Annotated in this window: 119 protein-coding genes and 1 pseudogene (1 of these 120 running past the window's edge); 15 read left to right on the plus strand and 105 right to left on the minus strand. The window is 43.1% G+C overall.

What is annotated here, in order from left to right; all coding sequences use genetic code 11:
* From ACHZES_RS11150 to ACHZES_RS11255, 22 genes are all read right to left on the minus strand, one after another.
* On the minus strand, positions 1-844 hold the 5' portion of the coding sequence (locus tag ACHZES_RS11150; protein ID WP_395548915.1) for an ABC transporter ATP-binding protein. It extends 227 nt beyond the left edge of the window; only the first 844 of its 1,071 coding nucleotides appear in the window; the start codon lies at positions 842-844; its stop codon lies off the left edge, out of view.
* A gap of 182 nt (positions 845-1,026) precedes the next feature.
* On the minus strand, positions 1,027-1,908 hold the full coding sequence (locus tag ACHZES_RS11155) for a DNA glycosylase (RefSeq protein ID WP_395548916.1): 882 nt from the start codon (positions 1,906-1,908) through the stop codon (positions 1,027-1,029).
* 34 nt (positions 1,909-1,942) lie between these two features.
* Positions 1,943-2,557, minus strand: coding sequence for an HAD family phosphatase (locus tag ACHZES_RS11160; RefSeq protein WP_038281290.1), 615 nt, complete (start codon positions 2,555-2,557; stop codon positions 1,943-1,945).
* On the minus strand, positions 2,550-3,899 hold the full coding sequence (locus ACHZES_RS11165; RefSeq protein WP_395548917.1) for an MATE family efflux transporter: 1,350 nt from the start codon (positions 3,897-3,899) through the stop codon (positions 2,550-2,552). Before ACHZES_RS11165 ends, ACHZES_RS11160 begins: the two co-directional genes overlap by 8 nt.
* A 21-nt stretch (positions 3,900-3,920) precedes the next feature.
* Positions 3,921-4,424, minus strand: a complete 504-nt coding sequence (gene greA, locus ACHZES_RS11170; protein WP_038281294.1) for a transcription elongation factor GreA — start codon at positions 4,422-4,424, stop codon at positions 3,921-3,923.
* Between the two features lie 40 nt (positions 4,425-4,464).
* Positions 4,465-5,448, minus strand: a complete 984-nt coding sequence (locus tag ACHZES_RS11175) for a hypothetical protein (RefSeq protein WP_038281296.1) — start codon at positions 5,446-5,448, stop codon at positions 4,465-4,467.
* A gap of 182 nt (positions 5,449-5,630) precedes the next feature.
* Positions 5,631-6,875 (minus strand): [Fe-Fe] hydrogenase large subunit C-terminal domain-containing protein, encoded by a 1,245-nt coding sequence (locus tag ACHZES_RS11180; RefSeq protein WP_395548918.1) that lies wholly within the window; start codon positions 6,873-6,875, stop codon positions 5,631-5,633.
* Between the two features lie 192 nt (positions 6,876-7,067).
* Complete coding sequence (locus ACHZES_RS11185; protein WP_395548919.1) at positions 7,068-7,640, minus strand: histidine phosphatase family protein; 573 nt, start codon at positions 7,638-7,640, stop codon at positions 7,068-7,070.
* 74 nt (positions 7,641-7,714) lie between these two features.
* Entirely contained in the window at positions 7,715-9,040 is a 1,326-nt protein-coding gene (aspS, locus tag ACHZES_RS11190; protein WP_395548920.1) for an aspartate--tRNA(Asn) ligase, read from the minus strand.
* A gap of 335 nt (positions 9,041-9,375) precedes the next feature.
* Positions 9,376-9,996, minus strand: a complete 621-nt coding sequence (locus ACHZES_RS11195; protein WP_038281303.1) for a peptidase C39 — start codon at positions 9,994-9,996, stop codon at positions 9,376-9,378.
* 425 nt (positions 9,997-10,421) lie between these two features.
* Complete coding sequence (locus ACHZES_RS11200; RefSeq protein ID WP_404820368.1) at positions 10,422-10,853, minus strand: HIT family protein; 432 nt, start codon at positions 10,851-10,853, stop codon at positions 10,422-10,424.
* Between the two features lie 41 nt (positions 10,854-10,894).
* Positions 10,895-12,010 (minus strand): helix-turn-helix domain-containing protein, encoded by a 1,116-nt coding sequence (locus ACHZES_RS11205; protein ID WP_395548923.1) that lies wholly within the window; start codon positions 12,008-12,010, stop codon positions 10,895-10,897.
* An 84-nt stretch (positions 12,011-12,094) separates the two neighbouring features.
* Complete coding sequence (locus ACHZES_RS11210) at positions 12,095-12,673, minus strand: cyclase family protein (protein ID WP_395548924.1); 579 nt, start codon at positions 12,671-12,673, stop codon at positions 12,095-12,097.
* The gene (locus tag ACHZES_RS11215; RefSeq protein WP_395548925.1) at positions 12,670-13,122 is read right to left on the minus strand and encodes a MarR family transcriptional regulator; all 453 of its coding nucleotides are present in this window, start codon (positions 13,120-13,122) and stop codon (positions 12,670-12,672) included. Before ACHZES_RS11215 ends, ACHZES_RS11210 begins: the two co-directional genes overlap by 4 nt.
* 189 nt (positions 13,123-13,311) lie before the next feature.
* Complete coding sequence (locus ACHZES_RS11220; protein WP_089995491.1) at positions 13,312-14,493, minus strand: glycine C-acetyltransferase; 1,182 nt, start codon at positions 14,491-14,493, stop codon at positions 13,312-13,314.
* 81 nt (positions 14,494-14,574) lie between these two features.
* A complete protein-coding gene (gene tdh / locus ACHZES_RS11225) occupies positions 14,575-15,606 on the minus strand; it encodes an L-threonine 3-dehydrogenase (protein ID WP_154524933.1) in 1,032 nt (343 codons plus the stop codon).
* An 899-nt stretch (positions 15,607-16,505) separates the two neighbouring features.
* Positions 16,506-16,898 (minus strand): 30S ribosomal protein S9, encoded by a 393-nt coding sequence (gene rpsI / locus ACHZES_RS11230; protein WP_038281310.1) that lies wholly within the window; start codon positions 16,896-16,898, stop codon positions 16,506-16,508.
* Between the two features lie 28 nt (positions 16,899-16,926).
* Positions 16,927-17,361, minus strand: a complete 435-nt coding sequence (rplM, locus tag ACHZES_RS11235) for a 50S ribosomal protein L13 (RefSeq protein ID WP_038281312.1) — start codon at positions 17,359-17,361, stop codon at positions 16,927-16,929.
* Positions 17,362-17,526: 165 nt separating this feature from the next.
* A complete protein-coding gene (truA, locus tag ACHZES_RS11240) occupies positions 17,527-18,552 on the minus strand; it encodes a tRNA pseudouridine(38-40) synthase TruA (RefSeq protein ID WP_395548926.1) in 1,026 nt (341 codons plus the stop codon).
* A 24-nt stretch (positions 18,553-18,576) separates the two neighbouring features.
* Complete coding sequence (locus ACHZES_RS11245) at positions 18,577-19,377, minus strand: energy-coupling factor transporter transmembrane protein EcfT (protein WP_038281439.1); 801 nt, start codon at positions 19,375-19,377, stop codon at positions 18,577-18,579.
* 13 nt (positions 19,378-19,390) lie between these two features.
* Positions 19,391-20,239, minus strand: a complete 849-nt coding sequence (locus ACHZES_RS11250; RefSeq protein WP_395548927.1) for an energy-coupling factor transporter ATPase — start codon at positions 20,237-20,239, stop codon at positions 19,391-19,393.
* Positions 20,229-21,134, minus strand: coding sequence for an energy-coupling factor transporter ATPase (locus ACHZES_RS11255; protein ID WP_038281441.1), 906 nt, complete (start codon positions 21,132-21,134; stop codon positions 20,229-20,231). Before ACHZES_RS11255 ends, ACHZES_RS11250 begins: the two co-directional genes overlap by 11 nt.
* A gap of 293 nt (positions 21,135-21,427) precedes the next feature.
* Between ACHZES_RS11255 and ACHZES_RS11260 the strand changes: the two genes are divergently transcribed.
* Together ACHZES_RS11260 and ACHZES_RS11265 are read left to right on the plus strand one after the other, a co-directional pair.
* Positions 21,428-21,670, plus strand: a complete 243-nt coding sequence (locus ACHZES_RS11260) for a helix-turn-helix domain-containing protein (RefSeq protein WP_395548928.1) — start codon at positions 21,428-21,430, stop codon at positions 21,668-21,670.
* Entirely contained in the window at positions 21,559-21,978 is a 420-nt protein-coding gene (locus ACHZES_RS11265; RefSeq protein WP_395549001.1) for a transposase, read from the plus strand. Before ACHZES_RS11260 ends, ACHZES_RS11265 begins: the two co-directional genes overlap by 112 nt.
* A 105-nt stretch (positions 21,979-22,083) precedes the next feature.
* On the opposite strand, the gene ACHZES_RS11270 is transcribed toward ACHZES_RS11265, so the two are convergent.
* The 35 genes from ACHZES_RS11270 to ACHZES_RS11440 all read right to left on the minus strand — a co-directional run bounded on the left by ACHZES_RS11270 (position 22,084) and on the right by ACHZES_RS11440 (position 43,032).
* The gene (locus ACHZES_RS11270; protein WP_038281318.1) at positions 22,084-23,106 is read right to left on the minus strand and encodes an N-acetylmuramoyl-L-alanine amidase family protein; all 1,023 of its coding nucleotides are present in this window, start codon (positions 23,104-23,106) and stop codon (positions 22,084-22,086) included.
* 23 nt (positions 23,107-23,129) lie between these two features.
* Entirely contained in the window at positions 23,130-24,356 is a 1,227-nt protein-coding gene (locus ACHZES_RS11275) for an N-acetylmuramoyl-L-alanine amidase family protein (RefSeq protein ID WP_154524685.1), read from the minus strand.
* A 366-nt stretch (positions 24,357-24,722) separates the two neighbouring features.
* Positions 24,723-25,259, minus strand: a complete 537-nt coding sequence (locus ACHZES_RS11280) for a bL17 family ribosomal protein (RefSeq protein WP_038281323.1) — start codon at positions 25,257-25,259, stop codon at positions 24,723-24,725.
* A 97-nt stretch (positions 25,260-25,356) separates the two neighbouring features.
* Positions 25,357-26,325, minus strand: coding sequence for a DNA-directed RNA polymerase subunit alpha (locus ACHZES_RS11285; protein WP_038281325.1), 969 nt, complete (start codon positions 26,323-26,325; stop codon positions 25,357-25,359).
* A 105-nt stretch (positions 26,326-26,430) separates the two neighbouring features.
* Entirely contained in the window at positions 26,431-27,024 is a 594-nt protein-coding gene (gene rpsD / locus ACHZES_RS11290; protein WP_038281327.1) for a 30S ribosomal protein S4, read from the minus strand.
* A 16-nt stretch (positions 27,025-27,040) separates the two neighbouring features.
* Positions 27,041-27,442 carry a 30S ribosomal protein S11 gene (rpsK, locus tag ACHZES_RS11295; RefSeq protein WP_024834894.1) on the minus strand — a complete coding sequence of 134 codons (402 nt, stop codon included), beginning with the start codon at positions 27,440-27,442 and terminating at the stop codon, positions 27,041-27,043.
* Between the two features lie 108 nt (positions 27,443-27,550).
* Positions 27,551-27,919: a 30S ribosomal protein S13 gene (gene rpsM, locus ACHZES_RS11300; RefSeq protein WP_038281331.1), complete on the minus strand. Its 369-nt coding sequence runs from the start codon at positions 27,917-27,919 to the stop codon at positions 27,551-27,553.
* 26 nt (positions 27,920-27,945) lie between these two features.
* A complete protein-coding gene (gene rpmJ, locus ACHZES_RS11305) occupies positions 27,946-28,059 on the minus strand; it encodes a 50S ribosomal protein L36 (RefSeq protein WP_003497809.1) in 114 nt (37 codons plus the stop codon).
* 345 nt (positions 28,060-28,404) lie between these two features.
* Complete coding sequence (infA, locus tag ACHZES_RS11310; protein ID WP_013274317.1) at positions 28,405-28,623, minus strand: translation initiation factor IF-1; 219 nt, start codon at positions 28,621-28,623, stop codon at positions 28,405-28,407.
* A gap of 5 nt (positions 28,624-28,628) precedes the next feature.
* On the minus strand, positions 28,629-28,916 hold the full coding sequence (locus ACHZES_RS11315; protein WP_084719664.1) for a hypothetical protein: 288 nt from the start codon (positions 28,914-28,916) through the stop codon (positions 28,629-28,631).
* A gap of 4 nt (positions 28,917-28,920) precedes the next feature.
* Positions 28,921-29,685: a type I methionyl aminopeptidase gene (gene map / locus ACHZES_RS11320; RefSeq protein WP_038281334.1), complete on the minus strand. Its 765-nt coding sequence runs from the start codon at positions 29,683-29,685 to the stop codon at positions 28,921-28,923.
* 3 nt (positions 29,686-29,688) lie between these two features.
* Positions 29,689-30,333 (minus strand): adenylate kinase, encoded by a 645-nt coding sequence (locus ACHZES_RS11325; RefSeq protein ID WP_089995619.1) that lies wholly within the window; start codon positions 30,331-30,333, stop codon positions 29,689-29,691.
* Positions 30,334-30,418: 85 nt separating this feature from the next.
* Positions 30,419-31,741, minus strand: a complete 1,323-nt coding sequence (gene secY, locus ACHZES_RS11330; protein ID WP_038281336.1) for a preprotein translocase subunit SecY — start codon at positions 31,739-31,741, stop codon at positions 30,419-30,421.
* A 1-nt stretch (position 31,742) separates the two neighbouring features.
* On the minus strand, positions 31,743-32,183 hold the full coding sequence (gene rplO / locus ACHZES_RS11335; protein ID WP_038281338.1) for a 50S ribosomal protein L15: 441 nt from the start codon (positions 32,181-32,183) through the stop codon (positions 31,743-31,745).
* A gap of 26 nt (positions 32,184-32,209) precedes the next feature.
* Positions 32,210-32,392 carry a 50S ribosomal protein L30 gene (gene rpmD / locus ACHZES_RS11340; protein WP_024291892.1) on the minus strand — a complete coding sequence of 61 codons (183 nt, stop codon included), beginning with the start codon at positions 32,390-32,392 and terminating at the stop codon, positions 32,210-32,212.
* A gap of 13 nt (positions 32,393-32,405) precedes the next feature.
* Positions 32,406-32,915 carry a 30S ribosomal protein S5 gene (gene rpsE, locus ACHZES_RS11345; protein WP_051835186.1) on the minus strand — a complete coding sequence of 170 codons (510 nt, stop codon included), beginning with the start codon at positions 32,913-32,915 and terminating at the stop codon, positions 32,406-32,408.
* 20 nt (positions 32,916-32,935) lie between these two features.
* Positions 32,936-33,304 carry a 50S ribosomal protein L18 gene (gene rplR / locus ACHZES_RS11350; RefSeq protein ID WP_038281342.1) on the minus strand — a complete coding sequence of 123 codons (369 nt, stop codon included), beginning with the start codon at positions 33,302-33,304 and terminating at the stop codon, positions 32,936-32,938.
* A gap of 17 nt (positions 33,305-33,321) precedes the next feature.
* The gene (gene rplF / locus ACHZES_RS11355; protein ID WP_038281344.1) at positions 33,322-33,864 is read right to left on the minus strand and encodes a 50S ribosomal protein L6; all 543 of its coding nucleotides are present in this window, start codon (positions 33,862-33,864) and stop codon (positions 33,322-33,324) included.
* A 67-nt stretch (positions 33,865-33,931) separates the two neighbouring features.
* Entirely contained in the window at positions 33,932-34,333 is a 402-nt protein-coding gene (gene rpsH / locus ACHZES_RS11360) for a 30S ribosomal protein S8 (RefSeq protein ID WP_038281346.1), read from the minus strand.
* Positions 34,334-34,357: 24 nt separating this feature from the next.
* The gene (locus ACHZES_RS11365) at positions 34,358-34,543 is read right to left on the minus strand and encodes a type Z 30S ribosomal protein S14 (protein WP_002604691.1); all 186 of its coding nucleotides are present in this window, start codon (positions 34,541-34,543) and stop codon (positions 34,358-34,360) included.
* Between the two features lie 15 nt (positions 34,544-34,558).
* Positions 34,559-35,098 (minus strand): 50S ribosomal protein L5, encoded by a 540-nt coding sequence (gene rplE, locus ACHZES_RS11370; protein ID WP_038281348.1) that lies wholly within the window; start codon positions 35,096-35,098, stop codon positions 34,559-34,561.
* A gap of 21 nt (positions 35,099-35,119) precedes the next feature.
* Positions 35,120-35,425 (minus strand): 50S ribosomal protein L24, encoded by a 306-nt coding sequence (gene rplX / locus ACHZES_RS11375; protein WP_038281350.1) that lies wholly within the window; start codon positions 35,423-35,425, stop codon positions 35,120-35,122.
* 14 nt (positions 35,426-35,439) lie between these two features.
* Positions 35,440-35,808, minus strand: a complete 369-nt coding sequence (rplN, locus tag ACHZES_RS11380; RefSeq protein WP_038281352.1) for a 50S ribosomal protein L14 — start codon at positions 35,806-35,808, stop codon at positions 35,440-35,442.
* A 26-nt stretch (positions 35,809-35,834) separates the two neighbouring features.
* Positions 35,835-36,038 carry a 30S ribosomal protein S17 gene (gene rpsQ / locus ACHZES_RS11385; protein WP_154524939.1) on the minus strand — a complete coding sequence of 68 codons (204 nt, stop codon included), beginning with the start codon at positions 36,036-36,038 and terminating at the stop codon, positions 35,835-35,837.
* Between the two features lie 145 nt (positions 36,039-36,183).
* Positions 36,184-36,390 carry a 50S ribosomal protein L29 gene (rpmC, locus tag ACHZES_RS11390; protein ID WP_038281447.1) on the minus strand — a complete coding sequence of 69 codons (207 nt, stop codon included), beginning with the start codon at positions 36,388-36,390 and terminating at the stop codon, positions 36,184-36,186.
* A gap of 2 nt (positions 36,391-36,392) precedes the next feature.
* Positions 36,393-36,818 (minus strand): 50S ribosomal protein L16, encoded by a 426-nt coding sequence (rplP, locus tag ACHZES_RS11395; protein WP_024291903.1) that lies wholly within the window; start codon positions 36,816-36,818, stop codon positions 36,393-36,395.
* Positions 36,818-37,474, minus strand: a complete 657-nt coding sequence (rpsC, locus tag ACHZES_RS11400; protein ID WP_038281354.1) for a 30S ribosomal protein S3 — start codon at positions 37,472-37,474, stop codon at positions 36,818-36,820. Before rpsC ends, rplP begins: the two co-directional genes overlap by 1 nt.
* A gap of 11 nt (positions 37,475-37,485) precedes the next feature.
* Positions 37,486-37,872: a 50S ribosomal protein L22 gene (gene rplV / locus ACHZES_RS11405; protein ID WP_029701447.1), complete on the minus strand. Its 387-nt coding sequence runs from the start codon at positions 37,870-37,872 to the stop codon at positions 37,486-37,488.
* A gap of 70 nt (positions 37,873-37,942) precedes the next feature.
* Positions 37,943-38,224 carry a 30S ribosomal protein S19 gene (rpsS, locus tag ACHZES_RS11410; RefSeq protein ID WP_013274336.1) on the minus strand — a complete coding sequence of 94 codons (282 nt, stop codon included), beginning with the start codon at positions 38,222-38,224 and terminating at the stop codon, positions 37,943-37,945.
* A 19-nt stretch (positions 38,225-38,243) separates the two neighbouring features.
* On the minus strand, positions 38,244-39,092 hold the full coding sequence (gene rplB / locus ACHZES_RS11415; RefSeq protein ID WP_038281355.1) for a 50S ribosomal protein L2: 849 nt from the start codon (positions 39,090-39,092) through the stop codon (positions 38,244-38,246).
* Between the two features lie 168 nt (positions 39,093-39,260).
* Complete coding sequence (rplW, locus tag ACHZES_RS11420; RefSeq protein WP_038281356.1) at positions 39,261-39,560, minus strand: 50S ribosomal protein L23; 300 nt, start codon at positions 39,558-39,560, stop codon at positions 39,261-39,263.
* Positions 39,560-40,180 (minus strand): 50S ribosomal protein L4, encoded by a 621-nt coding sequence (rplD, locus tag ACHZES_RS11425; RefSeq protein WP_038281357.1) that lies wholly within the window; start codon positions 40,178-40,180, stop codon positions 39,560-39,562. Before rplD ends, rplW begins: the two co-directional genes overlap by 1 nt.
* Positions 40,181-40,209: 29 nt before the next feature.
* Entirely contained in the window at positions 40,210-40,845 is a 636-nt protein-coding gene (rplC, locus tag ACHZES_RS11430) for a 50S ribosomal protein L3 (protein ID WP_038281358.1), read from the minus strand.
* A 190-nt stretch (positions 40,846-41,035) separates the two neighbouring features.
* On the minus strand, positions 41,036-41,353 hold the full coding sequence (gene rpsJ / locus ACHZES_RS11435; RefSeq protein WP_013274341.1) for a 30S ribosomal protein S10: 318 nt from the start codon (positions 41,351-41,353) through the stop codon (positions 41,036-41,038).
* 326 nt (positions 41,354-41,679) lie between these two features.
* Positions 41,680-43,032, minus strand: coding sequence for a cell wall-binding protein (locus tag ACHZES_RS11440; RefSeq protein ID WP_038281359.1), 1,353 nt, complete (start codon positions 43,030-43,032; stop codon positions 41,680-41,682).
* A 580-nt stretch (positions 43,033-43,612) separates the two neighbouring features.
* On the opposite strand from ACHZES_RS11440, the gene ACHZES_RS11445 reads away from it, so the two are divergent.
* Complete coding sequence (locus ACHZES_RS11445) at positions 43,613-44,479, plus strand: class I SAM-dependent methyltransferase (RefSeq protein ID WP_154524691.1); 867 nt, start codon at positions 43,613-43,615, stop codon at positions 44,477-44,479.
* Between the two features lie 8 nt (positions 44,480-44,487).
* Here ACHZES_RS11445 and ACHZES_RS11450 read toward each other — a convergent pair whose 3' ends face one another.
* A complete protein-coding gene (locus tag ACHZES_RS11450) occupies positions 44,488-45,525 on the minus strand; it encodes an acyltransferase family protein (RefSeq protein WP_154524693.1) in 1,038 nt (345 codons plus the stop codon).
* Positions 45,526-45,734: 209 nt separating this feature from the next.
* Between ACHZES_RS11450 and ACHZES_RS11455 the strand changes: the two genes are divergently transcribed.
* A complete protein-coding gene (locus tag ACHZES_RS11455) occupies positions 45,735-47,027 on the plus strand; it encodes a S8 family peptidase (RefSeq protein ID WP_154524695.1) in 1,293 nt (430 codons plus the stop codon).
* A 141-nt stretch (positions 47,028-47,168) separates the two neighbouring features.
* Here ACHZES_RS11455 and ACHZES_RS11460 read toward each other — a convergent pair whose 3' ends face one another.
* From ACHZES_RS11460 to ACHZES_RS11570, 23 genes are all read right to left on the minus strand, one after another.
* The gene (locus ACHZES_RS11460) at positions 47,169-48,221 is read right to left on the minus strand and encodes a MupG family TIM beta-alpha barrel fold protein (RefSeq protein ID WP_154524697.1); all 1,053 of its coding nucleotides are present in this window, start codon (positions 48,219-48,221) and stop codon (positions 47,169-47,171) included.
* A complete protein-coding gene (locus ACHZES_RS11465) occupies positions 48,222-49,652 on the minus strand; it encodes a PTS transporter subunit EIIC (protein ID WP_038281364.1) in 1,431 nt (476 codons plus the stop codon). It abuts the gene before it with no gap.
* 57 nt (positions 49,653-49,709) lie between these two features.
* Positions 49,710-50,603: an N-acetylmuramic acid 6-phosphate etherase gene (murQ, locus tag ACHZES_RS11470; protein WP_395548930.1), complete on the minus strand. Its 894-nt coding sequence runs from the start codon at positions 50,601-50,603 to the stop codon at positions 49,710-49,712.
* The gene (locus ACHZES_RS11475; protein ID WP_038281366.1) at positions 50,596-51,453 is read right to left on the minus strand and encodes a MurR/RpiR family transcriptional regulator; all 858 of its coding nucleotides are present in this window, start codon (positions 51,451-51,453) and stop codon (positions 50,596-50,598) included. The genes murQ and ACHZES_RS11475 overlap by 8 nt, the downstream gene beginning before the upstream one ends.
* Positions 51,454-51,693: 240 nt before the next feature.
* Entirely contained in the window at positions 51,694-53,367 is a 1,674-nt protein-coding gene (locus ACHZES_RS11480; protein WP_154524701.1) for a DUF5722 domain-containing protein, read from the minus strand.
* Between the two features lie 213 nt (positions 53,368-53,580).
* Positions 53,581-55,407, minus strand: a complete 1,827-nt coding sequence (locus ACHZES_RS11485; RefSeq protein WP_154524943.1) for an LTA synthase family protein — start codon at positions 55,405-55,407, stop codon at positions 53,581-53,583.
* Between the two features lie 205 nt (positions 55,408-55,612).
* Positions 55,613-56,026, minus strand: coding sequence for an HIT family protein (locus tag ACHZES_RS11490; protein ID WP_404820369.1), 414 nt, complete (start codon positions 56,024-56,026; stop codon positions 55,613-55,615).
* 139 nt (positions 56,027-56,165) lie between these two features.
* On the minus strand, positions 56,166-56,591 hold the full coding sequence (gene cdd, locus ACHZES_RS11495) for a cytidine deaminase (RefSeq protein WP_038281369.1): 426 nt from the start codon (positions 56,589-56,591) through the stop codon (positions 56,166-56,168).
* Between the two features lie 50 nt (positions 56,592-56,641).
* On the minus strand, positions 56,642-57,349 hold the full coding sequence (gene deoD, locus ACHZES_RS11500; protein WP_154524703.1) for a purine-nucleoside phosphorylase: 708 nt from the start codon (positions 57,347-57,349) through the stop codon (positions 56,642-56,644).
* A gap of 17 nt (positions 57,350-57,366) precedes the next feature.
* Complete coding sequence (udp, locus tag ACHZES_RS11505; RefSeq protein WP_038281371.1) at positions 57,367-58,143, minus strand: uridine phosphorylase; 777 nt, start codon at positions 58,141-58,143, stop codon at positions 57,367-57,369.
* Positions 58,144-58,160: 17 nt separating this feature from the next.
* Positions 58,161-58,880: a Crp/Fnr family transcriptional regulator gene (locus tag ACHZES_RS11510; protein WP_395548931.1), complete on the minus strand. Its 720-nt coding sequence runs from the start codon at positions 58,878-58,880 to the stop codon at positions 58,161-58,163.
* Positions 58,881-58,966: 86 nt separating this feature from the next.
* Positions 58,967-59,884, minus strand: coding sequence for an ABC transporter permease (locus tag ACHZES_RS11515; protein WP_038281372.1), 918 nt, complete (start codon positions 59,882-59,884; stop codon positions 58,967-58,969).
* Complete coding sequence (locus ACHZES_RS11520; RefSeq protein ID WP_154524705.1) at positions 59,877-61,001, minus strand: ABC transporter permease; 1,125 nt, start codon at positions 60,999-61,001, stop codon at positions 59,877-59,879. Before ACHZES_RS11520 ends, ACHZES_RS11515 begins: the two co-directional genes overlap by 8 nt.
* Complete coding sequence (locus ACHZES_RS11525) at positions 60,994-62,529, minus strand: ABC transporter ATP-binding protein (protein WP_154524707.1); 1,536 nt, start codon at positions 62,527-62,529, stop codon at positions 60,994-60,996. The genes ACHZES_RS11520 and ACHZES_RS11525 overlap by 8 nt, the downstream gene beginning before the upstream one ends.
* Positions 62,530-62,598: 69 nt before the next feature.
* Entirely contained in the window at positions 62,599-63,654 is a 1,056-nt protein-coding gene (locus ACHZES_RS11530; protein WP_395548932.1) for a BMP family ABC transporter substrate-binding protein, read from the minus strand.
* Positions 63,655-63,678: 24 nt separating this feature from the next.
* Complete coding sequence (locus tag ACHZES_RS11535; RefSeq protein WP_395548933.1) at positions 63,679-64,542, minus strand: YjjW family glycine radical enzyme activase; 864 nt, start codon at positions 64,540-64,542, stop codon at positions 63,679-63,681.
* Positions 64,539-66,035, minus strand: a complete 1,497-nt coding sequence (locus tag ACHZES_RS11540) for a YjjI family glycine radical enzyme (protein ID WP_154524709.1) — start codon at positions 66,033-66,035, stop codon at positions 64,539-64,541. Before ACHZES_RS11540 ends, ACHZES_RS11535 begins: the two co-directional genes overlap by 4 nt.
* A 326-nt stretch (positions 66,036-66,361) precedes the next feature.
* Positions 66,362-67,555, minus strand: coding sequence for an elongation factor Tu (gene tuf / locus ACHZES_RS11545; protein ID WP_038281376.1), 1,194 nt, complete (start codon positions 67,553-67,555; stop codon positions 66,362-66,364).
* A 154-nt stretch (positions 67,556-67,709) separates the two neighbouring features.
* Positions 67,710-69,830: an elongation factor G gene (gene fusA / locus ACHZES_RS11550; protein WP_038281377.1), complete on the minus strand. Its 2,121-nt coding sequence runs from the start codon at positions 69,828-69,830 to the stop codon at positions 67,710-67,712.
* Between the two features lie 15 nt (positions 69,831-69,845).
* A complete protein-coding gene (gene rpsG / locus ACHZES_RS11555; RefSeq protein WP_013274355.1) occupies positions 69,846-70,316 on the minus strand; it encodes a 30S ribosomal protein S7 in 471 nt (156 codons plus the stop codon).
* A 178-nt stretch (positions 70,317-70,494) separates the two neighbouring features.
* Positions 70,495-70,914 (minus strand): 30S ribosomal protein S12, encoded by a 420-nt coding sequence (gene rpsL, locus ACHZES_RS11560; RefSeq protein ID WP_038281378.1) that lies wholly within the window; start codon positions 70,912-70,914, stop codon positions 70,495-70,497.
* A 261-nt stretch (positions 70,915-71,175) separates the two neighbouring features.
* On the minus strand, positions 71,176-74,838 hold the full coding sequence (gene rpoC / locus ACHZES_RS11565) for a DNA-directed RNA polymerase subunit beta' (protein ID WP_038281379.1): 3,663 nt from the start codon (positions 74,836-74,838) through the stop codon (positions 71,176-71,178).
* Positions 74,839-74,856: 18 nt separating this feature from the next.
* Complete coding sequence (locus ACHZES_RS11570; protein WP_195841149.1) at positions 74,857-78,744, minus strand: DNA-directed RNA polymerase subunit beta; 3,888 nt, start codon at positions 78,742-78,744, stop codon at positions 74,857-74,859.
* Positions 78,745-79,007: 263 nt separating this feature from the next.
* Between ACHZES_RS11570 and ACHZES_RS11575 the strand changes: the two genes are divergently transcribed.
* Together ACHZES_RS11575 and ACHZES_RS11580 are read left to right on the plus strand one after the other, a co-directional pair.
* Positions 79,008-79,403, plus strand: a complete 396-nt coding sequence (locus tag ACHZES_RS11575; protein WP_089995628.1) for a hypothetical protein — start codon at positions 79,008-79,010, stop codon at positions 79,401-79,403.
* 543 nt (positions 79,404-79,946) lie between these two features.
* A complete protein-coding gene (locus tag ACHZES_RS11580) occupies positions 79,947-80,567 on the plus strand; it encodes a superoxide dismutase (RefSeq protein WP_154524715.1) in 621 nt (206 codons plus the stop codon).
* 334 nt (positions 80,568-80,901) lie between these two features.
* On the opposite strand, the gene ACHZES_RS11585 is transcribed toward ACHZES_RS11580, so the two are convergent.
* Entirely contained in the window at positions 80,902-82,626 is a 1,725-nt protein-coding gene (locus ACHZES_RS11585; protein WP_154524717.1) for a cell wall-binding protein, read from the minus strand.
* A gap of 229 nt (positions 82,627-82,855) precedes the next feature.
* On the opposite strand from ACHZES_RS11585, the gene ACHZES_RS11590 reads away from it, so the two are divergent.
* The 3 genes from ACHZES_RS11590 to ACHZES_RS11600 all read left to right on the plus strand — a co-directional run bounded on the left by ACHZES_RS11590 (position 82,856) and on the right by ACHZES_RS11600 (position 85,865).
* On the plus strand, positions 82,856-83,719 hold the full coding sequence (locus tag ACHZES_RS11590) for a tyrosine-type recombinase/integrase (RefSeq protein WP_038281385.1): 864 nt from the start codon (positions 82,856-82,858) through the stop codon (positions 83,717-83,719).
* 6 nt (positions 83,720-83,725) lie between these two features.
* A complete protein-coding gene (locus ACHZES_RS11595; RefSeq protein ID WP_154524719.1) occupies positions 83,726-84,571 on the plus strand; it encodes a tyrosine-type recombinase/integrase in 846 nt (281 codons plus the stop codon).
* Positions 84,572-84,644: 73 nt separating this feature from the next.
* Positions 84,645-85,865: an ATP/GTP-binding protein gene (locus ACHZES_RS11600; protein WP_154524721.1), complete on the plus strand. Its 1,221-nt coding sequence runs from the start codon at positions 84,645-84,647 to the stop codon at positions 85,863-85,865.
* 41 nt (positions 85,866-85,906) lie between these two features.
* Here ACHZES_RS11600 and ACHZES_RS11605 read toward each other — a convergent pair whose 3' ends face one another.
* Genes ACHZES_RS11605 through ACHZES_RS11615 form a run of 3 tightly spaced genes read right to left on the minus strand, consistent with a single transcriptional unit; the run spans position 85,907 to position 88,283 of the window.
* On the minus strand, positions 85,907-86,353 hold the full coding sequence (locus ACHZES_RS11605; protein WP_038281389.1) for a DUF1934 domain-containing protein: 447 nt from the start codon (positions 86,351-86,353) through the stop codon (positions 85,907-85,909).
* A 12-nt stretch (positions 86,354-86,365) separates the two neighbouring features.
* Positions 86,366-87,184, minus strand: a complete 819-nt coding sequence (murI, locus tag ACHZES_RS11610; protein WP_038281392.1) for a glutamate racemase — start codon at positions 87,182-87,184, stop codon at positions 86,366-86,368.
* A 34-nt stretch (positions 87,185-87,218) separates the two neighbouring features.
* Entirely contained in the window at positions 87,219-88,283 is a 1,065-nt protein-coding gene (locus ACHZES_RS11615) for a D-alanine--D-alanine ligase family protein (RefSeq protein WP_395548935.1), read from the minus strand.
* Positions 88,284-88,380: 97 nt separating this feature from the next.
* Between ACHZES_RS11615 and spoIIR the strand changes: the two genes are divergently transcribed.
* A complete protein-coding gene (spoIIR, locus tag ACHZES_RS11620) occupies positions 88,381-89,040 on the plus strand; it encodes a stage II sporulation protein R (RefSeq protein WP_154524725.1) in 660 nt (219 codons plus the stop codon).
* On the opposite strand, the gene ACHZES_RS11625 is transcribed toward spoIIR, so the two are convergent.
* The 8 genes from ACHZES_RS11625 to ispE form a co-directional block, all read right to left on the minus strand.
* The gene (locus ACHZES_RS11625; protein ID WP_395548937.1) at positions 89,009-90,196 is read right to left on the minus strand and encodes a TolC family protein; all 1,188 of its coding nucleotides are present in this window, start codon (positions 90,194-90,196) and stop codon (positions 89,009-89,011) included. The two genes, spoIIR and ACHZES_RS11625, sit on opposite strands and share 32 nt — an antisense overlap.
* 3 nt (positions 90,197-90,199) lie before the next feature.
* A complete protein-coding gene (locus ACHZES_RS11630) occupies positions 90,200-91,351 on the minus strand; it encodes a TolC family protein (RefSeq protein WP_038281398.1) in 1,152 nt (383 codons plus the stop codon).
* A gap of 133 nt (positions 91,352-91,484) precedes the next feature.
* A complete protein-coding gene (locus ACHZES_RS11635; protein WP_038281399.1) occupies positions 91,485-94,526 on the minus strand; it encodes an efflux RND transporter permease subunit in 3,042 nt (1,013 codons plus the stop codon).
* Between the two features lie 12 nt (positions 94,527-94,538).
* Positions 94,539-95,675 carry an efflux RND transporter periplasmic adaptor subunit gene (locus tag ACHZES_RS11640; protein ID WP_395548940.1) on the minus strand — a complete coding sequence of 379 codons (1,137 nt, stop codon included), beginning with the start codon at positions 95,673-95,675 and terminating at the stop codon, positions 94,539-94,541.
* A gap of 22 nt (positions 95,676-95,697) precedes the next feature.
* A complete protein-coding gene (locus tag ACHZES_RS11645) occupies positions 95,698-96,321 on the minus strand; it encodes a TetR/AcrR family transcriptional regulator (RefSeq protein WP_038281402.1) in 624 nt (207 codons plus the stop codon).
* A 196-nt stretch (positions 96,322-96,517) separates the two neighbouring features.
* A complete protein-coding gene (locus ACHZES_RS11650) occupies positions 96,518-96,706 on the minus strand; it encodes a hypothetical protein (protein WP_038281403.1) in 189 nt (62 codons plus the stop codon).
* Positions 96,707-96,721: 15 nt separating this feature from the next.
* Complete coding sequence (locus ACHZES_RS11655) at positions 96,722-97,396, minus strand: GntR family transcriptional regulator (RefSeq protein ID WP_395548942.1); 675 nt, start codon at positions 97,394-97,396, stop codon at positions 96,722-96,724.
* Entirely contained in the window at positions 97,386-98,291 is a 906-nt protein-coding gene (gene ispE / locus ACHZES_RS11660; protein WP_395548944.1) for a 4-(cytidine 5'-diphospho)-2-C-methyl-D-erythritol kinase, read from the minus strand. Before ispE ends, ACHZES_RS11655 begins: the two co-directional genes overlap by 11 nt.
* 279 nt (positions 98,292-98,570) lie before the next feature.
* Between ispE and ACHZES_RS11665 the strand changes: the two genes are divergently transcribed.
* Together ACHZES_RS11665 and ACHZES_RS11670 are read left to right on the plus strand one after the other, a co-directional pair.
* Positions 98,571-98,909, plus strand: coding sequence for a P-II family nitrogen regulator (locus ACHZES_RS11665; RefSeq protein ID WP_038281408.1), 339 nt, complete (start codon positions 98,571-98,573; stop codon positions 98,907-98,909).
* A 159-nt stretch (positions 98,910-99,068) separates the two neighbouring features.
* Positions 99,069-100,280 carry an ammonium transporter gene (locus tag ACHZES_RS11670; RefSeq protein ID WP_395548945.1) on the plus strand — a complete coding sequence of 404 codons (1,212 nt, stop codon included), beginning with the start codon at positions 99,069-99,071 and terminating at the stop codon, positions 100,278-100,280.
* Between the two features lie 89 nt (positions 100,281-100,369).
* Here ACHZES_RS11670 and ACHZES_RS11675 read toward each other — a convergent pair whose 3' ends face one another.
* Together ACHZES_RS11675 and ACHZES_RS11680 are read right to left on the minus strand one after the other, a co-directional pair.
* The gene (locus ACHZES_RS11675) at positions 100,370-100,948 is read right to left on the minus strand and encodes a GTP pyrophosphokinase family protein (RefSeq protein ID WP_038281412.1); all 579 of its coding nucleotides are present in this window, start codon (positions 100,946-100,948) and stop codon (positions 100,370-100,372) included.
* A gap of 163 nt (positions 100,949-101,111) precedes the next feature.
* A complete protein-coding gene (locus ACHZES_RS11680; RefSeq protein WP_395548946.1) occupies positions 101,112-101,897 on the minus strand; it encodes a YesL family protein in 786 nt (261 codons plus the stop codon).
* 173 nt (positions 101,898-102,070) lie between these two features.
* Between ACHZES_RS11680 and ACHZES_RS11685 the strand changes: the two genes are divergently transcribed.
* The gene (locus ACHZES_RS11685; protein WP_038281416.1) at positions 102,071-102,772 is read left to right on the plus strand and encodes a hypothetical protein; all 702 of its coding nucleotides are present in this window, start codon (positions 102,071-102,073) and stop codon (positions 102,770-102,772) included.
* Here ACHZES_RS11685 and ACHZES_RS11690 read toward each other — a convergent pair.
* The 5 genes from ACHZES_RS11690 to ACHZES_RS11710 all read right to left on the minus strand — a co-directional run bounded on the left by ACHZES_RS11690 (position 102,708) and on the right by ACHZES_RS11710 (position 107,011).
* The gene (locus ACHZES_RS11690; RefSeq protein ID WP_395548947.1) at positions 102,708-103,457 is read right to left on the minus strand and encodes a GNAT family N-acetyltransferase; all 750 of its coding nucleotides are present in this window, start codon (positions 103,455-103,457) and stop codon (positions 102,708-102,710) included. The genes ACHZES_RS11685 and ACHZES_RS11690 overlap by 65 nt on opposite strands.
* A gap of 4 nt (positions 103,458-103,461) precedes the next feature.
* Positions 103,462-103,980 carry a peptidylprolyl isomerase gene (locus ACHZES_RS11695; protein ID WP_038281420.1) on the minus strand — a complete coding sequence of 173 codons (519 nt, stop codon included), beginning with the start codon at positions 103,978-103,980 and terminating at the stop codon, positions 103,462-103,464.
* Positions 103,981-104,156: 176 nt separating this feature from the next.
* Entirely contained in the window at positions 104,157-104,366 is a 210-nt protein-coding gene (locus tag ACHZES_RS11700; RefSeq protein WP_395548948.1) for a hypothetical protein, read from the minus strand.
* Positions 104,367-104,847: 481 nt separating this feature from the next.
* On the minus strand, positions 104,848-105,558 hold the full coding sequence (locus tag ACHZES_RS11705) for a glucosamine-6-phosphate deaminase (RefSeq protein WP_395548949.1): 711 nt from the start codon (positions 105,556-105,558) through the stop codon (positions 104,848-104,850).
* Between the two features lie 70 nt (positions 105,559-105,628).
* Positions 105,629-107,011, minus strand: a complete 1,383-nt coding sequence (locus ACHZES_RS11710) for a PTS transporter subunit EIIC (protein WP_395548950.1) — start codon at positions 107,009-107,011, stop codon at positions 105,629-105,631.
* A gap of 249 nt (positions 107,012-107,260) precedes the next feature.
* On the opposite strand from ACHZES_RS11710, the gene ACHZES_RS11715 reads away from it, so the two are divergent.
* A complete protein-coding gene (locus tag ACHZES_RS11715; RefSeq protein ID WP_051835032.1) occupies positions 107,261-108,274 on the plus strand; it encodes an AraC family transcriptional regulator in 1,014 nt (337 codons plus the stop codon).
* A gap of 70 nt (positions 108,275-108,344) precedes the next feature.
* Here ACHZES_RS11715 and ACHZES_RS11720 read toward each other — a convergent pair whose 3' ends face one another.
* The 5 genes and pseudogenes from ACHZES_RS11720 to ACHZES_RS11740 all read right to left on the minus strand — a co-directional run bounded on the left by ACHZES_RS11720 (position 108,345) and on the right by ACHZES_RS11740 (position 114,618).
* Positions 108,345-109,310: a choloylglycine hydrolase family protein gene (locus ACHZES_RS11720; RefSeq protein ID WP_395548952.1), complete on the minus strand. Its 966-nt coding sequence runs from the start codon at positions 109,308-109,310 to the stop codon at positions 108,345-108,347.
* A gap of 164 nt (positions 109,311-109,474) precedes the next feature.
* Positions 109,475-111,535, minus strand: a pseudogene (locus ACHZES_RS11725) (thioredoxin domain-containing protein).
* A gap of 190 nt (positions 111,536-111,725) precedes the next feature.
* The gene (locus ACHZES_RS11730) at positions 111,726-112,550 is read right to left on the minus strand and encodes a choloylglycine hydrolase (RefSeq protein WP_395548953.1); all 825 of its coding nucleotides are present in this window, start codon (positions 112,548-112,550) and stop codon (positions 111,726-111,728) included.
* A 309-nt stretch (positions 112,551-112,859) separates the two neighbouring features.
* A complete protein-coding gene (locus ACHZES_RS11735) occupies positions 112,860-113,696 on the minus strand; it encodes an ABC transporter permease (RefSeq protein ID WP_038278305.1) in 837 nt (278 codons plus the stop codon).
* Between the two features lies 1 nt (position 113,697).
* Positions 113,698-114,618 carry an ABC transporter ATP-binding protein gene (locus ACHZES_RS11740; protein WP_038278302.1) on the minus strand — a complete coding sequence of 307 codons (921 nt, stop codon included), beginning with the start codon at positions 114,616-114,618 and terminating at the stop codon, positions 113,698-113,700.
* A gap of 225 nt (positions 114,619-114,843) precedes the next feature.
* On the opposite strand from ACHZES_RS11740, the gene ACHZES_RS11745 reads away from it, so the two are divergent.
* Positions 114,844-115,308: a nucleotidyltransferase domain-containing protein gene (locus ACHZES_RS11745; RefSeq protein WP_395548954.1), complete on the plus strand. Its 465-nt coding sequence runs from the start codon at positions 114,844-114,846 to the stop codon at positions 115,306-115,308.
* Positions 115,309-115,343: the final 35 nt, after the last annotated feature.

The following is a 115,343-nucleotide window of genomic DNA, read 5'->3' on the forward strand; positions in this document are numbered from 1 at the left end:
TATCCTCTTCCTCTTCTTTCTCTTCCGCTTCTGTGCTGATGCGGAATGACGCCCTGTTTATTCCCTCTTCTCCGCTTTCCTGTACCGACACATCGGATGCCTGGGGAATGGCTTCCAGAATTTCAAGGATCTGTTCTTTAGTTCCTTTCACCAAAAGCTCCATTCCGGCGGTTCCGGCCATCTGGCGTTCCAGATTCTCCGGTGTATCACTGGCAATCAGCCTTCCCTTGTCAATGATCATGATGTGATCGCAAACTGCGCTGACCTCGGAAAGGATATGGGAGCTTAAAATAACCGTATGGTTCTGCCCAAGCCTTCGGATGGTATCCCTGATCTCGATGATCTGCTTGGGATCCAGTCCTACGGTAGGCTCATCCAGAATAATGACCGGAGGAAATCCTAAAACAGCCTGGGCCAGACCTACACGCTGCCGGTAGCCCTTTGATAAGTTACGGATCAAACGGCCTTTTACATCCACCAGTTTGGCAAGCTCCATGACCTCATAAACAGCCTCATTTCTATCCTTTTTCGGTATTTTCTTTAATTCTGCAGCAAACTGCAGCTGCTCTTCTACAGTCATATCCACATATAGTGGGGGAAGCTCCGGCAGATACCCAATACATTTCTTTGCTTCCTCCCCGTCTTCCAGTATATTATGGCCATTGATCAGTACATCGCCCTCCGTAGCTCCGATGTACCCGGTCATAATGTTCATTGTAGTGGATTTTCCGGCCCCGTTTGGCCCTAGAAAACCATATATCTGGCCATCATTGATCGTAAAACTCAAATGGTCCACAGCCAGATGACCGCCGTAATCCTTTACTAGATTTCTGACTTCAATCAACTCTCTCTCCTCCTGTTCTTTTCTGCTTTTTGCATCCTTACTTAGGGTAAAAGGGAATTGTGAAAATTGTGTGATATATTTTTGTTGATTGTGTGATAAAAGTATGAAATATTTCGACAAACTAAAAAATAAAAAAGCCTGGCAGCTTCCGCTGCACAGGCAATTAAGATCAAGAGATCGGATCAAGTCCCCCGCAGCTTGCTGCGGGGTATCTGATTTATCTTATAGTAAAACATATACTGCTGGAGGATCCCGGCAAATCCCTGGTACCGCTCCAGAGGAAATCCCTGAGGATAGTGTAGCTCTAGGATCTGTTTTACGTGGGTATCCACAGGAAAAGCTCCCACATGGTGAAGCCCAAAAAGGCAGACGCAGTCCGCCACTTTCCTACCGATCCCATACTGCTCTATCAAAATGCTGTGGGCGCTTTTATAATCTGCTTCCTTTAAACGTAAAAGCCATTCCTTTCCTTCAGAACCGCTGCACATTTCTGCAATTGACAGGATGTATTTATCCCGGTACCCCAGACCCAGTCCTGACAACCCTTTAAGACCTGCCAAAGAAAGGCTTTCCGGCTCCGGAAAGGTATCATAGTTTCTTACCGTTTCTTTCCAGCTCCCGTCAGATGACATGGTCAGGCCAAGCCCTTTCCTATTGTCTCCGAACCGTTTACACAGTTCCTTGACGCTGCCAGTGATGCGGGTGATGTTGTTATTCTGGGAGATCAAAAAAGTCACCAGCATTTCCCATAGATCCTGCTGAAGAATCCGGACACCCCAGCCCCATTCCATGGCTTCCCTAAGATATGCATCGTTCGAGTCCACATGCTTTTTATAGCCGCCGTAATCGGTCTGTAAGTCAAAATAGCCGGCCCATGTTTCTTTAAACTCTCGTTCTCCGCAGGAAAACAGGAAGCTGTCTCCATCTTTTACTGCTTCCACATATTCTCCCCCAGCCGCAATCGTCCAGACTCCCTTTTCGTCCTCTCGGCCTTCCATGCGGAAGCACTGACCTGATCTGGCAATCTGTTCAAAATCCATATCCTTTATCTGAATCCGGTACATAATAAGCGTTTCTCCATTTCATTGCAAAGCCAATCTAGTTATTATTGATCGTGGACAGAAATTCTTTCAGCCGTTTCACGTCTCCGTCCTCAAAACAGTATCCATCCATACCGCAGGCCCTGGCTCCTTCAATGTTCATGGACAAGTCATCGATAAAAAAGCATTCCTCCGGCTTTAAATGGAACCGCTCAAATAAATGTCCATACATTTCCTTTTGTGGCTTCAGGCACTTTACCTCAGCGGAAAATAAGCGACCGTCAAAATGTTCAATTCCTGGAATGATGTTGTAACACGTCAGCAAACGGAGGGAAGCATTGGAACAAAGATAGATGCCATATCCCCTTTCCTTAAGCTGTCCTACCAGTTCCCCCATCTCTTTATCAGGCCACATATTATATTCATGCCAGTGTTCCAGGCAAAGAGCTGCCATTTCTTTTGCATGGGCAGTGTCCAGACGTGCCTGCATCTTTTTTAAAGCCTCTTCCTCTGAGATCAGCCCCATATCCAGAAACAGCCACTCCTGAGATTCGAAAACAGCGATTCTTACTGCCTTCCGCTCTGCCTCATCTTCAATAAAATGTTTGCAGACAATATCTCCATCGTAATGTACTAACACTTTACCCATGTCAAATACTATATTTTTAATCATGTTTTTTCTCCTGTAATAATTCATTTTTCTTTTTAAACCAAAAATAATAGGGAATCTCATAAAGCAGCATACAGGTCCAGCCAGCCAGGCATGCATAGGGAACGCCCTTCATTCCCATAGACGGAACCAGCAGGACGACCAACGCCACCCGGACAGATATCTGTATCAGAGTGGAAATCAGGGTGATGGACATATTTCCCATTCCCCGGAAAAATCCCTGGATCCCATTGGTAAACGCCGGCATCACATAGAAAAAAGCCATAAGGCTTAAATATTCTGCCCCAATCTTTACCATGGCCCCATCCCCATTGGAGACAAATAATCTCATCACCGGTTCCTTTATCAACAGGATGACAATGCATATGATCACCCAGTAGCCTGCTTCTATAAAAAGTCCGGTCCGAAAGCCCTTCTTTATCCGTTCTCCGTTACCGGCTCCCCGGTTTTGAGCCACAAAAGTCATCATTCCGCTGGAAATGCTTTGTTCCGGAGTAAAGGCAAAGTCATCCACTCTGTTTACAGCCTGAAACGCCGCTATGGTGCTGACTCCAAGAGGATTTATGACTCCCTGTATCAAAAGCTTTCCAATCGGCTGGCAGGATTGCTGCAATGCCGTGACCGCCCCCTGCTTAACCGTTAGACTTAAGAGCTCCCGGTCTATTCGGACATCCTTTGGCTTAAGCTTAAGGAGGGGAACCTTCTTATATATGTAGGAAATACACAAAAGCGCGGAAACCGCCTCTGCAATGTCCGTAGCCAGGGCTGCTCCAAAAACCCCCATGTGAAATCCTGCCACAAATACCAAATCTAATAATGCGTTTAAAACCGAAGCCATAGCCAGGAAGCGGACCGGAGTCTTTGAATCGCCCACACTCCGAAGAGCAGAAGCAACACCGTTATAAAAAAAGGTAAATGGGGTTCCGATCAATATGACCCTTAAATAAATAGCCGCATCTTCTGAGATCTCTTTTGGAACACGGAGAAGCCTTATGATCTCACCGGAAAAAAGCAGCCCCAGGCCCACAATGGCCAGGGAAAAATATAAGCCAAACAAAAGGGTGGTGGATATCTCCCGCTTTAACTTTTCATGGCTTCCTGCACCAAAAAATTCACTCATTAGCACCGAAGCCCCGATGCAGATTCCCGTAATCCCCAGGATCACAATATTCATGACCGGGCCTGCCGCACCAACTGCTGCCAGTGCCTCTTCTCCAGCAAACCGTCCAACTACAATGGAATCCACCGCATTATAGGTGAGCTGGAATAAATTTCCTAAAACCAGCGGAATGGAAAACCGGATCAATTGAGAAGAAATATTTCCTCTTGTCATATCTTTCATCATATCGCCTGCCCCTTAGGCGGATCAATAGCTTCTCAGCTTGTCACTGCCATCATCCTTTGTATTTTCCAGGCGTTTCACCACTACGTAGTAGCCTGTATTGCCATCGACCTTTACATAAACCCGGTCGCCAACCTTATGTCCAATAATAGCCCTTCCCAATGGAGACTCTGAGCTGATAAGGCCCTTCATGGAATTTCCGCGGACGGTTGTCACAAGCTTGTAGGTCTCCTCCTCTTCATCATCCTCAAAATATAAGTCAACCGTATTATAGAGCCCGATCTCATCGTCTTTGGATTCATCGGATATGATCTGAGCTGTCTTTATCATCTTCTCCAGATAACGGATCCTGCTTTCATTCTGGTTCTTATCCTTTTTTGCGGCATGATATTCAAAATTTTCACTTAAATCCCCATGAGCTCTTGCTTCTTTTACCGCTTCTAATGCTTCTTTTCGAACGACCAGCTTCCGATAGTCTATTTCTTCCTGCATTTTCTTAATATCATTGTCCGTTAATTTATCAAACACGTTGTTCCTTCCCTCTTTCTACATTCTCCTATAGAGTCCATCATTCCTTCTTCTGGGCAATTACTTCAATTCGCCCGGAAGCAGTCCCCACATGGCGATATGATCTTATGGAAAGTCCACATTTTTCCGCCAGAGCGTCTATTCCCCTGTCCGTCATGCAGACCTCGGCCACTTCTCCCTTCCACATGGAAGCCCCCTTTTTTTCCAGATTTTTAATAGATTTATCAAGATCAGGGCCGTCAAACCAGAGAATCCCGTCCTCTGCTAAGTACTCCGCCGCCTGGGTCAGGATCAACTTCAAATCCTGAGTGCGGGAGATCCGGTCAATAAGGACAATCCGGTATGCCTTCTTATCGCCTTCGATCTGTCCACCGGCTTCCTCCAGAGACATTGCCTGTGGATGATATCCGGCCTTTCTGGCCTCTTTATATAAAGGGCTTCTCTCTTCACCGATAAACAGCATGGTTCCTCCTGCTGCAAATTCACCTATGTCAGCTAAGAGCCGTTCACATCTTACTTTTGTGCGGTTTGTCCCCTTCTTTCTGTTTACAAGCCGGCTTTCTTCCCTTGCAAGGTAGTAATTTCCGCAATCCCTGCATTTCATAAAGACCCTGACGGGCTCAAGCACATATTGATCCGCATCTTCATCTTCCATATATAATACAGCTCCATAATGGGTTTCACCTTTCCCGGAGCAAACGGGACACCGCTCTACTTCTGCTGTCATTAAGTTACGAAGTTCTTTTAACGCTGAAAAATACCAGCGGTACAGCCTGTTTTTAAATTCCTGGTCATAAACAAACAGCCGTGTCTTTATGACTTGTGCCATCCATTTCGTTTCATGGATCACCGATTTATCTGCCATAAATCCCTTTAAACTCTCCTCCAAAGTAAGGAGCCCTGTGACAGTATCCTCTTTCAGCCGATCATTCTCCTTAAAGGCCATAAGGTGTTCGATTCCTTCCACAACACTGCTGCATAAATTGACCATTACCAACAGCTGATTCATTCTGCCTGTTGCCATACCATTTCCTTTCTTTCAGTTGCCTGTATTGTCCATGCATACTCCTTTATATTAGCATTTTTAAGGGGTGAAAAGCAAGATGCAAACAGGAAAACCGAAAATCAGTACAAGGGAGCCGCCAGTAATGGTTCCCTTGTACTGATTTTACTAAAAAGGTATAAAACATATGAAAACAATTCGCCTTACGTAATATTTCTGCTGAATAAATCGGTTTCTTCAAGCAAACTCTCGATGCTGTCCAGGTTCAGACGGTGCAGTAGTTCAATCACATATGGGTTCTCCGCGGGATGCACATAAGTCGCCTTTTCTCCATAATCATTGACCAGTTCTGTTCCTTGCTCCACTCCCAGAATGGACCTTGGTCCGCCCACACAGCCACCCACGCAGCCCATGCCTTCGTAAAAGTTTGCTTCGATATTCCCAGCCATAATATCCTGGATCATTTTCCGGCACGCAGGTACTCCATCCGCCTGTTTGGTGCGGATCTCTGTTTTTTTATTGGGATTAATGGCTCTTACCGTACTTTCTACCGCTTCACTGACTCCGCCCTTTCTGGCGTAAATCCTTCCGGCCCTTGAGGAATGATCCTTTTCACTCTCTTCCATGACAGCCGGATCGATTCCCAAGGCATCAAAAATATTCTTTACCTCCTGGAATGTAAGAACATAGTCAACATCACCGGCCAGATCCTTTTCCCTGGCTTCCGCCTTTTTGGCAAGACACGGTCCAATGAATACGGTCAAAGCATCAGGATGGAGTGCTTTTACGACTCTTGCGCAGGCGACCATGGGTGATACCGAGCCAGGCACATGAGGAACCAGCTGGTTATAGACTTTACGGATCATGCCGATCCACATGGGACAGCAGCAGCTTGTCAGCTGGAAATCGTTGATATCATTGATGTTTTTATCAAATTCAAGGGCTTCTTTTAATGTAAGGATGTCCGCAAATAAGGCAACCTCCAGCATTCCGTCAAACCCTACGGCTTTTAATGCCGACCTAAGCTTACCGGGAGTAACCTCTTTTGAAAACTGGCCTAAAAATGCGGGAGCTATCATTGCATATACCAGTCCCTTGGAGCCTCTTATCGCTTTTAATGCCGGGATAATGTCCGTACTGGCTGTCAGCTTTTCCGGTGCGCAGCCTTCAATGCAATTTTCACAGCCCAGGCACAGCTCCGGATCAACAGTGACCCCATCCTTTCCGATCCCCAATGCGCCGAACGGACAGCGCTTTAAGCATTCCTCCCGTTCCTCTTTGGAACAGGTGCAGGTTCCCGTACGGATTACTACCGGGTGCTTCATCGGGTTCAAAAGGCAATCCAGATGGTGAGGATCATATGGGGTTTCCAAATTATTCTCCGGATCCGAATCATTATTTAATACGGACTTCACCATACTTTCATACAACTGCTTAAATGTCTGCATAAGATACCTCCCGCAAGTATGTTTTTGTTTTCTTATAGTACTTATATTTTTATCAATTCCGGTAATTATATGATATTTATTATTATAATACTTTTTCTTCTTCCTTACCATACCATACATGGGAAAGTTGATATTTACAGGAAAATTATGGTTCAATGGAAGAAATTATTATTTTATATTCATTTCCTATTTTCACAAAAATTCCTTGTGTATATGCAAATGCTCGATTTTATCCAGAAATTCTTCGTCTTCAAAATCAAGCTCTATGATATACGGCATCCAATCCAGAATCCGCAGGAAAGAATCACAGTCATAGTCTGTATTATAATAATTTAAAATGCTGCTTAGTGCTGTTCCATGGGTTCCAATGACAATATTCCTGCCATCATTCTTTTGAAGTATATCCTTTAGTGCAGCCACATTCCTCTCCTGTACCATGGCGATTGATTCTCCGCCCTCCTCATGAAAGTCATGATCTTCCCAACGCTTCCGAAACATTCCATGATGATTCCCGTTTCTCCCGCTTTCACGTTCACGGAGACGTTCATCGGTGATGATTTCCGTTTCATAATATGCTGCAGTTTCCCATATGGTATCCATACTCCGCTTATATGGGCTGCAATAAAATGAATCAATATTTTTATCCTGCAAAAACTCCAATACCTTCCTGGAGTCTTCTCTGCCCTCCATTGTCAAAGGCCTGCTCCTGTCATCTTCCCAGGCATGGTCCGGCTGTGCGTGGCGTACAAAATATACTCTTGTCATTATGTTTTATCCTCCCCCACTGTTTATTATTTATAACATTGTCTCTGAATAATCATGATGGCCGGTAATTGATTCTATGGAATCAGCCGGTTAATATCTCTTGGAAACAAGGTGGATAACCGCACATTCTCCTGTTCAAGAAGCTTGCTTGTAAAACGTTCCAGACCAAGGCCCAGTCCTCCATGAGGCGGCATCCCATATTTATGCATCATAAGATAGCTTTCAAATAATTCAGTATTCATTCCTCTGCGTACCATTTTCTCAACCTGTTCCTTATACCCATGAATTCTTTGGCCGCCTGTTGTTATCTCCAGTCCCCGGAATAAAAGGTCAAAGCTTAAGGTTTCCTCCTCATTCTCCACGCTATCCATGGCATAAAAGGGCCTCTTGGGGCTTGGATAATGAGTTACAAATACAAATTCACTTTCTGTTTTCTTCTTAATCAGCTCAAAAAGCAGTTTTTCTTCTTCCGGCTCAAAATCATCAAAGTCTTTAATAGGCCTATGATATTCCACTGATATCAATTCTTTTGCTTCCTTAAATTTAATCGCCGGAATTTCTTTGATTACAGGCAGCTTCACTTTTAACAGCCGTATTTCATCACCATACTGTTCATTTAAATATTCCATTACATGTTTTAGCATCATCGTTTCCATCTGCATAATGTCTTCAAAACTGCAAATGTACCCCATTTCAAAATCCACGCTTGTATATTCATTCAAATGCCTGGAGGTATCATGTTTTTCCGCCCGGAAGACCGGAGCTATTTCATACACTCTTTCAAAAACGCCTACCATCATCTGCTTGTAAAATTGCGGGCTTTGAGCTAGATATGCCTCTCTGCCAAAATAGTCTAAACGGAAAATATTTGCTCCGCCTTCGGCACCTGCGTAAACGATCTTAGGCGTACGGATTTCCGTAAACTTTTCCTTTTTTAAGAACTCACGGATCCCATAGGTGATCCCTTCCTGAAGTTTAAAAATTGCCCGTTCTTTTTCGTTACGAAGAGTAACCGGTCTGAAATTGAGCAGAGTTTCCATGGAAGTATCTACACATTTATTATTAATTACAACTGGGCTTGGCTCTACCGGCTTTGATAATACCTCTATCTGAATCATCTGAAGGTCATAGCCTGTTCTGGATCTTTCTTCCCCTTTGACACAGGCGGTCACGATTACGCTGCTTTCTTCCTTCATCTCATCGAGAGAAAACAGGGAAAATTCTTTTGAATAAATACACTGAACTACGTTCCTTTTCGTTCTCAACAGTACAAAAGCAAAATCACTCATTTTCCTGATTTTATAGATGCTTCCATGAATCTTTATTGTTTCACCGATATGGTTTATCAGCTCCTGCGCCTCAACGGTTTTCTCTTTGATTTCTCCAATGATACTCTTCATTGTTTATTCCTCCTGGATTATGGTTATTTGATTTTTACTGTTATCTAATATATCCATAAGGACATCATCAATATGTCCCATACGATCACAACCTTTCCCTCGCCCGTATGGGTATAAAAATAGAACCACACAGGCAATTTAAATTTACCGATGTGGTCCCTAAAATATTCTATCCACACAGGCGCAACGCTATAAGCGCTTGCACCTGCGTTTTGTCACAGATACAAGCGCTATCAATCGTCGTCCCTATTCAACATTTCAAATAGTTGATGCTGATTCATAATAGCTGCCTCCATTTATAGTTTGATACAGGTTATCACAAAGAGCCTATATTGTCAAATGAAATATTCAATGGTATCTGCCGGTTTCTTCTGTGTCACTCTGTTAAATATAATGACTGCCTCTCTTGTTTCCTTGGGGCCAAGGGCATAAGCACCCTTTCCTGTGTCATTAAATATCTCCCATGGCACACATCGGTTCCTATGATAAGGCATATCTGTGATTAACTCCAATCCCTTTTGCTTAAAAGGTTTTTTTCTGAAATAAGGATCAAATAAATAAACATTTTCCTCATCGGCCCCAGTTACCAATACATAGTGCCAGCAGCCTAACATTACCCGCGCCACCACAACTCCGTCCTGCTGCAGACCATATATGATCTTGCTGTTTTCTCCTATATACACTTCGTCCCCAGTCAGATATTCGCTTTGAACAGGAAACTTCTTCATCTTTCCGAATTGATTAATCCAGTTACTGAAAAACATCATAGCCATACGTGAGGTTCCATTTTTCCCGAATTCTCCCTTGGCATTATAGGAATCGAGACAAAAAAGCATAATATGTTTGATGATATCCGGCGGAATCTGATCCCGGGTGAAAAGATAGCTCATTGCATTCAGTAATGTGGTCGGGCCGCAGTCGTATTCTGTGACCTGATAATTTAGGGGATTTTTCATATTGGGGTTCACTTCCTTTAAGGATTTTCATACACGGTTGCTTGTCATATGTTAAAAATACCGGGCTTACCTATAATAGCATCTTGCTATTACAGGAGCTATACGATATTCCTTAATAAATTCACTTATCACATTTCTATCTTATAAGCATTATTTGTATCATTTTAGCACAATATTGTCAATATATTTTCAGCTCGTATGGATACCTTTTATATTATGCAGTCACAATGCAAAAGCTCTTAGGCTGATGATCCGGGTGGTTCACTATTACATTGTGCCACAAAACCTATCTGTTATTACATAAATTCAATTTATTCCAGTGAAATACGGTACGTAAGAAAGACTCCTTGAGAGAACCTCTCAGGAGTCTTTTTTTATCCTGCCATTTACAGGGAATTCTTGTCTTTGAAAATTAGATGCAAGGCTTAAAGCTGATTTTCCAGCTGTTCTCTTAGTTTTTTCTTTAACTCCTTTAATTCTTTTGTCGATGGCCTATTTTTGTTATCATACATAATTTCGGCCGGCACCCACCACACAGGCCCTTTTCCGTTCATTCCGTACTCTCCCATATCTCCTTTGATTCTCGGAAAAAGATGCCAATGAAGATGTGTATCACCATTTCCTAAAAGTTCATAATTGATTTTTTCTGCATGAAAAGCCTTTGACACTGCTTCTGCCACCATAGACATTTCCTGTAGATATTTATTTTTAAAATCATCATTTAAATTAAATAATTCTGTCTCATGGACCTTACATAGAAACAATGTATAACCTTTAAATAGTTGATGGTCTCCCATCACAACATAACCCGTTTCCAATTCTTTTACATAATGAGGATTTTCATTGTTTTTTATCATATCAATCCTGTCGCATATCAAGCACATTGTAATCCCTCCAATTATTTTCTTCCGTATGCGATAAGTAATCCCTGTACCTTTAAAAATGATTTTTTTCTTTCCGTATTTCCAAAATACTCCGCTATTTTAAATTGCATATCTATATAAGCTTCTGCCTCAGCTCTATCAAGCCCTCTATTCATAAATAACTCAATAATATCTTCCTGTCCGGATTTATTAATAGATTTATTCCAGCCATGTATTTCAATAAAATCCTGTACTTTCTCCTCATAATCCTTCATATCAGGATTTACATACATGATTCTGTCATTCATACGGATATCGATATTATGTAACCCTATTTGCTCCATATAAAATGGTAACCGCATCCCGATCGCATAATCTCTGCCTTCACATTCCAGTTCTTTCTTCCATACTTTATGAAAATTAAAGGCCGTGCAAAGATAATCGTAACTAATGTCATCAAAGTAAAATCCAACATTTTCGATCTCCCGATTGACATCCATACAAACAACAAGACCCTCTTTTTTAACAGAATCCGCCATTTTCTTTAATACTTCCATTGGTTTGTTCATGTGACGTAATCCTGACTGGCTGATAGCAATGTCATATTTTTTATTAGTTTCTAAGGAGTATATGTCTGATACAATAAAATTTATCTCAAGTCCCGGATTATGAAAGCTCAATTTGGCTCTATTCGTAAAATATTCATTATCAACCCCTGTATAAGTGCTTCCTGCAGGCAGATGGTCAAGCAACTGCATTCCTAAACAACCTTCACCACATCTTAATTCAATGACATCTACTGGAGTATCTACGTACCAGACATTTTTTACAAGGAAACTTAAGTAATCATCATTCCAAAAGTACTTTCTATTCTTATAAAGTTCATTCGCCTTTTCATTCCAATGGTCACGATGATCTGTATTCCGTGGTATGTAAGCTTGTTGGCGCAGCGGTCTAAGACCTAATAGTTCATCAACAGAAACATTAAAGTATTCAGCAATACCTGGCAGTAACGTTATATCAGGCATTGTTGTGCCAGTTTCCCATTTGCTTACCGATTGAAAAGATACCCCCAATACATCAGCTAAATCCTGCTGGCTTATCCCTTTATCCTTTCTCAATTCTGCTATTTTAAGTTTAACTGTTGCCATATCATGACCTCCCCTATTTCATAACTAAATTCTATCACACAGCTTCAGTTAAACCCATAACGCAACAAGCGAATTCACTCGCATTTAAGTTGAGATACCCGTGTCCGCCACCACTTTGCATTGTAATCCGGTAGCAACAGGATCATCAAACCAAAGAGTATAGACTTTAAAAACATCAATACCTAACAATTGATTAAGACCACTTAAGTTCTCGATAACGTATATGCCATTCTTCTCCAACAACCTGTCCGCAGGTTCATGCTCTTTTCCACGGCGTATTCCTGAGCAGTCAATTCCCAAAAAGCGAAGCGGTTGATTTGTGAGCCACTGGATCAATTCATTGGATAACTGCGGATGATCACGAAAATAATCAGCGGTACCGTACTTTTCTTTTTCACTTCGACCAGTGTATATGAAAAGAAAGGCATGTTCTGGTATAGGTAAATTCTCAATATCAGAGAGTGAGATTTCACGATCTTCTGCAACGTCTGATACATCCCAAAGAATACCAGGGCATGTGATGTAATCCAGTGGGATAACACTTTTCTCATAGGTATCTAAATGTGTTCCCACATGTCCTGTGGCTATATGGCGGTTTTCCTGTGTGGAGAGCCATTGCTCCATTAAGCACTGGTCCACTTGTGTTGTCAAGTCATATTTCATAGTGATTCCTCCTCTATTTTATCTTTCAGATAGTTATTGAACTTTTGTAAAAAGTCAAGGATTACTTCTTGCTCCTTTATTGGAACAGAATATAAAAAGGCAATATCCCGTTCTTCCCATTTCGTATGAGCAACCTCATGTTCTTTATTTAAAACCTCTCCTTTAGCGGTCAGCCGATAGTAAATTTCTTTTTTATTATCCGGAAGAACATAACGCTCGATAAGGCCATCCTGCAGCAAACGCTTAGCCAGCCTAGTAACTGCACCTCGAGTCATAGAGAGAAGCGAAGCGAGCTGCACTCCATTTGGGTGCTCAAGCTTTCCGATCGCTTCAATACAATGTAATTCTGAATTACTATATCGTGAATTTAAACCACTATTTATAAGATTGCTAAGTATGTCCTGATTGTTATAAAGCTGCGTAAATTGTTGTAGTATTTCCCGCTCCATATTATATCTCCTTTTTGTTTCCTGGTAAGCAATCCTATGATAACATGTCAAATTATTGTTGTCAAGTCAACAAAAATAAAATCAAATGGCAAGAGCAGTCCACGCACGAAAAAAGGAACAGGATAAAATACAATCCTGTTCCCCACTTTTATTCTTTCATTTTACGGCAAAATCAACTCCGCTCGTTTTTCAAATCCCCATCTCTTCCTTTACACGTTTAAAGCATTCTACTGCAAAATCCAAATCCTCCCTGGTATGGGCGGCGGATATCTGTGTACGGATTCTGGCCTTTTCCTTTGGAACCACCGGATAGCAGAATCCGATGACATATACGCCAAGTTCCAGCATCCTTGCTGCAAATTCCACAGCCGTCTTTGCATCATACAGCATAATCGCCACAATCGGATGATCACTCTCTATAATATCAAATCCAACCTCTTTTATCTTCTCCCTGAAATAGCGGGTATTTTCATGAACACGGTCCCTGTACTCCGTGCTGCGCTCCAGAATTTCAAAGGTCTTTATGGCCCCGCCTGCGATTGCAGGAGCTACCGTATTGGAAAACAGATACGGTCTGCTCTTCTGGCGGAGCAAATCCACGATTTCCTGCCTGGCACTGGTATATCCGCCGCTGGCTCCACCTAGGGCCTTGCCCAGTGTACCGGTGATGATATCTACCCGGCCCATAACGCCGCAGTGCTCCGGTGTGCCTTTTCCAAGTTTCCCCATAAATCCTACTGCGTGACTGTCATCTACCATTACCAGTGCATCGTACTTGTCAGCCAGATCACAGATTGCTTTTAAATCAGCCACAATGCCGTCCATAGAAAATACACCGTCTGTAGCAATCAGGCGTATTCTGGCATCCTGGGAATCCTTTAAGCACTGTTCTAACTCCTCCATATTATTGTTGGCATAACGGAAGCGTTTAGCCCTGCATAAACGCACGCCGTCGATGATGCTGGCATGATTTAATGCATCGCTGATCACCGCATCTTCCTCTGTCAGCAGTGTCTCAAACAAACCTCCGTTAGCGTCGAAGCAGGAGGAGTATAAAATCGTATCATCCATGCCCAGAAAGGATGAAATTTTAGCTTCCAGTTCTTTATGTATCCCCTGAGTTCCGCAGATAAAACGTACGGAAGACAAGCCATATCCCCATGTATCATAAGTGGCTTTGGCCGCATCTATAATCTCCTGGTTGTTAGAAAGTCCCAGATAATTGTTCGCACACATATTGATGACATTTTCTGTCTTCGTTGTATTGATTCTGCTCCTCTGAGGAGTTGTGATAATGCGCTCCTCCTTGTAAGTTCCGTCTCCTTTGGACTGCTCCACCGCTTCTTTATAATAGTTTAATGCTTTCTTCATAATATCACTTCTCTCCTATCGTTCATGTTCCATATCGGCTGAATAACCTTATCTATGTCAATTCGTTCTTCCCGTACTCTTTTAAATCTTCGTCCAGTCCAGAACTACCTTTCCGCACTGTCCGCTGTTCATTACGTCAAAGCCCTTCTGGAACTCCCGGAAATCAAATTTGTGGGTGATAATTTTCTCAATCTCAAGACCGCTGTTTAGCATAGCCATCATCTTGTACCAGGTTTCAAATATTTCCCTTCCATAAATCCCTTTTAACTGAAGGCAGTTAACCACGATCTTATTCCATGGCACCACGGTATCGCTTCCCTGAAGTCCCAGCACTGCAATCTTACCGCCGTTGTACATATGGTCAATCATGGAAGTAAACGCCTGGCCGTTACCGGACATCTCAAGTCCAACATCAAAGCCTTCCTCGATATGAAGCTCCCGCATCTTATCATCTAAGCTCTCTCTGGCTACATTGACAGTATGGGCACCGCAGATTTCCCGGGCCAGATTCAGCCGGTAATCATTGACATCCGTGATCACCACATGTTTGGCTCCAATATGGCGGCAAATCGCTGCAGCCATAATACCGATAGGACCGGCACCTGTAATCAGCACATCTTCTCCCACCATATCAAAGGACAAAGCAGTATGTACCGCATTGCCCAGAGGATCAAAGGATGAACATAATTCCTCGGGGATTCCCGGCTCACAAATAATTACATTGGTCTGCGGAATCACCAGATACTGTGCAAATGCACCGTCACGGTTTACCCCTACACCGATAGTATTTTTGCAGAGATGGCGTTTTCCTGCTTTACAGTTGCGGCAGTGACCACATACGATATGGCCCTCACCCGATACAATATCGCCGATTTTGTATTCTTTTACAAGGCTGCCCACTTCCACGATTTCACCTACAAATTCATGTCCGATGGTCATTGGCGGTTTTATCGTCTCCTGAGACCACTTATCCCAGTTATGGATATGTAAATCCGTACCGCAGATTGATGTGTAGTGAATCTTGATCTTCACATCATTTTCCCCTGTTTCGGGAATGGGGACCTCTCTTAGCGCCAGCCCACGCGCCGCCTGTTCTTTTACAATAGCATACATCATTCTTTCTTTCATTGTAACCTCCACCTTTCTCATTGCTTTATATGTCTTTGTGAGACGAAAAATGTCTTTTATGCGCAGACACTTTTACATTTAATGTCTCCCCCTCAAGGACATAATAACATGAATATCAGTAGATTGCAATCCCTTTTCTTATGATTTCTGTAAGGAAATTTAGCATGAAACGACAAGGGATTCGTACTATTACGCAGAAGGTTATTACGAAAAAAGAGATGGCTTCCAAAGTGGATTCCATCTCTTTATATATACTATATCTTTGTTTATTATCGTTTGGAGAACTTAAAAGGCTGATTGTAAGACGTCTCATGCATGCTTGTCAGTTATGTGTTAGTTACCTACAGATTCTTACAACGCCCCCCACTACTTCATTGCACAAATTTCTGTTGAATTAAATAAATTCTTATGATATATTATAGATAGAAAAGGAACAACCGCCCACAAGGGGTTGACCGATTATATGAGAAGCAAAGCCACCCTTAACCGTCCAAAGTTTTTAGGGTGGTTTTTGCTATGTATAGCTACTTACAAAACGTAAAAACGAATGTAAGTAATGCCAAAAGGAATAGACCAAAGGTCATTAAATCCTTAAAATCAAAACGATTTTTCATAGGCATCACCCCCATTCTTTTAGAATGAGGTCAACACACCCTGCAACACGATTGTTCTTGTGCATATTCTATCATACGGATTCCCTTCTTACAATCAATAATTTTTCTATTTCGTATATCTTTTTGATTGTCAGTTACCTGTTAGTTACGTGTAAGTTTCCTCTTAATTTTGATGCCATTTTTAGGTGTTCCTTGTTACTTTAGTAAATAAGAAAACCCCGAAAACATAGTGTTTTTCGGGGTTCTGCTGTAATTCGATTTTCTGTCTGCTTATCTCTTTGAGAACTGTGGAGCACGACGAGCTGCCTTTAAGCCGTACTTCTTTCTTTCCTTCATTCTTGGATCTCTTGTTAAGAAGCCTGCCTTCTTAAGAATCGGGCGATACTCAACATCTGCCTGAAGCAGAGCTCTTGAGATACCGTGTCTGATTGCACCGGCCTGTCCAGTGAATCCGCCGCCGTGAACGTTTACAAGAATGTCAAACTTATCAACTGTCTCTGTAGCAACTAACGGCTGACGTACAACAAGCTTTAATGTTTCAAGACCTAAATACTGGTCAATATCTCTCTTATTGATAGTGATCTTGCCTGTACCTGGTACTAAATATACTCTAGCGATAGATTTTTTTCTTCTACCTGTTCCGTAAAATTTTGCATTAGCCATGATAACTTCCTCCTTTCAGCACCTCTGATTAAAATTTGAACTCTAAAACTTCTGGTTTCTGAGCAGCATGACCATGCTCTGCGCCTGCATATGCGTGAAGTTTTGTTATCATGCTTCTTCCTAAAGGTCCCTTGGGAAGCATTCCCTTAACTGCCAGTTCAATAACTTTTTCAGGCTTTTTAGCCATCATTTCTCTTAAAGTTGTTTCTCTCATACCACCAACATAGTCAGAGTGGTTGTAATAGATCTTCTGATCTAACTTCTTACCGGTTACGGCAATCTTATCTGCATTAACAACGATCACATAATCGCCGCAATCCATATGCGGTGTGTAGATCGGTTTATTCTTACCTCTTAATACTTTAGCTACTTCTGAAGCCAAACGTCCTAATGTATATCCTGTAGCATCAACTACGTACCATTTTCTTTCAATTGTTGCTGGACTAGCCATAAAAGTCTTCATTGGACAACCTCCTGTAAATTATGGTTTTTTTAAGCATAACTATATTGCAAAATGCTCACTCCGGGGCTTTGGCTGAACATTTTCGTCTAACGTCACAGTTATACATTATATTACATTCAGCCGGATGTGTCAACCTCTTTTCCCATAAAATCAAGGCTTTTCGGCCTATTTTTGTGTCACACACCAACCCTGGCTCTCAGGATCAGCCTGAAAAATATAAAATCCGTATGGCTTTCCCAAAATGATCCTTCCATCCATTTCCTCATCTCGTACAAAAATAGTTTCTGCACCATTTTGCACCGCCTGATGTACCACACGAATCAAAAGTCTTTCAAAATCTTCTTCCCTGCACCGGTGAATATAAAGCCAGGCTTTTCCTTCCGAAACAATCTTATCCTGGGAAAGAGTATAGCTCCATTCCTTATTCTCTCCCCGGATCTGTTTTTTAAGTTCTGTTTCATAATCAAGGCTTATCAGGGAAAGTCCTTTTGCCGCAGCCTTTGGCCCTGCCACTTTCCGGTCTCTGGTATCAAGAATCTCTTCCACATGAGCTGGCGGATATACCCCCATTCCAACCTTCATTAACGTTCCTGCAATGATCCGCACCATGTTATACAGGAAACCACTGCCTTTAATGCGGATTGTAATGAGATCCCCGCTCTTATCGATGTCCAGGCTATAAATGGTACGTACGGTTTCTTCCGCCTGTCCACGGGCCGTACAGAAGCTTTTAAAGTCATGTTCTCCTACCAGATAGGCCCCGCCTTCCCGCATCCGCTCCACATCTAAGGGAAAATAACAGAAATAGCTGTAAAGCCTCATGGTAGGTACTTCGATTTTCCGGTTCATGATTTTATATTCATATGTTTTAACACAGTTTTGCTTTCTCGGATGATAATCCGGTGCTACCTCCTCAGACTGTAAGATACGGATATCATCCGGCAGTCTCTGGTTTAAGGCAAAGCATATTTTATCGGCAGGCATCCGGTTCTCCGTATTAAAGACCGCCACATTCCCCTCCGAGTGAACCCCGGAATCAGTTCTGCTGGCCCCGATTACGGTTATTGGCTCCTTTAAAAGTTTCGTCAGTTCCCTATTTAGAACCTCCTCAATGGTGATCCCGTTATTCTGGATCTGCCAGCCGCAGTAATTGGTGCCGTCATAGGCCACAATCATTTTAACCCGTTTCATACATCCTCCTATTATATGGGAACCTTATCCCATGATTCGAAGTCCTGCGATAGCGGCCAGATATACCAGACACACCAGATAGGCGATCCCGTCCTGTTTTCCATACCGAAGAGGCTTCATTTTAGTCCTTCCTTCCCCGCCCCGGTAGCATCTGGCCTCCATGGCCATTGCCAGGTCCGTGGCACGGCGGAATGCGGAAATAAATAAGGGTACTAAAAGAGGAATCATATTCTTTGCCTTTTGAATCAGATTCCCTGTTTCAAAATCAGCACCCCTGGCCATCTGAGCCTTCATGATCTTATCGGTTTCCTCCACAAGGATAGGGATGAATCTTAAAGCAATGGACATCATCATGGATACCTCATGGACCGGAACTCCCACCTTCTTTAAAAACCCAAGGCTCTTTTCCAGGCCATCGGTTAATTGGTTCGGTGTGGTGGTAAGGGTCATGATGGAAGATCCAACCACCAGGTAAATGAGCCGGACTCCCATGAAGGACGCTATCTTCACACCTTCCCTTGTCAATTTCAAAAATCCCAGCCGGAAGATAGGTTCTCCCGGAGTCAGGAATAAGTTGAAGCTGACGCTGATGAGAAGAAGAAACACAATCGCCTTTAATCCACGTACCATAAACTTAAAAGGAACCTGACTTAAACGGATCGATGAGATTAGAAAAAAAGTGGCGATCAAATACGCCCATATGTCATTTGCAATAAAAAGGGATATAATAAAAACCATAGTCCCAAACAGCTTAGTCCGGGGATCCAGCCTATGCAGCTTTGAATCCACCGGATAATACTGCCCTAAAGTAATATCTTTCAGCATAATATCTCCCGACTTATTTTTCAAGAAGCCTTAAAATTTCGTCTCTGGCCTCTTCTACGGTTGTAATGTTATCATCAACAGGAACTCCGTGATCCCGCAGCGAATGAACCACATAAGTGATTTTAGGCGCCGCAAGGCCGATCGCTTCCAGCTCCTTGTAATGTTTAAACACTTCCTTCGGGGTATCATCAAACACTTTTTCCCCATGATTCATAACCAGAATCCTGTCCACATACCTGGCGATATCCTCCATGCTGTGAGAAACCAGAATGATGGTCATATTCCGTTCCTTATGAAGCCGGGCAATCTGGTCCAGGATCTCGTCCCTTCCCCTTGGATCCAGGCCTGCAGTAGGTTCATCCAGTATGAGAACCTCCGGTTTCATGGCCAGAACTCCTGCAATAGCCACCCGTCTTTTCTGCCCGCCGGAAAGTTCAAAGGGCGAACGGGCATAAAAGCTTTCATCAAGCCCCACCATAGTAAGTGCTTCCCTTGCCCTTTTCTCGGCATCCTGCCTTGAAAGCCCCTGATTCTTTGGCCCAAAGCAAACGTCTGTAAACACATTGATCTCAAAAAGCTGATGCTCCGGATACTGGAATACAAGCCCAACCTTGCTTCTTAAGGCCCGCAAATTGTATCCTGCATCGTAAATGTTTCTTCCATTATAATAGATGGCACCATCAGTGGCTTTCATTAATCCGTTTAAATGCTGGATCAGGGTGGATTTCCCGGAACCTGTATGACCGATCAGGCCAACAAATTCCCCATCGTTTATTTCCAGATTCACATCCTTTAGGGCACACTGCTCAAAGGCTGTTCCAAGCCCGTAAACATAATTCAAATGTTCTGCTTTAATTGCCATCCTTTACTCCATTCCCCAGAGTCACCTTTCCTGGAAAACGCTCTGCGAACTTTGGCAGAAGATTTTCCATCAGTTCTTCCAGTGTAAGTATCCCGTCCGGTATGTCCACGCCATTCTTTTGTAGTTCATACGCCAGCTCCGTTACCTGGGGAACATCCAGGCGATAGGATTTAAGTTCCTCTACCTTAGAAAAAATTTCCTTTGGAGTTCCGTCCATAACCACCTTCCCATTGTCCATGACAATGACACGGTCTGCGTCTATAACCTCTTCCATATAATGTGTGATCAGCAGGACCGTGATTCCTTCCTTCCTGTTTAATTCCCTTACCGTTTTCACTACTTCTTTCCGGCCGTTAGGATCCAACATAGCCGTGGGCTCATCCAATACAATGCACTGAGGCCGCATTGCCATAACACCGGCAATAGCAACTCTTTGCTTCTGGCCTCCGGAAAGCCGATTAGGGGATTTTAGGCGAAATGCAGCCATTCCGACGCTCTCCAGGCTTTCATTCACACGCTTCCATATCTCTTCCGTAGGAACACCCAGATTTTCAGGACCAAACCCTACATCTTCTTCCACAATATTTCCGATGATCTGATTATCCGGGTTCTGGAATACCATTCCGGTCTTTTTCCGAACTTCCCATAAATTCTCTTCTACGGAAGTGTCCATTCCCTGAATCCACACGGTTCCTTCCGTAGGAAGCAGGATTGCATCTAACTGCTTTGCAAAGGTTGACTTGCCGGAACCGTTGTGTCCAAGAATGGCTACAAACTGCCCAGCCTTAATATCCAAACTGACGCCGTCAATGGCACGTTTAATCTCTTCAATGTTTTCTTCTTCGTCTCTTCTGATATAATCAAATATCAGCTTCGAAGTTTTTATTATTCCCATAGCAGACCTTTCTCTGATAAACTCAAACATATATATGCCACATAATTTTAGATGAATATTTCATAACAGTCAAGCATAGACGCGAATCTTTTGTAAATTCATAGCGATTGCCGCTGTTAAAAGTAAGATTTTGGAGAATACCAGATTCTATCATATAAATAAATATAGATCATAATGCAAAGGAATACGAAATTAATTGCATTAAAATAAAAAATGACACAGATGCATTCTGATATGATCCTCCATAAGTAGACATGGTAAATAACCAAAATCTACTTATGGGGGATTATTTTATGGCAAAATCACCACACACTCCTGAATTCCGTGCAAAGGTTTCACAGGAGTATCTTGATGGAGTTGGTTCCTACGATTTTATATCTGCTAAATATAGCATTGGAAGTAAAACCTTAAGACAATGGATAAGCTGGTATTTAAAACATTTGATAAAGCAATCTCTTCAAATCCTCATGCAAAACCTGTTTTTCATAGTGATAGAGGCTTTCAATATACAAGCAAAGTATTCCAAAAGAAACTAGAAATTCAGGAAATGGAACAATCAATGTCCAGAGTTGGTCGCTGTATTGATAATGGTCCTACAGAAGGCTTTTGGGGTATCATTAAAACAGAGATGTACCAAATGTATGAAATCATGGATGAAGCATCATTGAGATATGCAATAAAGGATTATATAAGGTTTTATAGGGAAGAGCGTCCACAAGATAGATATCATTGTAAAACACCGCTGGAAGTAAGAACCGAAGCGCTATCTTCCGAAAGGCCAGAGGAATATCCGATTCTTGAGAATAAACGAATTGAGAAATATAAAGAGAAATGGTGTGCATAGAAAAACGACCACACAAATATGTGTGACCGTTTTTCAGCACTTCATTTTAGATATTTATCCTGTCTACTTGACAGGGGGCATATCATTCATCTGTGCCATTTTTTATTACGGGACCCAAAGTCCGGAAGCGTCAATCTGGTAGATACCGTCAACCTTCGTATTCACCGCCAGACTTCCATCACTATAGAGATAATACCACTTTCCAGGCTGCGGCTGGATCCAGCCGGTCGCCATATCACCGTCAGTGTTTAAATAATACCATCTACCGTTTATTTGCTGCCAGCTGGTCATCATCTGGGCGTTAGCTCCCATATAATACCACTTTTCGCCTATATACTGCCAGCCAACAACCGCGTAACCATCCTTATTGAAATAATACCATTTTCCGCTGATCATCTTCCATTGGTCGACAACGTAATTTCCGTCCTCTCCCCGGTATTTTTTTCCGTTCTGATACTCTGCCCAGGTTCCTGAAGTATCACCTAACTCCTGTATCACGGAATCATCAGAGATGGTCACTTCTCCTTCTTTTAAATAATCTTCTTCAGAAGAATCCTTTAGGATCGCCTTTACGGTATAATAATATTTGTAACCGCCATCCATATACTGCAAAAGATCAACCGAAGTAGATGAGGTGGTCAGGCTCTTGATCCAAATACCGCCTTCCCTGTACAGGACCACCTGATACCTGGATGCGAAAGGAACTTTCTTCCAGGAAGCTTTCGTCTTTGTGTTATCGCTCCAACCAGCTCTTTCCGGGCATTCAAGCATTGCCACGGGAACATAGGAAACCTTTATTTCTGTTTCCCCATCCTCTGCCTTTACAGAAACCACGCTTCCACCATAAATAGTGCAATCAGATCTGGTAAACGTCCCGTTCACTCTTATAGTACCGGTGATTTTCTTACCAGGAACCCAATCTTCCTCATCCTTGCTCCATTTTGGTTTTTCCTCGGAATAATTGACCGTAACATTCGGAATCTGAATTCCTTCTGTCCAACTGCTTTTACTACCATTATCCAGGCGGATCTTCAAGCTTCCGGAAGCCGGGACTGTCATTCCAGTTCCCAGAACCATGAAAGCGCATAAAAGAACCAGCCACTTCCCTTTCCCTTGCATCCACTTCATCGTATCTTCTTCCTTTCCTTAAGTTACTTACGCCAAATACCGTTACCATCTACCGGAAAACCACTGATGGTAGTATTGACAGCCTTTGAGCCTTCACCTGGATAGAAGTAGTACCAATTTCCGTCTACCTGCCTCCAGCCTTCCTGCATGGCTCCGGTGGAATCCGTATAATACCATTTATTATTATAGTTGATCCAGCCAGTGATCATACCTCCCTCTACACCGCTTGTTGTAGATGGATTTAAATAATACCACTTGTTATTAGAAACAATCCAGCCCGTTGTCATTGCACCATCGCTGTTTAAGAAATACCATATATTATTCCTCTGCTGCCAGCCGGTAACCATACCTCCGTTTGAATCAAATAAATACCATTTATTATTGATTTTAGCCCAGTTGTTCTTTTGATAAGTTCCGTCAGGATATCTATAGTACCAGATGTTTCCGGTCTTAATCCAGCCAACCTGGCCGTTTGATACAGCGCTGTCATCCTGGCCGCTTCCGTCAGATACCTTTTCCTGAGGTACATATACTTCGCCAGATTCCGTCCATTCACTGTTCTTACCATATTTCTGCTCGCTCTCCGTATAAGGTACGGTACGAACCTTAAAGCTATAGGTGCCTGCTTTTGTCATATAAGGATAGAAGTTATAACTGGTAGCTTTAAGCTTCTCCACCTTTTTTATAATACTGCTTCCCCGGTACAGATAAACATCATAGACGCCTGAACTATTATCTACAGAGCTCCACTTGGCATTGCCGTATCCGGAATCTCTCCAATCAGCATCCTGCGGTGATTCATAAGTTCCCTTTACAGGCTTAAAGGTAAATGTGACATACAGAGTATCCGACCCTGAGCGGCTGGAAGAAACATAGGTTCCTCCTTTAATGGATACATTACTGGACTGATAGCCACCTTTAAAAGCATAATCATCGGAGTTTGTCGCCCTTAAAGTCACCTTCATCTTTGGCTCGGACCCAACCTTCATTTCCTTGGTATCAGATGTGATCCAGTTTAAATCCGATACTTCGTATTTGTCGTTATTGGAATAAACGTAATTTCCTGTTCCTCCGTCAGTCTTAAAGCTGCTCTCTGATGGCAGTGTATCTCCGGAGGCAAGCTCCTCTAATCCTGCGTAAATGGTCACTGATGATATGGTCTTTACAGCAGCCAGAGATTCAAATGGGATGCTGAGTCCCAGCAGGCTCACCATAGAAGCCATTGCAGCTAACCGTTTAAAAAGTCTCATAAAAAAAACCTCCCACTATAAATTAACGTAATTTGACAAAACAGTCATCTACTTCTACTAATGACATTATATCCCTAAAAGCAATTATCCGTCAACTTACGATATTCTTTCTTTATTCTTGCATTTCTGTATGGATTAGCGGAAAAACAAAAAAATCCCGATATTGGGGGTGTTCCAATACTGGGAAGGGGGGTAGTACAAGCTGGCGGGTCGTGAGTCCGCAGTGCAAGCTGGCAAATCCGTTGGATATGCCAGCTCACGGGCATTCGCCCTATGAAGAAAGGTTCGATAAGGTTTTCTTATGTGCAAGCACAACGAAAACTTTATCGAACCTCTCTTCAGCACTGCTCATTGCTTACGTGCAGTTTATACTAATTCAAGAACGACTGCCATAGCTCCGTCACCTTTACGCTGGCCGATCTTAACGATACGTGTGTAACCACCGTTGCGGGATACGTACTTTGGTGCCACTTCATCAAACAGTTTCTTTGGCAGATCAACAGATTTTGTATTCTTCTTTCTTCCTGCAGCCTGTGCGGGAACTTCTGTTACATCATAAAGAACTTTTAACATCTGTCTTCTAGCGTGAAGTCTGGAAGGAAGGTCTTTCTTGATTTCTTTCTCTACTTCATCGTATACGGTAACTTTCTTGCCGTTAACAACTTCTTTTACTCTCTTGCCGTCTTTATCTTTACGTGCAACCTTTGCGGTAACCTTAACGGTTTCAAAGTTGTCTTTCTCTTTTACCGCTAAAGCGATGAGGCCTTCAGCCACCTTGCGGATTTCTTTTGCTCTTGCCTCTGTTGTCACGATTTTGCCATTATATAATAATGCAGTTACCTGGCTTCTGATTAATGCTTTTCTCTGGCTGGAAGTTTTTCCCAGCTTTCTATATCCTGCCATTTAATATTCCTCCATTTGTGGAACACAGGTACACGCTTCTTCGGACTTACTGTACCGGCGCTTAATCTCCATAAATCAACTTCTACAAGCGTTCCGGTTATACACCGGCATCATCGCTTGGGTTAAGCTGCAAGCCTAACTCTTTTAATTTAGCCAGCACTTCTTCTAAAGACTTGCGGCCCAGGTTACGAACCTTCATCATGTCTTCAGAGGTGCGGTTGCACAGTTCTTCTACTGTATTGATACCAGCTCTCTTCAGACAGTTATATGAACGGACGGATAACTCCAGTTCATCAATGTTCATCTCCAGAACCTTTTCCTTTTCATTATCCTCTTTCTCCACCATAACTTCTGCAGTCTTGGCGTTCTCAGATAAATCAATGAACAGGTTTAAGTGCTCGCTGAGTACCTTCGCGGCAAGGCTTACTGCCTCATCCGGTGCGGAAGTACCATTTGTAAATACATCTAATGTCAGCTTATCATAATCGGTAACCTGACCTACTCGGGTGTTCTCTACCGTCATGTTGACGCGCTCGACTGGTGTATAGATAGAATCAACGGCAATCACGCCAATCGGTAAATCTTCACTCTTATTCTTGTCTGCGCTTACATAGCCACGACCCTTGGTGATAGTAAGTTCCATATAGAACTTGCTGTCAGTGCCGCCGCTTAGAGTTGCAATGATCTGTTCCGGATTCATGATCTCAATATCCGGATCCGCCTGAATGTCCGCAGCCGTTATAACGCCTTCGCCTTCAAACTCAATGTAAGCAACCTTAGCTTCGTTGGTATCGCTATTATTTTTAATAGATAAGCTCTTGATGTTCATGATGATTTCAGTCACATCTTCCTTAACTCCTGGAATAGAACTGAATTCATGCAAAACGCCGTCGATTTTTACCTGACTGACTGCAGCGCCCGGTAAGGAAGAAAGCATGATTCTTCTCAAGGAATTTCCTAAAGTCGTGCCATAACCTCTTTCAAGCGGTTCAACTACAAATTTGCCATATTTCTTGTCTTCTGAGATTTCAGCAATCTCAATGTTTGGTTTTTCAAAATCGAACACTAATAGCCCCTCCTTTTGGGTATTTTGTATCGAGGGTCTTATACTCAAACCTTGCCCAGGGGTTACCCCCTGGGCGAAAGCCGGCTTCAATCAACAGACTTTCAATTATTTGGAGTACAACTCGACGATAAGCATTTCATTCACCGGAACATCAATCTCATCTCTTGTTGGTAACTCTTTAACAGTACCACGTAAATTCTCATGGTCAACATCAAGCCATGCCGGAACCATACGTCCTGCGGTTGATTCCTGAACACTTTTGAATCTTGCATTGGCTTTGCATTTCTCTTTTACTTCGATTACATCTCCAGCCTTAATTAAATAAGAAGGAATGTTTACGCATTTGCCGTTTACAAGAATGCTCTTGTGGTCAACCATCTGTCTGGTCTCTCTTCTTGTTCTTCCGAATCCCATACGGAATACTACATTGTCAAGTCTTCTCTCCAGAAGGATCATCAGGTTTTCACCTACAAGACCATTCATTCTGGAAGCCTTTGCATAGTAGTTACGGAAAGGTTTCTCAAGAACTCCGTAGACGAATTTGGCTTTCTGCTTTTCTCTAAGCTGAATGCCGTACTCACTCATCTTTCTGTTAGCTCTTTTTAATTCTCTGTTTGATTTTTTATCTATTCCTAAATAGATTGGATCAAGACCAAGGGATCTACATCTTTTAAGAACAGGAACTCTATCAACTGCCACTGTAATTACCTCCTAATTAGACTCTTCTACGTTTTGGTGGACGACAACCGTTATGTGGAACTGGGGTTACATCCTTGATACTGGTTACTTCTAATCCGCATGCCTGAAGTGCGCGAATAGCTGCTTCACGGCCTGAACCAGGACCCTTAACCATAACGTCTACTGACTTTAAACCATGTATAAGAGCTGCCTTAGTAGCAGTTTCTGCCGCCATCTGAGCTGCATATGGAGTAGATTTCCTTGAACCTCTGAAGCCAAGACCACCAGCACTTGCCCAGGATAATGCATTACCCTGTGTATCTGTTAATGTCACGATTGTGTTATTAAAAGATGACTGGATATGTGCTTGTCCGCGTTCAACGTTTTTCTTTACGCGCTTTTTTGTCACTTTTTTAGTAGTGGACACTTTTTTAGCCATTTTAAACTAACCTACTTTCTTTTTACTTGCATCTGAATCCTGTTATTCCTGTTTTTAAAACATGTAACGTGATTCGCTGTTATTGGGTGAGGATATACTTATCCTTACTTATTTCTTCTTGTTTGCTACAGTCTTTCTCGGACCCTTACGAGTTCTTGCGTTGGTCTTTGTTTTCTGACCACGAACAGGCAGGCTCTTTCTATGACGGATTCCACGGTAGCAACCGATCTCCTGAAGTCTCTTGATGTTCATAGCGATTTCTCTACGTAAATCACCTTCAACGATCTGAGAATCAGTAATTACTGCTGAAATTCTCTTTACTTCGTCATCTGTTAAGTCCTTAACACGAGTATCAGGACTAACGCCAGCCTCTGTCAGGATGCGGTTTGAGCTTGTTCTGCCGATACCGTAGATATAGGTCAAGCCGATCTCAACACGTTTTTCTCTTGGTAAATCAACACCTGAAATACGAGCCATTTGTGTATTACACCTCCATTAATTTTTTAACCTTGTCTCTGCTTATGCTTAGGATTTTCACAGATTACTCTGATACTGCCTTTTCTCTTGATGATTTTGCACTTTTCGCAAATCGGTTTGACTGATGATCTAACCTTCACAGCAATTCTCCTTTCCGTTATGCGCCCTTTCGCATGAAGCACATAGCGTCTGATTTAGACGTTTCCGTGCGAAAGCGCTCCCCGGCACCTGGCCTGCTCTTTCACGAGCCTGGTGACGATGAAGCTCTTTTTGCAAAGAGCCTTCTGAGTATACCCGCAGTGTGTTTTTATCGTAAAACCAGTGCTGCCCATAAGGGCATAATACACCCAGTATTTCAACAAAGTCGCTATAGCATTATAACACTGTTTATTTTAAAATGCAAGCACTTTTTCCTATATAATTATTAACCCTTTACCCTGGCGTGTCGCACCCCAGAAAGAGGCAGCGCTATATAAAACAGCGCCTTATTTGTCTCTCCAGATAATCCTGCCCTTGCTTAAATCATAGGGGGACATCTCAATGGTTACTTTATCTCCTGGTAAAATACGAATGTAGTTCATGCGAAGTTTACCGCTAATATGAGCAAGTACCTGATGACCATTCTCCAGTTCTACCTGAAACATGGCATTGGGAAGCTTCTCCACAACGGTTCCTTCAATTTCAATAACATCTGCTTTTGACATAAAGCTTACCTCCTAACAACCTGTTCTTCTCTTTTGAAACATCTGATGAAATGTTTGATTTCTTCATCGGTGACTGATTTATTTTCCCGGATCTTCACTCCAGGAGAATGTTTCTCCCATAAAAGGGGTTCCACATGCTTTTTCTTTTTCTTCTTCGGGCAGTTTAAACGTCTGCTTTTTCCGTCCACCAGATATATATATTCGCCTTCCTCCCGCAATATGAAGAAACAACCGCCTTTATCGTGTCCTAACCTAGACTTTACGAATGCTCCGGTAGTTAATCCCATGGGCATTTCCTCAGCGGTCATGGGAAACCAGACTAAGAATCTCCGGTTCGCCTTCCGTAATCAATACGGTATTTTCATAATGGGCGGAAAGGCTTCCATCCTCTGTCACTACGGTCCAGTCATCATCAAGCCATACGACCTCCGGCGTTCCCCCATTGATCATGGGTTCAATGGCCAAAGTCATTCCAGGCTTCAATTTGATTCCCCGTCTTTTCCGTGCAAAGTTCGGTACCTCCGGATCCTCATGGAGATGAGAACCGATTCCATGGCCTACCAGATCCCGTACAACTCCAAATCCAAATTTCTCTGCATGGATCTGGATTGCAGCAGATATATCATTCAGATGATTGCCAGATTTTGCAAATTTAATCCCTTCAAAGAAACATTGTCTTGTCACTTCTATAAGCTGCCCTGCGAATGGAGTAATCTCTCCGATCCCGTAAGTTCTTGCCGCATCGGAATGATATCCTTTGTAGATAACCCCGGCATCCAGGCTTACGATATCGCCCTCCATTAATACCCGCTTCTTACTTGGAATCCCATGAACCACCTCATCGTTTACAGAAACGCAGATGGATGCAGGATATCCGTTATAGTTCAGGAAAGAGGGCTTGCAGCCGTAGCTTCTTATGATTTCTTCTCCCAGATGGTCAATATCCCAGGTTGTCATACCCGGCTTCAAGGCTTTTGAAAGCTCTTCGTGAGTCTTGCAAAGAATCTTTCCCGCCTCTCTCATAAGTTCTATCTCTCTTGCAGATTTAATCGTAACTGACATAAACTATGCTCCTAATAGGACAGCGATGTCCGAGAACACCTTGTTTAATTCCTGTGTTCCATCAATATTCACAAGCACACCAGCTTCCTTATAATATTCGATCAGAGGCTTTGTCTGATCATGGTAGACCGACAAACGTTTTTTTACGGTTTCCGGCTTATCATCATCCCGCAGAACAAGCCCTGCTCCGCACACGTCGCATACATCGGGAACCCTGCTTGGATTATACACAATATGATATGTAGCTCCGCAGGCAATGCAAGCACGACGGCCTGCCATTCTGTCTATAATTATCTCATCCGGTACATCCACATTAATCGCAAAGTCAATCTTCTGTCCCATCTCAGAAAGCGCCTTTTTAAGGCTTTCCGCCTGGGGAATGGTTCTTGGAAAACCATCCAGCACGTATCCGTTTTCACAGTCATCATTCTGAATACGGTCCATCAGCATGCCAATGGTCAGTTCATCTGGCACAAGAGCGCCCTGATCCATGTATTCCTTTGCCTTCCTGCCTAACTCTGTTCCTTCTTTAATATTGGAGCGAAAAATATCTCCAGTAGAAATATGGGGAATCTGATACTTTTCAGCAATTTTTTTTGCCTGGGTACCTTTGCCGGCACCAGGAGCACCTAACATGATAACTCTCACAAACAGTCCCTCCCTTGCTTCCTTAAGGTTAAATAACACAAATTCCAAGAAAAACACGCCGCGCGTGTTTCTCTTGGTTTGTCCTCTAATCGTTTAAAAATCCTTTATAATAGCGCACAAGCATCTGAGATTCAATCGCCTTCAACGTCTCTAAGACTACACTGACGATGATGATTAAAGATGTACCTCCAAAGGATAAACGGCTTACATTAAATAAACCGGAAACCATGATCGGAATAATACAAATGATCGTCAAGCCGCATGCGCCTATAAATACGATATAGTTCAAAATGGAATTAAGATAATCACTGGTTGGTTTACCTGGACGGATGCCCGGGATAAAGCCGCCGGACTTTTTCATGTTATTCGCAACCTCAAGTGGGTTAAATGTAATTGATGTATAAAAATAAGCGAATACAATGATAAGAGCCACGTAGACGAGCAGACCGATGGTATATAACGGTCTTTCCGGTTTAAACCAGCTTGAAGAATTCAGTGCACCTAAAATGTGGCCTCCAATGCTGCTGTAGTTGATTTTAGCCCCAAAGAACTGGGAAATCACTACCGGGAACGACATAATGGAGGAAGCAAAGATAACCGGAATAACGCCGGCTGTATTCACCTTTAACGGAATGTTGGTAGCTTGGCCGCCGACCATCTTCCGTCCCTGCATCTTTTTGGAATACTGTACAGGAATTCTTCTCTCACCATTCTGAAGGATAACAACAAATATTACGATCGCCGCGATAACAGCAACGATAATAATGGCTGCAACTGCAGCTACGGCAACCGACTTTCCAGACATGAATCTGGTATATAAGGTTGACGCATCCGACGGAAAGCTGGAAATGATGTTAAAAGTCAATACAATGGAAATACCATTGCCCACACCTTTTTCCGTAATACGCTCACCGATCCACATGAGAAGAGCACTTCCTGCGGTCATAGTTGCAACTGCAATAATAATACTTAATACATTAAATTCTCTCAACAGCCCCTGGCCGCCGAATCCGATCGCCATAGCGACGGACTCGATTAAAGCCAGACCAACTGTTACGTAACGGGTGTATTCTGCAATCTTTTTTCTGCCATCTTCCCCATCCCGCTGCATTTCCTCAAGCTTTGGAATCGCTATGGTCAAAAGCTGCATGATGATGGAAGATGTAATGTAAGGGGTAATGCTCAGAGCGAATACGGACATGTTGGTAAAAGAACTACCTGTCATTGCGTTGAAAAATCCGAACGCATCGTTATTCTGCCGAGCAAAAAAATCTTTAAAAAAGCTTGTTTCAACTCCTGGAATCGGTAATTGGGAACCAATTCTAGTAACCACCAGCATCATGAACGTAAAGATAAGTTTCTTTCTTACATCCTTGATCTTGAATGCATTACGGAGTGTTTTCAACATATTAGATCACCTCGCAGGTTCCACCTAAAGCCTCGATTTTGGTTTTTGCGCCTTCGCTGAAAGCATCTACCTTTACTGTAAGCTTTTTGGTTAATTCTCCATTTCCAAGGATCTTAACACCGTCACGCGGATTCTTAACGATTCCGCTTTCTAACAAAGTTTCAACAGTAACAACCGTACCATTGTCAAAGCACTCTAAAGCGCTGACATTGATACCGATAATGATTTTGGTATTTCTATTGGTAAAGCCTCTCTTAGGAATACGTCTGTATAAAGGCATCTGACCACCTTCGAAACCTGGTCTAGTTGCACCGGAACGTGCTTTCTGTCCTTTATGACCCTTACCTGCTGTTTTGCCGTTTCCTGAACCATGTCCGCGGCCTCTTCTGAAGTTGTCGCTGTGTTTGGAACCTAACGCAGGCTGTAAATTTGATAAATCCATCGCTTGCACCTCCTTACTGTATTCTCTTAAATCTCTTCAACTTTTACTAAATGACGCACGTTTGCGATCATACCTCTAACCGCGTTGTTATCCGGCATCTCAACTGTTTTGTGAAGCTTCTTTAAGCCTAATGCTTCAACGGTTGCTTTATGCTTCGGAACTGCGCCGATCGGGGATTTCACCAATGTGATCTTTAATTTATCTGCCATTTTCATATCCTCCTTAGCCTAAAATCTCTTCTACAGATTTACCGCGAAGCTTTGCAACTTCCTCAGGAGTTTTTAACCGAGTTAATCCCTCGATTGTAGCTAAAACTACATTGGTCTTATTATTAGAACCTAAGGATTTTGAATGGATATTCTTAATACCTGCAAGCTCTAAAACTGCACGTGCAGGACCTCCTGCAATAACTCCTGTACCTTCGTTAGCTCTCTTAAGAAGTACAGATGCACTTCCGAATTTTCCTGTCAGGTCATGAGGAATACTGTTGTTCTCATCGATTGGAATAGCAACCATATTCTTAACAGCAGCCTCTTTTCCTTTACGGATTGCTTCTGGAACTTCTCCGGCTTTGCCAAGACCCGCACCTACGTGGCCATTGCCATCACCTACGACTACTAAAGCAGAGAATCTCATGGTACGTCCACCCTTAACGGTTTTAGATACGCGCTTGATAGCAACTACTCTGTCGTTTAACTCTAACTGATTTGCATCAAAAATTGTACGTTTCACCTTTATCTTCTCCTCTCTACTTAGAATTCCAGACCAGCTTCTCTGGCTGCGTCTGCTAATGCCTGAATCTTACCATGATATATAAAACCGCCTCTGTCAAAGACAACTTCTTTAATTCCTTTTTCAAGGGCTCTCTTTGCTACTACGGTACCTACATATGCTGCAGCATCAACGTCGTTAGTTTTCTCTAATTCTGCCTTTACTTCTTTTTCTACTGTAGAAGCAGCGACTAAAGTCTTACCAACTGTATCGTCAATAATTTGAGCATACACATGATTATTGCTTCTAAACACAGCTAAACGTGGTCTTTCTGCAGTGCCTGCAAAACGGTTACGTATTCTGTTGTGCTTTTTAACGCGAACTTCGCTTCTTGACTGTTTGCTAACCATCTTTACACTCTCCTTAATTATTTCTTACCAGTCTTACCAACTTTACGTCTGATAACTTCGTCAGCATACTTGATACCCTTGCCCTTATACGGTTCAGGTCTTCTCTTATCTCTGATTTCAGCAGCGTACTGGCCAACTTTTTCTTTATCGATACCTTTAATAATGATGACGTTCTGTCCTTCCATGGTAGCTTCGATACCTTCCGGATCTTCCATCTCTACCGGGTGGGAATAACCAAGAGAAAGAACCAGCTTCTTGCCCTGCTTCTGTGCTCTGTAACCTACACCATTGATTTCCAGTTTCTTCTCATAACCGTTCGTAACACCAACGACCATGTTGTTTACTAATGTTCTTGTCAGACCGTGTAAGGATTTCATTTTCTTTAAATCGTTAGGTCTTGTAACAACGATATGACCATCTTCTTCTTTGATTGTCATCTCAGATGGTAACACTCTTTCAAGAGTTCCCTTAGGACCTGTTACAGTCACTTTATTATTTTCTGCGATTGCAACAGTTACGCCTGCTGGAATCGCGATAGGCATTCTTCCTATACGTGACATGCCGTTTACCTCCTTAAATTTTCGGAAGAAGCTCTGCGCTTCTTCTGTTTTCAGATGCTTCTCTTAATTACCAAACAAATGCCAGTACTTCTCCGCCGATGCCGTTGGTGCGTGCTTCCTTATCGGTAATAACGCCCTGGTTGGTGGAGATGATAGCAGTTCCTAAACCGCCAAGTACTCTCGGTAACTCTTCCTTGTTTGCGTATACACGTAAACCTGGTTTAGAGATTCTCTTAATACCTGTAATGATTTTCTCGTTTTTATCTTTACCGTATTTTAAGGTGATCCGGATTGTCTGGAATGCACCGTCTTCTACGAGATCGTATTTCTTAATGTAGCCCTCTTTTACAAGGATATCAGCAATAGCTAATTTCATCTTAGATGAAGGTACATCTACTGTATCATGTTTTGCAGTATTTGCATTACGGATTCTTGTAAGCATATCTGCGATTGGATCGCTCATAGTCATTTTGAAATTGCCTCCTTCCTTATTTTACCAGCTTGCTTTTTTAACGCCTGGGATCTGGCCCTTATATGCTAATTCACGGAAGCAGATTCTGCAAATTCCGTATTTTCTCAAATAAGCATGTGGACGACCACAGATTCTGCAACGATTGTATTCTCTTGAGGAGAACTTTGCAGGTCTCTGCTGTTTGATCTTCATTGAAGTCTTAGCCATGGATTATTCCTCCTACTATTTTGCAAATGGCATATTGAATAATGTCAAAAGTTCACGGGCTTCCTCGTCTGTCTTAGCGGTAGTGACGAAAATAATGTCCATACCTCTTACCTTGTCAACTTTATCGTACTCAATTTCAGGGAAAATAAGCTGTTCTTTGATACCAAGAGCATAGTTTCCTCTGCCATCAAATGCATTAGGATTTACTCCTCTGAAGTCACGTACACGAGGAAGTGCAAGGTTGATCAGGCGGTCAGCAAATTCATACATTCTCTCACCGCGTAAAGTTACTTTACATCCGATCGGCATACCTTCTCTGATCTTGAAGTTAGCAACTGATTTTTTAGCCTTTGTTAAAACTGCCTTCTGACCGGAGATGATTTCTAAATCTCTTACTGCAGAGTCTAAAATCTTGGCATTTTCCTTTGCTTCACCAATACCCATATTGATGACAATCTTATTTAACTTCGGCACTTCCATGATGTTCTTATATCCAAATTTCTTGATCATACCTTCTACGATCTCTGTTTGGTAGGTTTCTTTTAATCTAGCCAATTTTTATTCCTCCTCTCCGAATTAGTCAATTACTTTACCGGTTGCTTTCGCAACGCGGACTTTCTTGCCGTCTTTTACTTCAAAACCAACTCTGGTTGCTTTTCCGTCAACAACAAGCATTACGTTGGAGATATCGAATGCAGCTTCTTTCTGTACGATACCACCCTGTGGGTTGCCTGCGCCTGGCTTCACATGCTTTGTAATCATGTTAACACCTTCCACTACCACTTTGCTGTTCTTCGTATCAATATGAAGAACTTTACCCTGTTTGTCTTTATCTTTTCCTGCGATAACCTTTACCAGGTCGTCTCTTTTAATTTTATGCACAGTCCGATACCTCCTTATAATACTTCCGGAGCTAAGGAAACAATTTTCATGAACTGTTTCTCTCTTAACTCTCTGGCAACCGGTCCAAAGATACGAGTTCCTTTTGGAGTTCTGTCATCTTTGATAATTACGGCAGCATTCTCATCGAACTTGATATAGGAACCGTCTTTGCGGCGTGCGCCCTTAACGGAACGTACGACAACGGCCTTTACAACGTCGCCTTTCTTCACAACACCGCCAGGTGTTGCATCTTTTACGCTGGCAACGATAACATCACCAATATTAGCATATCTTCTTGTAGATCCGCCCATTACACGGATGCACAGTAATTCTTTTGCACCAGTATTGTCGGCAACCTTTAATCTGGTTTCCTGCTGAATCATGCCTGTTACTCCTTCCTGGAAATTAATTATTTCGCTCTTTCGAGAACCTCAACAAGTCTCCATCTCTTGTCTTTAGACAGCGGTCTTGTTTCCATTACTTTTACTGTATCGCCCATGTTGCAGTCGTTGTTCTCGTCATGAGCTTTTAATTTATACGTTCTTTTTACGATCTTGCCGTATAAAGGATGTTCTACATGGTCTTCAATAGCCACAACGATGGTCTTATCCATCTTGTTGCTTACAACCTTACCAGTACGGGTTTTTCTTAAATTTCTTTCCACGTTCGGTATTCTCCTTTCGAGTTTTGGCCCTGGCGGCCCAATCTATAAGTTTACACGCAGTCGTGTGTGTCGTGCTTTTTAAAAAAACTGCAACTTAAGCTAATTTAGCCTTCTCAGTGATAACAGTCTGAATTCTGGCAATGTTCTTACGAACCTCTTTGATCCTGCTTGTGTTGTCAAGCTGGTTGGTCGCATTCTGGAATCTTAAGTTGAAAAGTTCTTTCTTAGCAGCTACTAATTCTTCATTCAGTTCTGCAGCTGTTTTTCCTTTTAATTCTTCAACATACTTATTAATTTTCACTGTCATTCACCGCCTTCTAAATCTGCTTTAGCAGCAATCTTACACTTGCACGGTAACTTATGCATAGCAAGACGTAAAGCTTCACGTGCTGTTTCTTCAGGTACTCCAGCGATTTCAAATAATACACGGCCTGGTTTTACTACTGCTACCCAGTATTCCAGAGCGCCCTTACCGGAACCCATACGGGTTTCTGCTGGCTTTGCTGTTACAGGCTTATCCGGGAAAATCTTGATCCAGACTTTACCACCACGCTTGATATAACGGGTCATGGCAACACGGGCTGCCTCGATCTGGTTGGATTTAATCCAGCATGGTTCCGTGGAAACTAAACCAAACTCGCCGTTGCTGATAGTATTGCCTCTTAACGCTTTACCAGCCATGGATCCACGGAACTGTTTACGACGTTTAACTCTTTTAGGCATTAACATTATTTTCCGCTCCCTTCCTTGTTTCCTTTAGTTGGAAGTATTTCGCCATTGTAGATCCATACCTTAACACCGATCTTTCCGAAGGTTGTATCTGCTTCAGCGAAACCATAGTCAATATCTGCTCTGAGTGTCTGTAACGGAATGGTTCCTTCGCTGTAGAACTCGGTACGAGCCATATCAGCACCGCCAAGACGTCCTGCAACTGCAGTCTTGATGCCCTTTACTCCAGCCTTCATGGAACGACCCATGGTGGACTTCATAGCCCGGCGGAAGGATATACGGTTCTCTAACTGCTGTGCGATGGATTCAGCTACTAACTGAGCATCTCTATCAGGTCTTTTGATTTCCTTGATGTCAACAAATAACTTTTTATCTGTAAGCTTCTGAGCTTCAGCTTTTAATTTCTCAATCTCAGATCCGCCCTTACCGATAACAACACCTGGTTTCGCTGTGTGAATCGTAATTTTCACGCGGTCAGATGCTCTCTCAATTTCTATATCAGAAATGCCGGCGCTGTATAATCTTTTCTTAAGGAACTTTCTGATCGCATAATCTTCTACCAGGTTATCTGCGAAATCAGCTTCAGCATACCATTTTGAGTTCCAGTCTTTAATAACACCGACTCTTAAGCCGTGTGGATTAACTTTCTGTCCCATTATTTGCCTCCTTATCTTTCATTAAGCACAACGGTGATGTGGCTCATTCTCTTTTCGATTCTGTAAGCGCGGCCCTGTGCTCTCGGTTTTACTCTTTTCATTGTCGGTCCCTTGTTTGCAAAACATTCCTCTACATAAAGTTTTGCAGGGTCCATACCGTTGTTATTCTCAGCGTTAGCAATTGCTGATTTTAATAACTTCTCTATTAAAGAAGAAGCATATCTGGGATTGTAAGTCACAATACCAAGTGCTGTCATAACATCTTTGCCTCTGATGGCATCTAATACGAAGCATGCTTTCTGAACAGAAACCCTAGCATAGGATAACTTTGCTGATGGTCTGGTGTCCTTCACGGCATTTCTTTCTCTTTTAATCTGGCTTCTATGTCCCTTAGCCATTGGTGAATCCTCCTTTCAACTTTAACGCCCCTGGGAATCCTTATGAATACCCAAAGGAGTCTGTTTCTATCTACTTACGGCCTGATTTTTTCTCGTCCTTACCATGTCCTCTGTAGGTTCTTGTGGCAACGAATTCACCCAGCTTATGTCCAACCATATCTTCTGTAACATATACCGGAACGTGCTTTCTGCCATCGTGAACTGCAATTGTATGTCCAACCATCTGCGGGAAGATTGTAGAACGGCGAGACCAGGTCTTAATTACCTGTTTCTGTCCTGCTGCGTTCATAACATCTACTTTTTTCAGTAAATGAGCATCTGCAAATGGTCCTTTTTTAAGTGAGCGAGCCATAGATTCTAACCTCCTTTAATTATTTAACGGTCTTTCCATCTCTACTTCTAACGATCAGTCTGTTAGACTGTTTGTTTTTCTTTCTGGTCTTTAAGCCAAGTGCCGGTTTGCCCCATGGTGTACTTGGACCTGGGCGTCCGATACCGGTCTTGCCTTCACCACCACCGTGAGGATGGTCATTCGGGTTCATAACAGAACCACGTACAGTGGGTCTGAAGCCCATGTGACGTTTTCTACCAGCTTTACCGATATTGATTAAGTTGTGATCTCCATTGCCTACAACGCCGATGGTTGCTCTGCAGTTGATCGGAACCATTCTCATCTCACCGGAAGGTAAACGAAGAGTTGCATATTTGCCTTCTTTTGCCATTAACTGAGCAGAATTTCCTGCGGAACGAACTAACTGTCCGCCTTTTCCTGGATAAAGCTCAATGTTATGAACCTGAGTACCAACCGGAATCTGGCTTAATGGTAAACAGTTGCCGACTTTAGCTTCTGCCATCGCTCCGCTCATAACCTTCATGCCGTCTGTTAAACCAGCCGGAGCAAGGATATAAGCCTTTGTACCGTCTTCATAGCAGATCAGCGCGATGTTGGAAGTTCTGTTTGGATCGTACTCGATACCGATAACAGTTGCTGCAATGCCGTCTTTGCTGTTTCTCTTAAAATCAATGATTCTATATTTTCTCTTAACGCCGCCTCCGCGATGTCTTACAGTGATCTTACCCTGGTTATTACGGCCGGCTGTTTTATTGATTGTTTTGCTGATTAAGGACTTCTCAGGAGTTGACTTTGTGACTTCGCTGAAATCAGAACCGGTCATGTGTCTTCTGGAAGGGGTATATGGGTTATACTTTTTAATTCCCATGATATTTCTCCTTTCTTCTTTATTGCCCAAACTCATCGGGCATAAAGGTATGCCAGTGCTTCAACGCCGCCTGGCGTATCTTATTTATCGTGATATAATGTTCATCACATAGGAAACTGAAAACCGTTTACGCCGGGCTTGAATAGATTCTCACCAAGCGTCCCGATCTTACAGTCCTTCGAAGATTTCGATGTCTTTGCTGTCAGCTGTCAGTTGAACAATAGCCTTTTTTGTCTTAGAGGTCTTTCCATAAGTCATTCCTCTTCTTTTGGTCTTTCCATCTAAGTTCATGGTGTTCACGCTGGCAACCTTTGCACCTGGGAACATCTTCTCAACAGCTTCTTTGATCATAGCCTTGTTAGCATCTGTGTGCACAATAAATGTGTACTTCTTGGACGCCATAGCGTTCATGCTCTTCTCAGTTACTACAGGCTTCTGGATTACGTCGTAATACTTAATATCTGCCATTATGCGTACACCTCCTCGATTGCTGCAACAGCAGTCTTGGTAGCAACAACTGTGTTGTACTTTAAGATATCGTATACGTTGATGGTGTTAGCAGAAGCAGTCTTAACAGCAGCGATGTTTCTTGCGCTCATTACTGCGTTTGCACTGTCGTCGCCAACAACTACAAGAGCTTTGGATACCTTTAAGTTATTTAATACAGTCTGGAATTTCTTTGTCTTGATCTCATCAAACTTTAATTCGTCAACAACGATGAACTTATTCTCATTCACTCTGCTGGTCAGAGCGGACTTAAGAGCAAGTCTTCTTTCCTTCTTGTTAAGTTTGATTGTATAGTCTCTAGGTGTAGGAGCAAATACAACTCCACCGCCTGTCCACTGAGGAGATCTTGTTGAACCCTGTCTTGCATGACCGGTTCCTTTCTGCTTCCACGGTTTTCTTCCGCCGCCAGATACTTCTGCACGTGTCTTTGCTTTCTGTGTGCCCTGGCGCTTATTTGCAAGCTGGCTTACGACTGCCATGTGTACGAGATGCTCATTTACATCTACACCGAACACTGCATCGTTTAACTCTACTGTGCCAACTTCTTTACCTTCCATATTGTAAACAGATACGTTTGCCATCTGTGTGATCCTCCTTTCTGATAAAAGCATTAGTTAGATGCTTTTACTGTTTCCTTGATTGTTACTAAAGACTTCTTAGGTCCTGGTATCGCACCCTTAACTAAAATCAGGTTGTTTTCTGCATCAACCCTTACGATTTCAAGATTCTGGATTGTTACCTTCTTGTTACCCATCTGGCCAGGCATTTTCTTGCCCTTGAATACCTTACTTGGATCAGAAGCTGCACCGTTGGAACCTGCATGACGGTGGAACTTGGAACCATGAGCCATAGGTCCTCTGGACTGTCCGTGTCTCTTAATAGCACCCTGGAAACCTTTACCTTTGGAGATTGCGGTTGCATCGATCTTATCGCCTGCTGCGAAGATCTCAGCCTTGATTTCATCTTTTACAGAATACTGATCAGCATTCTCAAGCTTAAACTCTCTTACGTATCTCTTGTAAGATACACCGGCCTTATCAAAATGGCCTTTAATTGGCTTGCTGACAAGCTTTTCTCTCTTATCAACGTAACCAACCTGTACTGCACTGTAACCATCGTTCTCTACAGTCTTAACCTGTGTTACCACACAAGGACCAGCCTGAAGAACTGTTACCGGAGTTAAGACTCCGTTTTCATTGAAGATCTGTGTCATTCCGACCTTGGTAGCTAAAATACCCTTCTTCATGTTTTTACCTCCTGTTTGTTAATTCTACAGCGGATTGCTTTCGCAATCATCCTAGAACAGTCCAATATACGTGGAACACTATGACTCCGCCTGGCGGAGATGTTGATTCCTTACAGGAAAAAGTGTTGCTTCTATATTAAAACCCTTCAGGACATGCATGGAATACTTTCCACAATGTTTTGGATGAAGATTATTTGTTCTTCATCTTGATATCGATGTACACACCTGCCGGCATTTCCAGTCTGGATAATGCATCAACAGTCTTCTGGCTTGGTGTAATGATATCAATGAGTCTCTTATGCGTTCTCTGCTCGAACTGCTCTCTTGAATCTTTGTACTTGTGAACCGCTCTTAAGATGGTTACCACTTCCTTCTTGGTTGGTAACGGCACCGGTCCGCTCACTTTTGATCCTGTCTTTTTTACAGTGTCGATGATTTTGCCCGCAGACTGATCAACCAACTGATGATCATACGCTTTTAATGTGATTCTCATTACTTGACTTGCCATAAAAAAAGTCGCCTCCTTTTCGCACTTAGTAGAAGTACGACAAGCGGTGACTGTACACGTTCCCGTGTGTGTCATCAAAGACCCCACACTGACTTCCTATTATAATAAACAGGATTTTAAATTGTACAGTGACTTGTCGCCAGTTTCCTAACTTGACATTCGCTCCACGGAAAACCTGCTTTTATAAGCAGCAACCTCACGTTTCACAGCTATCATGCCACAGCCTTTGTATATTAACATATTTTTTTTTACATTGCAAGCACTTTTTTCAAAAAAATGGCGCAAAATCTGATTTTCCAGGTTTTGCGCCTTTGCTCGTTCTTTTTCTAATTCCAGATCGGTTCTGTAGGGGTTCTGCCTTCTCCGCTTGGATTTTCGTCATCCACTTTTAATAAATTTCCATTGCTTCCGGTCTTATATTTTACACCATCAGAGTTCTTTACCGTTGTATTTTTGGATACCTTACCGGAAGTGTTTACCACATAGGTGGTAGTGGTGCTTCCTGTAGGAATGGCAATGGCCTCATATTTCGTTCCTTCATCCGCACATTGAAGCTTGCCCATATAATAAAGGTAACTATCTTTAACACCGGTATAACCGCGGCCGCTGTCGCTGAAATAATAGGTAGCTTCGCTGCCGTCACCTTCAATTACCTTTACCCTGCCCTTCTGCATGGTGCTGGTCTTCTTATCTCCAAAATAGAATGCCGTATATTCTGATGTATTTCCAATCATCACCTTCTGCAGTCCATAGACAGGATTACCAAGGTTATTAAACAGATAGGTCTTGTCATTAATTTTATTTATATTCTGAGTGCTGGCGTTTCCTTCTTTCGGACCGGTCTTTGGAATTCCTGAACTTGAGAAATAAAACCATTCTACACTCTCTTCATAACCAGAAAGATCCTGAGGCGGTTCCACGGAATACCAACCCACTCTCAGCTTACCGTTGCTGTCATAATACTTATAATTTTGGATCTCATACTCCGCATTTTCAACTCCAACGTTCTTCCAACCAGTCTGAAGCGCTCCATCTGAGTCAAAGCAGTAAGCGACACCGTCAATCTTATAGGTAGCATAATCCCCTGACGTATCCTTTGGAACATACTTTTTACCGCTGTCATTAAAATAATACCATGACTTTCCGTCGTCATTATCCCCTGGAGTGACACGGTCCTCATAATCATTACCGCTCGGTGAAAAAAGCTTCTGCCAGCCGGTACGCATAGCTCCGTCTGTTCCGCAATAATACATGTCATCAAGGACCCAGCCGGTCTGCATCTCACCGTTCGGATCAAAATAATACCATTTGTTATTGATCTTAGACCAGTTATCCATAATAGCTTTTCCGCTGCTGCCGAAATAATACCACTTATACTGGGAACTGCCTGAATCCTGAAACTTCATCCATTTATCCGTAACGAGAATTCCGTTAGAGTCCATATAGTAGGTATTTTCCACCCATGTATTTACGGACATCTCCCCATAGGTATTTAAATAACGCCAAAGGTTGTCCGCTCCCTTTTTCCAGGTGTTCGTCACCTTATTCCCGCTTGTATCATAATAAACCCAAGTGCTTCCAGACTGAGCCCAACCTTCCGCTGCATAAGACTCCACAGATGCGGCACCAACTGTCAGCATGGCGGTAACTGCCAGCATGATGAGACCTTTTCTTTTCATATCTTCACTCCTTACAGGGATTTCCTTTTTTGCTATAATTTATTTTAACAATTAATCTCAGATTATTCAACTGTTTTAATCTTTCAATTCTATTACGAAATTATTTCCCTTGTCTTTTCTGTATTTTTAACTATTATTAACTCGATTAAAAACAGGCAAACGAACAGGACTGAATCCTGTTAAAACAGAATTCAGTCCCTTTAAGTTGCTTAAGTTAAAAGACTCAGCCATTCTTATTAAAACCAATTGCAGCCATTGTTCCAGCCCCAGTTGCAGCCATTGTTCCAGCCCCAATTACATCGGTTGCAGCATCTATTATTCCAGCCGCAACCACAGTTACTAGCAGAAAAGCCTATATTAAAACAGCACATAAATTTACACCTCATTATCTTAAATTATACTATATTATATAGGACAAAAGACAAGGTGTGAATATCGGCATTTTCCCATCAATTCTCCGTACTTGACGCTCCTGCCTCTATCCAGTATAATCAAGGAAGTTCAAATTTGCCTTTGGCTCATTGAACGGATTATTTGAGAAAACTACTATTAACTATTTATGGAAAGGGCGGCACCAATTATGTGGATTGCAGACGGCTGGAAAGATTATGAAGTGATAGACTGTTCAGAAGGAGAAAAGCTTGAACGCTGGGGAAATTATCTCCTTGTACGTCCTGACCCACAGGTTATCTGGTCCACTCCCAAAACGGAAAAAGGCTGGAAAAGAATGAACGGCCACTACCATCGCAGCGCCAAGGGCGGCGGCGAGTGGGAATTCTTTGACCTTCCGGAACAGTGGACAATCAGTTACAGGGATTTAACCTTTCAATTAAAACCCTTCAGCTTTAAGCATACAGGACTTTTTCCTGAACAGGCAGCAAACTGGGACTGGTTCAGTGAAAAAATAAAGAAGGCCGGACGGCCTGTAAAAGTGCTTAACTTATTCGCCTACACCGGAGGTGCTACTCTGGCAGCAGCAAAAGCCGGAGCTTCTGTCACTCATGTAGATGCATCTAAGGGTATGGTCGGCTGGGCCAAGGAAAATGCCCGTTCCTCCAATTTAGATTCCGCTTCCATCCGCTGGATCGTGGATGACTGCGTAAAATTCGTTGAAAGAGAGATCAGAAGGGGAAACCATTACGATGCGATCATTATGGATCCTCCTTCTTACGGAAGAGGGCCGAAGGGCGAAATCTGGAAAATAGAAGACGCCATTCATCCTCTTGTTCAGCTTTGCGCCCAGCTTTTATCCGATAAACCATTGTTTTTCCTAATCAATTCCTATACCACAGGATTGGCCCCTTCTGTATTAACCTACATGATTTCCATCGAGGTAAAACAAAAATACGGCGGCTTCGTTCAGTCCGGTGAAATAGGACTTCCGGTCACAAGCAGCGGGCTCCTTCTGCCCTGCGGTGCATCCGGAAGATGGTCGGCAGACGCTTAGAAGCCTTATCAGCGCCCTCCGTTTAACAGACACCACAGGCTCGGAAGAAAACGTCTGAAAAACCGGCTGATCTGATAACTGAAGAAAACACAAAAAAGAGGCATAAGCAGAAAAAGCCCAAATGGCACTGCTGAAACAGTCGGGAGCAGCAATGCTCCCGTTTTGTTAATAAGCCTCACTATAGCAAAGTGTGTGGCGTACAGAAAAAAATTCTGCTTCATCCATTCTTTTGCCTCGATCAGATATCTCTCCGGTACCAAAAGCCACAATCCCACTGGTATAAGAAGCCGGAAACATACGTCAGAAGCCGCCATCTCACCTTTGATATCTCCCGGAAAATCAACCCAATGAAGAAAAAAGGCTGCCATAATAACTGCGGCACCTGCTTCAAGATATTTTATATTCCAGGACCCTTCTACAATCTTTTTCCCATGAATTGCGGCAAAAGCCCCGAACGAATAATAAAATAAAGCATCCAGGTTTAAAAAAGGAAGCATGCCTCCCATATAGATTGCAGCCAGAATTCCTGCAAGAAAAAGGCAGCCTATTTCCTTCCGCTTCACAATGATATAAATAAGGGGAGCCAGAAGGATTAACTGGATCAGCTGGTTTAAATACCAGAATACATAGTTATAGGTATAATTAAGGACTGATTCGGCCGCCATGGTAAATGTAAAAGGCACTACTCCCTTTCCAATGACATCTGAAAGCACCGGGATCCGGCTCCCAATGACATATCCAAGATAATAAAGAAAATTCCATACGATATAGGGAACCATGACACTCCGTATTCTGGAATTCCACTTTACCATGAGGCGATCCAGTGTAAAGCCGCGAAAGAACAGATAGGAGGAAATCAGGAAGAACCCCGGTACGGCAATCTGTGCCACCGTGCCTCCTAAAAACCGTTCCATCCAGTCTGTCTTATAAGCCAGTTTCGTGCTGCCTAGGAACAGCACCGCATTGTAAGAGTGAACCCATATGACCAGAAAACTATATAGAAATGTAAACCATGTAATCTTATTTCGAAAATATTTTTCTTCCATGTGAGCCCTCCCTCCTCTCTGCATTTTTATATTTTATCACAGGACAAGAAGCTTTATCAAACTATTTTCATCAAAATAATTTTGACTAGTCAATCCGAATGATGTAAGATTTTTACATTTTTTGCATTTTTTTCAAACATACTGCGTAGAGTATATGATATAATAGGAGCACTTTCAATGATTGCTTTATATATAAGGAGATAGAAACCATGAAAAAAATAACTCGCGCTGCCTGTCTGATCCTAGTCCTACTTCTTGCAGGCTTGCCCCTCTTTGGCGGCCCGGCTGCCGGAAAAGGCACTGAATCGACCAGAACCAGCGCACTTTTAGCACATTCTTCAGACAGCGGACAAGCACTGCATACTCTGGCCCTTGGTCCCGGCCTTATAAACTTATCCCCCGCGGATGAATTTTCCACTTACCAGTGGGGACTAAAAAATGACGGGGAATTTCGTCTTATAGAGCTAAAATCCAAATTTAAGTCCATTGATAATATTTATGATGGACGGAATTCAAAAGACGGTACCATGAAGCCCGGTCCCGGAGACTATGAATCTACAGTGATCGGTGCTGTCACTGGAATCGATATTAACATACAGCCTGCATGGAAGCTTTATGATCAGGCTGAGAGCAAGCGCTCTGTCATTGTCGCCATCATCGATACCGGCATTGATATCAACCACCAGGAGCTTAAAGATGCCATCTGGACCAATCCCGGCGAGATTGATGGGGATGGAATTGATAATGACGGCGACGGGTATGTAGATGATATTCATGGCTGGAATTTTTATTCCGGAAACAACCAGGTCTTCACAGGCAGCGAGGACAGCCATGGAACCCATGCGGCAGGAACCATCAGCGCCGCCCGGGGAGCCTACGGCATTGCCGGGATCACGGATAATAACTACATAAAGATCATGCCTTTAAAGGCCCTGGGAGGCGAAGACGGACTGGGATCCCCGGATGCGGTGATCCAGGCGATCCATTATGCCGAGGCACACGGCGCTTCCATCTGCAACTTAAGCATGGGAACCAATGCCTACAGCGAAGAACTGGCCCAGACCATGAAAAATTCCAGCATGCTGTTTGTGGTATCCTGCGGTAACGGCGGGGTCTCCGGACTTGGATATGATACAGATATCTACCCTGTTTATCCGGCTTCCCTTCCCTATGACAACATAATCTCCGTAGCAAACCTCATGTTTGACGGGACCTTAAGCAGTGATTCCAACTATGGCGCAACCAGCGTTGATATAGCCGCCCCAGGCAGCTACATTTTAAGCACTGTTCCAGGTAATGCCTACGGTTTTATGAGCGGCACTTCCATGGCAGCCCCCATGGTAACTGGTGTAGCCGCCATGCTCTATTCTTACAGGCAGGACATCTCCCTGTCTGATGTAAAAACGATTCTTTTAAATTCCAGCAGGAAGCTGGATACCCTAACCGGAAAGATGGTAAGCGGAGGACTCCTAGACGCATACGGAGCCCTAACTTCACGATAGCAACGAGCAATGCGAAATAAGACAGAAGAAGATTTTCATTGTGCTTGCACATAAGAAAATCTTCTTCTGTCTTATTTCATAGGGCGAATGCCCGTGAGCCAGCGGATCTGCAAGATTCGCTGGCTGCACTGCGGACTTCACCTACAATATTAATTTCACTCCAAGCCCCTTCTGAACATAGGGCAAATATTTCATATGAGAGTCATGAACCTGTCCAATGATATTTACTCTATCCTCTCCAGGCAGATCAACTCTGGCGATTTCAAGTTCTCCCATATACCTTAAATAATTTTCATTAGAAATGCAGATACTTCCCTGCTTCCTTACTTGTGACTGATTCTCATGATCCGGTTTAATGTTCCGATCGTACTGTCTTGATTCCTGGGAACGGATAACATATTCGCTGGAATCCGGTCTGTCATGATGAATGATGTCTCTTACAAATTCATAGGGAGAAAGTATGTCTGCCTTAAGTTCCACATAATCATGGCTTAAGCATTGAATATCCTTCCAGTCCTTTTCCTCCACATCCACATCACCAATCAGCACCACATCGCAGAACCCGTCATAGAAGAGCTCCAGCATGTTCAAAAGCACCTGGTCTTTCCTCTCCCGGTGTTCTTCCACCGTGGGAAGACCTTCAAACAAGGGGCCTCTCAGCTCCAGATTCCCAGGCACAAATGCCATGGTAGTAAAACCAAGATATTGAAGCCTCTGATTCATTTCCTTTGTCCGTTTCAGTGACAAGGCGGTGAACTGCTTTGGATAAAAGTTATGGCATGCTGCAAATCTGGTAAAATCTGCCCCATACTTTTTCCACTCTAAAAGTTCCTCCTCCATAATGGTGGAGGCATTAAATACCACATAAAAATCCTTTGAAATCTCTACCGTCTCTTTTGCATCAAAGCCATAATCAAGGCGGACATGGGTGATTCCAAGCTCCTTTAACTCTGCAATGCTATCTGTTTCAAACTTTTCCAGGGTTTCCGGGCCCACATCTACAATGAGATTTAAGCCACCTTCCCTGCACATGCTCAGAAGCTTAAGTACATCCGAACGGTAATCGATTCCTGTTTCTTCTGGAATGTGGAGTGAAGTAAATGCATACTTCACTCCGCTCTTTATCGCTTTCTTTATTAAGCGTTCATTCTTTTCCATTCCACTTGAAAAATAGATTGAAATTCCTGTATTCATTTATTCTCCATATACTTCGTTGATTCTGTCCTCATCCACTCCGAAGAAGTAGGTTACCAGGAAGCCGCCTGCATAAGCAATGAGCATTGAGATTATGAAACCAATCTGCTGTCCAGGCTGAACAATCAACAAACCAAACAAACCGGATACACCCTGAGAAACAGTACCAATGTGCATGAGAGCTGCAACAGCTCCACCGAATCCAGCACCAATGCAGGCAGTGATAAAGGATCTGCCAAGAGGCAGGGTTACTGCATACATCATAGGCTCTCCGATTCCAAGAATACCTACTGGTATGGAATCACGGATATATCTTTTTAATTTTGCGTTCTTTGTCTTTACATACAGTGCAATACCGGCACCTACCTGACCGCCGCCTGCCATCATAAGGATAGGAAGGAGATAGTTAATTCCTTTTGTTGCACCCTCCGGGTCATTTAACAGAGCATGAATTGGGGTCAATGCCTGGTGTAAACCTACAGCTACCAGAGGAAGGAAACCTGCTGATAAAATATATCCTCCTACAACGCCCATCTTTTCATATACAAAGCTTAAGAGGGCAAAGATTACTTTTGTTAAGCCTGCGCCTAAAGGCTGAATTACCAACAGGGCAACAATACCGCCAATAATAAGTACTAAGAGAGGGCTTACGAATGTATCAATTAAATCAGGCATACGCTTTCTGATATTCTTTTCAAGAAAAGCAAAGAATGCGCCTGCGATCAGTGCCGCTAAAAGACCGCCGGAAGCCGGATTAAAAGCTGTATTAGTAATAGGAAGAAGAATCTGAGCATCATTTACTGTTGCAAGCAGAGGCATACCCGGATTGGCAATGGACATGGCACCTGCAATCGCTCCAAGTACACCGGAACCGCCAAATTCCTTTGCTGCATTGAATCCAACTAAGATGGGCAGGTAAGCAAACAGTGCCCAGCCCATGGTCCGGATACATTGATACCACCATACTCCTAAAAGTGATCCGCCGGTAGAAACATTAATAACATTACAGATACCATTGATTAAACCTGCTGCAATGATTCCGGGAAGCAGTGCTACGAAAATATTAGAAATCTTCTTTAAAAATCTCTGTACCGGTTTATCATATTTTGCCTTTTGAAGGGCTTTATTTTCCTTTGCAACTTCATTAATATCCTGATCCGATCCGTTCTCAGCCTGGCCTTTAGGAAGACCTGTCAGCTTATAAAATTCGTCCAATACCTTATTTACTTTTCCCGGTCCAAATACAATCTGGAGCGTGTCACTTTCAACAACTCCAAGAACTCCCTCTACCTTTTTTACGCCTTCAACATCAGCCTTAGATGTATCTCTTAAACCGACACGAAGCCTTGTCATGCAGGCAGCGTTGGAAGTTATGTTCGCTTTTCCCCCAAGCAATGTTAATAATTGTTCACTGATTTGCTTATAATTCACGATAATCCTCCTTTGAATATATATTAGTTACTTAAAATATCTTATAACTCCTTTCTTTTATTTCAAAGCCTTTCGGATCTTCCCTCCGGCTTGTGATAACTTTTGTCTTGCATCCTCTGGATCACAGTCCAGCAAAATCATTGTAATAGCAGTTTTAACATGTCCTTCTGCCAGTTTTAATACCTTTTCGGCCTCTTCCCTGGTACAGCCAGTTGCTGTCATCACAATGTTCTGTGATCTTACAACAAGCTTTTCATTGCTCTGCTTTACATCCACCATAAGATTTTCATAGGCTTTACCGATTCCAACCATGCTTCCTGTTGAAATCATATTAAGGATCATCTTTTGTGCTGTTCCTGCCTTTAATCTGGTTGATCCGGTCAATACCTCAGGTCCGGTCACCGGTTCTATGGCAAGATTTGCTTTTTTACCTACATCAGATCCTTTATTACATGCAATGGCTACGGTTTGACACCCTGTTTTATTTGCATAATCGAGGCCATAGATTACATAAGGAGTTCGGCCGGATGCTGCCAGACCGATCACTATATCCTTAGAAGTAAGACCAATCTCCTTTAAATCTGCCTCACATAAGGTTTCACTGTCCTCGGCTCCTTCTACCGCCGCTACAAAGGCTTTGTCTCCTCCAGCAATCAGGCCTACCACCATTTCCCTGGAAACACCAAAGGTGGGCGGACATTCTACCGCATCCAGTACTCCCAGACGACCGGAGGTTCCTGCTCCAATGTATATGATACGGCCTCCTGCATTCAGGCTGTCTGTTGCCCATTCAATCGCTGTGGCAATCTCTGAAATCACTTCCTCCACGGCTTTAACGGCCTTTGCATCTTCCTGGTTCATGATGGCCGCAATTTGAAGCGGTGACATTTCATCTAGGTTTATGGTATCCGGATTGCGGGACTCTGTTGTCAGCACTGACAAATCAATCATGCTCTGTACTTCCTTTCTTCTGTATATAATTTTTAGTAAATTTACTCATACACACATCATAATTTCGATTGACATAAGCAGTAAAAAAAATGTCTATTACATTTAATTGTGAAATTCGGGAAGACATGGCGCCGCTTCGGTGAATCAGCTCTGTTGCCGCAACAGGAAGAACGAAATCAGCCTCTAAAGCCAGTTCCGATTCCACTGCCCTTGTTATGGCGATTACCTTTGCCCCGTTTCCTTTTGCTTCCTTCACGCATTGAAGGACTTCTTCCGTAAGTCCTGAATAGCTGATGGCAATAGCCAGGTCACCTTTTCTTAGATTTCTGGCACCCAGTAACTGTGTATGCCAGTCATCGCAGACATTGCATATCACATCAGCCCTAAGGAGCTTCAAGTACAAATCTCTTGCTGCCAGAAGGGATGTTCCCAGTCCAAATAATGTAACAGTCCTGCTGTTTTCCAGCAGCTTCACACATTCTATTACAATCTTAGGTTCTATAAGCTTTTGAGTGGTTTCCAGGGATTCGATATTTTTCTTTGTGACCTTATAAATAACGTCCTCTATGGAATCTTCCCGCGTGATCTTCTGAAATGCAATGTCCCTGCTCTCCTGGAATAATGCCACCTCATAAGCAAGGGTATTCTGAAAATCCTTATATCCTTTACAGCCCAGTTTCTTGCAAAGCCTTACAACCGTTGCAGGAGAGGTATAAGTTTCTCTGGCAATCTCCTTAATACTCTTTCGGAGGACTGATTCAGGATTTTTGTTCAGTCTTTTTATCAGCTCTTTTTCCGCTTCTCCAGCATCCTGAAGATAGCTTTCAATCCTTACAAGTAGACCCTTCATGCATTTCTTCTCCTTTCTTTAAAGCCAGAAGAAATTTTACATTTTATTTACCTAATATCATTCTAGCCTTGTTGTATCATTTTTTCAATATATCCAATGATTTATGAAACTTTTTTTCATACTATGATGCTTTAACTAGAACCCATTCTATTTCTGGGACGCAGAAACCGCCTTTAAAATAATTTTAAAGGCGGTTTCTATTCTTAAATAGCTAAATATTCGTTGCACAATTGTCTATGCTTATTTCTCCAATGACCTCCAACGGAAGTTTGGAATGACATCAGACCATTTCTCGATTCCTACGATGGATTTGGCGAACTCCGTTGATTCCAGCGTGTATTTCTTTTTATCAATATCCCTGAATACCTGCCAGATTTTACGGCGTCTTGTGGCTACAATATCATCTCCCCGGTCCATTGAACATTCCCATAGTCCAAAGGATAAGCCGCTCCGCACTTCCAGAGGAGCATCCACCTGGCGGCTAAGAATATAAGCATCAATATAAGGATTGCTGTCAACCATGTAATAAGAATAAGCATAGGCGGCAGCCTGAATCTGAGCTACATTGCCTCTTGACTGGCTTGTTGCCGTAAATCCCTGTTCTGTCAAAATAATGTGGCGCACATGACCGGCGGGAGCTTTTAAAGCATCCTGAGTAAAGTAATCCGTCAGAGTGGTAAGGTTCTTAAAGTTAATAACCGGAGAGTTAAAATCATTGGTAATTAATCCGGTCTGGTCATCATCCCAGAATTCCGGCTCCGTCATCGGACATGGATAAGGATGATAGGATAGCCCCCAGTCCATCTGCCCCTGTTCATTGGCAATGGAATTAAAGGTATCTACAATCGCCCTTCCGCCGTATTTCAGCTTATTATCAATCTCATTGTTCCAGTTATAATCCAGGGAGTAATATACACGGTCATTGGCACTGGTACTCTTAATGGCTGTGTAGAAAATCCGGAAAGCATCCTGGTAAGCCTGTACGTAGCTGTTAATATCCCTGGCCCCCATATAATTCCACTGCTGGTTATTGATCTCATTGCCGATGATCCAGTTGGATATCTTCCCGTGGTTTGGATTGGAACCATTGTAACGCTCCGCTAAAAAGGAGGCAATGGCTCTCGTCTGGTCCAGTCCCTCCGGGGTTGCCGGATTGAACATGTAATAAAAGGCATTGGCATTTTTCGTTGTTCCAGGATAGATCAAATTCGGTTCAGCATCATTCCAGCCATTTAAAATAATAGCGGTTACTGTCATGCCTTTCCCGGATAAAGCACTGATCGTCTCATCATAACTTGTGATGGCATTCTTATCAAAATGATAGGTCTTTCCATCGTACTGGTAATCAATTCCCTGGCCCAGGATCTGGTGAAACGAGATATTGGTGGCAACGTGCTTCACACCTAATTCAAAGGCATCACCCAGCATGTTAAGCTGAATGTTAAGGCCCTTCTTGGTAAGAGGATCATTGAATGGCTGGGTATTTTCCGCAACCATTTCAGGGTTTGTAATATAATGAGGTTTGCTGATTTCAATATATTTTGTTCCATCCCAGACAGCAATGACGAATTTACTGTAAAGTCTGTCCTGGGCCGTATTACGGTTTAATGGAAATGTAAAGGTAACCCTGTTTCCCGGCGCTGCGGAAGCCGCATAATCGATTCTGCCGTCGAGATTGTTCTGGTAAGGCTGAAGCTCCACCAGATAAAGGACACCATCCGTTCCCCCCATATCAGCATTGATATCTGCCTGAATTGTTACACTGTTCTTATCAGAATTGACCAGGCAAGACTGGATCGTCGCCTGCACTCCGGCGGCACCTACATCCGCCAGCGAAACAAAAGCAGTGGCACAGCATAAAAATGCAGCGGTTAAAAATCCGGTCACTGCCCTGCTTATATTTTTTTCCTTCATCTTCGCATCCCTCCATGTTGTCTTAATCAGGTTCTTTACAATGATAACCAATTTTCCTGCTTTTTACAATAACGTTTTTATTACGTATTTGTAAAAAAAACTTAAGACCAAGGGCATTTCAACGTTTTCTTATCCTATTAAAAGGCGGCTGCCAGCATTATCTGCCGCAGCCGCCTTTTTTATTTAATCGTTCAGACGGTATCAAGCCTTAACCTACTTTCCGGTTTCTAAGGAAAACATCTCCTTAAGCTTTTTCCCATCAAAAATGTGGTTATATACCAGATATTCATAGTTCTTTATCAGGTCACTGTATGGATTTTCCGGATTATTTAAGGCTTCCCAGGAATAGTAGGTCCCCTCTTGATCGAAGCATCCAATAGGGTGTACGACTGGAAATGTCTCTTCCATCTTAAGAAGAAACTGCTGATAAGGCGTCATCGTGACCCCGGCTCTCTTTAACACTTCGGAAGAAAGATAAATGGCTCCCATTTTTCCTTTTTCCTCCGCCTGCGTCTTATAATTGGTCCAGATCATAAACGGAGTCTGGTACCACATCAGCCGGTCCTGATTCTTTACAAGGCTGCTGGGTATTCCTGAAATTTCATCAAAGAATTCATCTTCCACGCTGGGCTGATGATCCCCAAAAAGAACGATCATGGTAGGCTCGGAGCTTTGCTCAAAATAAGAAATCAAATATTCCAGCGCTTCATCTGACCGCTTCATAAGAGATAGATACTGGTCAGCCTTTGGATACTTTCCTTTTAGATCTCCGGTCAGCCATACCTCCTGATCGAAATCATCAAACAGTGTGTCATAGCCTCCATGGTTCTGCATGGTTACATTAAAAAGAAACAGTTTATCCTCCGGATTCTCCTTGGATTCCACTCTTTCTATCAACTTTTCGTAATCTGCACGGTCACTGATATAGTTTCTAAGCAGCTCACTGCCTTCATAATCATCTATATCCAGAAATTCATCAATTCCCATGTTCAGGTAGCATTCCTGACGGTTCCAGTTCTCTTTTGGATACGGGTGCATGGCAACCGTATCATATCCCTGGGATTTTAATGTACTTACAAGGCTGTATGTATTGGGTTTGACATTAAACTGGTAAGCAATGCTGTTCGCCGGAAGCTGGGAGATCGAATCTCCTGTCAGAAATTCAAACTCAGAATTACTGGTCAAAGATCCAAATACAGGAACACTGAGGCTTCCCTTCACCGTATTTTCCTTTAAACTGTTTAAGAAAGGAAAGTACTCCTGATTCGTTTCAAAATTTCCTGCTACTTTTAAGTCGGAATAGCTTTCATTCATAATACAGATGATATTGACTGGAGTTGTCTTATCTTCTCGATCCACGTCAACATCTCCAGCTGAGGCCAGAAGGACCTGATTGTCCTCTTTCACAGAATCGTAAATCTGCTTTACCTTTGCAAAGCTGTAACCCTTTGGTTTTTTCTTCACCGCATAATTAAAGGAAACAGCCGTTGAAAGCACATATCCATATTCCTGATAGGATTCACTGACCTCCCACATATTAATTTCCAGCCCTTTATACGGGATTAAGCACGTGTAAAACCATAAAATAAAGCTTAGGACAACACCGGTACTTCCTCCGGCAAAGACCAGGCGTTTGTTCCTGCCCCTTACTCTTATAGGAACTATCAGGGCAAAGAGACAGATTGCCTGGACTCCAAGACAGGCAAGGTACATTTCCTTTGTGAAGACAAATTCATAATTTCCTGCCACACTCATAGCCGTCCGCAGAGCCAAAACATCCCAGATCATAATGGGCCTTCCCCGAAAGCCTGTAACCAGATATTCTGCTACAGAAACAATATACAGAAAAACCGCAGTAAACGGGATCCCTATCCTGGTGCTGCCGCTGACAGCAAACACAGCAAGATATAATAAGTAGATCCAGCCTATATTTAAAACAGCCATGGACAGGGAAATGGTCGGCAAATTGCCAGTCACATATTCAAACAGAATATAAGATGCACAGGGAATCAAAAGCAAGATGACAGTGGTTATAAACATCCCTGCGATTTTACACCACTTTTGTATCCGTTCTCTTATCACTTAAAACATCCTCTTTTTCCATTTTTAGAATGATTTAATGGTACCACAAAGAAGCTTTGACAGCAATATACAATTTATGACAATCGTTCATTCCTGTACCGACTTTCCTGATGAACGCACTTTCTAACATCTCAATAACAGGCCATAGGCAAGTGAAAAAACATTATTGAATTTTTAATAAACGATACATGTCATCGAGGGGATTTTCTCTTTCTTTCAGATCAGGCCACGCATGAATACCATCGTCGTTTTTTCTTGGAATTATATGAAAATGAAGATGCGGCACTGACTGCTCTGCATCCGTTCCGCTGGCATTTAGCAAGTTCACTCCGGTATAGCCGCAATGGTCAACATAGTGATTTGAAATTCGTTTAACAGCACTCATGACATGTCCAAGAGTTTCATCGCCGCAGTCAAGAATATTAACCATATGGGTTTTAGGAATGACGATTGTATGTCCGTCAACCTCCTTTCCGATATCCAGAAACGCCAGTGTATGGTCATTCTCAAATATTTTATAACATGGCAGTTCCCCGTTAATTATTCTACAAAAGATGCATTCTTTCACGATATTCACCTAACCTTTTTATTACATAATTTTATCAAATATGATACCAGTAATCAATTGATTTATTTTATAAAATATTGCTGACAAAAGAAGAAAGAGCCAAGCCCCTATCGATAGAGGGCTTAGCTCTCACTTGTAAAGTGTTTTATTATAGATTTTTCGGTCCAAACCCCATGGGCAGAAGTTCCTTTAAAGAAAATATCTGATACTCATCTCTGCTTGCCGCTAATATAATCTGAAATGTTTCCGGGTCGCAGAACTCCATCATTACCTGACGGCAGACTCCGCAAGGGGCTGTAAGCCCTGTAGGGATCCCCTCTTTTCCTCCAACGATACAGATTGCTTTAAATTCCTTATCTCCCTGGCTGACCGCCTTAAAAAATGCCGTGCGTTCCGCGCAGTTGCTTGGGGTATAGGCTGCATTTTCGATGTTGCAGCCCTGATACAAAGTGCCGTCAGCTGATAAAAGCGCCGCTCCCACCTTAAATCCTGAATATGGAGTATACGCTTTGCCCATAGCCTCAAATGCCTGATCAATCATTTCCTTTACCGGAAGTATCATTTCTTCTTTCATTTCCAACCTCCTGGTCACAACCCTCTCCCAAAATCATGTTTTTCTATAATCTACAATTCCAGGGCGATTTCTATCATTTTTCCAAATCCAAGCTGCCTCTCCTCTGCGCTCAGTTTTTCCTCTCCAAAAACAAGATCGGATATCGTCAGCATGCAGAGAGCTTTTTTACCGGCTGCAGCCGCATTCATATACAAAGCCGCAGTTTCCATCTCAACAGCCAAAACTCCCATGTTGCGCCACTTGTCATTAACTCCGCCATCAGCATTATAAAAGATATCGCTGGACAGTACATTGCCCACAACAGCTTTCGTTCCCTGCTTTCCGGCCGCTTCTGCCGCTCTGGCAAGAAGCTCATAATCAGCAATCGGTGCGAAGGTACCCGGAAGTCCATACTGGTAAGCATAATTGGAATCCGTGCACGCTCCCATGGCGATCACTACATCCATAAGCTCTACCTTATCCTGAAGGGAACCAGCGGAGCCAATGCGGATGATCTGGTCTACATCATAAAAATGGTACAGCTCATAGGAATAAATTCCCATGGACGGCATTCCCATTCCGCCTCCCATAACGGTAATTTCCTTCCCCTTATAGGTTCCCGTAAACCCGAGCATGTTCCGTACCGACGTTACCTGAACCGGATTTTCCAGATACGTTTCCGCAATATACTTTGCACGTAATGGATCCCCTGGCATTAAAACTGTTTTTGCTATTTCACCTGTTTTTGCCCCATTATGGGGAGTTGGTGTCATCTCCATTTGATTTCCTCCTCTTTTTATGATTCTTCCTGCCGTATCATCAGACGGATGGCTTCTACTGCCGTTCGGATGGCCCCATCCGTATCATGCACGATTGGATTTTCAAGACCAAGTCTGGCTCGTTCCTGGTTCGCTAATACAAGGAATATGGAACCAACCCTTACCTTAAGCGCACTGGCCGCAACAAACAGAGCCGCAGACTCCATCTCCGAAGCCTTGCACCCCAGCCTCATCCAGGCCTCCCATTTGTTTAACAGTTCATAAGATACTGGCTTTGTTTCCGGAGAATGCTGTCCATAAAATGAGTCCTTACACTGGACAACTCCTACATGATAGGGCTTATCCAGAGCTTTTGCCGCAGCCGCCAGGGCACCTGTCACATTAAAATCCGGGACTGCCGGAAACTCAATGGGGGCGTATTCCCTGCTGGTTCCTTCCATGCGGATGGCTCCATTTGCAATAACTAAATCCCCGCTTTTTACCTCCACATCCATTCCGCCGCAGGTACCGACTCGGATGAAGGTGTCTGCACCGGACATTACCAGTTCCTCTAAGGCAATAGCTGCCGAAGGACCGCCAATCCCTGTCGATGTGACGCTGACTAACTTACCGTCTAACGTACCGGTATAGGTCACGTACTCCCTGCTGTCTGCGATCAGTTTGGGATTGTCAAAATACTTTGCGATGAGGGCACAACGTTTGGGGTCTCCGGGCAAAATGACATATCTGCCCACATCCCCTTTCCCAACCTGGAGGTGATACTGTTTTCCTTCTGTTTCTGAATAATTTGTCATACTTAATCCACCCTTCTTTATATCTCATTTTCATCAATTTTTTCTGCAACCATCGCCTTAATCCGCCGGTACTGCTCTTCATCGATAATAATGGTCCTTCCTTCCCGGGAAATATACCCTTTCTCCTCCATCTGGCTGACGCACCGGTTCACGGTCTTTATGCAAAGACCTGTACTGTTTGATAGATCTTTTCTTGCCAGCTGTATGCGGCAGGTCCCCCGGTGGGATGATTTCCGGTAAATCTCCATAAAGAGCAGGAACAGCCTGTCACTTCCCTGTAAAAATAAAAACAGACGTTCCTTCCTGACCTGCTCTAACAGGTAAACACCCATGGCCTTTACCTGTTCTAAAACCGCATGAATATCTGAAAGCATCCAGCGGCTGAACTGATCCTTGGATACACAGAGGAACCGGCAGTCCGTTTCTGTCACCAGGGTCGTCCGGTACAGCTCAAAGCCCATGAGAAATTCCATGGCTCCAAACACCTCCACCGGATAGAATCTGGTATAGTCGTAGGCGATTTCCTGAACCCTGTAATCCGTAGCCTTTACAACACCTTCCACCAGAATATAAATGGTATCCACGGTTTCATTTTCGTGAATGAAGGTGGTGCCCTTTTTTAAGTTTACTATCTTAAAGGCTTCCAGGAGCCATTTAGGCGCATTGGCCAGATAATTATTTAAGTATTCCCGCGGCTCACTGTGAAGTTCATTGATTAAAGACATAGCATCGTTCACGATCTTGCTCCTTTTCGTTTCTTTCTCTTTGATTTCATCATACCATATTTATGATCCGCCGGGAATCATTACTTGTCACTAACCTATTACCTTGCATCCTTTTCGTATGGCTGCCCGCTGGCTTTCGGTGCTGAGGATTTCCCTACAAACAGGATCAGGATCATGATTGTAATGAGATACGGAAGCATTGCCAGAATGGACGAAGGAACTGCAAATCTTCCTCCTCCTAAAGTAACGGTAAGGGCCTGGGCCGCTCCAAATAACAGACAGGCAGCATAAGCCCCATGAGGAGTCCATTTACCAAAAATCACTGCCGCCAGTGCTATAAATCCCTGACCGCTGATTGCGGTGGGTGTAAACTGAGGGATGATGGCCAGGGTCATGGATGCACCGCCCAGTCCGGCTAAAATACCGGAAACCAGCACGCAGATATACCTGATTTTATAAACGTTTAGTCCCATGGTATCCGCAGCTGCCGGATGCTCTCCGACTGCCCTGATATGAAGCCCCCACTTTGTTTTATAAAGAAAGAACCAGATAAAAACAGCCAGCACAAACGCAATGACAACCGTAACATCAACATTTAAATTCTGAAACGCCTTTGAGTTTAAGCTTCCAAACACCTTTGGGATTTTATGAGGCACCGGGAGCGACATGGTGGCACCGTCAAAAAGCAGGCGGCATACAAACAGAGCCACACCGGGGCCGATCAAATTGATGGCAATACCGGAAATTGTCTGGTCTGCCTTACAAGTAATTGACGCAAAGGCATGGAGAAGGGCAATCACGCCTCCTGCCAGACCGGCTGCAAAAAATCCAACCCAGGCACTTCCTGAATAATAACCCACAGTAGCCCCTGTAACAGCTCCGATGGTCATCATTCCTTCTATACCAATATTGGTGACGCCGGACCGCTCCGACACCACTCCTCCCAATGCTGCAAATACCAAAGGAGTGGAATACATAAGTGTAATGCCTACAAATAGCATCAGACTGTTAAGCATGTTTCTTACCTCCCTTCGAAAACCGGTCCACCAGCGGCGGAATGATACGGGTCAGTGCCACGAAAAATACAATGACGCCGATAACGATGTTGATGATCTCTGATGGAGCCCCCACCTCGTACTGCAAAGACTGGCCGCCGTAAATCAGACCGCCAAACAGCAGTCCTGCAAAGATACAGCCAATTGGCGAACTTGCAGCAATCAGACAAACGGATAATCCGTTAAAGCCCGTATTTTCAAAGGCTGCCAATGTGGCAATCCCATGAGGAGAATTTCCGGTTATATAAAGAGAGGCAGCCAGTCCACAGATAGCCCCGGAAATAAGCATGGAATGTAAGATATTTCTATTTACATAAATCCCAGAAAATTCCGCTGCGCTCTTATTAAAGCCTACCGCTCTCAGTTCAAAACCTTTAGCCGTTTTATATAGAAGGAACCAGATAAACACAGCCAGAATGACTGCAATAATAATTCCTACGTTCACATCTGTTTTCAGTACGGTGCTGCGTAGAAATTCATTCTGAGCAAGTGCCGCTTTTCCCGCCTCTGTCGTCTTGTAATTTCCAAGGATCATCGTATATCCGGAACGGTTGATCGGGTATGTTCCAATGGTATCCGGCTTGTGAAATCGGTTTAAAGTGCATATATAATTGGAGAAATAAAGCGCAATCCAGTTGAGCATAATACTTGTAAGAACCTCATGGATGCCAAACTTCGCCTTTAAGAAACCTGCAATCCCACCATACAATGCCCCGGCAGCCACACCTGCAAGGACTACGAGAGGAATCTGAATCACCGGAGGGAAATCAAATAGAATTCCAACTACAGTAGAGGCCACACACCCCATAATAAACTGGCCTTCGGCTCCGATGTTAAAAAGTCCGGTCTTAAACGCAAATGCAACGCCGATTCCTGTGAGAATGATAGGCGTACTCTTAATGATTACATTGGAAATGTGTTTCGGACTGGAAAAGACTCCGTCAAACAGGACGGATAGTGAATGAACCGGCGGATATCCCGCCGCCGCGAGTATGATCCCCGCTACGATAAATCCAAAGAAAACAGCGATCAAAGTCATTGTTAATGGTTTTTTTAAAATCTTTATCGCTTTATCCATGATTCTTTCCTCCTGCCATTAACAGACCAATCGTATTTTCATCTACGGTTCCCTGCCTAAACGTATCTTGAATCTTTCCGTCGTAAATAACCGCTATGGTATCAGAAACGTTCATAACCTCGTCCAATTCAAAAGAGATCAAAAGCACCGCTTTTCCTTTGTCCCTTTCACGAATCAGAGTTTTATGCACTGTTTCAATGGCTCCTACGTCAAGTCCTCTGGTCGGCTGTACCGCAATCAGTATATCCGGATTCATGGCAACTTCACGTCCGATAATGACCTTCTGCTGATTTCCGCCGGAAAGTTCCCCCACACGTCTGGAACCGCAGTCATCCGGCCGGACATCATACGCCTCGATAAGGGTTTGGGTAAACTCTTCCATTTTCTTTCTGTTTAAAATCCCTTTTCTGGAAAATGGTTCTTTGCGGCAACGCTCCAATACCGCGTTCTCATTAACAGTGAAGTCAAGGACAAGGCCCCTTTTCTGCCGGTCCTCAGGTATGATGCTGACACCGCTGTCTATGACTGTCCTTGGGTTTGTGTTGTTAATCGGTTTTCCGCAGACCGTAATACTTCCTTTCTCTGCTGGAACCAGGCTGCTGATCGCTTCCACCAGCTCCTTCTGTCCGTTTCCGTCGATACCGGCGATCCCCACGATTTCTCCCTTACGGACCGTTAAATTCAGACCCTTTACTGCTTCAAGCTTTCTCTCGTTCTTTACAACAAGGTCTTTGATCTCTAATACCGTTTCTCCCGGCTTTGCCGGAGTTTTATCCACCACCAGTTTTACTTCATGGCCCACCATCAGCGCAGCCAGCTCTTGTCCGGAAACTTTCTCTACCGGAACCGTGTCAATGTATTCGCCCCGGCGAATAATCGTACAGGTATCGGAAGATGCCTTGATTTCCTTCAATTTATGAGTGATGATGATAATGGCTTTTCCGTCATCTATCAGATTGTGCATGATAGACAGAAGATCTTCAATTTCCTGAGGGGTTAAAACGGCTGTAGGCTCATCAAGGATTAATAATTCCGCTCCCCGGTACAACGCTTTCAGTATTTCCACTCTCTGCTGCATACCAACAGAAATATCGCAGATTTTCGCATCCGGGTCTACTGCCAGCCCGTATTTTTCAACGATATCTAAAATCTGTTTTCTGGCCTTCTTCATATCTACAATACCTGCGCGGGAGGTGGTTTCATTGCCTAAAATAATATTCTGTGTGACCGTGAAATCCTCCACCAGCATAAAATGCTGATGAACCATGCCAATGCCGTTTGCTATGGCCACATTAGGATTTTTTATGTCCACTTTTTTCCCATTGATAAAGATTTCTCCCTCATCGGCCTGATACAAACCGTACAGTACATTCATTAACGTCGATTTCCCCGCACCGTTTTCACCCAGAAGAGAATGAATGCTGCCCTTCTTAACATCCAGACTCATATCCTTCAAAGCGTAAAATGCCCCGAACCTTTTTGTGATTCCGTGCATCTGGACCGCATAATCGCTGTTTCCCGTGACCATGTCAATCTTTCTCCTTTCGGTTTTACACCGCAGGCTCTTTCGATTCCTGCGGTGTAAATTATTTCTCTTCTATTTAGCGATAAATGCTTCATATTCCTCTTTTGTGGTCGGTGGTGTCAGTTCTCCGTTTTTAATCTTATCCTTCACCTTTAAGGTATCTTCATAAACACCTTCTGCCATGTTGCCATGCTCCTCAGGAATTCCCACACAGTCTTCCTGTAAACCGAAGGTCAGGGTCTGACCGCCGATCTCCTTGCCGTTCATTGCTTCTTCCGATACTTCCTGAACTGCTTTACCAACTAATTTGAGAGCAGATGTCAGCACGTTTTCCGGTGCAAGATATGCCTGATCCCGATCTACACCGATTACCCACTTGTCCGCCTCTTTGGCAGCCTCGATTACACCGGTTCCTGTACCGCCGGCCGCATGATAGATCACATCACAGCCATCAGAATACATTCTTGCAGCAATTGCCTTTCCCTTAGCAGCATCACTAAAGCTCTCTGCATACTGTACAGAAATATCAATATCTTTTCCAAGCTCTTTTGCCGCATACTTTACGCCGGCTTCATAGCCGTACTGGAATTGGTCGATTAAGCCTGAGGAAATTCCGCCTACAAAACCTACTTTTCCAGTCTGTGTGGTACGTCCTGCCACATATCCAACCAGGAAGGATGGTTCCTGGGCACGGAACATTACTCCGGTCACATTGGAAGGTGTATTCTCATAAGCGTTGTCAATGATTGCATACTGGATATCAGGATTGCTTCCGGCTGCCTCCAGCACTGCATCGGCACAGGCATAACCTACGCCCCATAACAGATTGGCACCGCTGTCTCCCAGCCTCTCTAAATTCGTTACGAAATCCGATGCCTGCTTTGACTCGATGTAGTTAACTTCTGCACCGGTTTTGTTCTTTAACTCAGTAAGGCCTTCCCATGCTGACTGGTTAAAGGACTGGTCATTGATTCCGCCTGTATCCGTAATCATTGCAACGGAAAAGCTGCTCTTCCCTCCGGAAGTTTCCTCCTGGGCTTTTGTGGTCTCCGTTTTTCCGCCTCCGCAAGCCGTAAGTGACAGCACCATAGCCGCTGTTAAACCCAATACAATACCTTTTCTCATCATAACCTGATTCCTCCATTTTTCATTCTATACAATCTGTATTTCTTTAAACCCACATTGAACCGCCAACTCCTTTAATTTCTCCATTTGGTTCTGTGTAGGGCTTTTTCTATTTTCCATTTTGCCTCTTACCCCATAATTGCGGAATGTAATAAGCTTTAGCTTAAAATCCTCCAGATAAGGATTTACTTCGGCGGCCACTCCTCTGATGACATCCTCCATATCCACTTCTTTGTCTTCTGATGGACCGGAAGAAGATTCCCCTTCCAGGCATACCAGCCTTACTTCATATAATTTACCTACCTTGGCCAGATAATTTAGATTTTTTTTAACAACACTATTATCTTTACCAGTCAACCGCTGAAACACCTGGGAATCCCACGCTTTTACATCCAGCATAACTTTATCCGTCACAGCCATGAGCTCCGGGTGCTTTGTAAAATCCACACAGCCGTTGCTGTCCAGAAAACAGGATAACCCGGCTTTCCCTGCAAGCGTGAATAATTCTGTGATAAATTCTGGGTATAGGCCGCATTCGCCGCCGGATACCGTGATCCCCTGAATAAACGGTATATTTTTTGAAATCTGCTCCCAGATGTCCACAGCTTCCATCCAACGTACCTTTGGAGAAGCATAATTGGGACAGACCCGGATGCAATGATCACACTGGGTACAGACCGCCTCATTCCATATCACATTCTTTCCCGAAAGGGACAATGCACCTGCAGGACACTGGCTGACGCAAATGCCGCAGCCGTTGCACAGCCTCTGTGTCTCCGGGTTGTGGCAGTAAGCACAGGCGATATTACAGCCCTGGACAAATACTGCGGTCCGGCAGCCCGGCCCGTCCACTACGCTTAAGGGGATCATTTTGTTGATCGCGGCTTTCACTGCAGCCCCCTTACCTTCCGGTTCTCAAGATGAGCGTTGCGGTAATTATCACCGCCCAGATGTACTGTATTCTGCAATACGGCTTCACCTTCATAATATTTTTCCATCTCGCTCCGTTTGACCAGATATCCTGTTATCCGGACCAGATCACTGTCCGAGGCATAAAAACTTATATATTTGTCTCCCAGAGAAAAGGCTCCCTTTACAATATCCAGCATAGCGGCCGGATTGTTTCTTCCCGTGGGATCAAACGAGAAAATATCCGCACAGCCTGTTGGGAAAAACTTGTGGAACCTGGCGCTGTGACGAAGGTGGTCATACATGAGTTCCGGTTCCATCCCTACCGGAATCCGGACACCTGAGGTAATGCCATGGTCTGAATCAATGCCGACCTGTGCGTGAAGTGCAAAATGATTGTCAAAAACCTCTGAATAGACAGCTTTTGCGGAACCCGCATAATCCGCAATCACCTGCATGATCTGCTCTGCCAGGTCATCCGCTTCTTCATTGTGACCATATGTTTTTTGTGGATCTCCCATCAACATGTTGGTGCATTCCGCCAGCCCTACAACTCCGAACATAGCAAGGAACTTATCTCTGGAGATAAGACCCTCCGTAGAGAGGAATGAGGTCTCAAAGAAATTGGATTCTTCTACAAGGAAACGAATTCTTTCATTCATGTAGTCTCCCATGCAGGAAAGACAATCAGGTAATAACTCTGTTAAAAACTGTTCTCTGCCCTTTGCTTCCGCTGCTAACCTGGGAAGGACGATTCTCGCCAATGTGTAGGAACCTCCACCAATGGGAAGGATATTATAGCAGCTTGATATCCCGTAATCCCCGTAAGTGTCTTTGTGCATCTTGTGGTTACAGATAGCCGGGTTTGCACAGTACAGGGAAGTATAAAGGGCAAGCTCCGCATAAGAATCCGGGGTAATGTCCTTATCATATTTCAGAGTCAAATTGGGAACTGCATTCTGAAGTTCCTTTTCAAGCTTTAAAATCAGGCGGCCCGCTCTCGTTTCTTCCGGCCCCAGATTAGCATGGCAGAAACCATCGGTTATGGTCCGGTCCAAATAAATAAGGAACAGCTTCAGCTTTTTTTCCGCTTCCTCATCCGTCACCCCATTAAGAAACGGTTCAATCAGTTTATCAATGTTACCAAGATAAACTGGATAACTAGTGATAGAAGGGACGTGACGATACAGTATGGTTAAATACTGCAATACTTCATCCAGGTCCTTAGGCGCCTCCATCTGCAAAAATTCACAGCCGTTTTTAACTGCTTTTTCATAGTCCGGCATTATGTATCTGGGGCGGTAAGGAGCATGCCCTTCATCCAGATCGCAAATCGCACCAGTGTCCATATAATGGTGGGTTCTTTCGGGTATGGAAAGCACCTCCAGACTATTTTCCGCCGCATGGGCCAGGGCTACAACTTTCTGCTCATAAGTCAGGTTCTTTGATGTTACAATGTCTAAAATTTTATTCATGCATCCTACCTCTTTCATTTCAAGTCTTATCCATCATAAAAGGACTTATATCTCTGATACCCCTGAAATATTCACATTATAGCAATTACTTTTCACTATCTAAAGGACTTATGTCCTTTTTCAAGCAAAAATAATACGATTTGTACATAAGTAACATTTTTGTATGTACTATTTTAGTAAAAATCACAATAGATCCAATGGTATTTGTGCACTATAAACTAAAATATAATGAAAGCTTAGAATAATCATCGGAAAATAATACCATTTTAACAATAAAAAAAGAGCCGAAGCTCCTTATTAACTAAGGGCTTGGCTCTCAATTTTAATTATTCAACGATAGTAGCAACTCTACCTGAACCTACTGTACGGCCGCCTTCACGGATAGCGAAACGAAGACCCTGCTCCATAGCTACCGGATGAATCAGCTCTACAGACATTTCTACGTTATCACCAGGCATACACATCTCTGTGCCAGCTGGTAAATCGCAAACGCCAGTAACGTCAGTTGTTCTGAAATAGAACTGAGGTCTGTAGTTGTTGAAGAAAGGAGTATGACGTCCACCTTCATCTTTTGTTAAAACGTAAACCTGAGCGGTAAACTTCTTATGGCACTTTACAGAACCTGGTTTAACCAGACACTGACCTCTTTCGATATCAGTTCTCTGAACACCACGAAGTAATGCACCGATGTTATCACCAGCCTGAGCTTCGTCAAGCAGCTTACGGAACATCTCGATACCGGTTACAACAACCTTACGAGTCTCTTCATGGATACCAACGATTTCAACTTCATCAGATACATGTAAAGTACCACGCTCTACTCTACCGGTAGCAACGGTACCACGGCCTGTGATGGAGAAAACGTCCTCAACTGGCATTAAGAATGGCTTATCTGTCTCACGTACAGGATCTGGAACCCACTCATCTACTGCCTTCATTAATTCAAGAACCTTGTCGCCCCAAGAGCTTGTAGGATCTTCAAGAGCCTTTAAAGCAGAACCCTGGATGATTGGTGTATCATCGCCTGGGAATTCATACTCGTTTAACAGCTCACGGATTTCCATGTCTACTAATTCAAGTAATTCTGCATCGTCAACCATATCGCACTTGTTCATGAATACAACGATGTAAGGAACGCCTACCTGACGGGAAAGCAGGATGTGCTCTCTGGTCTGAGCCATAACACCATCGGTAGCAGCTACAACTAAGATAGCGCCGTCCATCTGAGCAGCACCAGTGATCATGTTCTTAACGTAGTCAGCATGTCCTGGGCAGTCAACGTGTGCATAGTGTCTCTTCTCTGTCTCATACTCAACGTGAGAAGTAGAAATTGTGATACCACGCTCTCTCTCTTCTGGAGCCTTATCGATATTCTCGAAAGCTACTGCCTGTCCAGTACCTAATCTTTCATGAAGAGTCTTTGTGATTGCAGCTGTTAAAGTAGTTTTGCCGTGGTCAACGTGACCAATAGTACCGATGTTACAATGGGTTTTGTTTCTTTCAAACTTAGCTTTAGCCATTTTATAACGTCCTCCTTAATTTATGCTCTATTTGAGCTTTAATTTTTATGTTAGGCTGTTTTTTATTATATGCTATTTGTGCACTATTTTCAAGCCTATTTGACGGATTCCAGGCAGTCAAAGCTGCCTGAAACCCAGTGGAACCTGTTAGGAATTATTTGCCCTTTTTCTCTGCAAGAACTTTTTCCTGTACACTCTTCGGTACCTGCTCATATTTCTCGAAGAACATGGAGTAGTTACCGCGTCCCTGTGTTTTGGAACGTAAATCTGTAGAATAACCGAACATCTCTGCTAACGGAACATATGCTTTAACCATCTTTCCGCCGCCGATGTCTTCCATACCTTCGATACGGCCACGACGGGAGTTAATATCACCGATAACATCGCCCATATAATCTTCTGGCATGGTTACTTCTACCTTCATGATCGGCTCAAGAAGAATGGCTCCACCCTTGTTCATAGCATCCTTAAACGCCATGGAACCGGCGATGTGGAATGCCATTTCACTGGAGTCTACCTCATGGTAGGAACCGTCGTATACGTTTGCCTTAACACCCAGTACCGGGAATCCGCCCAGAATACCGGACTTAGTAGCTTCCTCGATACCTTGGCCGACTGCCGGAATGTATTCCTTCGGAATCGCACCACCGACAACGGAAGACTCAAACTTAAAGGTCTCTTCGCCGTTAGGATCCATCGGCTCAAAACGAACCTTACAGTGTCCGTACTGTCCACGTCCACCAGACTGTTTCGCATACTTGCTGTCAACTTCAATAGACTTTGTAAATGTCTCCTTATAAGCAACCTGAGGAGCACCTACATTGGCTTCTACGTTGAACTCACGAAGCAGACGGTCTACGATGATCTCCAGATGAAGTTCACCCATACCGGAAATGATAACCTGGCCAGTTTCCTGGTTGGTCTTTGCACGGAAGGTAGGATCTTCTTCTGCAAGTTTTGCTAAAGCTTCGCCCATCTTGCCCTGACCAGCTTTGGTCTTTGGCTCGATAGCGATATCGATAACCGGCTCTGGGAATTCCATGGATTCCAGAATTACCGGATGCTGTTCGTCACAGATCGTGTCACCAGTTGTTGTAATCTTAAAACCAACAGCAGCAGCGATATCACCGGAATATACTTTGTCCAGCTCAGATCTCTTGTTGGCATGCATCTGAAGGATACGTCCAACACGCTCTTTTTTGCCCTTGGTTGCATTCAGCACATAGGAACCGGAATTCATAATACCGGAATATACGCGGAAGAATGCCAGCTTTCCAACAAACGGGTCTGTCATGATCTTAAATGCAAGAGCAGAAAATGGCTCTTCATCAGAAGAATGACGCTCGATTTCATTGCCGTCCATATCAACACCCTTAATAGAAGGAATGTCAGTAGGAGCAGGCATAAACTCAAGAACTGCATCAAGGAGCTTCTGAACACCCTTGTTTCTGTATGCGCTACCGCAGCATACAGGAATAGCTGTACAATTACAGGTTGCAGTTCTTAATACTTTCTTTAATTCATCTACGGAAGGCTCTTCACCTTCCAGGTATACCATCATTAAGTCATCATCTAACTCGCAGATTTTTTCAACTAATTCGGCACGGTAAAGCTCTGCATCATCCTGCAGATCTTCTGGGATATCAACGACAGAAACATCATCGCCCTTATCACCGTTAAAGATATAAGCCTTCATTTCGAACAGATCGATGAGTCCCTTGAATTCATCTTCTGCACCGATAGGCAGCTGAATGCAGATTGCATTCTTGCCCAGACGGGTTTTGATCTGTTCAACAGCGCCGTAAAAATTTGCACCCATGATATCCATCTTGTTGATGAATGCCATACGTGGAACGTTGTAGGTATCAGCCTGACGCCATACGTTCTCGGACTGTGGTTCAACACCGCCCTTTGCACAGAATACGCCTACGGCGCCATCCAGTACACGTAAGGAACGCTCAACCTCTACTGTAAAGTCAACGTGTCCTGGAGTATCAATGATGTTGATACGATACTCAGGAGCGCCCGGCTTCACCTGGCAATTTTCATGCATGGTCCAGTGGCAAGTTGTAGCAGCTGAAGTAATTGTGATACCTCTTTCCTGCTCCTGCTCCATCCAGTCCATGGTGGCAGTACCTTCATGAGTATCACCGATTTTGTAGTTTACACCAGTATAATAGAGGATACGCTCGGTCAATGTAGTTTTACCTGCATCGATATGGGCCATAATACCAATATTTCTGGTTCTTTCCAATGGATATTCTCTTCCAGCCAAAGCTTTTTCCTCCTATTAGAATCTGTAGTGAGAGAATGCCTTGTTTGCCTCAGCCATCTTGTGCATATCTTCTTTCTTCTTTACAGCAGCACCGGTGTTGTTGGCAGCATCCATTATCTCATTAGCAAGTCTTTCTTCCTGAGTCTTTTCGCCTCTCTTACGAGAGAACAGAGTAATCCATCTTAAGGCTAAAGTCTGTCTTCTCTCCGGTCTTACTTCGATCGGCACCTGATAGGTAGCTCCACCGATACGTTTTGCCTTTACTTCAAGTACAGGCATAATGTTGTTCATAGCTTCTTCGAATACTTCAACGGCTGGTTTACCAGTCTTTTCTTCTACACGGGTAAATGCACCGTATACGATCTTCTGAGCAACACCCTTTTTACCATCATACATGATGTTGTTAATCAGCTTTGTAACAACTTTGTTATTATAAAGCGGATCCACTAATACGTCTCTTTTTTGAGTATGTCCTTTACGTGGCACGTTACTTCCCTCCTTAATATGGCCGTTCAGCCTTTACCGACTAATCGGCTATTCATTAGATCCTAGGTACTCACAAACATTCAAGTTGCGTTCGCGCTCGGTTTCTATATATATAACCCTGCAACCTACAGGTTCAATATCTAAAGTCCGGCACTAGAAATTCAAATGTGTGGTCTAATTATTTTTTATCTTTCGGTCTCTTTGCACCATACTTGGAACGAGCCTGTCTTCTGTTTGCTACTCCTGCGGTATCAAGTGTACCTCTGACGATATGGTATCTGGTACCTGGTAAGTCTTTTACTCTACCGCCACGGATTAAAACAACGCTATGCTCCTGAAGGTTATGACCTTCACCTGGGATGTAACTTGTTACTTCGATTCCATTAGAAAGACGTACTCTGGCGATCTTTCTAAGAGCTGAGTTAGGCTTTTTAGGTGTAGCAGTTTTAACTGCCGTGCAGACACCCCTCTTCTGTGGAGCAGAAATATCAGTTGCCTTCTTCTGTAAAGAGTTGTAACCCTTCTGCAGAGCTGGTGCCTGAGATTTCTTTGCGCTTGTCTGTCTACCCTTTCTTACTAACTGGTTAAATGTTGGCATTCCATTCACCTCCTGTGATATTGTCTGTGGTTGCTGTTATCTTCAGCTTAATTTACGCACAAAAACATGACGCGTTAATGCACGCCTAATTATTATATACATTTTGTATTTTTCTGTCAAGGATTTTTTTCAAATAGGCATTGCCGGTCTACTAAAAAACAAAATTTCTAAAAAATAAGAGCATTCAATGCCTGAAACCCGGAGCAGGAATTTCAGAAAACTCCAGCTCCGGGTTTTGCAATTTAAGGATTATCTCATTGCTTATTCTTCTATCTCGTTCTCGTCAATATCCAGAACCTCTTCCGCCTCATTGAATCCATCTTCTGCCAAAAGAATCTCATCCTCATCCTCTAACAGCTTGATCTCATCCTTGTCTTCGAAAGCTGAATCTGTATTCAGTCCGATGGTGCGGTAACGCTTCATACCGGTACCTGCCGGAATCGGCTTACCGATGATTACGTTCTCCTTCAGACCAATTAAGTGATCGACCTTGCCATTAATCGCAGCTTCGGTCAGAACCTTTGTAGTCTCCTGGAAGGAAGCGGCGGATAAGAAGGAATCAGTAGCCAGAGATGCCTTTGTAATACCAAGCATAACCTGCTTTCCTTCTGCCGGGTTCTTTCCTTCTGCAAGAAGAGCTTCGTTTAAGTCATTGTAATCCAGAACATCCATGGAGGTTCCCGGAAGCACATCACTGTCTCCGCTCTCCTCGATTTTGATCTTCTTAAGCATCTGTCTTACGATCATCTCAACGTGCTTATCATTGATCTCAACACCCTGTAAACGGTATACACGCTGTACTTCCTGGATCATGTAATCCTGGACAGCACGAACACCTTTGATCTTTAGGATATCGTGTGGGTTCACACTACCTTCTGTCAGCTCATCACCGGCCTCTAGCACCTGGCCATCCTGAACCTTGATTCTGGATCCGTAAGGGATCAGATAGGTCTTGGAATTGCCTGTTTCGTTCTCCGTAACAATAATCTCCCGCTTTTTCTTAGTGTCCTTAATGGCCACTACGCCGCTGAATTCTGCAATGATTGCAAGACCCTTTGGCTTACGAGCCTCAAAAAGCTCCTCGACACGGGGAAGACCCTGGGTAATATCGCCACCGGCAACACCGCCGGTATGGAAGGTACGCATGGTCAGCTGGGTTCCTGGCTCACCGATGGACTGTGCAGCTATGATACCGACTGCTTCACCTACCTGAACCGGCTGTCCGGTTGCCATGTTGGCACCGTAACATTTTGCGCAGACACCCATATGGGATTTACAGGTTAATACGGTACGGATTTTCACGGAATCACGGCCAAGCTTCTTTAACACGTTCATAACCGCAGCTGCACGCTTCGGTGTACACATGTGGTTCGCCTTTACGATTACTTCTCCGGTATCCGGATCTGTAATAGTTTCTGCAATGAACCGTCCTGTGAGACGCTCCTGCAGGCCTTCAATGGTTTCCTGACCATCCGTGAATGCTTTGATCTCCATAAACGGAGTATCCTTGCCTTCGCAGCAGTCGATCTCACGGATAATCATATCCTGGGAAACGTCTACGAGACGTCTGGTCAAATAACCGGAGTCAGCCGTACGGAGAGCCGTATCGGAAAGTCCTTTACGTGCACCGTGAGCGGAGATAAAGTACTCCAGTACGTCAAGACCTTCACGGAAGTTGGACTTGATAGGAAGTTCGATGGTGTGACCGGTTGTATCGGCCATAAGTCCACGCATACCTGCAAGCTGTTTGATCTGTTTATCAGAACCACGGGCTCCGGAATCGGCCATCATATAGATGTTGTTGTATTTATCAAGTCCGGTCAGCAGATCATGGGTCAACTGATCATCAGTTACTTTCCATGTGTCAATTACTTCTTTATAACGCTCTTCCTCCGTAATAAGTCCGCGGCGGAAGTTCTTTGCAATCTGGTCAACCGTTGCCTGTGCATCGGCAATCAGCTTCGGTTTGCTCTCCGGTACTGTCATGTCGGAAATGGAAACGGTCATAGCGGCTTTGGTAGAGTATTTATAACCGATGGCCTTAATATCATCTAAGGTTTCTGCAGTCTGAACTGCACCATGAACGTTAATAACCTTTTCAAGGATCTGCTTTAACTGCTTCTTTCCTACATGGAAATCAACTTCCATCAGAAGTTCGTTGCCTGGAATCGTCCGGTCAACAAAGCCAAGGTCCTGAGGAACGATCTCATTGAAAATGAAACGTCCTACAGTTGATTCTACGGCTCCGGTCTTTATGGTACCATCCGCCATTTTTTTGCTCACTCTGGCTTTAATTCTGGAATGAAGGGTAACTGCCTGGTTTTCGTAAGCGAGAATGGCTTCATTCACACTCTTAAATACCATTCCTTCGCCCTTGGCTCCCGGCCTCTCCTGGGTCAGGTAGTAAATACCAAGAACCATATCCTGTGAAGGAACTGCCACAGGACCACCGTCTGACGGCTTTAATAAGTTGTTAGGCGATAACAGAAGGAAACGGCATTCTGCCTGTGCTTCTACGGAAAGAGGCAGATGGACTGCCATCTGGTCTCCGTCAAAGTCGGCGTTAAACGCGGTACAAACCAGAGGGTGAAGCTTAATTGCTTTACCTTCTACCAGAATTGGCTCAAATGCCTGAATACCAAGTCTATGAAGGGTAGGCGCACGGTTTAACATAACCGGATGTTCCTTGATAACATCTTCCAGAACATCCCAGACTTCTGTCTGAAGACGCTCTACCATCTTTTTTGCATTCTTTATATTGTGAGCGGTTCCGTTGGAAACCAGCTCTTTCATTACGAAAGGCTTAAACAGCTCGATCGCCATTTCTTTTGGCAGACCGCACTGGTATATCTTAAGCTCCGGTCCTACTACGATAACAGAACGGCCGGAATAGTCAACACGCTTTCCTAAAAGGTTCTGACGGAAACGGCCCTGTTTTCCCTTTAACATATCGGAAAGAGACTTTAAGGCACGGTTTCCCGGTCCGGTTACCGGTCTGCCCCTTCTGCCGTTGTCGATGAGCGCATCCACCGCTTCCTGAAGCATACGCTTTTCGTTGCGGACAATGATGTCCGGAGCTCCCAGCTCCAAGAGACGGGCAAGACGGTTGTTACGGTTTATGATTCTTCTGTATAAATCATTTAAGTCAGAGGTAGCAAAACGGCCGCCGTCAAGCTGTACCATAGGACGGATATCCGGCGGAATTACCGGAACCACTGTCATGATCATCCACTCAGGCAAGTTGCCGGAGTTGCGGAATGCTTCCACGACCTCAAGTCTCTTGATAATCCTGGCACGCTTCTGTCCGGTCGCTTCCTTTAACCCCTTCTTTAACTCCTCAGAGTCCTTTTCAAGGTCAATAGACTGTAAGAGCTCCAGAATAGCTTCAGCTCCCATTCCTACGCGGAAGGCGCCGTAGCCGTATTTTTCCATTTCTTCCCGGTATTCTTTTTCCGATAAGACCTGCTTATACTGCAATCCCGTATTTCCGGCATCAAGAACCACATAAGATGCGAAATAAAGCACCTTTTCTAAGGTTCTCGGAGAAATATCCAGGATCAGACCCATACGGCTGGGAATTCCCTTAAAATACCAGATGTGGGAAACAGGAGCCGCAAGCTGTATATGGCCCATACGCTCTCTGCGGACACTGGCCTTGGTTACTTCAACGCCGCATCGGTCACAGATAACGCCTTTGTACCGGATTTTCTTATATTTACCACAATGGCATTCCCAGTCTTTGCTTGGTCCGAAGATCCGTTCACAGAACAAACCGTCTTTTTCCGGCTTTAAGGTCCTGTAGTTGATTGTCTCAGGCTTTTTAACCTCACCATGGGACCACTCCAGAATCTTCTCCGGAGATGCCAAACCGATCTTTATGGCATCAAATGTCATTGGGTGGTAAGTTTCATTGTTTTCAGGCATGAGCGGTTCTCCCTTCTATTATTCTTCGTCTGAATCGTCAAATTCTGCGTCATCGAAATCCTCAAAAGAATCGTCGACACCGTCTGCTTCTACTTCCTCTATTTCCTCTTCTTCCTCTTCTTCCACACTTACCAGCTCAGCATCCTTGAATTCCTGCTTCTGATAACCGTAGTTGCCAAAGGACTCTTCATCCCGGTAACGTCTGTCGCCCTCAATGATGGATCTTAAATCAGTCTCTTCATAATCGGTGCTTTCCGCAATCTGAACCTCTGTATTGTCATCACGCAGCACTCTTACATCCAGCGCCAGTGACTGAAGCTCTTTTAACAATACCTTAAAGGATTCAGGAATTCCCGGTTCAGGAATATTATCACCCTTGATGATGGCCTCGTAGGTCTTCACACGACCCACCACGTCATCGGATTTCACGGTCATGATCTCCTGCAGTGTGTAGGAAGCGCCATAAGCCTCCAGGGCCCAAACCTCCATCTCTCCGAAACGCTGGCCGCCGAACTGGGCTTTACCGCCGAGAGGCTGCTGGGTAACCAGAGAGTAAGGACCTGTGGAACGGGCATGAATCTTATCGTCAACCAGATGGTGAAGCTTCAAATAATGCATGTGGCCAATGGTAACCGGGCTGTCAAAGAACTCGCCGGTACGTCCGTCACGAAGACGAACCTTACCGTCACGGTTAATAGGAACACCCTTCCACAATTCCTTGTGATCCAGGTGATCACCCAGATACTCGATAACCTCAGGCTTTAAGGTATCATTATATTTCTCCTGGAAATCTTCCCACTCCATATTTACATAGTCGTTGGCTACATCCAGGGTATCCATAATGTCAATCTCGTTTGCACCGTCAAATACCGGAGTGGATACGTTAAATCCAAGAGCTCTAGCCGCAAGGCTTAAGTGGATCTCAAGCACCTGTCCGATATTCATACGGGACGGCACGCCCAGAGGGTTTAATACGATATCTAACGGACGGCCATTGGGCAGGAACGGCATATCTTCTACAGGGAGTACACGGGAAACAACACCCTTGTTACCATGACGGCCGGCCATCTTATCACCTACAGAGATCTTTCTCTTCTGGGCAATGTAAATGCGTACGGTCTGGTTCACACCTGGGGAAAGTTCGTCGCCGTTTTCTCTTGTAAATACTTTTGCATCTACGATAATTCCGTAAGCACCGTGAGGTACCTTTAAGGACGTATCGCGGACTTCTCTTGCCTTCTCGCCAAAGATGGCACGTAACAGACGCTCCTCTGCAGTCAGCTCGGTCTCTCCCTTAGGAGTAACCTTTCCAACCAGAATATCACCAGCGCGGACTTCCGCACCGATTCTTATGATTCCTCTTTCGTCAAGATCCTTTAAGGCATCCTCACCAACACCAGGAACATCTCTTGTGATCTCTTCCGGCCCTAACTTGGTATCACGGGCTTCCGCCTCATATTCCTCAATATGAACAGAAGTGTAAACATCTTCCTGTACCAGCTTTTCGCTTAAGAGAACCGCATCCTCGTAATTGTAACCTTCCCAGGTCATGAAGCCGATCAGAGGGTTCTTACCGAGAGCGATCTCACCATTCTGAGTGGATGGGCCGTCTGCAATAACTTCTCCCTTTTCCACATGGTTGCCCTTATATACGATTGGCTTTTGGTTATAACAGTTAGACTGGTTGCTTCTTTTAAATTTAGTTAGGCGGTAAACATCTTTTCCGCCGTCGGAATCTCTCTTAATGATGATTTCGTTGGAAGCGGAGCGCTCCACAACGCCGGTATTTCTGGCAACAACACAAACGCCAGAGTCTACCGCTGCCTTTGATTCCATGCCGGTTCCTACGACTGGGGTCTCTGTGGTCAGCAGAGGCACGGCCTGACGCTGCATGTTTGATCCCATGAGCGCACGGTTCGCATCGTCGTTTTCAAGGAAAGGAATCATGGCAGTTGCAACGGAAAATACCATCTTCGGAGAAACGTCCATAAGATCAATGTTTTTCCTCTGGAATTCGGAAGTTTCTTCACGGAAACGTCCGGAAATATTCTTATGAACGAAATGGCCATCATCATCAATCGGCTCATTCGCCTGTGCAACCACGAAATTATCTTCTTCGTCAGCTGTCAGGTAAACGACTTCATCCGTAACCACCGGATTCTGGGCATTGGTCTTATCCACCACGCGGTAAGGAGCTTCTACAAATCCATACTGGTTTACCCTTGCATAAGTAGCGAGGGAGTTGATCAGACCGATGTTAGGACCTTCCGGGGTCTCAATCGGGCACATACGTCCATAATGGGTGTAGTGAACATCTCGGACCTCAAATCCGGCACGGTCTCTGGAAAGACCGCCAGGTCCCAATGCGGATAAACGTCTCTTATGAGTCAGCTCTGCCAGCGGGTTGTTCTGATCCATGAACTGTGACAGCTGGGAACTTCCAAAGAACTCCTTTACTGCTGCTGTAACAGGTTTTATGTTAATCAATGACTGAGGTGTAATGCCATCCATATCCTGTGTTGTCATACGTTCCCTGACTACACGCTCCATTCTGGAAAGACCGATACGGTACTGGTTCTGTAAAAGCTCACCAACGGCACGGATTCTACGATTTCCCAAATGGTCGATATCATCAGCCATTCCCACTTCTTCTTCCAGATGCATGTTGTAGTTAATGGAAGCTAAAATATCTTCCTTTGTAATATGCTTAGGAATCAGTTCGTTAATATTTCTGTGAAGTGCTTTTTTAAGAGCCTCTTCATCAGCGCTTCCAGCTTCTGCCAGGATTTTTTCAAGTGCAGGATAGAATACTAATTCTGTAATACCTGCTTCCTTTGGATCAAAGTTTACAAAAGAACTTAAATCAACCATTAAGTTGGAAAGGACCTTTTGCTTACGCTCCACTCCCTCCAGCCATACAAACGGAACAGCCGCATTCTGAATGTCGATTGCAAGCTGCTTGTCTACTGTGCTTCCAGCCTCTGCTAAAATTTCTCCGGTTGTGGTGTCAACCACATCCTCAGCAAGAACATGGCCTGCAATACGGTTTTTAAAATGAAGCTTTTTATTGAATTTATATCTACCGACCTTTGCAAGATCGTATCTTCTGGGGTCAAAGAACATACTATTTAACAAACTTTCAGCACTATCAACAGATAAAGGTTCACCTGGGCGGATCTTCTTATATAACTCCAATAAGCCATCCTGGTAATTATCGGAAGTATCCTTACCAAAGCTGGCTAATAATTTTGGTTCTTCACCGAACAGTTCAATAATTTCCGCGTTGGTGCCAAAGCCCAGGGCACGGATCAGCACGGTAACCGGAACCTTTCTGGTTCTATCTACACGAACGTAGAAAATGTCATTGGAGTCTGTTTCATACTCCAGCCATGCACCCCTGTTCGGGATTACAGTACAGGCATAAAGCTCTTTCCCTACCTTGTCATGTTCGATACCATAATATATACCTGGGGAACGTACCAACTGGCTAACAATAACTCGCTCGGCACCGTTGATCACAAAGGAACCGGTATCTGTCATAAGCGGAAGATCACCCATGAAGATCTCATGTTCATTAATCTCATCTTTATCTTTATTGCAAAGCCTTACCTTTACCTTTAAAGGAGCTGCATAGGTTGCATCTCTTTCTTTGCATTCTTCTATTGTGTACTTGAGGTCATCCTTACATAATGTAAAGTTGACAAACTCAAGACTTAAGTGTCCTGCAAAGTCTGCAATCGGAGAGATGTCTTCAAAGACTTCCTTTAATCCTTCATCAAGGAACCACTGATAGGAATTCTTTTGAATCTCAATCAGGTTAGGCATCTCAAGCACTTCTTTTTGTCTTGAGAAGCTCATTCTCAGGCTCTTACCGGCTGGGACCGGACGCATTCTGCTTTTCTCCATTGACGTTTCACCCCTGTTTTCTTTCTAATCGTTTCTGTTTTTGGGCATAAATATGCCGTTAAGGCACACAAATCCACAATAGTGCACATTCCATAATAACATGGCTTTGTCAACGTGTCAAGCATTTTTTACTTGTATTCTCCAATAAAATGTGTTATACTATTGCAGATAGGCCCAATTTACAAAATGAACTATTGGAGGTATTCCCGGTGAGCACATTTTTAAACGTATTATTAGTGATTCTTTTTATCGCAGCCGTGGCTATGGCGGTTCTTTATTTTCTCGGAAGAAAGCTGGAAAAGCGTCAGGTAGAACAGCAGCAGGCATTGGAAGCTGCAGCACAGTCCGTATCCATGCTGGTAATTGATAAAAAGAAAATGAAGCTAAAAGATGCAGGGCTTCCTAAGATCGTGTATGAACAAACCCCATGGTATATGCGCCGCACAAAGCTGCCCATTGTAAAAGCAAAGGTTGGCCCAAAGGTCATGACACTGATCGCTGACGCCAAGGTATTCGAAGTGCTTCCGGTCAAAACAGAAGCAAAGGTTGTGGTAAGCGGTATCTACATAACCGAGATCAAGAGCCTTCGGGGCAAAGCGGTTCCACCGGCGCCGAAAAAGAAAAAGTTTTTGGACAGGTTTAAAAAGAGCGGAAAGTAATTATCTGGTTTCTGTATTAGCAAATACATCAATACCCGTTTTTTAGTAAGTAATCTGTATCGTAAAGAAATCTGTGCAGAATGCCGGAGGGCGACTTTAGTCGCACCCTGGCATTTTTTGTTGATAAAAATAATTTATTTGAACTTAAAATATAATTTGGTCGATTTTTTGCAAAAATAGAGTTGTGAAAATAACCTATTATGTTTCCTTATATATTAGGAAGGAACACCAATCATAAACGTCATTTAAAACAGATATAATTACACGTATTTGAAAATATTTATCAGTACTATCTCAATGCTGAAACGAAAACATAAATTACAATTTTCTTTCAATTTAGTTTGAATCTTATATTAATCTTAATCTTATAACAGATCAATCTGAAATATTAATATTATGATTGTTTTCAATTTAATTTTAAAAAACCTATTGACAAAGTTATATACTTAATATACAATCAAGCTACAAGGTAGTTAGCCACAACTAACCTCTTTATAAAAATAACCTTTTCACTGCATAACCAGAAACGAAAGGAGAATTATTATGTTTAATCAAATACAATTACCATACGCATATAACGCTTTAGAGCCCCATATCGACGCTCTCACAATGGAGACCCATTACTCCAAGCATCACGCAGCATATACCAAAAATTTAAATGACGCTGCAAAAAAGGCCGGTGTTGAAGACAAAGAAATCACCGCCCTGCTCTCCTCCCTGGACAGCATTTCCGACGAATCTCTCAGAAAGGCAATCCGAAACAACGGCGGAGGATTTTATAATCATAATCTGTATTTTTCCACTATGAGCCCTTCCGGCGGAGGAGAGCCTGTCGGTCTCCTAAAGGATGCGCTGGAAAAAACTTTTGGTAGTTTTTCTGACTTTCAAAATCAGTTAAGCGGCCTGGCTGCAGGCCAGTTTGGATCCGGCTGGGGCTGGCTCTCAGCAAACCGTGATGGAAAGCTGGTTCTTTCAGCCAGTGCAAATCAGGACAATCCCCTCATGGAAGGCGGAGGGTTTGTACCGATTTTAGGCATTGATGTTTGGGAACATGCCTACTACTTAAAATATAAGAACCTTAGAGCCGACTATATTAAAGCATTTTTTGATGTTATTGACTGGAAGGCTGTTGCAGCAAACTATGAAAACATAATGAACAGCTAAGAAAAGGAGGATTATCAAGCTGCCCGAAGACGATGGCGGCGGCGCAACCGTAGATCAATTTAACGGCTATCTGGCCGAAGACCAGAAGCTTCTGTGGATGCTGAAGTCATATATAAGCTAATAGAATGCCGCTTCCTGATGGTAATATCATTAGGAAGCGGCATTTTTTGCAACTAATTTACTATTTTCATCATAATAGTACCAGTTATTCTCATCACTACTCCAATATTGGCTTGTCATAAAATACTAGAAAGGACGCATTGCAGCCCGACTATCAAATAGTCAGGCATGCAATGCGTCCTATAAATTAGACAAAACTCATTTTGGATTATAATTAATCCTCAACAAAAACTCCTATGATATTCTCACTGCTCTGTACGTAGCAACGATCGTTACCATCTTTAGCTTTAGTCTTACTCTTCTGTACAGAACCAGAAGTGTTGACTAATTTATAAACGGTATTATCCTTTTCAGCTGCCTTTTTATAGTCAATATCATAGTATTCAGTATACTTGCCACCCTTTAACTTTTCCACATTAGGTGTAGCATATCCCTTATCCTTAGCTTCTTTAATAAAGTCATCTGTAGTTAATATTGAATATTCGACACCATCAGTACCCTTTTTAGCATCTTTTACGGTTTCAATTTTAATAACAGAATACTTATCATCTTTGTCTGCCTTTAAAAGCATACCAGCTAAATAATATTTGCTGTCATCAACACCAGTTTTACCAGCACCCTTATAGCTACCGGACTTATTGAATAAGAAGTTGAAGTTATCACCATCAATTTCAACAGTCTGCTTATTTGTCTTCATCGCGCCATCAGAACCGCTGCCAAAGTAATAGCAGTAATATTTCTCACCCAACAGGGTATTAGCGCTATCTTTGAAATTATCTTCTGTATCAAACTTAGCATCATTACGATCATCATCAGATAAGATAGTATCAATCTTAGTTGTGCTATCATCCTCAAATTTGATAAACTTCAGGCCATCTTTCATTCTGCCATAATCATCAAATGCATACTTCTTACCATTAATAGTCTTGATTTCAGAAGCGACCAATTTACCATCTTTATCAGAATAGTACCAAGAATCTTCATCGTCATCATAGTCACCTTCATGAAGATTAATATCAGGAACTACCTTAAACCAACCCTTCGTTACTCTGGCACCATCTTCCGGTGATCCATAGTATCTCCAATTTGTGGTATAATCAGAAGTACCCTGTGGTTTCGTAATACTACCAGTAGCAACTGTAGATGTTGTTGGGGTAGCATCATAGATTACCCACTCAGCATTCATACGGCCATGCTCATCGAAACTATATTTTTTACCATTAATAGTTTTGCCAGTTTCTTTGACCATTTTCTTACCATTATCTTTGAAATAGAACCAACGTGTCTGATTCTCATCATCAAATACCTTGGAGCTGGAATGCCAAGCATCATCCTGATCATATTCATTATCTACAATGTCAAGATAAACCCAACCGATTGTCTGTGCGCCATCATTCTCATCACCACAGTAATAAAGGCCGTCGCCTTCTTTCCAAGCGTCATCACCGGTTTTTCTATCTCCGTCTTCACCAATCCAGCCATACAACATTTTGCCTTCGTCATCAAAGATATATTTCTTTCCGTTAACGTTCTTGAAGGAAGCGCTATTGCTGTTAGAAGAACTCTTAAAAGCTTTACCATTGGACCCGAAGTAGTACCAGTGATTAACCGGCTCATCTTCGTCATCTCCATCATAATCTTCGTTCTCAACGGAAACCCACTTATTGATTACCATAGCACCGTTCTCATCTACATAGTAGTAGTTGTCGCTATATTCAACAACAACATCGGTAGCCATCTCACCATCTTCATTTAAGTAGAACCAGTTGTCTCCTGATTTTTCCCACTTCTCTGTCTCTAAGTCGCCGCTCTTATTGTAGTACACCCATGTACCATTTTCTTCCTGCCAGCCAGTCGCTGCGAAAGAGGACATGGAAGCACCTAATGCCAGCAGTGCTGCTGTGGATAATACAGCAACTAATTTTGTCTGCTTTCTCATAATTAATGCACTCTCCTTTTTTTCTTTTTGAAATACTCTTCGAAATTCCTAATTGCATTACGAGGTTATTATACTTCTAATATTGGAAATTATCGTAAGCAACAGGGTATTTACACGTGATTATTCGTTATTTATTGCAATTTTTTCGAATTTTTCTTGATTATTCTTTGGATTACCTATATACTTATGTCAAACCATTTTTTCATCAAACTACAAGGAGAGTAACGATATGGTAAAAGAAAACACCGTAACTGATTTAGAAGCAGAAAACAAAAGCCCAGTCGAGCAAAGCCTTGATGACTTCCGAGACTATCTGGAGTTCAACAACATGTCCTCCAATACCATTCACGTATATTTATTTGCAGTAAAACAATTTCTTGGGTTATATCATGTGATCAGCCATGATAATCTCATGCTTTATAAATGTTACCTTATGGAACATTACAAGCCCCAGACCGTTAACTTGAGAATCAGAGCTCTTAACTGTTACACAGAGTCGTTACAGCTGTCCTCGTCTAAAATGCTGATGATACGGGTACAGCAGAAAACTTTTTTGGAAAACGTGATCAGCCAGGCCGATTACGAATACTTAAAAAAATGTCTGATCCGTTCCGGAAACATGCTGTATTATTTTATCATACGTTTTATGGCAGCCACAGGCGTCCGGGTCAGCGAGCTGGTCCAGATAAAGGTTGAACACGTAAAACGCGGATATATGGATATCTACTCTAAGGATAATAAAATAAGAAGAATCTACATACCAAAAAGTCTCCGGGAAGACGCCTTAAAATGGCTGCGTCAGATTGACCGGGTCAGCGGATACATATTCTTAAACCGGTATGGGGATCCGATCACCCCTGCGGGAATCCGGGGCCAGCTGAAAAAATTCACCGTCCTCTATGACTTGGATCCTAAGGTGGTTTATCCCCACTCTTTCCGTCATCGCTTTGCAAAGAACTTTATTGAAAGCTGCGGGGACATTTCCATGCTTTCGGATATATTAGGCCATGAAAGTATCGAAACGACCAGAATCTATCTTCATCGGAGCAGCACGGAACAAAAACAAATTGTCAATCAAATTGTGAATTGGTAGGAAATTATGTTAAATGAAGAATTACTGAATGATTTTAAGAAATTTTTGAAGAAAAAAAATTTATCTAGTAATACCATTACGGCCTATGCGGGCAGCGTACGGCTTTTTTACAGCATGTATAAAGAAATATCGCCGGAGAGTCTTCAGCGTTATAAAAGCTATCTGATTACCCGTTACCGGCCGGCAACCGTCAACCAGCGGATCCAGGCCATGAATCACTTTTCCCGCTTTTTAGCGGAGACCAGTGGAGAGGAATATATTTTAGTCGCCTCTTACCATCTGCCTGCAGTAAAGGTCCAGCAGAAAACTTTTCTGGATACCGTGATTTCAAATGAGGACTATGAGCTTTTTAAAGAAAAATTAAAAGAAGAAAAAAATTATTTCTGGTATTTTATCGTCCGCTTTCTGGCAACAACAGGCGCCAGGGTCAGTGAATTGATCCAAATCAAGGTCGAACATTTAAACCTGGGGTATCTGGATCTTTATTCCAAGGGCGGAAAGGTGCGCCGTATTTATTTCCCGGATTCTCTATGTGAAGAGGCGTTAGAATGGTGCCGCAGTCAGGGCAAACGAAGCGGTTTCCTCTTTTTAAATAAAGATGGACATTTAATCACCCCACGGGGAATCAATTTTCAGCTGAAACATCTGGCCAGACGCTATGGAATAGATCCTGACACGGTTTATCCTCACTCCTTCCGTCACCGTTTTGCCAAAAACTTTTTGGCCTGTTTTAACGACATTTCTCTTTTAGCGGATTTAATGGGACATGAAAGTATTGAGACTACAAGAATTTATCTCACCCGTTCCAGTCAGGAGCAGCAGCAGATCCTGGACGAAATTATCACATGGTAAACAACTTTTTTTGTATTCTTGTTTATTTTTATACAAAAATACAGTATAATTTCGAAAAGGAGGATAATATACCATGATAATTTCTTTTCGTTTTAAAAACTTCCGTTCCTTTCTGGATGAAACTTTTATTGATATGAAAGCAGTTAATTATAAGGAACATCCAAATCATCTGGTAATGGCCGGCAACAAAAAACTGCTTAAAACTCTGGCCATATATGGAGCAAATTCCAGCGGTAAAACCAATCTTTTTCTCGCTTTTACCAGCTTTCACTCTTTTATTTTCTGGCAGCTGTTTTCAATGGAGGACATTCCAAGAAAGCATTTTATGTCGCTATTACAGATCAGTTCTTTGGACAAGATCCTTCCATTCCGGGATGAGAATATCAACTCCCAGCCCACGGAAATGGAACTTACCTTTATCAGCGGACAGCGTGTCTATGAATACGGCTTCTCTGTCTTAAATAAGAAGGTTATCACGGAAAACATGGCCGTGGATAACCATGTGGTATTCACACGGAATGGGGATGAAATTACCATTGGGCGCCAGTATGAAAAAGTTTTACGTCAGAAGACAGGAATCCGTCCCCACGAAGACCGGTTATTCAGTTCTATTTTAACGTGCCTGGATATTCCCGAAATTACGGCAATCATGGAGCCTTTTGAATCCTTTTTCTCGAAGAAAATCGCTTATTACTGCGACTTTCTTGAACCGTTCCAGCTTGCGGGCCATCTGGTTATGGATGGGCGGGCATACAAAGCCCTTGAAAATCCGGAGGCCCTTAATTATGCCTTGGGGCAGCTAAGAAAGCTGGGAATCCCGGCAGAAGAACTTATTATCGAAAAGGGCATCCCTAAGCTTGGATACCGCGTGAAATCCCGTGACACCGGTGAGTATCAAATTCAATATATGGATTACACAAAGGTTTCCATGGGCACTATGAAATACCTTCAATTATTCATTCAGGTTTATCATCTGTCCCAAGGGGGCGGTGTACTGATTGTTGATAATATATCAAACGAGTTCCATCCGTCTGTTACAAAGTTTTTTATTGATACTTTTCAAAAGGACAAAAATTTAAACATACAGATTCTTTTCACGACCTACGATATCTCTATATTAAATAACCAGCAATTCCGCCGTGATGAAGTAGCTTTTGTGGATATGAATGAATACCACGAATCCAGGCTCTATACCTTAGCAGATATAAAGGTCCGGTCTGACGCCAGCTTTTCCAAGGACTACCTTTTAGGTAAATATGGAGCGATCCCGCTTCTTAAAGAATCCATTCTCTAACATAACTGAAAGGCATACTGCCAATGGCATATGTCTTTTTTTTAATTCAGGAGACGGAAATCCGCTGTGGCTTTGGAGTGAATATCAAGCACAATATTACATTCCGAAACATGCTGGTAATTGATATCCAGGGAATAGGCTACACGTACCTTTAGGCTGTCCTCTTCCTCATTAATCTGGATATCCTTTGTGCTGACCCCGATCATTAGTTCCCCAAAGGGTGTTGCATAGCAGGACATATTCTTTTTATCCTTTTCAAATGTCATATGAACACTGGAACTGCCTCGCTTGATGATATCCAGCCCGGACCCATGGATTTTAATGGTGTTCTTGGTCACTCCACCTGTATCTTCCTGGATCTCGTCATACAGAATGTAGTGCTTGCCATTTTTCATAAAATAATCGCCGGTTGTTATCATCTCAACTGAATTGCTGTCGTCTTCTGCAATCTGCATCCCGCTGATGCTGATGAGAACGTCTCTCGTCATAATAAAACTCCTTTAGTACTCCTCAATATTGATTTGTTTTGTCTCTTTTACCTGTCCCGGAAGGATGGAAGCGGCAAAACTGGTGAACTTCTCTGCCAAGTCACTGACATAGAAACGGTATTTTTCCGGATTACTGCTTTCCGGTCTGCATAAAAGGTCATTTTCATCTAAGACCTGTTTTAACTCCAGGGCAGTTTCATATGCGGGGTTTACCAATGTCACCTCCGGTCCCATGAGCCTTCCTACGGTAGAACGCAAAAGGGGATAATGGGTACAGCCAAGAACCAGTGTGTCTATATATTTTCCCTTTAATTCACTTAAATATCTGGAAGCGATTTCATCGGTTACGGAATCGTGCAAAAGCCCTTCTTCCACCAGGGGAACCAAAAGAGGGCACGGTTTTCCGGTGACTTCAATGTCATCTCTCATTTCCTTCATCACTTTGGTGTATACCCCGCTTCGTATAGTCCCTTCCGTTCCAATAATGCCGATCTTCCCGTTCTTCGTGGACTCTACGGCGGTTCTTGCTCCCGCATGGATCACACCTATAATGGGAATGTTCACTTCCTTTTCTACAGCCTCAAGGGCGCAGGCGGTGGCGGTATTGCAGGCAATCACAATTGCCTTCACATCCTGGGTCATGAGAAAGCGGATGATCTGTCTGGTAAAACGAATCACCGTACTGCAGGATTTACTTCCATAAGGCACTCTAGCCGTATCTCCAAAATATACAATTTTTTCATCCGGCATCTGCCGCATGATCTCCCGTGCAACTGTCAGCCCGCCTACACCTGAATCAAATACTCCTATAGGTGAATTTCTGTCTGCCATTTATTTTCCTCTTTCCGCCCATAGGGCGTTTCTCCTATACTCTAAAACGATCCATTGCATGCTCAAGAAGCCGGTCAACCAATTGATCCTTATTCATTCCAGCTGCTTCCCAAAGCATGGGATACATGCTGATTGCTGTAAATCCGGGCATGGTATTGATCTCATTGAATACCACACTGCCATCCTTTTTCACAAAAAAGTCAACTCTTGCCAGGCCATAGCCGTCAACTGCCTGGAAAATAGCCCTTGCAGCTTCTCTTACCCGCTGTGTGGCTCCCTCTGGCAGAACCGGGTCCACAACCGTTCTGGAATCAGAGTTGTTATACTTTGCATCAAAATCATAGAACTCCGCTGCCGCAAGAATTTCCCCAACTCCGGAAGCTTCCACAGGTGCGTTTCCGCCTCCAAATACGGCACATTCAATTTCCCGTCCGACTATCATCTCTTCTACCAGAATCTTGCGGTCATGGTTTGCTGCCTCAATCAAAGCCTCCTTAAGTTCTTGCCGGTCACATGCCCGGCTCACCCCTTTGGAAGAACCTGCATTGGAGGGTTTTACAAACACTGGATAAGAGAACTTCTCTTCTACCCTGCCTACAACCGCCTCTATATCTTTTAAGTCATGGCGCATCACCGGCACATAAGCCGCCTGAGTGATCCCCAGATCATCTGCAACGATCTTTGTATATAATTTATCCATGGAAATGGCAGAGGCTAACACTCCGCAGCCCACATATGGAATCCCCGCCAGCTCCAAAAGCCCTTGCACGGTCCCATCCTCTCCGAACAATCCATGAAGCACAGGAAATATCACATCAGCTCTGACAATCTCCGTCTTATCCCCGTCCATCAAAATAACACCGTTCATAGTTGCATCAGGAGAGATCACTGCAGAAACCGTACCATCTTTCCATGTTCCGTTTTTTATATCTTCTACAGAATCCGTTTTGATCCAACGGCCTTCTTCAGTGATTCCAATTAAAACTACATCGTATTTCTCTCTATTGATATGGTTAATAACATTGACCACCGACATACAGGATACAATATGCTCTGATGACTGGCCGCCGAATAGTACAACCGCAGTTTTTCTATCCATTTTGCTCTCCTTACTAATTTCTCAAATTTACAGTGTTTATATTATAGCACATATGGTTACAATTACAAATAGATTCAAGAAAAAAGGAGGAACCCCTATGAAGCAGAGACATGATTTATTTTTATGTATTACCTGTCTTCTGATTGCATTTTTGCTCACCTTATCAGACGGAAGGCAAAAGGATGAAGCACTGGCCGCACGGATCGCCCCTGAAATCCTGCGCTTTCACGTATTAGCAAACAGCGATAGCTCAGAAGACCAATCCCTGAAATTAAAAGTTCGCACCATGCTGCTCAATTCAATATATGAAAACCTTGGAGAAAATGCATCCCTTGAGGAAACAAAAGGCTATGTACTTGCCCACAAGGACAGCCTGGAGAAAAAAGCGGAACACTACATGAAAAAACTGGGATACAATTATCCCGCACATATGGAACTGACCAATTGTTACTTTCCCACCAAAACCTATGGAGATATGGTATTTCCCTGCGGCAATTATGAGGCCGTCCGGGTAAAAATAGGCGAAGGAAAAGGACGCAACTGGTGGTGCGTCCTTTATCCTCCGTTATGTTTCACAGATTCTTCTTATGCGGTTGTTCCGGATGCTTCCAAAGCAATATTAAAAAGTTCCATGGATGAATCTGATTATAAATTAATCAGCCGGGAAGTTCCGAAGATCCATATCCGATTCAAGCTAGTTGAGCTCCTTTCCAAAAAAGCGGAGCCTACTGACCAGAAGCCGTTACAATCCCGTTAACCGCCCACTGATAGGTATTATAGGCCTGATACAGGGTATTATAAGCGGATTGTTTCTCTCCCTCTGCCTGTGAAAATGCCATCTGAGCCTGTAAATAGCTTATCTTGCTTAACATGCCCAGTTGATAGGATCGGTCTGCCTTTTCCTTTTCCAACACCGCCTTTTCATAAGCGGTGGAGGAGGCGTCATAGGCAGCCTTTGCCTGAAGAATCTCCTGGTAAAAGGACTGCATAGTAACCGTAAGGTTCTGCTCTCCCTCTGAGATACTGGCTTCCTTGTTCTTTATGCCGGTCGTGGTCTTGTTGGACGCACCACGACGGCTATCGATTAAGTCGTAATTATTTCCGATCGCCTTTGCTGTATCCTCTTCTAAGTCCAGTGCAGTAATGGTGGAAAGATCAAGCTGAGGGATATTTCCAATCAAAACTGCCCCATCCGCTGAATATCCGGTCATCAGGCATAAAGAACGCTTCAGCCCGTCAATGGTATTGTCAAGCTGGGCAAGAGCTGCCTGGGCTGCCAAAACCCCTTTATTGGCTGCCAAAACATCTGCTTCTGTTGCCAAGCCCTGTTTCTGGCTTAAGGACTGGGCCTCATAACCTGCCACGCTTAAATCCAGTGCCTTCTGAACCACGTCACGATTGGCCATAGCGCTGCTATAGCCTATCATGATCTGGTCTGCGGCAGAAGAAAAGGTTTTCGAATAGCGGTCAACGTTTTTATTAACCCCTGAGTTAATGCGTTTGATTACTTTATCAAGCATCTGCGCCTGACCATCCAGCACCTTTACCGTGCCCTTTAAGGCCATGTATGCCTCCTCCCCTTCCTTGGTTCCTGAATCTTTCATCGCCTGGGCATTATCATTGAGATCCCGGATAGACATTCTCATTTCGTCATAGACGTACTGCTGGTTACTTAACTCATTTCCAGCCGAATCGGCAATGTTCTTTACATCAGGGTTAAAATACCTTACCAGATCGGAAAGTTCTTCAAATTCAATGGTCTGATCGTTAAGTCTGTTCCAGGTTTCTTCTCCCATCCCGTCAGGAATTGTTATACTCGTGCTGCCGGGTCCTGCTGCCCCATAAACCGGAAGGGCAGCGGTAAGGGCAAGCGACACTGCCATACAGGCAGATAAGTAGCCTTTCTTTCTCATATCTTATAAACCTCCTGCCGAAGCCAGTCCGTTTACTGCATCATCATAATTCTGAACCGCCTGGAATAGGGCAAGCTCTGATGTCTTAATGGCAAGATTCTTCGTGTCAAATGCATTCTTCTGCTTTAAATAATCCAGTTTGCTTAAGGCCCCTAAGTCATATTTTCTCTGGGCTGTATCCATATTTTTGCTTTCCAGAGCTAGTTCCGCACCAGCCTGGTCATATGCTGCCTTTGCCTGAAGAACCGCCCGGTAACGTTTTGTTAAATCAGAACCGATATTCTGCTCATTGTTTGCAATGGTCCGGTTCAAGGTCTGCTTTGTAACATCTCCTACGGCATTTTCAAGCTTCCTCATATTGATTTTTAAGGTATAGTTGCTGCTCAGGGCAGACTCCTTATCTGTGTCCGGATTCATGGCAGCAATGCGTTCCATGTTCACTGCCGGAATTTCAAGAATATCCGGTGTGTCGTTATATTTCCAGCCCAGCATTACGCAGAGCTTCTGTCTGGTCTCTTCTACGGAAGAAGTCAGCTTATCAATGGAAGCCTGAGTGCTCTGAACACTCTCTAAAGCACCCAGCACATCGGCCTGGGTTGCCATTCCTGCGTTTTGCCTTACCAGCGCAGACTGGTACGCCGCCTCTAAAAACTCCAGGCTGCTCTTTGCGCTTTCCAATTCATATTTCTGCTGAAAATAGGCGACCATAGAAGATTGGGCCGTTACTACCAGATTGGCTTCCTCCTGGTCATAGGTAAGCTGATATACTTTCAGATCCTCAACATTGTTATCTGCCAAGGCTTCCGACCGGTTGGCATTAGCCGCACCGTTAGCATCAGACACTGGATCATCTCCGGTAATCATGTCTCTGTAATCATTTGCCGCGTCCCGGTAATACTGTGCATATTGGTCTCTGGTAATCCGGTCATCCTTTTTCTTATCATTAATATCCAGCTGGTTTTTCTGAACCGTCACATTATATTCATGGATCAGGCCCGCCAGTTCATTATAATCCATCACATTATCCCGGAGCCTTGACCACTCCTCCGGGGTTCTTGCAAATTCCGGGCTTCCGGCCCAAACTGTGGCCGCCGGTCCGGAGACAGTAAGCGCTGCCGCAAGGCAGAAAGCACTGATCTGTTTCCATTTTCTCATCCTGAATCCTCCTTAACTGGGATTTTTATGCTGTTTTTCTGTCATTATTTTATCATATCCTACTTAAAACAATCAATCCACTTTCTTCCAAATAATAACCGGAAATTACGAGAGTCCGGTTCCCTGCCGCCTCTTAATCCGGCAATAAATTCTCATCCGTTTTCCCGCTCATAAGGGAATAATATATTGGAAGCATGAGCAGCGACAAAATGGTAGAAGCCGTCAGACCGCCCACGTTTACTAATGCAAGCCCCTGCATGGTTTCTCCGTTCTTTCCGACGGCCATAGCCATAGGCACCATGGACACCACTGTAGTAAGTGTTGTCATGAGGATGGGACGGAGTCTGGTAGCTCCTGCTTCAATCAGAGCGGTGCGCTTATCCATGGTTGAACGGTACTGGTTCACCGTATCCACATAAAGGATTCCTGAGTTTACCACCGTACCAATGAGCATCAAAAATCCAAGGAGGGATGGCATACTGATAGCAACTCCCGCAGCCGCCAGGAATCCAAAGGACCCAATTAAGCTGAAGGGAATGGTCGTCATGACCATTAAGGAGAATTTTGGAGATTCAAACTGGGCAGCCATAACGATGAAGATTAAGAATATAGCCGTAGCGATTGCTTTAAACAGGCTGGTAAACTCTTCCTGCATGGATTCATCTTCACTGTTCTTTGCCCTTGTAACAATATCATTCAAATATTTATTTACAATCGTTTCATCAATATCCTTATTTGCTGCCACTTTATCCTTTTTCGTTTTAACTACATCGGTAAAGGATCCTGTAATGGTAACCACGTATTGTTTGTTCTTCCTGCTGATTGAGGAAGGACTGTCTTCATAACCGATATCAGCAATATCTGTAAGCGCCACAGAGCCACCATAGTTGTTCGGAACCATAATACCCTCTACCTTATCAAGAGTATCATAGGAATCATTAGGATATTCCACTTTAACATCAACTTCCTGGCCTGCCACTTCCATGGTAGATGCCTTAGAACCGCTCAGCATACTGTTTAATAATCCGCCCACACTAGCCGGAACAACGCCTTCTGCCGCCGCCTTTATAGGGTCAACCCGGACTTTTAATACAGGCGCCGCATTTTCTAAGTCCGAATGGACCTTGATGAGCTGTGGACTTTGGATCAGCTCTGCTACCATCTGGTTTGAAACGTCTTTCAGTTTATCCAGCTGGGAGCTTTGAAGAATTACCTCAAAATCATTTTTGCTGCTCATTTGACTCATGGATGATGTGGACTCTACTGTAACATTGCAGTCAGAAAGTTGGTTCATTTCCTTTTTCCACTTGTTTACAACCTCATTGGTGGACAGCTTGCGGTCATCTTTTAAGTAAGCGGTTAAAGTTCCCTTCTTACCTCCGCTGAAGCTTAAGCCGCTCCCTCCATAGTTTACCATGTAGGACTTTAAATCCTCCTCACTGGTAACAATATCTTCCAGTTTGCTTAAGATTTTATCTGCCTCTTCCAGCTTAAGACCAGGTTTCATTTCTGCGGAAACGGTGATCGTTCCCTGGTCTACCTCGGGCATCAGCTCAAAACCAAGCTTTGTAGCCAGGGCAAAGGACGCAATCAAAAGCAGAACCGACACGATCATAACCATTGCACGCCTGTTAAGCAACCGATCTACGATCCTTCGGTAGCCATTCTGCATCGCTTTTACAATTCCACCCATTGGGGAATTTAACTTCTCAACAGGACGGAACCGGCTGTAGCACAGAGGAACAATTGTAATTGCTGAAAGCAGAGACGCCAGCATACAGAATACAATCGTGTAACCCAGCGGCTTAAAGAGCTGGCCTGTAAGGCCTTCCAAAAGCGCCAGAGGGATAAATACGACACAGGTGGTAATGGTTCCTCCAAGAATTGACTGCAGCACAACTCCCGTTCCTTCTAATGCTGCCTGCATGTATTCCCGGAACCCGGTTCCCTTTTGGGAACGGAAACAGCTCTCCATAACCACGATTGAGTTATCCACCATCATACCTACGCCAAGGACAATACTGCTCATGGTAATAACGTTCAGGGAGAAGCCCATGGCCGCCATTAAGATCAGCGACACCAGAATGGATACTGGAATGGAACTTCCTACAATGAGAGAAGCCTTGATATCTCCAAAGAAAAGGAAAATAATAATCATGGAAATAATAACCGCCATGATCATGGTATCCTTAACACTGTTAAGGGCTGATGTAATCTGGTCACTGGTATCGTCAACAACTACGATATCCAGGTTTGGGTATTCCTTTTTCAAAGTTTCAATGGTCTTTGTTACGGACTTGGAGACATCCACCGCACTGTTCTTCTGCTGTTTATTAATGGATAAGGTGATGGTATCTTCTCCATTATAACGACCGATGGCTTCCTGTTTTTCAGAGGTTTCCGAAATAACGGCGATGTCCTCCATATAAATGGTCTTTCCACCGCCAGCCACTACAGGGATCTTTTTAAGGCTTTCAATGTTTCCTACTTCTACCCCGGTACTGACAGATAAATCCCGTTTTCCCACACCGGTACTTCCTGCCGGGTAGGTAAAATCAGCCGCTTTGATGGCCTGACTGATGGAATTCATAGTAAGATGATACTGATTCATCTTTTCAGGGATCAGCCGAACGCTCACATAGCCCTTCTGGCCTCCGCTTACGCCTATGCTTGCAACGGAAGAAATCTTTTCAAATTCCGGTACGATTTTATCGTTTACATAGTTATATAGATTATTCTGGGATGGGTCTTTAACAGCCAGGGTCACCACAGGCATGTCATTGATATTGAATTCCATAACACTTGGTGTTTCCACGTCGTCTGGAAGTTCAACATTATCCATTTTCTTTTTCAGATCCGAATATGCCTTATTCATATCCGTACCATATTCGTACTCCAGCAGAACGATGGAAACATTCTCCTGAGAGCTGGACTGAACATTCTTAATGCCTGACAGGGTACCAACGGCATCTTCTACCGGCCTGGTGACCAGGTCGTTTACATCTTCCGGGTTTGCACCGGCATAAACGCTGCTGATCAACAGCATCGGAAAGTTCATTTCCGGAGTCAGCTCCATTTTGGCAGACAAAACAGAGGACAAACCAAATACAAGCAAGCACAATATTACTAAGACGGTGGTTACGGGCCGCTTTAAAACGCCTTTTGTGATTCCCATTTTACCGCCCCCTTACTGTGTTTGACCGGAAGGTTCTGTTCCGGTTTCTTCTGTCGCGACTTCTTCTGCCTGGGACTCTTTTTCATTGCCGCCTGCAAGAGTAACCTTGGAGCCCTCATATAACTCACTGGTCCATGTGGTCACTACCTGATCATTGGCAGTAATGCCGCTTGGGATCTCGCTGTACTCATTGTCTGACAACCCTACGGTTACCGCATTCTTCTTAAGCGATCCATCTGCATATGTATAAATGTACGGGTTCCCGCCCTCATAATAAATGCTGTCAACCGGAACTGTCAGTACATTCTCTGCCATCTGGGCGATTACGTAAAGCTTTACAGAAGTACCCGTAGCCAAGGTATCTCCATCGGGTATGGAAGCCTTAACCTTAAATAAGCCGCTTGCCTGATCAATCATTGTGCTCACTTCTGTTATGGCGGCCGAATGCTCGGTTCCATTCTTTTCTACCCTTATGGAATCTCCAACCTTCAGTCCTCCTACAATGCGCTCCGAAACATAAAAGGTCAAGGATTTCCCGCCTTCCCCTGAAATAACACAAAGGGTGGTCTGAGGAGAGACCATATCATGAACGCTGATGTTAAAACTTTCCACACGCCCTGCAATAGGTGCCGTCACCTGGCTGCTTTCCATCTGGATCTTATATGCAATTTTGGCATTCTCATATTGAAGCCTTGCCATCTCCACTTTATCGGCCAGAGACTGATAATCTGCTTCTGCCACATCGCCGGCTGCATAAAGAATGGAATAACGATCCAGATTCTTCTTAGCGTCTTCATAAGTAATTCTGGCGGTTTCCGAAGTGATCCGGGAACTCTCCACCTGCTTTGTGTCGATGACACAGAGAAGCTGGCCCGCAGATACCAAATCGCCGGTCTTAACTCCTACGCTTGTTATTTCTCCTGCCCCAAGAGGTGTAACATGTACAATGCTGTCCGGCTCGATCGTTCCGATCAGTTCATTGCTTAACTCAATGGTCCTGGTCTCAGGTTTTTCTACAGTTACAGCCGGCGGAACCTCCGCTACAATCTCTTCCTGCTTTCCTTTCAGTACCCTCGGAAGAATCAGCCCTGCCACAGCTGCCACAATTACAACCGCTCCTACAATGATGAATATTTTTTTCTTAGTCATAGTAACTCCTTATTTGGCCATATTAAGATTGTAATGTTTGATTACGAATTCCATATTGCAGAATTTCTAATTTTTCCAGGAAAATTTTCTTAATTTTTTCTTCATCTTCCCGATGATGGTAGTACCAGCCCATACAATGAGCAAGCTCCAAGAAAATCATGGATACCAGTTTCCCAAAGGTTTCTATACTCTGATCTTTAAAATCAGAGGTATCAATGGCCTGGTACATCAATTCCTGCAGCTCCTGCTGGTTTTTGGAATTTTCTTTGCAAAGCTGATGAGTCGCGCCAAACATTGTCTCGCTGTCGGCAATGTTCTTAACCAGCTGCAGTACATTATCCTTTGCGTTGGCTATGCTGTATTGTAAAAACATTTCGGCTGTTTTCCACAGATCACCATTATTTTTTTCCGCGTATTCCACCCAACTATTTTGAAAATTTTTAGTAGCATCTTCGAAAATATATCTAAGAACATCACGTTTATCTTCAAAATAAGTGTAAAAGCTCCCTCTTGATATTCCTGCGGCCTGGATTATTTTATTAATAGAAGCCTTTTCAAACGGCACCCTTGTAAATTCCTCCACCGCTGCATCGCAGATGGCTTTCTTTTTTCCTGCCGGAAGATTATAAAACCGTTCCGTTGGCATCGTTTCATCTCTCCTTTCTCTTTTCCATGTGAGTCCTTTGAGCACACGAAAAGGTGACAACATGCCACTTATTATAATGACACGTTGTCACCTTGTCAAGAAAGGTTATATTTATTTAATAATTTTTCCAATTTTGTTTATTCTTTGCAATTCTTACCCTGGTTTTTTGGCAAAAATGCAGGACTGCCTGGCGCTCCTATCTCCTGTCCAGAAGTTCCTTTAAGGCTTCATCGCTCTCTTCGATCCAAATATCCTCTTCCTCTTCATTAAGGCCGAGAAACTGGGCAAGGGTTTCGGTTGTACTGCTGTTATTCCATTCTTCAATAAAATCATCAATGGCTTCAAATTCTATCTCACCGGCCAGATACTTCTCCTTAAACGTCATAAAATACCTCTTTTCTTATTCCTGTTCCTTGATATTCTTTGATACGGTGATCTCCTGGTTATCAATGTGCTCCCGCATTGCTTCTTTTGCTTCCTGAACCTTCCGCTGTCTGACCGCCCTCAATATGTTATCGTGTTCCAACAGAAGAATCTGACGTTTATCCTCGTCCTTGATGTATTCCAGACGGTAACGGTACATCTGCTCTCTTAAATTATTGATCATCTGCACCAGCCTGTCATTGCAGGTACCTTTATAAATCACATCATGATAGGCTTCATCCGTCTCCGCAATCTCCATAGGATTGCCCTGTTCCACGGCCTCTTTAAATTCTTCCTGCTTTTTTTCAAGCTCCTCTACAGCCTCAGAAGTCATGCGCTGGCAAGCCAGTTCAATGGCAAGCTCTTCTAAGGATCTGCGAACCTCCAGCACATCCCTTAAGCTCTTCTCTGAAATCTTTGCAACCTCGGCGCCCTTTCTGGGTATCATTAATACCAGCCCTTCCAGTTCCAGCTTCCTGATGGCTTCCCGGATGGGGGTACGGCTGACTCCAAGACGTTCCGCAAGCTGGATCTCCATAAGACGCTCTCCCGGTGCCAGTTCCCCTTTTAAAATCGCCTGGCGCAGCGTGTTAAAGACTACATCCCGAAGCGGCAGATATTCATTCATATTAACCTTTAAATCATTGCTCATTTGTAACCTCCCTGGTATTGTAAAAATTCGTAAGATAAACCTGTTTTGCAAGGCTCTTCGCCTCGCCGTACCTCAATTCTTCATAAGCCATTTCCGCAGCTCTGGGGCTGGTAAAAATGCCAAAAACCGTGGGACCGCTTCCACTCATCAAGGCGTTCACCGCTCCCAATTCTTTCATTTTGTCCTTAATCTGTGCAATCACCGGATATTCCGGAATCGTGACTGTTTCAAGTACATTTCCCAGGCGTTCCGACACCTGGAATATGTTGCGCTTCCCAATGGCTTCAATCATGCCATCTATATCCGGATGATCCTCTTGACCTAGGCTGGGTAGATCCAGATGCTCATAAACGAACTTTGTGGATACGCTGACCCCAGGCTTTGCTATTAGCACCTGGCACTGGGGCATATCGGGAAGAGGAGTTAAAATTTCCCCAATTCCTTCGCTAAGAGCAGTTCCTCTCATCAAACAATAGGGAACGTCTGCTCCGATCTTTACCCCCCGTTCCATCAGTTCTTCTCTTGTCAGGCCAAGCTGGAACATCTTATTAACCCCGAACAGTACCGTCGCCGCATCGCTGCTGCCGCCGGCCATACCTGCAGAAACCGGAATGAATTTATTTAAGTGAATGCGGATGCCGTGAAGGATATGAAACTCTTCCATCAGAAGCTTGGCTGCTTTATAAACCAAGTTGTTTTCATTCACCGGAAGATAATAGAGATTTGTCACAACCTCAATTCCCGGAGTCTCTTTTAAGTAAATATCAATCTTATCATAAAGGCCTACGGTCTGCATGATCATTCGTACCTCATGGTATCCGTCTTCCCGTTTTCTTAAAACATCAAGCCCCAGATTAACCTTTCCATATGCTTTTAATCCCAGATGTCTTATCATAGGCAAACATCCCTCACTTTTTATTTCTTAGGATTGTATTTTTTTATTTTTTTGTATACAGTATTTATTATATAACAAAACATAGAAAAGCACAAGCGTTTTATTCCCTTATGTTTTTTAGGTTCTTGTTAATTTTTTACAAAATTTTCGTTTATCCTCTTCTAAAAATTTATTTGACAGAAAACATCAGTTGTGTATAATGTTGATATACCGAACAAGGGCGTTCCAAAACTGGAATCGCACTTTTTTTCTGTAAAAAATTAGAGGAGGTCGCGCTGTATGAAAAAGTTGGAAATTATTATCAAACCAGAAAAGCTTGAAAGTCTGAAGACAATCCTGGAAGGCTGCAAGGTCAATGGACTTATGATCAGCAACGTCATGGGATATGGTAATCAGAAAGGCTACACGCAGATGTACCGGGGTACCAAGTATAATGTGAACCTGCTTCCAAAGGTAAAAGTCGAAACCGTTGTGCCAAAGGATTTGGCAGATCAGATCATTGATGCGGTTGTAGAGGAAATCAACACGGGCAATTACGGGGATGGCAAGATTTTCGTTTACGACGTGCAGGATGTGGTTCGCATCCGGACCGGCGAACGTGGCCGGGAAGCGCTGTAATTCCCAATAAGAGCGGACATTTAATTTCATACAGAACGGAAATAAACTATCAACGGGGATAATTGCTTTCTTAAGCAGTTATGCCCGTCTTTTTATTCTCGTGAATCAATGAGTTAAATGTAATGATCCCATCAAAAAATATTAGAAGGAGTTATGATTATGGAAAATACAACCTTATTACTGAATATTATTTGGACCATGCTGGCTGCAATTCTGGTCTATTTTATGCAGGCCGGTTTTGCCATGGTAGAAACTGGGTTCACAAGAGCCAAAAATGCGGGGAACATCTGCATGAAAAATATGATGGATTTTGTTCTCGGATCTCTCTTCTACTTTATCCTTGGTTTTCCCCTCATGTTCGGAAGTAATGTGGCTGGCCTTTTCGGCAGCTCCGGGTTCTTTGATCCTTATTCTTTGGCTGACGGAAGCGGCTTATTCAACGGTCTTCCCATCGCAGTTTTCATGATTTTCCAAACCGTATTTTGTGCCACCTCAGCCACCATCGTCTCCGGAGCCATGGCAGAGCGCACAAAGTTTGCTTCTTACTTAATCTACTCAGCAGCTATCAGCGTGGTCATTTATCCCATAACCGGACACTGGATCTGGGGAGGCGGCTGGTTAGCCGACATGGGATTCCATGATTTTGCAGGCTCTACTGCGGTTCATATGGTAGGCGGCATCTGCGCCCTGGTAGGGGCTAAAATCGTCGGTCCCCGCATTGGAAAATACAATGAAGACGGGACTGCAAACGCAATTCCCGGTCACAACATTCCCCTGGGCGTTCTCGGTGTTTTCATACTCTGGTTCTGCTGGTTTGGGTTTAACTGCGGCTCCACAACTTCTGCCACCACCACTCTCGGCAACATCGCCATGACAACCAACCTGGCTGCCGCCGCTTCTACACTGACCACGCTCCTGTTTACCTGGCTGCGTTACGGTAAGCCTGACGTATCCATGACATTAAACGGTTCCCTTGCCGGTTTGGTGGCAGTTACTGCAGGCTGTGATGTGGTGACTCCCTATGAATCCATCATCATTGGAGTAATTGCAGGTCTTGCAGTGGTTCTTGCCATTGAATTTATTGATAAGAAAGCCAAAATCGATGACCCGGTGGGCGCTGTTGGCGTCCATGGATTCTGCGGCCTCCTGGGTACACTGCTGACCGGGATCTTTGGTGAGGGATGCAATTTCCTGACACAGTTAGTGGGTGTTGCTTCTGTTCTGGTTTATACAGCCGTAGCGGCTTTTATCATCTTTACTCTGCTTAAGAAAACCATAGGCTTAAGAGTCTCCGACCAGGAACAGCTGGACGGCCTGGATTTACATGAACACGGTATGACCGCCTATTCAGGCTTCCGGATCGATAAATAACCTGCTTTTCCTCATATTTATATTCATATCTTTAATCCCCCGGTCAAATAATGCCGGGGGGAAATTCTATGCAGCCGTTTACCATACCTTTATAGAAATTCCTCCATCTCATCCTCCATCTGCCTTAAGGCAATGGCATACTTTTTAAATTCCTCTACTGCCTGTTCCTTCTCTTCTCCCTTATAGCAGATCCGGTGCTCCATACTGGCCCATAAGTCCATGGACATGGTTCGCAGCTGTATTTCTACCGGGTAATATTCCATGCCATCGGTGTGATAAACCGGAACTCCAAAAACAATGTGGAAGCTTCTATAACCATTGGACTTTGGATTGGCAATATAATCACTTTCCTTTATGATTACAATATCCGACTGCGTCTTTAGCAGGCTGACAATTGCGTATATATCTCTTATAAAATAGCAGATGACCCGGATACCGGCAACATCCGTAAGATAGTTTCTGGCCGAATCCAAGCTGGTCTCATATCCGTTCTTATCCAGCTTGTTTTCAATGCTTTCCTTTTGCTTGATTCTGTACTGGATATGATGGATGGGGTAATTCTGGTTCTTTCTCCTATAATCATTATTCAGCACATCTACTCTCACACGGATGTTTTTTAGCGCATCCTCATAGGGCTGGATAAAACAGACATACTCTTCTTCAGTCATATTCTACCTCCAGACATTTCCTTATCACAGTTATTTAGTATACCTTTTTTTTGTGTCCATATAGTGTCCATAATATGAACTTCGTATAAAAGAATCCATTCTGATACGCAAAAAAACAGCCGGAAGGGATGCTTGGCGATCCCCGTCCGGCTGTCAGCAGGAATTATTCCTGCCCATCTTGCGTTTCTATAATTTCTGTTTCTTCACTTTCAGGTTTTTCTTCCTGATGCTCGTCACCTTTTGCCATCAGAATGCTGCTTACAGGCTCTTCCTCATCTGCAAACAGCGGCCTTAGCTCGTCCCCCTTCTCCTCTTCCACTTTTGGAATATACTGATTGAACACGGGAGCAAGGATATAGGAATTAATAAATGCCAACAGCGGAAAGCCAAACAGCATGAATATCATCAGCATAGGCGGTACCATAAGCAGGAATCCGGCCGCCAACAAAGCCCCATCAATGGCAATCATTCCAATGGTGCGGAATAAATGGCGCAGGGACATAAAAAAGGCATTGAAAAAGGTGCGCTTTACAGTGTTAAAAAATCTGGCCTGAAGTGGGAAAATATACGTAAAAACAGCCGCATAAATAAGAACCATTGCCAGGAACACGGTAAGCATCACCGTCCGAAAGGACCCGGAACCTGTAAACAATCTGGTAAAGAAGTACAAATCAACTCCAAGGATCAGACCGACTACCAGAAGGATGAGCCAGATGACCGTGGACTGCTTAAAGTTTTCTTTAAAAGACTTAAAAAAGGAACGGATGGTATATCCATCATCATCTCTTACAAGCTTTAGGGTTACATAATATACAGCTGTGGTGGAAGCTCCTATCGTAAATATAGGAATACTGCATATCAGCCATAGGATATTTAAAATTATCAGATCTCCAAATTTACCGATAAACCGCCATACCGGATTATCATAATTAAAAAAACCAGAAAACATTCGTTTTTCCCCTTTTCATAGTTGCATTAAAGGATATTATAGCGGATTTATCCCTAAAAAGCAAACATTCTTTCTTATTTCACCAAAATTTTATTTTTATTTTAAATAAAAATCCAAGGTTGTATGATATAATTAGAAAAGTAGCTGTAATAATAAAGAAAGAGGCGTAAAACATGACCCCATACGAAGACAAAACCCTAAAAGACTCCATGCGGGAGGAACGGGACAAGCTGAAAAATATGAGTGTAAAAGACAGGCTCTGGTACATCTGGGAATATTACAAGATCCCCATCATCATTGCCATTGTGTCCGTGATTTTTATCTCTTCCATCGGCTCTGCCATATACAACAACCGGTTTGAAACGGCTCTTTCCTGTGTCATTTTTAACAGCCGCCCTGCCGGTGAAACTGATTCTGTAGATGATTACTTTAACCAAGGCTTCCGCCAGTACATTGACCTTAATGAGGATTCAAAGATCGAGGTGGACTACTCCATGTCCCCGACCTTTGACGAATCTTCCATGAATGAGTTTACCTATGCCCAACTGGCCAAAATCACCGCCATGATATCCAGTAAGAGCCTGGATGTTATGATCGGGAATCCGGAAACCATCGATCACTTCGGGGAAATGGGTGGATTTGTCGACTTAAAGGAACTCCTCCCTGCCGACGTTTACGACAAAGTAAAGGAGCACCTCTATTTTGTTACCAATCAGGAAACAGGCGAAAACACGGCCTGCGGCATTCTCATCGGAAGCACGGACTTCTGCAATAAAACCGGCCTTATCATCGATGAGCCGATTCTTACTGTCATGAGTAATTCCACTCATACAGACACAGCCGTGGAACTGATCCGCTATGTGTTCGGGCAATAAGCCGGAACCCCAGATCTTCTGCCAGCTTTATTGAAGCTAAGTTCCGTTCATCGATCCTTGCATAAATCCTTTCTGATACAGCCAGGGCAGCATAAGAAAGAATAGCCATACAGGCTTCCTTCCCATATCCCTGCTGTCTGTATGGGGAAAAAATGTGATATCCCAGTTCCACCGGGGTATCATTCTTTTTTATAGCACTAAAAAACTCCTCCTGATCGGTAAGTTCTAAATTGGAGATCCCCGCCTTTCCCACTAGCAGTCCTTTTTTATGGTCAACCAGGGCCCAAATACCGTATTCATAAAAGCCGTATTGATGGCAGATGTAATCCTTCAGGGGTTCTTCCTTTAAAAACAGGGAGCCTGATATACCAGCCTCAGGCTCATTCGGTATAGAAACAAAGTCCTGCGGGGCGAACTCCCGGATTGTCAAGCGCTGGGTTTTGACAATATTCCACGGAAGTCCCTCTCTTCTCCTGATGACCCGCTCTAAAAATACATCATCAATATCTTTAAGATCCTCTACAACATAAGCGGCAGGGGTAAGGTTCTGGTCCGCCCGTTCCCGGTCCCATAAACCAACAACGGCCCTGCCTTCCGCAAAAGCAGAACGCAGGGCCTCATGATCATCGGATATGGTAACCTGGAAAATCTTTCCTTCAACTGTGATTTCCCGTTCCCAGTTCATTGCCTTAGCAGGTCTCCGGTTCCGGATATTCTTCCCCAAAGGTTTCTACGGTCATGGACTGGATCTTCTGCTCGTTTAAAGGACGGTCATTGTAATCGGTCTTCACATCGGCAATTTTATTTACAATATCCATGCCCTCAGTGATTTTACCGAATGCAGCATAGGAGCCATCCAAGTGTGGAGATGCCTTGTGCATAATGAAAAACTGGGAACCGGCAGAATTGGGATTCATGGCTCTTGCCATGGAAAGCACTCCCTCGGAATGCTTGAACGCATTGGTAACACCGTTCTGGCTGAATTCTCCTTTAATGGAATAGCCTGGGCCTCCCATTCCGCTTCCTTCCGGGCATCCACCCTGAATCATAAACCCATTGATAACCCTGTGAAAGATCAGTCCGTTATAAAAACCTTTATTAATCAGACTGATAAAATTATTTACTGTGTTTGGTGCAATCTCCGGATAAAGCTCTGCTTTCATCACATCACCATTATCCATTGTAATCGTAATAACCGGATTTTTCATGTTTTCTCCCTTTCTACTTTTCCGCCCATAATCTTTGGGCATAAAGGTATACCTATCAGGTATTTATTGCGTCAGATTTCGCATATGGCTATATTTTATCAAATACTCCTATATTTGTATAGTCCCATTTGCAAACAGTCGAACTTTCAAAATATCTCTTGAATATCAAATAAAAATCATTTATAATATAAATAAAGAACAACCACCTCATACAAGAGGTTGGCCTGTATAAAACGACAGATTGCCGCCCTAAACACTCCAATGTTTTTACAAGGGCGGTTTTCTGTACCCATTTCTGGGATTTGGAAAACGTTACTAAAAATAAAGGTAAGCAATGCGAGAATGAACATACCAAAAGTCATTAAGTCCTTAAAGTCAAAATTCATCTGCGCTCACCTCCCATCTTATGTATGACTTGATGGAAGGCTAGTATACTATTTCATAACGATGAAACAGTACACCTATCATGCTTATTCCAGCACGATCAACCCTTGTAGTGACATGATTGTTCCCTATTGATATTTTACCATGGGAACGTATGTTTGTAAATTGATTCTTGATGTTATAGCCGGTGGGATGAAGACATATATATCCTATCGTTCATACTTTGTTTAAATTTCATTCAAAAACCTTTTACACAAACAACATGATTTCTTCATGTTTCATGGATATACTTAAAACATAAAATACAAATTGCTTATAAGATTTTTTTCATAATACTCGAGCTGATAATTTATTATCAGCTCTCCTCCCTTTTTGAAGTAACTTTTCGAAAAGCGTATTACATGACTGGTTCCGAAGATCAGTCATGTAATACGCCTTTTTTATTTGGTCATGCTATTTATTTGGAATTTGTCTCTTATGGATTTATAACAGTGAGGCCGCATCCTTATCAACAATCAATGTAAACCTAGGATGGAGTGTAAGCAGAGTTGCGGGGACAGCTTCATCAACAATTCCATCAACCAACTGTTTAACAATCCCGGCCTTCTTCGTGCCTGATGCGATCATGACCAAACTGCCTGCAGCCATAATGCTGCGGGGACCCATGGTGATATAGTAATCAGGGATATGTTCTGTCACTCCATCAAATTCTTCAGCCAGCCTGCTTTTTATTCTATCATCACATGGGACCTTAACAGTTTTGTCACCAAAATGGGTAGTTTCCGGTAGATTGCCGCAATAATGCCCGTCAGCTCCCACTCCAAGGAGAATCATATCTAAGCCGCCGTCAGCCGCAATGCGCTCATCCTGAGAGGTGTAATTATGTTGGTTCAGCACATGGATATTACCTTCGGCAATAGCAGCTGGTGTGAAGAAAGCGCTTCTCAGTCCTGAAATAGTTACTCCCTCCCGATCTTCGGCCCGATAAGGTATCTCGTCAAAATTATAGTAATGTACATTGCTAAAACAATCTTTTCCCTTAACCATAGGAACCAGCATCTCATACATACGGCCAGGGGTTGTTCCTCCTGTTATAGATAAGTTCACCCGCTTATGCCGGTACATATACCCAAGCAAATGCTGCATTGCTGTCATACTCATCTCATCAATTGTGTTTTCAATTATAACTTTCAATATTTCAGCCTCCATGTTTTTATATTAACGGGCAGCCGGAAAAAGCATGCCCGCCAGTTACTCTACTTTATTATATAAGCCCCTCTGCCTCATCCTGCGCTATAATACTATTTCTCCCGAAAAAGACGATCAGCATAGTGGTAATTATCGTAACAGGAATGCCAATAACAATTCCCATAAAACCCTCACCCACGGTGGCCGGTATGGTCAATATACTGGACATAACCATGGCATACTCCGCCGAACCAAATGCAGAAACAATTGCACCGCCAATCCCGCCTCCAATGGATGTCGCTATCAGTACGATTTTATATTTCACAATAACGCTGTATAAAGCAGGCTCAGTCACACCAAGGTAGCCGGAAACAGCAGCTGACATGGAAAGCTTTTTCATTTTCCTGCTTTTAGTGACAAAATATACTGCCAGCGGTGCAGTCGCCTGTGCAAATACGCTCATATAATTCATGGCGCCGATTGTTGTACCTCCGAATGAGGATATCTGCTGCTGCACAATCACACGCATAGCGTGATGCATGCCGGTAAACACCATAAATGGACGGGCAGCGCCGACTATAAATCCGGCTACAACAGGAGACAGACCTAACAATATATTTACACCTTTTGCAATATACTCACCAAGCCCATACCCCAGCGGTGCAAAAACAATCATCTGAAGCGGTATCATAAGGAAAAGGGTTAAAACCGGTGTGAAAATTGTGCCGACAATATCGGGAATGTGCTTCTGAAAGAAGTTATATACATAGCTTAGCACCCATACGGAAATTAAAATGGGAATGACTGAAGCACTGTAATCTATAAATGGAATCTTGATGATACCAAAGAGGGTCAGACCGGTGACCTCGCCTCCAACTCCATTGATTATGGTAGGATACATCAGAGCGCCGGCCAGTGCAAGTGCCATGTATTCATTTGTTTTAAAACGTTTTGCTGCACTGGTTGCCAACAGGAACGGGTAAAAATAGAACATACAGTCTGAAATTAGATTCAGTAATTCAAATCCATTGCTGCCCCATTCTATCCACCCAAGGTACCAGAAAGTGAACAGGAAGCCTTTGATCATGCCGCCTCCGATAACAGGAGGCAAGCTAGGAATCAGGATTGAAGATATGGTCTCCATCAGTCTGTTAAACCAATTTTTCCTTTTCACTGCTGGCTGCTCGGCTTCTTCCATCTGTACCAAATCTCCATTTTGGCCCAGTATGGGCTGTAATTCTGCAAATACCTTCTCTACTTTATTTCCCACAATAATCTGATATTGGCCTGATTTTGTCTGGACACCCAGAACCCCCTCCAGTGCCTTAATCTTTTCTGTATCTGCCAGAGCTTCGTCCCTAAGGACAAAACGCAGCCTGGTAATACAGTGTGTTAAACTAATAACATTTTCTTTGCCTACAGACTTAAGTATTTCTTGCGCCAATTCAGCATTTGTCATAGTAAATCCTCCTCCATCTTACAAATCAGCATTTTTGTATATCGAGCGCCTGATATGCAAAAATTTATCATTTACCGTACATGCCGCATGTTCTAATCATATCAATTTTCTGTAATACTCAACAATAACTGTTGTATTAATCCAGAAGTAATTGTATGATATTAATAGTATATCCGTAAAACAGAACATTGTATATAACATAAAACTTATCCTGTTTATCATATTCGTTTTTCATGGGAGGAAATAGTTGTGAAGAACTCGGAAGAAAAGATATTTGAGATAACGAAAAGTGAGCAATGGCATTTAGATCATCCCGGGAAATTAAGTCCGGTTTACAGCAATATGCAGACAGTGGAACGAAACGGCAGAAAATGCTACCGCTTTGATTTCCCCAATACGCTGAGCGATTATACCGTAGGCGTTCTTAAAGAAACGCGGTTTACTGAAATTCCCTTTCACTATCATACCGATATGGAAATGAACTATATCTATTCAGGCAGCTGTACCTTTGTCATTAACGGAAAGGAAGTTACCATGACCCAGGGTGATATCTGTATCCTGGATGCAGACGTGGTACATCATGCCGCTTACAAGGAAGCGAGTGATATTGTATTTAACATCGTTTTTACCAAGGCATTTTTTAAGGCAAAGTTTGTAAACTGGATTGGAAAGCAGGGACTTTTGGGGAAATTCATCGTGTCTGCCATATCAGAAAGCCACAGTCACGACAAATACCTGATTTTTCATACGGCCCCGTCAAAACAGGAGCTGTTTGCAAGCAATCGTCTGGAATCTGTTCTGGATTTACTGATACAAGAGCACTTCTATCCCTCCCTGTATAGCGGAGAACTGCTGGAGCATTATCTTTCGATCGTCTTTCTTCTGCTGATTCATTCCATTACGACTGATGCGGAGGAATATTTCCGTGATAATAAGGAAAACCAGATCATAGTAACAGTACTTGATTATCTTGAAAAGAATTATTATAAGGATAGCTGCCGCCTTCAGAACATCGCGGATACTCTTCATTTCTCCGAAAGCCATTTATACCAACTGATCAAGAAGGGCACAGGAATCACATTTTCACAGTTGAAGATAAAACAGCAGATGCTTCAGGCCGCCCTACTTTTAAAGACTACCAATCTGCCGGTTCTAAGCATTGCGGAGGAAGTGGGCTGTAAGAACCGGACTTATTTTTATGAGAAATTCAAAGAAGTCTATCAAATGACGCCAGCAGAATACCGGGGAGAAGATCAAGGCTGAGAAAGCTTAGCTCCGTATAGGGCCGGAACGGCCCTTTTATCAATAGGCTTTTTGCCGTCCCGGCTTGCTACTATAGTCCGCCCAGATTCACAAGTTCCGGGGATTGGGCGCAATTCTCAAAAAGACTTGCCATTCCAACCTGTATATTGTCATAAGTCTTGAAAAAATATTCACAGGTAGCCGTATTGATAAAAGCTGTATATTTGGTGTAATCATAAGTATTCCGGCTGGTTACAACTGCTCCTTTCGGTATGGTAACGCTCTCCATGACATGAAAGCATGAAACAACCGCTTCCATACGGCTTTGAGGTGCGGGAATAAATGATTTTAAATAAGCGGTCCTGACAAAACGTTCCGGAGACGTGTACCCTCCCGGCAGAGTCTGGGTGCCTCCCGCCTGTCCAAATGGTGTCAGTCGGACATTCCCCCAGTTAGCCTCCTCGGACTGATAGGGAGTAGCCTCCATGTAATTTCTCAGATTCGTCTTATGCCACTGATAATCTGGACTGTTCGCCATTACACCAATGGAATTTGCTATTACTTCCATACCTCTTTCCGTCTGCTCTATGACAACACACTCCCCACTTCGGTCTACCACCATCCAATGCAATGGAGCCACAGTCTTTGTCACCGGATCTTCAAGACCTACGATTGAGAGATTTTTCAGTAATTGCCGTAAATCACCGATATCTGCGCATCTTCCCAAAATGTAGTGAAGGAAATCAATGGAAGCGATCTGTTCTCTGTCCCCGGATGCCTGCCAGGTATCATATTGGGCATAGCCTGCAAAATAAAGAGCCGCAGCAGCAAACCCCATTTCATTAACCCCATCAAAAAATCCCAGGTCCCCATCCAGTTCCTGTCCAATTCCGATAAAGCTGTATACATCATGGATCTTCTCCATATTTAATGAATTATCCCATTCATAATATTTCGGAATAATGTAAAGATGAGGCTGAATATCATAAGAGAAATCCATATTTCTTCCAAAAAAGGTTTCCCCTTGCCGGGATCTTAAGGTAAAAGCCGTACACATACAAACTACCTCCCATACTGTAAATTGCTTACTTATTTATATGGAGGCCTGTAGTTTTTATGTATATAATATAGGGTTTGTATCACTCAAAATAGTATGCAAAAATGAGCTTTGATTGGTTTTATAATCCATCTTCAAAGCTCATTCTGCATAGAACACTAATGCTATAGGGATTCCAGCACCTTTCTTAATTCATCCATACCTTCCACGGGCTTCATGCACGCCCCATTGCGGCAAACATAATAGTTATTTCCTGCAGGCGGAATCGGATAATCCGCTGTAAACGGAGCTGCCTTTGACAGAGCTGCCTCGTTCTGGGGAGTTTTTAAAATCATGCTGACATCAGGCTTCCGGCTTCTTTGCAGGATTTGTATCTCTTCTAATATAGAACCCTCAGCGGATACACATACAATTTCCGTAGACGGATATAGGATGCTTTGAAATGCAAGCAGGGAAAAACAGAAATTTGCTGGGCTTTTCTCCACTTCCTGCGTCAGGTAAGATACCTGTTTTTCCAGAACGTTCTGCCATTTTATTTTCCCGGTCAAATGATAGAGCCTGCTTATTACATATGCGGCCACGGAATTCCCTGAAGGAAGCGCGCCATCGTAAACCTCCTTCGGACGGCTTATCAGTTTATCCCTGTCATGGGCATACATATAAAAGCCTCCCTGATCTTCATCAAAAAACAATTCAAGCATTTTTTCTGAGATTTCTGCGGCGATATTAAGATATTTAATATCAAAGGAAGCCTCATATAATTCCAACAGGCCAAAGGCATAAAAGGCGTAATCGTCAAGCTGTCCGTCATGAACTGCCTGCCCCTCCTTGTAGCGGATAAAGAGCCTGCCCTTTTCAGAGGTCAAATTCTTTTCTATAAACGCCTGCGCATTTTTTGCCGCTTCGAGACACCAGGCATCTCCCAGTACCTCATATGATTTTGCAAGCGCCCCGATCATAAGCCCATTCCAGGAAGTTAATATCTTATCATCCGTATGAAGGGATGTCCTTGTTATCCGGTAATCATAAAGTTTTTTACATAGATCCTCTAATTTTTCACTGCCGGCGCCGTAATTTTCATTATCAATGAGATTTGGAATATTCTTTCCCTCAAAATTACCTTCTTCCGAAATTCCAAACCAATCGCAGAATTCATCTGCATCGCCATTAAGAACCTGTTTGATCTCTTTCTTCCCAAACGTATAAAACTTTCCTTCCACCCCTTCACTGTCAGCGTCCTGACCACAGTAAAAACCGCCCTGCTCATCAGTCAGCACGTCCCGGATGTAACGAATGATTCCCCGAGATACTTTTGTATAAAGGTCGTCTCCTGTTATGGCAAAGGCCTCCGTGTAGGCATACAGCAAAAGCGCATTGTCGTACAGCATTTTTTCAAAGTGGGGCACCAACCATTTTTCATCCGTGGAATAACGGGAGAAACCGCCTCCAATGTGGTCGTATATTCCGCCTCGATACATTTGTTTGAGGGTCTTTTCCGCAGCAAGAAGCACATCTTTATCTTTTTCAAAATAATGATGCCGTAGAAGGAAAAGCAGATTATGAGGCATGGGAAATTTAGGTGCCCTTCCAAAGCCACCCCATTTCTTATCAAACGACCTTGTTAACTGGTTTGCAGCTGACAGAAACAGGCCTCTCTCCGGCTCCCTTCCCTCATGATTAACGGCTGCCTCTTCCTTGTTTAAATATCCGGTTATCTCATCTCCCGCTACCAGAAGCTTATGTTTCTCATTTTCCCAAAGCTTCCGGATAGAAGTTAAAACATCCAAAAGACCGGCGGATCCCCATTTAGAATATTTAGGCAGATAAGTCCCGGCATAAAATGGTTTTTGTTCCGGCGTCATAATGATCGTCAGAGGCCACCCGCCGGAACCGGTGAGAGCCTGGCAGACTGACATATATACGGAATCAATATCCGGCCGCTCTTCCCTGTCCACCTTTATCGCCACATAAAATTTGTTAAGAACATCCGCCGCCTCCTGGTCTTCAAAAGACTCATGAGCCATGACATGGCACCAATGGCAACAAGATTTCTATAACCAACGTTAGGAATACCCAATAGATAAGAAAATAGGCTTATCTTCTGCTTTTGCTTTCGTAAATGCTTGTTCACACCAAGGCCACCAGTCAACTGGATTATAAGCGTGTTGAAGTAGATAAGGACTTTTTTCATGTATTAATCTATTGGGTATCTTGCTAGTTGTCATAGGGCATCACCTCCTTAAATAAAGATACAACCTTATTATACCCAAACAAAAAGTGACTATGTAAGCCACATAGCCACTAAATTTTATTTATGTGAGACGGTTTGGCACGCATACCCATGAGCACGCTCGAAGAGTGAAAATGTTGTTAGGTGATTGACCATGCCCTGTTATTCAGAAATCGGCATGGTTTTCACTTATATAAGCTTATAAGATCCTTCACAAATATTTCTTCATTAGTAAATTGAATTTTATTATTGCTTAAAAATCCATCCAATGATTGGATTGTTTTTTCGATAATTGAAATTTTCCATTTTTTGCTTAAATCTTTTTTAAAACTAATATAAATTTCATTTTTTAATGGTTCATATACTATTGAACACAGAGTATTCATTTGACTAGTTTTACTTAAAACTTCAAAGGCTTCATTTATTCCAAAGCTATGAATATTATTTTGAATATATTCATGAGCACAAATATATCTATCAGCACCTATACCATATACTTTATTATAATTTACATCCTTAAAATCCCCATTTGGAAAATTAGTCATAATAATAAAATCATTATGACTAGGACTTACTATATTTGTATCATTTCCTTCTTCCAGAATAAATGCATCACCAGTTTTATCAGCGATAATAGTATGTAGCCCTAAATCTGGGAATAATGGATTTCTAGGATACGAGATTACTCTTTTATTAAGAATTTCAAAAAATTCAGATGTTTTTCTTGTTTTCTTTAGCGCCTCATTAAAAATATCAAAAGCAAACCAATCATTTTCGTTACAACTTGATTTAAAACCTGGACTATATTCTACTGCTTGAGTACAGATAAAAAGACCCTCACTATTAAAACCAGCGATATCCCTGTATTTGTTATCTAATAAGCCTGAAAAGTAAAATAAGTTCAAATCATTATAACTATTGACTTTTAGTTTTAAATCAATTTCTTCAGCATCGAAATTCATACCATAAATAGCTTTTTCTTGACTGTATACCGAAAAACTTGTACACATTTTGGAACCTCCTTTTAATATATAATTTTGTCATATAATATGCTTAGAGTGTTTAGAGAATCATTTAGCGATTTTACCATTGGCTTCACCACTTTCTTAAACTTCCATCCTTATGATATCACCAGGCATCTCAATGGTTCAACCTTAACATTTTTCAGAATCAAAAATGCGCCACTTAAGCTTATGCTTTATGACGCATTTTGTTATTCGTTGCCTTTTTTCATTTCAAAAATAATTTTCTGTATACTTTATATTTCTTATAAATGTCCAAAATGTGCGCCGCACTTTATGGATTATTTGTTCAGACAACTAACCCCAGAGCTCATTGGCATCGGTCGCACTCCGATTCAATCGTGAGAAATCTGTTTTAACGAATGAATTGGTGGATAATAATAAAAACACCAGTCCGATCGTTAAAATGATAGCAAAGGTCATAAGCGGGGTAACTATAAAGCCGTTAATATCAACTACCAGCCCTTCATTCTTAAGTTCAGCAATGGAAAGATTGGTTTTTTCCAAAACAATCATGCGGAAAAATGCGGTAGCATAAGTCATGGGATTCATGTAAGCAACAAACCTAAGGGTATTGGGCAGCATCGATAAGGGAATATAGGCCCCGGAAAGGAATGTAAGTGGCATTGTTACGGCGGTCTTGACGATCTGGAAGGTTTGACCGTTACGAACCTTAGTTGCCATAAACAACCCTGCGCCTGAAAAAGCAATACCAATAAAAATCATTGATATGAGAATATATAACGGTGTAGTCCAGGAAGTGAACTTTATCCCGGTCAATAATCCTACCGCCAATATCAATACCCCTTGTAACGTAGAGACTGTAGCGGCAGATAATAATTGACCCATTGCAACAGCAATCCTTTTAGCCGGAGAAACCAACACCTCTTTCATAAACCCGCTGACCATATCGTCAACGGTTGATGATGCTAAATTCAGCGCACTTTCAAACACCGTGGTTATGATAACGCCTGAGAGCATATAGGAGATGGGATCTTCAATAAAATCATTTTTAAATATAGCACCAAATACATAAACAAAGAAAAAAGGAAATATCAGCGAAAGAACCAGCCCTGTTTTATTTCTCACAAAGGCTTTTAAGCCTCTCTTCCACAATGCAAACACAGTATTCATCTTAAGTATCCTCTCTTATCTTTTTGCCTGTTATCTCCAAAAAAACATCATTAAATGTACCTTTTTTAATTTCTATATTGGTAACGTATTCTTTATGAATGCTGAGAACCTCCAATAAACCGGCCAGATATTCGGCCTCTACTCTATAATAGCCATCTTTTTTTATAAAGTTTAAATCATGTTCTGTCAGCAGACGTTCAAGCGCTGCTTCATTTTTTGTACTGATATATGCCTTGTCTCTTGTATACTTTTTCTTCAAAGCGTAGGGCGTATCATGAGCCACGATAACACCACCGTCGATGATTGCAACTTTACTGCATATTTCTGCTTCTTCCATATAATGTGTTGTAAGAAAAATTGTAATATTTCTTTCCTTCTGAAGCTTAATAATATACTCCCATATATGTGCCCTGGTCTGCGGGTCAAGCCCTGTTGTTGGCTCATCAAGAAATAAAACTTTGGGATAGTGAATTAATCCGCGGGCAATTTCTACACGCCGTTTCATTCCACCGGACAAGGCCGCAACCAGTTTTTTTCTTTCAGCCACCAAATCCACCAGCTTTAAAACAAATTGTATGCGTTCTTCTACTTCTCTTTTAGGGATATTATAGAAAACGCAATGCATTTTTAAATTCTCTTCAATGGTCATTTTGGCATCCAGGGTTGAATCCTGGAACACCACTCCTATTGTTGATCTGACCTCACTTTTTTGTCCGGTAACATCTTTTCCATCGATCAAAAGTGACCCTGATGTTTTTTCAAATATGGTGCACAACGTATTAATTGTTGTGCTCTTTCCCGCACCATTCGGCCCCAGGAAAGCGAATATACTACCTTCTTCCACATCAAAAGATATATCATTTACGGCAACAAAATCGCCGTATCTTTTTGTGAAGTTTTTAACTTGGATTATTGGATCCATACGATTTTAGCTCCTCTATCGATTATATTGTGTTTATTGGGTTTTACATAGCTTCAACATGGTTTGTACGTATCATATTTTCAATAACTCCACCACTCCAGCTTTCCCCTTTTTTGGAAAAATCATGCTTTATTATAACATGAAAACCTGAAATGCAAAACCAAAGGTTGAAAACAATCGATAATGTGTGAGATAATGGGCATATAAATTTAAAGGGGTGATGGAATGGAAAATATAAAGCACAAACTGACAGTATTAGCGCATATTGCAGAAGAATTTAATCATAAAGATGTTACATGGGCCATCGGAGCTTCCTTGCTGCTATACTTCAAAGGAATCACATCAGTGTTTCACGATATAGATATTATGATTGCCGAAGACGATGTGGAAACAGTAAAAGAGATTTTATTATCTTTAGGAAATATAATACAGTCTAAACCAAACTCCAAATATAAAACAAAATGTTTTTTGGAGTTTCATGTTGATGGTGTTGAAATTGATGCAATGGCCGGGTTTGGTATCATTTACCAAGATAAGGAGTATTACTTTCCATTAAAAAAAGAAGATATAAAGGATTTTACAGAAGTTCAAGGAATTAAGATTCCCTTGCAGTCAATTGAAGAATGGCGTATATACTATGAATTGATGGAACGAGATGAAAAGGTAAAAATGATTGATTCATACCTGTAGATTTCGATTGAGAAAAACCCGCTTACGGAAGTCCT

This window comes from Lacrimispora sanguinis (assembly GCF_044987295.1).
In the GTDB taxonomy this organism is placed as follows: Bacteria; Bacillota; Clostridia; order Lachnospirales; family Lachnospiraceae; genus Lacrimispora; species Lacrimispora celerecrescens_B.

What these genes read in the sequence shown, in the direction of transcription:
- ACHZES_RS11525 (WP_154524707.1), bottom strand. Translation starts at nt 62,529, where the DNA reads ATGGTCACGGGAAACAGCGATTATGCGGTCCAGATGCACGGAATCACA.
- ACHZES_RS11155 (WP_395548916.1), bottom strand. Translation starts at nt 1,908, where the DNA reads ATGTACCGGATTCAGATAAAGGATATGGATTTTGAACAGATTGCCAGA.
- rplC (WP_038281358.1), bottom strand. Translation starts at nt 40,845, where the DNA reads ATGAAGAAGGGTATTTTAGCTACCAAGGTCGGAATGACACAGATCTTC.
- ACHZES_RS11480 (WP_154524701.1), bottom strand. Translation starts at nt 53,367, where the DNA reads ATGAAGGAAAAAAATATAAGCAGGGCAGTGACCGGATTTTTAACCGCT.
- rpsC (WP_038281354.1), bottom strand. Translation starts at nt 37,474, where the DNA reads ATGGGACAGAAAGTTAATCCACACGGCTTAAGAGTCGGTGTTATTAAA.
- rplW (WP_038281356.1), bottom strand. Translation starts at nt 39,560, where the DNA reads ATGGCAGATATTAAGTATTACGACGTAATCCAGAAGCCTGTAGTAACT.
- ACHZES_RS11655 (WP_395548942.1), bottom strand. Translation starts at nt 97,396, where the DNA reads ATGAGCAATGATTTAAAGGTTAATATGAATGAATATCTGCCGCTTCGG.
- ACHZES_RS11440 (WP_038281359.1), bottom strand. Translation starts at nt 43,032, where the DNA reads ATGAAAAGAAAAGGTCTCATCATGCTGGCAGTTACCGCCATGCTGACA.
- ACHZES_RS11585 (WP_154524717.1), bottom strand. Translation starts at nt 82,626, where the DNA reads ATGAGAAAGCAGACAAAATTAGTTGCTGTATTATCCACAGCAGCACTG.
- ACHZES_RS11625 (WP_395548937.1), bottom strand. Translation starts at nt 90,196, where the DNA reads ATGAGAAAGAAAGGCTACTTATCTGCCTGTATGGCAGTGTCGCTTGCC.
- rpsI (WP_038281310.1), bottom strand. Translation starts at nt 16,898, where the DNA reads ATGGCTAATGCAAAATTTTACGGAACAGGTAGAAGAAAAAAATCTATC.
- ACHZES_RS11745 (WP_395548954.1), top strand. Translation starts at nt 114,844, where the DNA reads ATGGAAAATATAAAGCACAAACTGACAGTATTAGCGCATATTGCAGAA.
- ACHZES_RS11700 (WP_395548948.1), bottom strand. Translation starts at nt 104,366, where the DNA reads ATGAATTTTGACTTTAAGGACTTAATGACTTTTGGTATGTTCATTCTC.
- ACHZES_RS11740 (WP_038278302.1), bottom strand. Translation starts at nt 114,618, where the DNA reads ATGGATCCAATAATCCAAGTTAAAAACTTCACAAAAAGATACGGCGAT.
- rpmD (WP_024291892.1), bottom strand. Translation starts at nt 32,392, where the DNA reads ATGGCAGATAAATTAAAGATCACATTGGTGAAATCCCCGATCGGCGCA.
- infA (WP_013274317.1), bottom strand. Translation starts at nt 28,623, where the DNA reads ATGTCAAAAGCAGATGTTATTGAAATTGAAGGAACCGTTGTGGAGAAG.
- ACHZES_RS11460 (WP_154524697.1), bottom strand. Translation starts at nt 48,221, where the DNA reads ATGAATACAGGAATTTCAATCTATTTTTCAAGTGGAATGGAAAAGAAT.
- ACHZES_RS11245 (WP_038281439.1), bottom strand. Translation starts at nt 19,377, where the DNA reads ATGCTGAAAGATATTACTTTAGGGCAGTATTATCCGGTGGATTCAAAG.
- ACHZES_RS11195 (WP_038281303.1), bottom strand. Translation starts at nt 9,996, where the DNA reads ATGAAAAATCCCCTAAATTATCAGGTCACAGAATACGACTGCGGCCCG.
- rpsM (WP_038281331.1), bottom strand. Translation starts at nt 27,919, where the DNA reads ATGGCTCGTATTTCAGGTGTTGATTTACCAAGAGAAAAACGTGTTGAG.
- rpsJ (WP_013274341.1), bottom strand. Translation starts at nt 41,353, where the DNA reads ATGGCAAGTCAAGTAATGAGAATCACATTAAAAGCGTATGATCATCAG.
- murQ (WP_395548930.1), bottom strand. Translation starts at nt 50,603, where the DNA reads ATGATTGATTTGTCAGTGCTGACAACAGAGTCCCGCAATCCGGATACC.
- rplF (WP_038281344.1), bottom strand. Translation starts at nt 33,864, where the DNA reads ATGTCACGTATAGGAAGAATGCCTATCGCGATTCCAGCAGGCGTAACT.
- ACHZES_RS11720 (WP_395548952.1), bottom strand. Translation starts at nt 109,310, where the DNA reads ATGTGTACGGCTTTTACCTTAAGATCCCGGCAAGGGGAAACCTTTTTT.
- ACHZES_RS11205 (WP_395548923.1), bottom strand. Translation starts at nt 12,010, where the DNA reads ATGGCAACAGTTAAACTTAAAATAGCAGAATTGAGAAAGGATAAAGGG.
- ACHZES_RS11605 (WP_038281389.1), bottom strand. Translation starts at nt 86,353, where the DNA reads ATGACGAGAGACGTTCTCATCAGCATCAGCGGGATGCAGATTGCAGAA.
- rplB (WP_038281355.1), bottom strand. Translation starts at nt 39,092, where the DNA reads ATGGGAATTAAAAAGTATAACCCATATACCCCTTCCAGAAGACACATG.
- tdh (WP_154524933.1), bottom strand. Translation starts at nt 15,606, where the DNA reads ATGTATGCTATTGTAAAAGAACAGGCGGCGCGTGGGCTGGCGCTAAGA.
- ACHZES_RS11590 (WP_038281385.1), top strand. Translation starts at nt 82,856, where the DNA reads ATGGTAAAAGAAAACACCGTAACTGATTTAGAAGCAGAAAACAAAAGC.
- rplO (WP_038281338.1), bottom strand. Translation starts at nt 32,183, where the DNA reads ATGGATTTATCAAATTTACAGCCTGCGTTAGGTTCCAAACACAGCGAC.
- ACHZES_RS11575 (WP_089995628.1), top strand. Translation starts at nt 79,008, where the DNA reads ATGGCGGTTCTTTATTTTCTCGGAAGAAAGCTGGAAAAGCGTCAGGTA.
- rplV (WP_029701447.1), bottom strand. Translation starts at nt 37,872, where the DNA reads ATGGCTAAGGGACATAGAAGCCAGATTAAAAGAGAAAGAAATGCCGTG.
- ACHZES_RS11540 (WP_154524709.1), bottom strand. Translation starts at nt 66,035, where the DNA reads ATGAATAAAATTTTAGACATTGTAACATCAAAGAACCTGACTTATGAG.
- ACHZES_RS11600 (WP_154524721.1), top strand. Translation starts at nt 84,645, where the DNA reads ATGATAATTTCTTTTCGTTTTAAAAACTTCCGTTCCTTTCTGGATGAA.
- aspS (WP_395548920.1), bottom strand. Translation starts at nt 9,040, where the DNA reads ATGAAGAGTATCATTGGAGAAATCAAAGAGAAAACCGTTGAGGCGCAG.
- ACHZES_RS11650 (WP_038281403.1), bottom strand. Translation starts at nt 96,706, where the DNA reads ATGACGTTTAAGGAGAAGTATCTGGCCGGTGAGATAGAATTTGAAGCC.
- ACHZES_RS11180 (WP_395548918.1), bottom strand. Translation starts at nt 6,875, where the DNA reads ATGCAGACATTTAAGCAGTTGTATGAAAGTATGGTGAAGTCCGTATTA.
- ACHZES_RS11685 (WP_038281416.1), top strand. Translation starts at nt 102,071, where the DNA reads ATGACCCCATACGAAGACAAAACCCTAAAAGACTCCATGCGGGAGGAA.
- ACHZES_RS11185 (WP_395548919.1), bottom strand. Translation starts at nt 7,640, where the DNA reads ATGACAAGAGTATATTTTGTACGCCACGCACAGCCGGACCATGCCTGG.
- ACHZES_RS11710 (WP_395548950.1), bottom strand. Translation starts at nt 107,011, where the DNA reads ATGACAAATGCTGAATTGGCGCAAGAAATACTTAAGTCTGTAGGCAAA.
- ACHZES_RS11315 (WP_084719664.1), bottom strand. Translation starts at nt 28,916, where the DNA reads ATGCCCATGGGATTAACTACCGGAGCATTCGTAAAGTCTAGGTTAGGA.
- ACHZES_RS11450 (WP_154524693.1), bottom strand. Translation starts at nt 45,525, where the DNA reads ATGGAAGAAAAATATTTTCGAAATAAGATTACATGGTTTACATTTCTA.
- ACHZES_RS11275 (WP_154524685.1), bottom strand. Translation starts at nt 24,356, where the DNA reads ATGAGACTTTTTAAACGGTTAGCTGCAATGGCTTCTATGGTGAGCCTG.
- cdd (WP_038281369.1), bottom strand. Translation starts at nt 56,591, where the DNA reads ATGAAAGAAGAAATGATACTTCCGGTAAAGGAAATGATTGATCAGGCA.
- udp (WP_038281371.1), bottom strand. Translation starts at nt 58,143, where the DNA reads ATGACAAATTATTCAGAAACAGAAGGAAAACAGTATCACCTCCAGGTT.
- ACHZES_RS11670 (WP_395548945.1), top strand. Translation starts at nt 99,069, where the DNA reads ATGGAAAATACAACCTTATTACTGAATATTATTTGGACCATGCTGGCT.
- ACHZES_RS11730 (WP_395548953.1), bottom strand. Translation starts at nt 112,550, where the DNA reads ATGTGTACAAGTTTTTCGGTATACAGTCAAGAAAAAGCTATTTATGGT.
- ACHZES_RS11735 (WP_038278305.1), bottom strand. Translation starts at nt 113,696, where the DNA reads ATGAATACTGTGTTTGCATTGTGGAAGAGAGGCTTAAAAGCCTTTGTG.
- ACHZES_RS11280 (WP_038281323.1), bottom strand. Translation starts at nt 25,259, where the DNA reads ATGGCAGGATATAGAAAGCTGGGAAAAACTTCCAGCCAGAGAAAAGCA.
- rplR (WP_038281342.1), bottom strand. Translation starts at nt 33,304, where the DNA reads ATGGTTAGCAAACAGTCAAGAAGCGAAGTTCGCGTTAAAAAGCACAAC.
- ACHZES_RS11210 (WP_395548924.1), bottom strand. Translation starts at nt 12,673, where the DNA reads ATGAAATATGACTTGACAACACAAGTGGACCAGTGCTTAATGGAGCAA.
- rpsL (WP_038281378.1), bottom strand. Translation starts at nt 70,914, where the DNA reads ATGCCAACATTTAACCAGTTAGTAAGAAAGGGTAGACAGACAAGCGCA.
- ACHZES_RS11675 (WP_038281412.1), bottom strand. Translation starts at nt 100,948, where the DNA reads ATGACTGAAGAAGAGTATGTCTGTTTTATCCAGCCCTATGAGGATGCG.
- deoD (WP_154524703.1), bottom strand. Translation starts at nt 57,349, where the DNA reads ATGGAGATGACACCAACTCCCCATAATGGGGCAAAAACAGGTGAAATA.
- ACHZES_RS11530 (WP_395548932.1), bottom strand. Translation starts at nt 63,654, where the DNA reads ATGATGAGAAAAGGTATTGTATTGGGTTTAACAGCGGCTATGGTGCTG.
- rplN (WP_038281352.1), bottom strand. Translation starts at nt 35,808, where the DNA reads ATGATTCAGCAGGAAACCAGATTAAAGGTTGCCGACAATACTGGTGCA.
- tuf (WP_038281376.1), bottom strand. Translation starts at nt 67,555, where the DNA reads ATGGCTAAAGCTAAGTTTGAAAGAAACAAAACCCATTGTAACATCGGT.
- secY (WP_038281336.1), bottom strand. Translation starts at nt 31,741, where the DNA reads ATGTTGAAAACACTCCGTAATGCATTCAAGATCAAGGATGTAAGAAAG.
- ACHZES_RS11255 (WP_038281441.1), bottom strand. Translation starts at nt 21,134, where the DNA reads ATGGGAATAATAAAAACTTCGAAGCTGATATTTGATTATATCAGAAGA.
- rpsQ (WP_154524939.1), bottom strand. Translation starts at nt 36,038, where the DNA reads ATGGATAAGACCATCGTTGTGGCTATTGAAGACCATGTAGAACATCCT.
- truA (WP_395548926.1), bottom strand. Translation starts at nt 18,552, where the DNA reads ATGAAACGGGTTAAAATGATTGTGGCCTATGACGGCACCAATTACTGC.
- rplD (WP_038281357.1), bottom strand. Translation starts at nt 40,180, where the DNA reads ATGGCAAACGTATCTGTTTACAATATGGAAGGTAAAGAAGTTGGCACA.
- ACHZES_RS11665 (WP_038281408.1), top strand. Translation starts at nt 98,571, where the DNA reads ATGAAAAAGTTGGAAATTATTATCAAACCAGAAAAGCTTGAAAGTCTG.
- ACHZES_RS11520 (WP_154524705.1), bottom strand. Translation starts at nt 61,001, where the DNA reads ATGGATAAAGCGATAAAGATTTTAAAAAAACCATTAACAATGACTTTG.
- ACHZES_RS11455 (WP_154524695.1), top strand. Translation starts at nt 45,735, where the DNA reads ATGAAAAAAATAACTCGCGCTGCCTGTCTGATCCTAGTCCTACTTCTT.
- ACHZES_RS11515 (WP_038281372.1), bottom strand. Translation starts at nt 59,884, where the DNA reads ATGCTTAACAGTCTGATGCTATTTGTAGGCATTACACTTATGTATTCC.
- ACHZES_RS11615 (WP_395548935.1), bottom strand. Translation starts at nt 88,283, where the DNA reads ATGGATAGAAAAACTGCGGTTGTACTATTCGGCGGCCAGTCATCAGAG.
- ACHZES_RS11570 (WP_195841149.1), bottom strand. Translation starts at nt 78,744, where the DNA reads ATGGAGAAAAGCAGAATGCGTCCGGTCCCAGCCGGTAAGAGCCTGAGA.
- ACHZES_RS11695 (WP_038281420.1), bottom strand. Translation starts at nt 103,980, where the DNA reads ATGAAAAATCCGGTTATTACGATTACAATGGATAATGGTGATGTGATG.
- rplM (WP_038281312.1), bottom strand. Translation starts at nt 17,361, where the DNA reads ATGAAGACTTTTATGGCTAGTCCAGCAACAATTGAAAGAAAATGGTAC.
- ACHZES_RS11215 (WP_395548925.1), bottom strand. Translation starts at nt 13,122, where the DNA reads ATGGAGCGGGAAATACTACAACAATTTACGCAGCTTTATAACAATCAG.
- ACHZES_RS11645 (WP_038281402.1), bottom strand. Translation starts at nt 96,321, where the DNA reads ATGCCAACGGAACGGTTTTATAATCTTCCGGCAGGAAAAAAGAAAGCC.
- ACHZES_RS11260 (WP_395548928.1), top strand. Translation starts at nt 21,428, where the DNA reads ATGGCAAAATCACCACACACTCCTGAATTCCGTGCAAAGGTTTCACAG.
- map (WP_038281334.1), bottom strand. Translation starts at nt 29,685, where the DNA reads ATGTCAGTTACGATTAAATCTGCAAGAGAGATAGAACTTATGAGAGAG.
- ACHZES_RS11680 (WP_395548946.1), bottom strand. Translation starts at nt 101,897, where the DNA reads ATGTTTTCTGGTTTTTTTAATTATGATAATCCGGTATGGCGGTTTATC.
- ACHZES_RS11630 (WP_038281398.1), bottom strand. Translation starts at nt 91,351, where the DNA reads ATGAGAAAATGGAAACAGATCAGTGCTTTCTGCCTTGCGGCAGCGCTT.
- ACHZES_RS11640 (WP_395548940.1), bottom strand. Translation starts at nt 95,675, where the DNA reads ATGACTAAGAAAAAAATATTCATCATTGTAGGAGCGGTTGTAATTGTG.
- rplP (WP_024291903.1), bottom strand. Translation starts at nt 36,818, where the DNA reads ATGTTAATGCCTAAAAGAGTTAAACGTCGTAAACAGTTCCGTGGATCC.
- ACHZES_RS11270 (WP_038281318.1), bottom strand. Translation starts at nt 23,106, where the DNA reads ATGAAGTGGATGCAAGGGAAAGGGAAGTGGCTGGTTCTTTTATGCGCT.
- ACHZES_RS11595 (WP_154524719.1), top strand. Translation starts at nt 83,726, where the DNA reads ATGTTAAATGAAGAATTACTGAATGATTTTAAGAAATTTTTGAAGAAA.
- ACHZES_RS11200 (WP_404820368.1), bottom strand. Translation starts at nt 10,853, where the DNA reads ATGATAAAAAACAATGAAAATCCTCATTATGTAAAAGAATTGGAAACG.
- ACHZES_RS11250 (WP_395548927.1), bottom strand. Translation starts at nt 20,239, where the DNA reads ATGGCAATTAAAGCAGAACATTTGAATTATGTTTACGGGCTTGGAACA.
- murI (WP_038281392.1), bottom strand. Translation starts at nt 87,184, where the DNA reads ATGGCAGACAGAAATTCACCTATAGGAGTATTTGATTCAGGTGTAGGC.
- ACHZES_RS11160 (WP_038281290.1), bottom strand. Translation starts at nt 2,557, where the DNA reads ATGATTAAAAATATAGTATTTGACATGGGTAAAGTGTTAGTACATTAC.
- ACHZES_RS11580 (WP_154524715.1), top strand. Translation starts at nt 79,947, where the DNA reads ATGTTTAATCAAATACAATTACCATACGCATATAACGCTTTAGAGCCC.
- ACHZES_RS11690 (WP_395548947.1), bottom strand. Translation starts at nt 103,457, where the DNA reads ATGAACTGGGAACGGGAAATCACAGTTGAAGGAAAGATTTTCCAGGTT.
- ACHZES_RS11220 (WP_089995491.1), bottom strand. Translation starts at nt 14,493, where the DNA reads ATGAAGAAAGCATTAAACTATTATAAAGAAGCGGTGGAGCAGTCCAAA.
- rpoC (WP_038281379.1), bottom strand. Translation starts at nt 74,838, where the DNA reads ATGCCTGAAAACAATGAAACTTACCACCCAATGACATTTGATGCCATA.
- ACHZES_RS11445 (WP_154524691.1), top strand. Translation starts at nt 43,613, where the DNA reads ATGTGGATTGCAGACGGCTGGAAAGATTATGAAGTGATAGACTGTTCA.
- ACHZES_RS11175 (WP_038281296.1), bottom strand. Translation starts at nt 5,448, where the DNA reads ATGGCAACAGGCAGAATGAATCAGCTGTTGGTAATGGTCAATTTATGC.
- ACHZES_RS11365 (WP_002604691.1), bottom strand. Translation starts at nt 34,543, where the DNA reads ATGGCTAAGACTTCAATGAAGATCAAACAGCAGAGACCTGCAAAGTTC.
- ACHZES_RS11485 (WP_154524943.1), bottom strand. Translation starts at nt 55,407, where the DNA reads ATGTTTATAACCACTGTCATCTTGCTTTTGATTCCCTGTGCATCTTAT.
- ACHZES_RS11165 (WP_395548917.1), bottom strand. Translation starts at nt 3,899, where the DNA reads ATGATGAAAGATATGACAAGAGGAAATATTTCTTCTCAATTGATCCGG.
- rpsH (WP_038281346.1), bottom strand. Translation starts at nt 34,333, where the DNA reads ATGACTATGAGCGATCCAATCGCAGATATGCTTACAAGAATCCGTAAT.
- ACHZES_RS11475 (WP_038281366.1), bottom strand. Translation starts at nt 51,453, where the DNA reads ATGAAGGGTCTACTTGTAAGGATTGAAAGCTATCTTCAGGATGCTGGA.
- spoIIR (WP_154524725.1), top strand. Translation starts at nt 88,381, where the DNA reads ATGAAGCAGAGACATGATTTATTTTTATGTATTACCTGTCTTCTGATT.
- rpsS (WP_013274336.1), bottom strand. Translation starts at nt 38,224, where the DNA reads ATGGCTCGCTCACTTAAAAAAGGACCATTTGCAGATGCTCATTTACTG.
- ispE (WP_395548944.1), bottom strand. Translation starts at nt 98,291, where the DNA reads ATGATAAGACATCTGGGATTAAAAGCATATGGAAAGGTTAATCTGGGG.
- ACHZES_RS11635 (WP_038281399.1), bottom strand. Translation starts at nt 94,526, where the DNA reads ATGGGAATCACAAAAGGCGTTTTAAAGCGGCCCGTAACCACCGTCTTA.
- rpsK (WP_024834894.1), bottom strand. Translation starts at nt 27,442, where the DNA reads ATGGCTAAAAAAGTGTCCACTACTAAAAAAGTGACAAAAAAGCGCGTA.